We start from the raw sequence: 115,343 nt of genomic DNA, 5'->3' as shown, positions 1-115,343 counted from the left end.
TGTTCGACCGCCGCCTGCCTGAGTTGATGGCGCTGGTAAAAGAGGATGACATCATGATCCTGACGGCTGACCACGGTTGTGACCCAACCTGGCCGGGCACTGACCATACCCGTGAGCACATTCCGGTCTTGGTTTACGGCCTGAAAGTCAAACCGGGATCGCTGGGGCATCGTGAGACCTTTGCCGATATTGGGCAGACGGTAGCGACATATTTCAATCTATCTCCAATGGATTACGGTAAGAATATGCTTTAAGTCATTCAGCTAAGCTGAGCGTGCCATTTTGAACCCGGGCAGTGCTCGCCCTCCTCACGTACTGCGTGTACGCTCCGGGGGCTGTGCGCTGACCGTGCCCAAACTGTCGGTGCTCATCTACGCTGGCGATGGCTGATTTTCTCTGAACTGTGCAAAGTAGTTCAAACTTAAAAACAGCTCAGTAATATAAATTTTAATTCTCTGATTTTTAAGGAAAGTGATTATGGCAACGCCACATATTAATGCTGAAATGGGTGATTTCGCTGACGTTGTATTAATGCCAGGGGATCCACTGCGTGCGAAATTTATCGCCGAAACCTTCCTGCAAGACGTGCGCGAAGTGAACAATGTGCGTGGCATGTTGGGCTTCACTGGTACTTATAAAGGCCGCAAAATCTCTGTAATGGGCCACGGTATGGGTATCCCGTCCTGCTCCATTTATGCCAAAGAACTGATCACTGATTTTGGCGTGAAAAAAATCATTCGTGTCGGTTCATGTGGTGCGGTTCGCGCCGATGTGAAACTGCGTGATGTGGTGATCGGCATGGGGGCTTGTACCGACTCCAAAGTAAACCGTATGCGCTTTAAAGATCACGACTATGCAGCGATTGCTGACTTTGAGATGACCCGCAATGCTGTTGATGCGGCAAAAGCGAAAGGTATCGACGTCCGTGTCGGTAACCTCTTCTCTGCTGACCTGTTCTATACGCCAGACCCGCAAATGTTTGATGTAATGGAAAAATACGGCATTTTGGGTGTGGAAATGGAAGCTGCCGGTATTTACGGCGTTGCCGCGGAGTTCGGTGCTAAAGCCCTGACCATCTGTACTGTTTCTGACCATATCCGTACCGGTGAGCAAACCACCGCTGCGGAGCGCCAAAGTACTTTTAATGACATGATTGAAATTGCATTGGAATCGGTGTTGCTGGGCGATCAGAAGTAACCCCTTCTCTGCTTCCCTCTATTCAGCGGCAGCGATCTCTGCCGCTGAATCTATTCATAAAATCTGCCAGAAAAAATAGGTTTGTTTACACATCAGATAATTAGCGTTGTAAATCTATTCATCATTCTATTCACGAATCTATTCATATGCTCTCTCTGGAAACGTTATTACGCCAAAAACCGGCGACCGCGAGCTATCTGGCGCAAGCTATGGCAATCAGTCAACCCACGGTTTCCCGGCAGTTAAGCGGGTTAAAAGAGAGGGTGCTGAAAATAGGTAAAGGCAAAGCAACACAATATGCCTTACGGCGGTACATTGCTGGAGATAGTGCCCGACAGATGCAGGGAGAACTGCTTTCTCTCACCACGCTAATTGAGCGCATGGCATAATATCTATCCGCAGTATTATTTATCGCCCGTCTTTTTATCTGCATCTGCCTGACTGGCAGGTGTCTCAGGTGTTTCATCCTCATCTTCTTTGACCGGCGTATTGGCGGTGAGCAGATAAGGTGATTGCTGCCAACGGCTGCGGCGACCTTGCAGCAGAGTGCGAGCCAGAATGATCCCCACCGCCAGTGCGACGAGAATCATCAAGCGCAGCAAATTGGTGGTATTATCCACTTGCTTGGATTCCGTCGCCAGCACATGGGTGTCCAGCGTCATACGCAGAAAGCCGCTTGGCCCGCTTTTCCCGGGGATCAGCTCGACAATCTGGTGGTTGAAATAGCTGCCGGGGCGTTTACCATCCAAAGCCAGTCGATCACGTACTTTTACGTTCTCTCCAGCGCTGGCGACCAGCGTTCCGTCAATTTGATATACACTGGCATCCAATACGCGGCTTGATTGCGTCAGTTGCTGGAGAATTTCGTCAACTTTTTGGCTGTCGATATCATCATCCCCACTGTCCATGATGGGGGCGAGGCTGAAAGTGACTTGTTTTGCCAGTGTTTTCGCCAGCTCTTCAACTTGTTCCGAACGAGCGAGTTGATGACTGAGGCTGAAATAGGATGCACCTTGCATCAGCAAGACTAATAATGCCAAGCAAATCAGCACAATAGCCGTACGGTGCAGTCGGAATTTTAGTTTGGCCTTAGCCATGCAGGTTCCTTGCAAGAATCGGTGACTTTATACCCGTCATACTTCAAGCCGCATGTGCGTTGGCTACTCTCAATAACCCGAATCACTTACTGATGTAAGTTTATCGGGATTATTTCGTTTGCCGCCTTCCCGCAACTCGAATTATTTAGGGTATATGTTGCCAGAAGCAAGGGCGATAGGATAGCTTGATGCGTCCTTTTGTCTGGTCTTTACCCCGTTTTCTACAGGAGTCATTCATGTCTAATAGTCTGACCTATTGCGATCTCCCCGCGGAGATCTATCAATGGCCAGGTCTGCCACTTTCGCTCAGTGGTGATGAGGTCATGCCGCTGGATTATCGTGCCGGTCATACAGGTTGGCTACTGTACGGTAGAAAGCTGGATAAACAGCGTATTACGGGTTTTCAGGGCCAATTGGGTGCCGCCATGGTGATTGTCTCCGCCTGGTGTGTGGAGGATTATCAGGTCATCCGTTTGGCCGGCAGTTTAACCCCACGGATTAAAACGTTAGCGGATGAAAACGGTCTTGATGTCGCCCCTCTGGGAGCTATCCCGCATTTGCGTACCCCGGGCCTGCTGGTGATGGATATGGATTCAACTGCCATCCAAATCGAATGTATTGATGAGATTGCCAAACTCGCCGGTGTCGGCGAAGAAGTGGCTGCCGTCACCGAACGCGCCATGCAAGGTGAACTGGACTTCGCCGCCAGCCTGCGCCAGCGGGTTGCCACCCTGAAAGGGGCGGATGCCAATATCTTAAAACAGGTACGTGACCAACTGCCATTGATGCCGGGGCTGACCAGCCTGGTCCGTAAGCTTCAGGCATTAGATTGGCATGTGGCGATCGCCTCCGGTGGTTTTACTTATTACGCTGAATATCTGCGCGACAAACTGCGTCTGGTCGATGTGGCAGCCAATGAACTTGAAATCAAAGACGGCAAGCTGACCGGCAAAGTGTTAGGGCCGATTGTCGATGCACAATATAAAGCCGATACCCTGCTCAAGTTGGCGGAAAAACTCAATATCCCTATTGCTCAAACAGTGGCTATCGGCGATGGCGCCAATGACCTGAAAATGATGCAAGCCGCCGGTTTAGGGCTGGCTTTCCATGCAAAGCCGAAGGTGTATGCCAAAGCGAAAGTGGCGATCCGCCACGGTGATTTGCTGAGTGTTCTTTGCATTTTGACCGGCAGTCTGAAGCACGAAGAACGATGAAATAGGCTGTTTTATTTGCCATTTTTGAGCTTGTGCAGTGCTCACAAAACGCATGCATTTTGAACACACTTAAGGGCGGCCCGTAGGGGGAGCGTAGCGAATAAAATCCTCACGTCGCCATGATTTACAACGTCATGGTGTACGCTCCGATTTCTGCGCGCTGTCTGCACTCAAACTGCCTGCAACAATTACGCTTATTAGGTAATTTGGGGCTCAGGCAGGTGTGAGCTAATTAAATTGAGGTGAACCGTGGCTAAAGCGCCAAAACGAGCATTTGTCTGTAATGAGTGTGGTGCCGATTATCCTCGTTGGCAGGGGCAGTGCAGTGCCTGTAATGCCTGGAATACCATTACCGAAATCAGGCTGGCGGCGGCAACCTCGTCGTCGCGCAATGAGCGTTTTGGTGGCTATGCCGGTGATGCAGGCGTCAGCCGGGTACAGAAGCTGTCAGATATCAGTCTGGACGAACTACCGCGCTTTTCAACGGGCTTTCTTGAGTTTGATCGGGTGCTAGGTGGTGGTGTAGTGCCGGGCAGTGCCATTCTGATTGGTGGTAACCCCGGCGCGGGGAAAAGTACCTTACTGTTGCAAACGCTCTGCAAGCTGTCTGAAAACATGAAAACCCTGTATGTCACTGGCGAAGAGTCGTTGCAGCAGGTGGCGATGCGTGCGCATCGTTTGGGGTTGCCTACAGCGGGCCTCAATATGCTGTCGGAAACCAGTATCGAGCAAATTTGCTTGATTGCTGAGCAAGAGCAGCCGCGCTTGATGGTGATCGACTCCATTCAGGTGATGCATATGGCGGATATTCAGTCGTCGCCGGGCAGCGTGGCCCAAGTGCGCGAAACGGCCGCCTACCTGACCCGTTTTGCCAAAACCCGGGGTGTTGCCATTATCATGGTGGGCCATGTGACGAAAGATGGTTCACTGGCCGGGCCGAAAGTGCTGGAGCACTGTATTGACTGCTCTGTGATGCTTGATGGTGACGGTGATACTCGTTTCCGTACGCTGCGTAGCCACAAAAACCGCTTTGGTGCGGTTAATGAGTTAGGTGTATTTGCTATGACCGAACAGGGCTTGCGTGAAGTTAGCAACCCGTCGGCGATTTTCCTCAGCCGTGGGGATGAAGTCACTGCTGGTAGCTCGGTGATGGTGGTATGGGAAGGGACTCGCCCGCTGCTGGTAGAGATTCAGGCGCTGGTCGATCACTCAATGATGTCCAACCCACGTCGGGTGGCGGTCGGTCTGGAACAGAACCGGCTGGCAATCTTGTTGGCGGTATTGCATCGCCATGGCGGGTTACAGATGTCGGACCAAGATGTGTTCGTCAATGTGGTGGGTGGGGTGAAAGTGACAGAAACCAGTGCTGATCTGGCATTGCTGATGTCGCTAGTATCCAGCTTGCGTGACCGCCCGCTGCCACAGGATTTAGTGGTATTTGGTGAGGTAGGGCTAGCCGGTGAAATTCGCCCAGTACCCAGTGGTCAAGAGCGTATCTCTGAGGCGGCCAAACACGGTTTTAAACGCGCTATCGTGCCGTATGCCAATATGCCGAAGAAGCCCCTGCCCAATATGCAGGTGTTCGGGGTGAAGAAATTGGCTGATGCGTTGGCGGTGTTAGAGGATTTATAACCGCTAATTTAGTCGTGTTCATCTTGCGGCATACTGTGTTATTTTTGTTTAGCGCACTAAACAAGGAGGCGGTATGCTGCAATTCGACTATCTCAAAACAGCAATTAAGCAAAAGGGTTGCACCTTACAGCAAGTGGCCGAATGCAACGGCATGACCAAAGGTTATTTAAGCCAGCTACTCAACGACAAAATCAAAAGCCCCAGTGCGCAAAAGCTTGAAGCTCTGCACCGTTTCCTCGGGCTGGAGTTTCCCCGCCGTGAGAAAAAAGTCGGCGTGGTATTTGGTAAATTTTACCCGCTGCATACCGGCCATATCTATTTAATCCAGCGCGCCTGTAGCCAGGTTGACGAGTTGCACATCATTCTTTGTTTCGATGAGCCACGCGATCGTGAGCTGTTTGAGAACAGTTCGATGTCACAGCAACCGACGGTCAGTGACCGTTTGCGCTGGTTGTTACAAACCTTTAAATATCAGAAAAATATCCATATTCATTCGTTTGATGAGCACGGTATCGAGCCGTACCCCCATGGCTGGGATGTGTGGAGCCATGGCGTAAAGAGCTTTATGAATGAAAAAGGCATTGTTCCGAATTTTATTTATTCCAGCGAAAGCCAGGATGCGCCGCATTACAACGAGCAATTTGGCATCGAAACCATCCTGATTGATCCACAGCGCTCATTTATGAAGATCAGTGGTCGCCAGATCCGCCGTGACCCTTTCCGTTACTGGGACTATATTCCGACTGAAGTGAAGCCATTTTTTGTCCGTACTGTGGCGATACTGGGCGGTGAATCCAGTGGGAAATCCACTTTAGTCAATAAGTTAGCCAATATCTTCAATACTACCAGTGCGTGGGAATATGGCCGGGATTATGTCTTCTCCCATCTTGGCGGCGATGAGATGGCGTTGCAATATTCTGATTACGACAAAATCGCGCTGGGGCAGGCACAATATGTGGATTTTGCAGTGAAATACGCCAACAAAGTGGCATTTATCGATACTGACTTTGTTACCACGCAGGCCTTCTGCAAAAAGTATGAAGGCAAAGAGCACCCCTTCGTGCAGGCGCTGATTGACGAATACCGTTTTGATCTGGTTATTTTGTTGGAAAATAATACGCCGTGGGTTGCCGATGGTTTGCGCAGTCTGGGGAGCGATCGTGACCGCAAATCCTTCCAGAACTTACTGGAGCAGATGTTGCGTAGTAACAATATCGAATATGTTCACGTCGAATCGGCAGACTATGATGAACGCTTTCTGCGCTGCGTCGAACTGGTGCAGCAGTTACTGGCCGCGGACCTGCAACGCCTTGCCCGCCCTTCATTATTGAGTGATGTGCAACAATAGGGTTGATGAAAATTTGATATCTGAGGGCGTGATTGTTGCAGTCAGTTTGCATGCGGACAGCGCACAGAAACCGGAGCGTACACCATGACGTTGTAAATCATGGCTACGTGAGGATTTCGAGCACTGCCCAAATGTAAAATGGCAAATAAAATAGCCCTTTTAATAATATATTTAGTAAGCAATAACGACTTTACCCTGCATATGCCCGCCTGCAACTTGCGCGTGGGCGGCATGCAGGTTTTCCACTGTCAGGCCGTGCAGGGTTTCGCTTAAGGTGCCTGGCAGTTTGCCCTCATCCACCAACTGGCTTACCTGTTTTAAAATTTGCCCTTGTTGGGCGATATCCGGGGTAGAGAACATACTGCGGGTGAACATAAATTCCCAATGCAGGGCGGCACTTTTTAGTTTTAACTGATTCTGATCCAACGGTTCTTCATTCTCAACGATGGTACAGATTTGCCCCAATGGTGCGATGAGCTCACTGATGGCGGGCCAGTGGCCGTCGGTGTCATTCAGGCAAAGAATATAATCAACTTTATCAATACCTTCTTTTGCCAGCTCAGCTTTCAGATGGTGATAATCGACGGTCAAGTCCGCTCCACGTTCACGACACCAGGCGGCTGATGCTGGCCGTGATGCTGTTGCTATCACTTTTAGCGGGCTACGTAATGCCGCCAGGGGAATAGCTAATGAGCCAACCCCGCCCGCTCCCCCGATGATCAATAAACTTTGTCCGGCACTGGCTTGCTGAATTTTTAGATGTTCAAACAGCGCTTCCCACGCAGTTATTGCGGTTAATGGCAATGCTGCGGCCTGCGCCCAGTTGAATGAACGGGGTTTGTGGGCCACGATGCGAGCATCAACCAACTGTTGGTTAGCATTGCTACCGGGGCGGGTGATATCGCCGGCATACCACACTTCATCACCTGCACGGAACTCGGTGACGTTCGTACCGACGCTGATGACCACTCCAGCGGCATCCCAACCCAGAATTCGCGGCTGTTGCAGGCCATTCTTCTTCAGGCCAGCATGTACTTTGGTATCAACCGGATTGATGGACGCGGCTTTAACCTCAACCAGCAAATCAAACGGACCGGGAGTGAGTGGGTCCAGAGCGACTTCAATAAAATCGGTGGGTTGTTGCGGGTTCACCGCAATGGCTTTAACTGACATGGTAATACTCCTGTTTAGCGTATGGATTGAGTCTAGACCTTCTTGGTGGTGGTGATAAGATGGACAATCACTAACCCAGTGTTCGTCTAAGATAAACAATCATGTTTAAACAACTTCAGGATATGGCGCTGTTTGCACGAGTCGCGGAGTGTGGCAGCTTTACCCGCGCCGCTGAAATGGCGGGTTTACCGAAATCCAGTGTCAGCCAGCGCATCAGTCAGTTAGAACAAAACTTAGGTATCCGTTTACTCAATCGAACCACCCGTCAGCTGAACCTGACCTTTGCCGGTGAGCGCTATCTAGTGCATTGTCAGGAGATGCTACAAGCCGCAGAGCGCGCTGATCTGGCGCTGCAACGCCTGAAAGATAACCCCAGTGGCCGCTTGCGCATCTCAACTCCAGCAGGGCTGGGGGCGACTTTACTGGCGCGGTTGGCAACAGATTTCCAGCGGCAATACCCGGATGTGCTGTTGGAAGTGTTAGTCTCGGACACCATGGTAGATTTGGTTGAAGAGGGCTTTGATGTGGCATTGCGCACCGGTAAGCCGCAGGACTCGTCACTGATTGGCCGCCGATTGGGCTATGCGCCACGCTATCTGTTGGCGTCACCCGCCTATCTGGCACAGCATCCGCCACTCACTCATCCAAGGCAGCTGGATACTCACCGCTGCATTGCCCACCGTGCCTGGCAGGCGCTGATTTTACGCCGTGAAGATGAGTTTTACCGCTGGCAGGTACCTGCGCTGCATGTCACTGATAATCTGCTGTATGCCCGTGAATGTGGCCTGGCGGGTGGTGGTATCACCCTATTACCGGCATTTTTAAGCCGTGAAGTGGTGGCAAACCGTCAATTAGTGGAAGTGTTACCACAATGGCAGGCTGAAGGTAATGAGCTGTATCTGGTGTATCCGAGTCGTAAGTTGAACTCACCGGCATTGAGCTGTTTTATTGATGTGGTGATAGGCCATCCGGTATTTGAAGATTATGTGCAGGGGCTGGCAACGTCCTGAAAGATGTGGAGCCAGGCTCCACATCGGGCGAGCTATGCCAAATAGAACACTTCTCGTAGTGCCTGGCTTACCGGGCTGTTATCAGGGTTGGCTGGCATCACATCGGCCATATGTTGCCACCAGCGCTGGCAAATGGCGGTTTGGGCCACGGCATTCCAGCGCTCTTCTGATTCAATTTCGACAAAACCAAATAGCAAATTGCGCGTGTCATCAAGAAAAATTGAATAGTGGTGAGCGCCATGGGCTTTCAGTACCGCTTCCAGTTCAGGCCAGATGGGTGAGTGCCGCCGCTGATATTCTGCATGGGCATCAGGGTTAACCTGCATTACAAAGGCTTTGCGTATCATGATATTACTCCGATCAAAGTGCCTGTAAGTACAGTGCGCGGACTTGATCTCTGTCCGCAGTACGTGGGTTACAAGGAGCACAAGGATCCGCCAGCGCTTTATCTAACCAGCCTTCGATATCACTTTCCTGAATACCTAATCCTGAGAAGCCAACAGGAATGCCAACACGTTGCGACAACTGCCGAATGGCGCTTATCGCTTGATGGCTGGCTTGCTCATCAGTCAACTGCTGAGTATTTACCCCCATGGCTTGTGCTATGCGGGCAAAACGGCTGACTGCCTGTGGGCGGTTATACTCTTCAATAATTGGCAGTAAAATAGCATTGCACACCCCGTGTGGAAGGTTATGGGTCGCACCCGGTTGATGGGCCAGTGCATGCACTAAACCTAGCCCGGCGCTGTTAAATGCCATCCCCGCCAGATACTGGCCGCACGCCATCATTTCACGTGCGTGCAGATTCTTACCGTCATCGACTGCCAGAGGCAGCCATTGGCTGATCAGGCGAATAGATTCAAGTGCTGAATGGTCGGTTAGGGTGTGTGCGCCCAGCGATACATAGGCTTCGATAGCGTGGGTGAGGGCATCCATTCCGGTTGCAGCAGTCACACTGGCAGGAATATTCAACATGACAGAGGGGTCATCGACGGCGATATCAGGAATGATATTGGTATCGATAATGACTTCTTTTACTTGCCGCTGGCTATCAATAATCACTGCATTACTGGTCAGTTCTGCGGCTGTTCCGGCGGTGGTATTGATGGCGACCAGCGGGACACCACTCTGTTTTACTTTACCGACACCAGAGTATGCCGTGGATGGCCCCGGATTGGCGGTCAAAATCTTAACGGCTTTGGCTGTATCGATTGGGCTACCGCCACCAAAAGCTATCAGATAGTCACACTGATGCTGCCTGAAAGCGGCTAATCCTGCCTGTACTAACGCTTCGGTAGGGTTAGGAAATACCTCGCCAAACAAGGCATAAGGTAACTGATGCTGTTGCATCGCAGCGAACAGACCGTCGAGTAGGCCTAGCTCGACCAACTGCCCATCAGTGACAATCAGGGCTTTGCCCCACTGTTTGTCACCGAGTAATTTAACCATATCCTCGATTGCACCTGTGCCGTGCAAGCTGATTTTTGGTAGTGCCAACATAAAGCTCATGCTGTGCTCCTCAAAGAAAGCAGACCAGATAATGACCAGCCCCGGCCTGAACCGGAGCGTTGGTCGAAGGGGTTAAACGTCCAGTGCAGCGGCTAATGGGGTCACGTCAAAACGAGCCGCGAGTGCTATCAGTTGTTCACGAGAAATGGTTTGCTGCTTGCCACCCATCGACAGGACTTTCACCATGATTTCGGCGGATTTCTCGGCGGTATCAATCAGACCAAAGGCATCATCCAGTGTTGGCCCACTGCCGAAAATACCGTGGAACGGCCACAGCACTAGGCTGTGTTCACGCATCTGCTCGGCGGTTTGGCTACCAATACCGTCGGTTCCCGGCACCATCCACGGCACGATGCCGATACCGTCGGGGAACACCACCAGGCACTCGGTGCTGCCCTCCCATAACAATCGAGTGAAGCTGGCATTTTCCAGTTTTTGTACATAACTCAGAGCAATCAGATTGGTGGCATGGCAATGCATGATCACTCGGTTGCTGCCACCACTGACTTGCATGCGAACAATATGAGATTGGAAGTGCGCGGCAAGCTCTGAGGTTGGCAGCCCCCCTTGCGGCAGGCCCCAGTGAATGTGATAAGCCATGCCATCATTGCTGACTTGCAGTAGTACCAGATTGTCTTCTGGGTTTAACTCAACATTGCGGAAAAATTTGCCAGAACCGGTGACTAAGAACCAACTGTTCGCCAGTTCGGGGGCGGGTTGAGTGAGTTCCACGTTACGTGGTTGCGCTGCGAAATCACCACGATAGGGTTCAACCTCTTCAGCCAGTAAGCGCAGGCTGATATTGCCACCGTTACGTTCATCCCACCCTTTGCGCCACATATCGCTGGTGGCTTTAATCATTCCCTGAATAAACCAGGAAGATTGAATAGCTTGCATAATCATGAGTCCTTAACGTTGGCTGAGAGTCTGTTGTTCGTAATCACGTACGGCATTGAGCCAGCGGGCATCGACCGGCACATCGTTGCGCTGACAATACCCTTCCCAGATGGCTTGCCATGGCAGGGATTTCTGTTCTTCCAGCAGCGCCAGGCGTGCGGTGTAGTCACCGCGCAGTTCCAATTGACGTAGCATCTCGGTCGGTTCCAATAAGGCGCGCAGCAAGGCTTTCTTCATGTTGCGAGTGCCAATGACCCAGGCGGCGATACGGTTGATGGAGGCATCAAAGAAGTCGAGACCGATATGCACCCTGTCGAACAGGTCGTGGCGGATAATTTCGTTGGCGATAGCCTGTGTTTCATCATCGAGCAAGACCACATGGTCGCTGTCCCAACGCACCGGACGACTGACATGCAGTAGCAGGCGCGGAACATACAACATGGCGCTAGAGATCTTGTCGGAAATCACCTCAGTCGGGTGGAAGTGACCGGCGTCCAGACACAGTGCGGTTTGGCGGCTGGCGGCATATCCCATGTAAAACTCGTTAGAACCGACGGTGTAGCTTTCAGCCCCAATACCAAACAATTTGCTTTCGACGGCATCAATGTGATGGTTTGGGTTTAACTTTTCACTGATAACCTCATCCAGTGCTGATAGCAGCCGTTGGCGGGGTGCCAAACGGTCGATGGGGGTATCCTTCATGCCATCGGGGATCCAGATATTCATCACCGATGGTGTCCCTAGTTGCTCACCAAAATAGGCAGAGACCCGGCGGCTGGCCTGACAATGTTCAATCCAGAATTGGCGAATTTCAGGGTTAGCATGAGACAGGGTAAAACCATCGGCACTCAGTGGATGAGAGAAGCAGGATGGGTTGAAGTCCAATCCCAGATGATGTTTTTTAGCCCACTCAACCCAGCGGCTAAAGTGGCGTGGCTCAATTTTATTACGCGCCACGGGGGTATCCGATTCGAGATAAATAGCATGTAAATTGAGTCGTTTAGGGCCGGGAATCAATGTTAGGGCCAGTTCGAGGTCAGAACGTAACTCAGTAGCATTACGCGCTTTACCGGGGTAGTTACCGGTGGCCTGAATCCCGCCGGTCAGTACACCATCCGGGTTTTCAAAACCGGTGACGTCATCACCTTGCCAGCAGTGCATGGAGACCGGCAGGGTATCAAGGCGGGCAAGTGCGGCATCAACATCCACGCCGACGGCGGCGAAGCGCTGTTTAGCCAGATCCCAGGCCTGTTCAATAGAGTTCGTCATATGCAAAGTTCCTTAGGTAATTGACTCAGTGACTGGAATTGCGGCCAATGGGCTGCAAAGTCAGTGTTGTCGTGAGGGGATAAAGGGTGGAGTGGGAAGTTATTCGCCACGATGCGGCGGTAGTGAGCAACATCGCTCACCTCTCCCAGTGCAATTAATTGGCTGCCAATATTGCCCAGTGTCGAGGCTTCAACCGGCCCCATAGTGACATTCAGGCCACAGGCATCAGCACAGAGCTGATTAAGGAATTGGTTTTGGCAGCCGCCACCGACGATATGCAAATGGCTGATTGGACGCCCGCGTAACTCTGCCAGTTCTTGGGCAACTTGCCGGTACAACATGGCGAGGCTATCAAAGATACAACGAGCCAGTTGGGCTGCGGTGGTGGGGATTGGCATACCATATTCGCGGCAGGCGTTCTGAATCTCGCCGCACATATTGGCTGGATTAATAAAGCGGCTGTCATTGGGGTTAATCAGCGAGCGGCAAGCTGGTTGGCGTGCCGCCTGTTCGATCAACTGCGGCAGGTCTTTAATCTGCAACTCATCAGTGGCCCGTTGCAGTAACCACAAACCCATAATATTTTTCAGTACCCGGTAGCGGCTTTCAGCGCCACCTTCATTGGTGATATTGCTGGCCAGCGCCTGCCCATGGGTTATGGGGGTGGGGCTTTCAAACCCCATCAATGACCAGGTACCGGAGCTAAGATAGGCAGCATCCGCATCAATCAAGGGTGCGGCAAGTACCGCGCTGGCAGTATCGTGGCTGGCAACGGCAATGACCGGCACCTGCTGGCCGCTGGCGCCTGGCCAATAGCCGATGGTATTGCCAGGTTTAGTGGGCTTGGCAAACCAATGGGCCGGTACCCCGGCATAGGCTAATAGATCGCTATCCCAATCATTGGTTTCAATATTAAGTAACTGGGTGGTAGTGGCATTGGTGTATTCCCAGTTAAGCTGGCCAGTAAGGCGATAGTGCAAATAGTCCGGGATCAGTAACAGATGGGCGACATCGGCCAACAAATACGGTTGCTGTTCGCTTAATGCCCGTAATTGATACAAGGTATTGAACGGTAAAAATTGAATACCGGTACGGCGATAAATGGCACTGCTTCCCAGCGTTTGTTGCGCTTGCTCCATCACACCCTGCGTACGACTGTCGCGGTAGGAGACTGGCTGTCCGACCCGTTTCCCTTGCTTATCAAGCAAAACAAAATCAACACCCCAGCTATCAATTCCAATGCTGTCGAGCTGAATCCCTTCGCTATCGAGCTGATTCAGGCCCTGACGGATTGATTGTTCAATAGCATCGATATCCCAGACATCGGTACCATCAATAGATTTAATCTGATTAGCAAAGCGGCAAACTTCTCGCAGCTCAAGTTGCGGTTGGCTGGGATGATAACTCGCCAGCATCACGCGCCCGCTGGATGCGCCAAGGTCAATGGCGACTATGTGCCGGGGGCTGATAGATGGTGTTACTGCTGATTGTGTGGGCATGATTAGCGGCCTGTCATTTCTCAATGCCCACAGTGTAGAAACTTGCCTTACCTACCACCTTCTCATCACTGCCAGCCGCTATGGCTTGCTGGCAAAATGACGAAAGTGAAAGTGAAACAGCTCACAGTTTCGTATTTAAACAGGGCATCGCTCGCCTGTGACCCTGCGCATACTTTTCAACATTGCTGCACTTATCTAAAAAAAATCACCGCCAAAGTCGCTTTTAACGTCAAAAATTGAAGGTTTCATTACCGCTGCTGCTTTTACTATCGAGAGCTGAAGCAGGGCGATTTCGCCATGCCTGTTGAAAGAGGGCAAAAGATGACTGTCTTGCACAGTATTGATTTTTTCTCTTCAAGTTCTGCATCGGTCGCAATTGAAGCCCGGGAACCACAACCCGCATTTCCTGAGCATCATCATGATTTTTATGAAATTATTATTGTTGAGCAGGGGGCCGGGGTCCATGTGTTTAATGGCAACCCCTACACCTTAAGCGGAGGGTGTGTTTGTTTTGTCCGTGACCATGATCGTCACCTGTTTGAGTCAACCGACGGTTTGTTCCTCACCAACGTCTTATTCCGTGCGCCCGATGCTTTTCGTTTCTTGTCTGGCGTAGAACATTTTCTGCCACGTGAAACTGAAGGGGTTTACCCCTCTCATTGGCGGATTAATGGACAGGTTTTACAGCAAGTAAAACACTTGATTCGCTGCCTTGAGCACTCGCCTCACAGCGAGCAAGCTGAAGATATCGCACTACATGAAAGTGTGTTTATGCAGTTGTTGGTGCAACTGTGGCAAGGGTGTCGGGCGCAGGTGGGTGAGGATCAGGAAGGGCGGTTATGCCAATTATTAGACTGGCTACAGAACCACTACAGTGAGGTAATTGAGTGGCCGGAACTGGCTGATCGCTTTGCTTTACCATTACGCACCCTCCATCGGCAGTTAAAAAACCAGACCGGCATGACCCCACAACGTTATCTGACGCGTTTGCGTTTGCTACAGGCGCGTCATCAATTGTATTACAGCGATAATAGCGTTACCGAGATTGCCTACCAATGTGGTTTTGGTGACAGCAATCATTTTTCAACGCTGTTTAAGCGGGAGTTTTCTCAGTCTCCCCGTGATTTGCGCAGTCAACTGTAGTGCAACCCGTGGAGGCGTGAATAGCATCACGGTAAAAATCGGTAGTTTCATGATAATGAGCTGCTTATTAATTGACCTGTAAATATAGGGCGATAAACATGCGGATACCACTGCGGTTAGAAAGCCGGGATTATTTGCCATCGGAGCAGATGCCGGTGGCGGTAACCAACCGATACCCGCAGGAAGTCTTCGCAGAGCATACCCATCAATTCTGCGAGATTGTGATTGTCTGGCGGGGTAACGGGTTACATGTCCTAAATGATCATCCTTACCGCATTACCTGTGGCGACGTTTTTTATATTCAAGCCACAGATCATCATAGCTACGAATCCGTGCATGACTTGGTATTAGATAACATTATTTATTGCCCGGAACGGTTACACCTAAATGCACAGTGGCATAAGTTATTACCTCTATTTGGGCATGAGCAGAATCAAGGATACTGGCGGTTAACCACGCAGGGCATGGCACAGGCTCGGCCGATTATTCATCAGTTGGCACAGGAGTCACGTAAGACAGATTCCTGGTCGATACAATTGACGGAAGCGCTATTATTGCAACTCGCCATCGTACTAAAACGCCATCGCTACCGAGCTGAACAGGCACATCTATTGCCCGATGGTGAACAGCTAGATCTCGTGATGTCTGCCGTACAACAAAGCCTGGCAACGCATTTTGATATGGCGGAGTTCTGCCATAAAAATCAGTTAGTTGAACGTTCACTTAAACAACTGTTTCGCCAACAGACCGGAATGAGTATCAGCCATTATTTACGCCAAATTCGCCTTTGTCATGCCAAATGTTTGCTGCGGGGAAGTGAGCATCGCATCAGTGATATTGCTGCACGTTGCGGGTTTGAGGACAGTAATTATTTCTCTGCCGTTTTTACGCGTGAAGCTGGCATGACACCACGCGACTATCGCCAGCGTTTTGTTCGAGCACCGTTATTCGCGGGTAAGAATAGGCGGGAAGCAGAACAGCCTCAGGGTACAACCATCATTTAGCGATGCCAATTGGCGAGGACGTTGCTTAACGTCACCCGCCAATACCATTTTATCTTTAGTTTTGCGATTATGCTGCCATACCCAAACCGACTATATTTGCTGCCAGAATGATCACCAGACAACCAATACACAGCACCGTCACTGGTTTCTTGCTTGAGCATTTCCACTCTTTGAGTAACAGACCCACAATACCACCACACAACACATAGAAACTCATGTGCAGCATCCAGCTCATATAGTCATACTGTGGTGGGATTTTGGCGTGACCCCAAGCATAGAAGAAGAATTGCAGATACCACATCAATCCCCCCAAGGTTGAGAACAAAATATTAGTGATCAACAGCGGCTTGGCGATAGAAAAATCGGCTTTGACCGACAAATTCTTGAGGCTGGCTAAACGAATAAAACAGTAACTCAGGTTGATGATGGCCCCACCGCCCATGATGATGACGTAACTTGGTAACGCTACATACAGAGGGTTAATCCCTAATGCGCTGGCGGCTTCATGCATCGGTTTCGCGGCATCCATGGCAAATGACATACCGGCTGAGAAAATACCGCACATCACCGCCAGAATAAGCCCTTTCTTCAGGTTGAACTCTTCCGCCTGAATGCCCATGGCGCGTTCTTTCAGTAATCCAGCGTAACTGACAATAGCTACCCCGATCAGTGCCACGACGACACCCAGCAGGGTCATTCGGCCGCCAGCAGTGCCGAGTAGTACATCAAAGCGCCCTTGCAGTATGGGGGTCATTAATGTGCCGATAATCAGGGTGATACCGATGGCAATCCCAATCCCCATCGACATGCCGAGGTAACGCATGGTCAGGCCGTAGTTGATATTACCAATCCCCCACATGGCACCGAACAGAAATACTGGCAGTAGGGTTGCTATACTGAAGGAGCCGTAATATTGCCAAAAATCAGGCAATAACAAATAGCTGACCGTCCACGGTAGAATAAGCCATGACACCAGGCCACCAATCGACCACATGGTCTCCCATGACCACTTTTTAACTTGCTTAAACGGCGCGTAGAAACACGCCGCACTGGCAGCGCCCACCAGATGCCAAATTATCCCCAATATAATCGCATTGTTCATCTTATTATCCTTCGTTGTGATGGTGCGGGTAGGCGCAGAACCAGAAGGGCGCATAAACCGCTGATGACGAAGGAGTCTAAATAGTGTGCAGTCTTGTCACCTTCGGCTGACTGCCTTAGGACAAGGAATACTGGCAAAATTCAGTGGGTAAGAATGATAACGATCACAGAATGGAATTCTGGTGGTTGGCGGCTTGTTGGGGGGAGAGAATCGCCGGAGTATTCGGCTCATTTGATGAGCCGAATAGCGGCTTTAATCGGCTCACGTGATGAGCCGATGTCATATTACTTGGTCATCTTCTTATACTTGATACGGTGTGGTTCCAGTGCTTCGGCACCCAGAGTGCGTTTCTTCCACTCTTCGTATTCAGTAAAGTTACCTTCGAAGAACGCCACTTTGCCCTCATCCTGATAGTCGATGATATGGGTAGCAATTCGGTCAAGGAACCAACGGTCATGGGAAATAACCATCGCGCAACCCGGGAATTCCAGTAAGGCGTTTTCCAGTGCGCGCAGCGTTTCGATATCCAGATCGTTAGTCGGTTCATCGAGCAGCAACATGTTACCGCCAACCTGTAGCAGTTTGGCCAAATGGATACGGCCGCGCTCACCACCGGACAGCTCACCCACACGCTTGCCCTGATCAATCCCTTTAAAGTTAAAGCGGCCTACATAAGCACGGCTTGGAATTTCAAAGTTACCAATCTTCATGATGTCCTGACCGCCGGAGACTTCTTCCCATACGGTTTTGCTGTCGTCCATGTTGTCACGGAACTGATCAACCGATGCCAATTGCACGGTATCGCCCAGTGAAATCGTGCCAGAATCAGGTTGTTCCTGCCCAGATAACATGCGGAACAGGGTTGATTTACCGGCCCCGTTTGGCCCGATGATCCCCACAATCGCCCCTTTCGGCAGCGCAAAGGTCAGATCATCAATCAGCAGACGGTCACCGTAAGACTTGCTCAGGTGCTCAACTTCCAGCACTTTGTCGCCCAACCGTGGACCCGGCGGAATGAACAATTCACTGGTTTCATTACGTTTTTGATACTCAACGCTGTTAAGTTCTTCAAAGCGGGCCAGACGTGCTTTACCTTTCGCCTGACGGCCTTTTGGATTCTGACGAACCCACTCCAGCTCTTTCTCAATAGACTTGCGACGTGCGGCTTCGGAAGAGGCTTCCAGTGCCAGACGAGCATCTTTCTGCTCCAGCCATGAAGAGTAATTGCCTTCCCACGGAATGCCTTCGCCACGGTCCAGTTCCAGAATCCAACCCGCCACATTATCAAGGAAGTAACGGTCATGGGTAATGGCGACAACAGTGCCCTCATAGTCGTGCAAGAAGCGCTCCAGCCAAGCCACGGATTCGGCATCCAAGTGGTTAGTGGGTTCATCCAGCAACAACATATCGGGTTTTTCCAGCAGCAGGCGGCAAATTGCCACGCGACGACGTTCACCACCGGACAGATTGGCAATTTTGGCCTCCCACGGTGGCAGGCGCAGAGCATCGGCAGCACGCTCTAACTGGTTATCCAGGTTATGGCCATCATGAGACTGGATAATCGCTTCCAGCTCGCCTTGTTCCTTCGCCAGCTTATCAAAATCAGCATCAGGATCGGCGTACAGTGCATAAACCTCATCCAGACGGGTCAGCGCGCGTTTAACGTCACCCACCGCCTCTTCAACCGACTCACGCACGGTTTGCTCAAGATTTAGCTTAGGTTCCTGCGGTAGGTAACCAATTTTGATACCAGGCTGCGGGCGGGCTTCGCCTTCAATATCAGTGTCAATGCCAGCCATGATACGCAGTAGAGTAGATTTACCCGAGCCGTTAAGGCCCAGCACACCAATTTTGGCCCCAGGGAAGAAACTCAAGGAGATGTTTTTCAGAATATGACGTTTCGGCGGAACGACTTTGCCGACACGATGCATAGAATAGACGTATTGAGCCACGTTGCGTCTGCCTCTCTAGATCAGTTTTTATTAGGATATCTGGTGCGGAGTGTAGCCCGTTTTACTATACCCGTCATCTTTCAAGTCGCAGGCGTGTTCGCTGCTGTTGCTAGTCCGAATCACTTAAGTGATTCGGTGAGAGTCGTTTTATATCTCCCTGTCGCACTAGTCGGGAACGCAACAAGGTTAGGGTGCGGTGACTATCATGGCTACTCGGCGGTTTTCTGCTCGTCCTTTAGGGGTACGGTTATCGGCGACCGGCTCTAACTTACCGCGACCTCGTACCTCAATATTGGCTCGTGGAATACCTATGGTTGCCAGTGCATCCGCTACTGCAGAGGCACGTTGCAGCGATAACTGTTGGTTATACTCATCTTTACCGATGGAATCAGTATGCCCATCAACCCGCAGATGAGTAATGCCCACACTCAATAGCGCACGGCCAATGTTTTGTACTGTCTGCCCGCCAGACGGATTCAATTTTTTCACGTCACTATCGAATAACACTTTGTTTGCCAGACCAAATTCCCAGCCATTTTCAGTTAATTTAAATCCTTGTTCCTGTAAGGCTGCAATCTGCTCGGGTGTTAATCCTGGTGGTTTGGTTGCCTGACACCCCGCCAATATCAATAAACTCATGGCGAAAAAACTCATCCAGATATGGCTTATCAGACTGTTGTTTTTCAATACCTGCATGTCACCTATCCTAAGCTTTCAGTAAGAGTAATATCCGATTGGTAGGCAATGACGCTGCCACCGAACTGGAAACGTTTCTTTGCTTGATACATGGCTTCGTCGGCCCGTTGTAATAGCTCTTCGGGGGTCAGCGCATGATCTGGGTAAATCGCAATACCGATGCTGATAGAGGCGGTTATCTCACTACCATCTACCAAATCAATAGGTTGATTCATACTGTCGATAATATTATTAGCGATGGTTACAACATCATCGGTGTCGTGGATCGGTGCCAGTAATACGGCGAATTCATCGCCGCCCAAACGTGCCACCAAATCGGTTTCACGTAACAGTGCGCGGATACGATCGGCAATCGAGGTCAGCACCAGATCTCCCGCTGCATGACCATAGTTATCATTGATTTCTTTGAAGTGATCACCATCAATAAATAACACGGCCAGTTGTTCATCATCGGCGCAATCACTCAACGTGCGGCTTAGCCGGCCCTCAAAGAAAGCACGGTTAGCCAATCCAGTCAGGCTATCATGGGCAGCACGGTGTGCGAGGAAGTCATTTTCTTGCGTTAAATGGTCTTGCCAAACCTCCAGTTCTTCCAGCAAGCCATTGAAGTCATTGCTTAACTCGTTAAGTTCGGCAATTTTCGCTGACGGCACTCGCTGACCAAAACTGCGGTGGCGGCTAACACTATGAGCAACTTCGGTGATTTTGTTCAATGACTCGATAATGCCAAACAGCATCCGGCGCGACAGGAATAGTGCCACTAACGTGCTGAGAATTAGGCAGACGAATAAGCCCATCAACCCTTGCAACAGAAAACGTAGCAGACTACCACCATGACCAATAATCACGATGCTGCCGACTTCATTACCGGCATGCATCATGGGGAGTACCACCGGCTCAGGCAAAGCCCAACGGGCGACTTTTTGTTCCATATCATACATTGGACTATCGTTTGGTAGCGTCCAGTTAGCTATTTCTCGGCCATTCACATCGAGAATTTTAGCTTGGGCAACTTCTTCATTTGCCGCAATCAAGGACAGCGCCTCGTTAGCGGCCACGCTATCACCAAACACTACGGCAGCTTCAGTGGTGTAACTGATTGAACGGGCAATTAAATGTAGGTTATGGTCGGCATACACCCGCAAGGCAAACAGTGCCACCAGTGTGAGAAAAATACCTGCCGTTGCGACCGAGACCAATGCCACCGTCAGATGTATGCGACCGAGTACCCGTCCCAGTGTGGGGAGCTTCGCGATGTTTGGCCGATTTTTTGTCTGTTTGACTGACTTATTCTGTGTTGAATTCATAATGCGTCTGTCTTTTTACGCGCAAGTTGCAACACACTGGGATGAACCTTTACCCCACCGCGTGCCAATGCATCCATATTGACTTTGAAAGAAGCCTGCTTACCTTCCAGTAACAAACAAAATGCACTGCCAAATGTACATTCGTCATAATCTTCACTGATGGTAAGAATCGGATATCCCGACAGTCGGGCTGTCAACTCCTGACGCTGTTGTAGCTCGGTACGCCCCAGATAAACGACATCGCAATTGGTTGCAATCGAGCTATCCGAGAGGGAATAGCGCTGAGTTTTAATGGGATGTGTGGTTTCCATAAACGCGGGATTAAACAGCTCTTCTGCATAAATTGTCGGGGCCACCACACACAAGCGAGTTACGACGGGGGCCACGGGCCAGCGTGCATAGCTGATAATACCCAACACCATTTTGGTGGCGGCATTACTGCGTTCATGGATAAGGGCTTCATTGATGTTATCCGCAGCCATTGATGGTAAGGGGGCAAGTAAGCCAGAGAGAAGTAATAAAATAGAAGCACAGGCCCGCCAGACACGCCATAGCGTCATTAGTTTTAGCGGATAGTAGCATTCATAATTGCTGACGCCGTTAATTGCGCAAGTTGCGGTGTTCATTTTTGCGCTTCCTGTAGGGCGGCATGGTTCACATGTTCATTACAGCGATCGCATAATAAATCGCCGCCATTCTATTATAAGATTTAATTGATGCAATAATAGTCATGCTATCGGCAATATGCGATTTATCTTAAATCATATTTATGGGCGATAAAAAAACCCGGCTAATTAGCCGGGTTTTATGTATCGCAACGTATTGATATCAGACCGGATTCGATCCGCGCTTAAAGCGACCGATAACCCACTTTTCGATCTCTACTACCAAGAAGATGGCGATAGAAACCAACAGTGTTAAGCCCCAGTAATAGGCCGGCAATGGTTCGGTACCGAAAGCAGTATTCATGAATGGCAGGTAGATGATGGCTAACTGCAATACGATCAATACACCTGACACTAACCACAGCCCTTTGTTAACAAAGACTTCTTTGTTCAGTGGGAAGCGGTCCATCACTCGGCAGTTAAACATATAAATCCACTGCGCGGTAACCAGTGTTTGCATCAATACTGTACGGATAAATTCAGTGCTGTAACCGCGTGGCTCCATGTAGGCTTCCAAGGCAAAAGCACTTAAGGCAATCAAGGTACCAACAAACGCGATACGCCAGATGGCATGGCCATCTAACACATGTTTTGATGGGTCACGTGGGTTGCGGCGCATAATGCCTCTTTCTGCCGGTTCAAATGCTAAACCGAAAGAGAGCGTGGTAGAAGTTGCCATGTTTATCCAGAGGATTTGCAATGGCGTTAATGGAATAACAGCCCCCGCGAGGATGGCAAAGATAATGAGCAACCCTTGCGCCAGGTTGGTGGGCAATACAAACAGAATGGTTTTCTTCAGGTTATCGTAGACACGACGGCCTTCTTCAACCGCACTGGCAATGGTCGCGAAGTTATCGTCTGACAGCACCATATCGGCGGCTTCTTTTGTCACCTCGGTGCCTTTGATACCCATGGCGATACCCACATCGGCCTGTTTCAGCGCTGGCGCATCATTCACACCATCACCGGTCATGCCGACAATTTCGCCTTTCTCTTGTAAAGCTTTAACCAAACGCAGTTTATGTTCCGGGCTGGTACGGGCGAAAATATCATAATGAACGGCAGCTTGTGCCAGTTCTTTATCGTCCATATGCTCCAGTTGGCCACCGGTAATGGAGTCTTTACCATTGCCAATTCCCAGCATGGCACCAATCGCCATCGCGGTTTCCTGATGGTCGCCGGTGATCATTTTCACGCGAATACCAGCCTGCTGGCAGGTCGCTATGGCGTCGATGGCTTCAGGACGTGGTGGGTCCATCATGCCAGCGATACCAACAAACACCATGCCCTGCTGGATATCACTGTGGTCCAACTCACTGACAGGTTGTTCTGTTGGGCGGAAGGCTGCTGCTACCATGCGTAGACCTTGCTTGGCATAACGCGCCATCTCGGCTTCCCAGTAATCGCGGCGGAACGGTGCAACACCCTGGTCAGTCAGTTCTTGTTGGCAGAACGTAAACAACACATCAGGTGCGCCGGTCAGGAAGATACTATTTTCTGCTTGAACCTGATGGCTGGTAGCCATGTATTTATAGGCAGAATCAAAAGGAATTTTACCGTGCTGAGTCACTTGACCCAGCTCAATACCGGATTTGGCGGCTAATACTTTCAGTGCGCCTTCTGTCGGGCCGCCAGTAATGGCCCAATGACCTTGGTCGTTCTTCTGAATCTGGCTGTCATTACACAAATTCACCGCAGTGATAAATGTCTTTAACGTGCCGTTGGTATCGAGCGAGGCTTGCTGGTCACTCCCTTCCGGGTAAATGTTGCCAACCGGTTCGTAGCTTTCACCTTCTACGCGATAGCAGTGGTCTGCCAGAATCACTGCTTTAACGGTCATTTCGTTCATCGTCAGTGTGCCGGTTTTATCGGAACAGACGACAGTCATAGCACCTAAGGTTTCTACCGTTGGCAGCTTGCGGATAATCGCGCGGTTGCGCGCCATCGCTTGTACACCAAGGGAGAGGATGATCGAAATAATCGCCGGTAAGCCCTCGGGAACCGAGGCCACTGCCAGACTTATCAACGCCAGTAACAGCTCATCGACCGGTAGGTCGCGCAGGATAAAGGCGAAGACGAACAGGAATGCCATCATGACCAGGATCAGGATGAAAATGGCTTTGCCTAAACGATCCATCTGTTGCAGTAGCGGGGTACGGGTTGATTCAACCGTCGACATCATTTGGTTGATATGGCCCAGTTCGGTATCACCGCCGCTGGCAATCACCAAACCTTTCGCGGTACCGGCACTAATGGTCGTCCCTGAGAATAGTAGGTTTTTGCGATCGCCAATCACCGACTCGTTCTCAATCACGCCGATTTGCTTCTCGACTACCGTTGACTCACCGGTCAGGATAGCTTCTTCAATCTGAAGATTGTGGGCTTCCAGCAACCGCAGGTCTGCGGGGATTTTATCTCCTGGTTTCAAGGTGACGATATCACCAGGGACCAGGTCCTGTGCATCAATAATCTGGGCGCTACCATTACGAATGACCACCGCTTTACTGGAAAGCATATTCTGTATGCTTTTCAGAGATTTCTCGGCTTTATTTTCCTGAACATAACCAATTAAGGCGTTAATAACCGCAACACAAAGGATAATAATAGTGTCAACCGAGTGACCCATCAGTCCCTTGACCAATGCCGCCGCTAATAAAATGTAAATCAGAACATCATTAAAGTGGGCTAAAAACTGTAGCAGGGGATGTTTGCTTTTTTTGGCCGGTAACGCATTGGGACCGTACTGTTTAAGGCGTTCCTCCGCCTCTTGTGGCGTTAACCCTTCTTCGCGGCTATTTAAATGCTGCAAAGACTCTTCCGCAGTAAGTTGATACCAGGCCTTACCCTCTGGGGGCGGGGAGGCGGATTTATGGTCTGATGAGTTTTGCATTGAAAGAACCTTCTTAAAAATTAATAAATCTAAAATCTATCTATTCGTTTCATGGTGGGACGGGGCAGAGAAAGTTTTTATCATTTCTTCCGTGAACAGTGCCAATTCCTTAATGATTTGATTTTGATTAAAAAGCAAAAAAATATTTTGAAGGATATATTTACAACAACATAGTTATATTAAGCAAGGATAGTCGATTTTTATCAAAGCAGTGCCTTGATCTTAGATAATAAACAAGAAACATTTAGCAACATATGGTTGGTAACCTTGTGAATAGTAAGTAGTTACAGGCTGAACTATTCTGCTGTTGATCTTCTTGCTGGTGTTGAATGTTTCGCGGGTATTAAGTGATAACACAAAGTGATTAATCTTCAGCTCCTATTGCTTTATGTTATTACTGGCTATCAGGTGAAACTCTTCGTTAGTATGTTCTGCTGCCGGAACTAATCGGGCATATGCTAATCAGAGGTTGCGGTAAGCGATATAATGATGTGGCGATAAGTAAAGTGCAGTAGCCAACAACCAGTGAGGAAATAGTAAGTATGGACAAGTGGCGATATCTGGCGATTGGCGTGTGTCTGGTGACGACTTCAGGAGTGGCATTCGCTGACTCTATTGATGCCCAACGGCAACGCTATCAGCAAGTTAAACTGGCCTGGGACAGCAATCAGATGGACACCGTGACACAACTGATGCCCACGTTGCGTGATTATCCCCTGTACCCATATCTGGAGTACCGCCAGTTAACGCAAGACCTGAGCCAGGTGAGCGCGGTGCAAGTGAACGATTTCCTTAGCCGTAATCCAACCTTGCCGCCAGCACGTTCACTGTCATCCCGTTTTGTTAATGAACTGGCTCGCCGGGAAGATTGGCGGGGATTATTGGCATTCAGCCCGACAGCACCGAAGCCGGTTGCAGCCCGTTGTAACTATTACTATGCCAAATGGGCCACTGGCGAACAGCAGGTGGCCTGGGATGGTGCGAGTGAAATTTGGCTGAACGGCCAGACACTCCCAGGCAGTTGCACTAAATTATTCAGTGTCTGGCAACAAGCCGGGCATCAAACCCCACTGGCAACACTGGCGCGGATGAAGTTAGCCTTGAAAGAGGGCAATGCCAGTTTAGTGAGTTATTTACTTAAACAACTGCCAGCGGATTATCAGACCATGGGTACTGCACTGGCGAAACTGCAAAGTGACCCGGCCAGTGTTGAAAGCTTCGCCCGTACGGTCGGACCGACAGATTTTACCCGTTCTGCCACTATCATTGCTTTTACCCGTTTGGCTCGTCAAGACGTGGAGAACGCGCGAGCGATGATCCCGACCTTGGCCCGGCTACAAAAAATGAGTGATAGCGAAAAGCTGGAGCTGGAAGAGGCGGTGGCCTGGCGTTTGATGGGGACCGATGCGACTTACGATCAGGCTAAATGGCGAGATCAAGTCACCTTGCGTAGCCATTCAACGTCGTTGCTGGAGCGGCGTATTCGCATGTCTCTGGGCAGTGGCGATCGTCAGGGGTTAGCGACCTGGCTGGCACGCTTACCGGCCGATGCGCAAGATAAAGATGAATGGCGCTACTGGCGTGCATCGCTGTTATTGGAACAAGGTAAAAAAACCGAGGGTGAAGCTATCCTGCGCAGCCTGATGCAGGAACGTGGCTTTTACCCGATGGTTGCAGCTCAAAAGTTGGGCGTTCCTTACCCTATTAATGTTGAGGTAGCGACCAAACCGGATGCATCGTTAGCACAGCGGCCGGAAATTATCCGGGTGCGTGAATTGATGTACTGGAATATGGACAATCTGGCCCGTAACGAGTGGAGCTATCTGGTCGCCAGCCGCAGTAAGCCGGAGCAGGAAGCACTGGCGCGCTACGCTTTTAACCAGAAGTGGGCGGACTTAAGCGTACAGGCTACCATCGTTGCCAAATTGTGGGACCATCTGGAAGAGCGCTTCCCGCTGGCATGGCCAAAGGAGTTCCGTCAGGCGACAGAAGGCAAAGGGATAACCCCAAGTTATGCCATGGCTATTGCCCGTCAGGAAAGTGCCTGGAACCCGAAAGCACAGTCACCAGTAGGGGCGACGGGGTTAATGCAGGTGATGCCGCGTACCGCTGAACATACGGTAAAACTCAATAATATCAGTGGTTATGTCAATAGCAGCCAATTACTGGATCCGCTTACAAACATTGAGATCGGTACCAGCTATCTGGAAGAGGTTTACCAGCAGTTCGGGCGCAACCGTATCTTATCCAGTGCCGCCTATAACGCCGGCCCATCGCGGGTGAATACCTGGTTGGGTAACAGTGGCGGGCAAGTGGATGCAGTGGCATTCATCGAGAGTATTCCTTTCTCAGAAACCCGTGGCTATGTGAAAAATGTGTTGGCATACGATGCCTTTTATCGGCACTTTATGAATCGCCCAGCGAAGGTGTTGAGTGATGCCGAGTGGCAGCGGCGTTACTGATCCCCCTTTGTACTTGAAGCCGCAGGGGTGTTAGCTACGCGCACTTACCCGAATCACTTACTGGTGTAAGCTCATCGGGATGCGTTTGCTTGCTGCCTACCTGCGACGCCAATGACGTTGAGGATATTCCTTTGTTCTGGGCGCTGCGGCGGTGTTAGCGGCGCTTACGACCTTGGCGTTGCAGGCTGTTTACTGGCAGCCCTACAACGCCAAGTTCTTTGGCTATATCTCACGTTATGGTATGCTCTCGTACTAGTTAAATAGTACCTTGGGTATCTATCATGACAAAACTACGATTGACCGATGATTTGTCGGCTGACGAAATAAACATGCCTAATATCCACAGCCCGGTTAATACTGCTTTCGCGCCAGATCCGGCGTTATCCCCTGCAGATAATCAGCACTGGCTGAGCTTTGTTGCGCTGTTGGAAAACGCGATTGCGCAAGACCTGCATTTGCCCTTGCTGCAATTGATGCTGACACCGGATGAGCGTACGGCTCTGGGCACCCGGGTACGTATCATTGAGGAGTTAATGCGCGGGGAATTAAGTCAGCGTGAATTGAAAACCCAGTTAGGTGCAGGTATCGCGACCATTACCCGTGGCTCTAACAGCTTGAAAACGGCCCCGCCACAGCTCAAAAGCTGGCTTGAGACCCAATTACTGACAAATGATGTAAAGCCTTCCTGAGTTTAGTATCACGGTGCCGGGCGTTGATATATTTCGTTGTGAAATGGTACCAGCGCTAACAGCAGTGCCTGGTGATAAACACTGGTGCGGGTCAATTTACCGTCGGTAAAGATACCGATGGCACCACCCTGATGTTTTACATTCGATATGCCGGTTAAAACTGCCATTTCGTCGCCCAGCTCACGGCCTTGGCGAATCCCATGCAATATAATGTCGGGCAGCATTAAGCTGGCAGAACGGGATTCTCCCCGTAACTGTAAGTGTTCAATTACCATCCAGGCAAAGGTCATATTATCTTCAATACCGGCTTCAACCCCAACCCAAAAATCAGCCTCAGGGCGAATCTTACGTGCGTTACTCACACGCTGTCTGGCGCCACTGTGTGTCTCAAGACTGCCGATGGGTTGCAGGGGAACACCGCTATCGACATTGACACCTTCAATACGATACTGGCCGGGGCCATAAACATCATCGAAGGCGAGGGTGATAGCCTTAATCTTTGCAGGGTTGGTAGTTGCGGCAACAACATGGTACATAATGAGTCTAGTATCCTATTCCCTTGGGACTTGAAGCAGCAGGGCTGTTAGCTGTCTATCTGCCACGCCAACGTCTTTGGGTTTATCTAAAGTAATGGTTTTTGTGCCTATTTTACGCAGTATAACGGAAAAACGACATGTTACAGGTATATCTCGTGCGTCATGGTGAAACCCTCTGGAACGCCTCACGCCGCATTCAGGGCCAATCAGACAGTCCTCTGACCGACATCGGTATCCGTCAGGCCAACTTGGTTGCGCAACGGGTTAGTAGCCAGGGCATCACCCATATTATTACCAGCGACCTTGGCCGCACACAGCAGACAGCTAAAATTATTGCTGATGCTTGCGGCCTAACCATGGAGACAGACTCACGCCTGCGTGAGCTGAATATGGGCGTGTTGGAGGCGCGCCCCATTGAAAGCTTATCGGTGGAAGAAGAGCAGTGGCGTAAGCAGATGGTTAATGGTACCGAGGGCGGGCGTATTCCTGAAGGTGAGTCGATGACTGAACTGGGTAGCCGTATGCATGCAGCGCTGGATAGCTGTCTGAAGTTACCTGCTGGCAGCAAGCCGCTGTTAGTTAGCCATGGTATGGCGCTGGGATGTTTGTTGAGTACATTACTGGGTCTGCCCGCGCATGCCGAACGGCGTCTACGTTTGCGCAACTGTTCGTTATCTCGGGTTGATTATCAAGAAAGCCCTTGGCTGGCCTCTGGCTGGGTCATTGAAAGTGCTGGCGATACCGCTCACTTGGATATGCCAGCACTTGATGAGCTACAGCGTTAACGACGGATAGGAATGAGATATTCACATTTCAACGAGGTTGGAGGCTGATCTTTCGGCCTCCCCTGCGGGAAGAAGCGCTCTATATCGTACCCTCGCCGGCGGGTTAGCCCTAATTGCGGCAGACTGGTGCCATAGAGTGTCAGAATGAAGTTTTGCAATCCCTCCAGCGGCCCCTCATAGCTGAACTGCACGTATTCGCCACCTTGCAAGATAACCGGTTGCCCTTCCGGCACATTGCCCGGAACATGTTGTGGCTCAATGGCGGTGGTATAGAAAATCTCCTGCTCATCATCTTTCTCCTGATTAGGGCGGGAGTGATGTAAACCATAGAGCACTGGCGGCAAGTGATCGGCATCACCGAGATATTGTTGCCAAAAATGCGAGCGTAGTTCAGTACGATAAGTTGATATCTGTTCAAGCGTACAAGAGTAGCTTTGTGTCAGACCAATCAGGTGCTGTTCAGGCAAAGTGATGAATTCAGGTTGAGGTAGCGTATATTCCCCTAGCCGAATCGGTGGGCAAATCCCAGCCGAGTGCCAATCTTCTGCCCGTCGGTACAGCGCCGGTGTTTGTGCAAACTGCTTTTTAAATGCCCGGGTAAAGGTTTGCTGCGAATCAAAGCGATATTGTAGGGCAATGTCCAGAATAGGACGGCTGGTTAATCGTAACGCTACAGCGGCTTTAGATAACCTTCTGGCACGGATATAGGCACCGATAGCATTCCCGGTGACATCCTTGAACATTCGCTGCAAATGCCATTTAGAATAGCCGGCTTTGGCAGCAACATTGTCCAGTGCTAAAGGCTGGTCTAAATGACTTTCTAGCCAGCTAAGCAAATCACGAATGATACTGGCTTGATCCATAGATCTTCCTCGTAAAGCGGCCTAAATTTAGGGTGTTAGTCATATGAAAAGAATAGCTCTGGCGAATAGTAGCAACTTTTTATGTTCCCGACTGCTTAAGAATTTTGTGGCATAGTGTGTTAAAAAAGAACCTAAGATTTATAAAATGTCTTTTTAACGAATATTTTATTTTTAGTACAAATAGTTAACGCTGAGTAACGTTATTCAGCGGAATGGAGTAAGTGTATGAAAAAGAATTGGATATTCCTTGGTTGTCTGCTTTCATTTGGGGCCATAACTGCTCATGCAGAGGAAATTGGCTCCGTCGATACAGTCTTTAAACTGCTCGGGCCAGATCATAAAATAGTGGTTGAGGCCTTCGACGACCCCGATGTTAAAAATGTAACTTGTTATATCAGCCGCGCTAAAACCGGGGGCATCAAAGGTGGATTGGGGTTGGCAGAGGATACGTCTGATGCAGCAATTTCCTGTCAGCAAGTGGGGCCGATTGAGCTGAGTGACAAAATTAAGAATAAAAAATCTGAAGGTACAGTGGTTTTCCAGAAACGGACTTCTTTGGTGTTTAAAAAGTTACAGGTAGTGCGTTTCTATGATCAAAAGCGTAATGCCTTAATCTATCTGACCTATTCCGATCGCGTTGTCGACGGCTCGCCGAAAAATGCGATCAGTGCCGTTCCGATTATGCCGTGGTAAAAATTGGATAGATATAAAAAAGCCAGCATAGAATGCTGGCTTTTTACTGTGGATAGCAGCCAGAGGTTTACTCTTCAAGGTCACCACAGAAACGGTAACCTTCACCATGGATAGTGGCGATGATTTCTGGTGTGTCCGGCGTGGATTCAAAATGTTTACGAATGCGGCGGATAGTCACGTCAACAGTACGGTCATGAGGCTTCAGCTCACGGCCGGTCATTTTCTTCAACAATTCGCCACGAGATTGAATCTTGCCTGGGTTTTCACAGAAGTGCAGCATGGCGCGGAACTCACTACGTGGCAGCTTATAATGCTCGCCAGCAGGGCTTATCAGTGAGCGGCTATTGATATCCAGCTCCCAGCCATTAAATTTGTAACTTTCAACCAAGCGGCGCTCTTCACCCACGCTACCCAAATTCATGGTACGTGACAGTAAGTTACGTGCCCGAATGGTTAATTCGCGCGGATTGAAAGGTTTGGTGATGTAATCATCAGCGCCAATTTCCAAGCCAAGGATCTTATCTACTTCGTTATCACGACCTGTCAGGAACATTAGGGCAACACTTGCTTGTTCACGAAGTTCTCGTGCTAGCAACAGGCCATTCTTGCCCGGCAGATTGATGTCCATGATAACTAAGTTGATATCATTCTCAGACAGAATGTGGTGCATTTCTGCGCCATCATTGGCCTCATGAACTACATAGCCTTCCGCCTCGAAAATGCTCTTCAGGGTGTTACGAGTAACTATCTCGTCTTCTACGATCAGAATGTGCGGGGTCTGCATGTTTGCTACCTAAAATTGCCAACAAAATAGAAATAGGAAGTACAGAAGTCTTTGTTATATTAGGATTTTTATTGACTTGTTACTCGTCATCCCGTTCATCACATGACTAAAGTACGTAAACGCGTTCTTGATGCACTTTCCATCAAGGTCAACAACATCACTAGCTTGGTCGGGGTGTTACTCCCTACAGCCCCAAAGGTGACAAAAGCGGCGCATATCCTAACCCTATTAACAGCAATATAACAGTGTGAGCCGAATCTACCACCCAACAAAACTACGCTTTGTTGACATATATCAAATTCAATTGTAGCACGTTAACACTTTTGTGAAAAAGACTTACAAGAATACCAGCTTATGCGCGAGTTGGTTAAATTATGTGATCGATTCAGTGTTATTAATATTAAAAATTGAATGTCAAACGTAACAAAAAAATGATTTTTCTAATCTATTGATTTTTATTGTTTAAAATCAATATTCTTTCAGCATTACAGCCATCAAGGGATTTTTCTTGTCAGCGTCCTATTTCGCCTAAAAGCATAAGAAGAATTATCGTCAATGTTAGTTAAATGTAAAGTAATAGAGGAAACTTTTCATATTTGTTGTTTTTTAAGTCACTTATGCAAATCAATGATGATTAATTTGCCATTTTATGGCTTCAATTGGATTTTGCTATCGCGATCCTATCAATTGTTCGTTGGCGTGTTTTCTGTCATTTAGTCGAAAAAAAATCTTACAGTGGATAGTAGTGATTAAAATTAATATTACAGATTTATTATCTGGTTTATCGCGGGATTTTTTATTTTTATCTGCTGATTACCCCTATTGAATTAGTTGATTCCCCATTGTGGGTGGGGGCGTTTCTTCAGGAAATTGGATGAAAAAATTTGACTTGAGGGGGCGATTGCTTTAACCAATAGAGGGACAGCTTCATTTATGAGACAGACAGACGACATGCGATATATCAGCCTGAACACAACAATTATTACCACCACCGAAACCACTGGTTACGGGGCGGGCTGACGCGTACAGGAAACAACAGAAAAAAGCCCGCACCTAGACAGTGCGGGCTTTTTTTTTCAATCAAATCTTTGCAAAAAAAGTTTGCGATAAAAAAGCGCGAAAGCGGGAGAGAATCAGAAATGCGAGTGTTGAAATTTGGCGGGACATCAGTAGCAAATGCAGAACGCTTTATGCGTGTTGCCGATATCATCGAAAGTAATGCACGTCAGGGACAAGTGGCTACCGTGTTATCCGCTCCCGCTAAAATTACCAATCATCTGGTTGCGATGATCGACAAAATGGACGCAGGGCAAGATATCTCGCCGAATATCAGCGATGCGGAGCGGATTTTTTCCGAGCTGTTGCGTGGGTTGGCCGACACTCAACCCGGGTTTGACTATGAACGCTTGAAAGCGCTGGTGGCGCATGAGTTTGCGCAACTCAAACATGTCCTGCATGGTATCTCATTGCTTGGCCAGTGCCCGGATAGCATCAATGCGTCAATCATTTGCCGTGGCGAAAAACTCTCCATTGCCATCATGGAGGCGCTATTTCAGGCCAAAGGTTATCCAGTTACTGTGATTAATCCGGTCGAGAAGTTGCTGGCTCAAGGCCATTACCTCGAATCCACTGTTGATATCACGGAATCTACCCGCCGTATCGGGTCCAGCAGCATTCCGGCCAACCACATCATCTTGATGGCAGGTTTCACGGCCGGTAACGACAAAGGTGAGTTAGTGGTGCTGGGGCGTAATGGCTCCGACTATTCAGCCGCGGTGCTGGCTGCTTGTTTACGCGCTGATTGTTGTGAGATCTGGACGGATGTTGATGGGGTTTATACCTGTGACCCGCGTACTGTACCCGATGCCCGTTTACTGAAATCGATGTCATACCAAGAGGCGATGGAGCTGTCCTATTTTGGCGCTTCAGTTCTTCACCCCCGCACTATCGCCCCCATTGCCCAGTTCCAGATCCCTTGCCTGATTAAAAACACCTCTAATCCACAGGCACCTGGCACCCTAATTGGCGGGGAAAGCAGTGATGATGGCTTCCCAGTCAAAGGTATCACCAACCTGAATAACATGGCGATGATTAACGTCTCAGGTCCGGGGATGAAAGGCATGGTCGGTATGGCTGCCCGTGTCTTTGCGGTGATGTCACGCAGTGGCATTTCAGTGGTACTTATCACCCAGTCTTCTTCTGAATACAGCATTAGCTTCTGTGTGCCGCAGGGGGAGCTAGAGCGTGCCCGTAGAGCATTGGAAGACGAGTTCTATCTGGAATTGAAAGATGGCCTCTTGGAACCTCTGGATGTGATGGAGCATCTGGCGATTATCTCCGTGGTGGGTGATGGTATGCGCACATTGCGTGGCATCTCCGCTCGCTTCTTCTCGGCGTTGGCGCGTGCCAATATTAATATCATTGCGATTGCGCAAGGCTCGTCTGAGCGCTCTATTTCGGTGGTGGTGAGTAATGATGCGGTTACCACCGGTGTGCGTGTCTGCCATCAAATGCTGTTTAACACTGACCAAGTGATTGAAGTGTTTGTAATAGGTGTTGGCGGTGTCGGTGGGGCATTAATCGAACAAATCTATCGCCAGCAGCCGTGGTTGAAACAGCGCCATATCGATCTGCGGGTGTGTGGTATTGCTAATTCCAAAGCCATGCTGACCAATGTCCATGGCATTGCGTTGGATAACTGGCGTCAGGAACTGGCTGAGGTGAAGGAGCCATTTAACTTAAGCCGCTTGATTCGGTTGGTAAAAGAGTATCACTTGCTCAACCCGGTGATTGTCGATTGTACTTCCAGTCAGGCTGTTGCCGATCAATATGCTGATTTCCTGGCCGATGGTTTCCATGTTGTGACGCCAAACAAGAAAGCCAACACCTCGTCGATGAATTACTACCGTCAGATGCGTGCGGCGGCGGCGAAATCTTGTCGCAAATTCCTGTATGACACTAACGTGGGTGCGGGTTTACCGGTAATCGAAAACTTACAGAATCTGCTCAATGCTGGTGACGAACTGATGCGTTTTTCTGGCATTCTGTCAGGGTCGCTGTCGTTTATCTTCGGCAAGCTGGATGAAGGCATGACATTGTCACAGGCAACCTTGCAAGCCAGGGAGATGGGATACACTGAACCTGACCCACGCGATGACCTCTCTGGCATGGATGTTGCGCGTAAATTGTTGATCTTGGCCCGTGAAGCAGGTTACAAACTTGAGTTGACGGATATTGAAGTTGAATCTGTTCTGCCAGCCAGTTTTGATGCTTCTGGTGATGTAGATAGCTTCCTGGCGCGTTTACCGTCACTGGATGCCGAGTTTACCCGTTTGGTGGCAGATGCGGCGGAGCAGGGCAAAGTGCTGCGTTATGTTGGGGTTATCGAAGAAGGGCGTTGTATCGTCAGAATGGATGCTGTTGACGGTAACGACCCGCTGTATAAAGTTAAAAATGGTGAGAATGCGTTGGCTTTCTATACCCACTATTATCAGCCTATTCCGTTGGTGCTGCGCGGATACGGTGCGGGTAATGACGTGACTGCTGCCGGGGTATTCGCCGATCTTTTACGCACATTATCCTGGAAGTTGGGAGTTTAAATATGGTTAAGATCTATGCTCCGGCATCGATTGGCAATGTCAGCGTTGGATTTGATGTGTTGGGTGCGGCGGTTTCGCCGCTAGATGGCACCTTACTCGGCGATTGTGTCAGCGTGACGGCGGCAGACCGTTTCAGTCTGCGCAATGAAGGCCGCTTTGTCAGCAAACTGCCTGATGACCCGAAAGAGAATATTGTTTATCAATGCTGGGAGCGTTTTTGTCAGGAAATGGGCAAACAGATCCCGGTGGCGATGGTGCTGGAAAAGAATATGCCGATTGGTTCTGGGCTAGGTTCCAGTGCTTGTTCGGTGGTTGCCGGGTTAATGGCGATGAACGAGTTCTGTGGCAAGCCATTGGATAAAGTCACGTTACTCGGCCTGATGGGGGAGTTGGAAGGGCGTGTTTCCGGCAGTGTGCATTATGATAATGTTGCACCTTGCTATCTGGGTGGGATGCAGTTGATCCTCGAACAGGAAGGTTACATCAGCCAGAATGTTCCCGGCTTTGATGATTGGCTGTGGGTCATGGCGTATCCGGGTATTAAGGTCTCGACCGCTGAAGCGCGCGCCATTTTACCGGCGCAATATCGCCGTCAGGATTGTATCGCTCATGGTCGTAATTTGGCTGGATTCATTCACGCTTGTCACACTCAGCAACCTGATTTGGCCGCTAAGATGATGAAAGATGTTATCGCCGAACCTTACCGCACCCAACTGTTGCCGGGCTTTGCTGCCGCCCGCCAAGCCGCCCATGATATTGGTGCATTGGCTTGTGGTATTTCCGGCTCTGGCCCGACGCTATTTGCTGTCTGCAATGATCATGAAACCGCACAACGCATGGCGGGATGGCTACAAAATCATTACCTGCAAAACGACGAAGGTTTTGTTCATATTTGCCGTCTGGATACCGCAGGCGCACGACTACTGGGATAACGCATGAAACTGTATAACCTTAAAGATCACAACGAGCAGGTCAGCTTCGCGCAAGCGATCAAACAAGGCCTGGGTAAGCATCAGGGGTTGTTCTTCCCACTGGAATTGCCAGAATTTGAACTGACAGAAATTGATAAACTGCTGGATCTGGATTTTGTTACCCGCAGTAGCCGTATTCTGTCTGCTTTTATTGGCAGTGAGATTGCCCCTGAAACCTTAACCAAACGCGTTCAGGCCGCATTTGAATTCCCAGCACCCGTGGCTCAGGTTGAGAATGATATCGCCGCACTGGAACTGTTCCACGGCCCGACACTCGCGTTTAAAGATTTCGGCGCGCGTTTTATGGCGCAAATGTTGGCTGAAGTGGCGGGTGACCAGCCGGTGACAATCTTAACGGCGACTTCCGGTGACACTGGGGCGGCGGTAGCACATGCATTCTATGGCCTGAAAAACGTGCGGGTGGTTATTCTCTACCCACGTGGCAAAATCAGCCCATTGCAGGAAAAACTGTTCTGTACATTAGGTGGCAATATCCACACCGTGGCAATTGAGGGCGATTTTGATGCCTGCCAGGCCTTGGTGAAACAGGCCTTTGATGATGAAGAGCTGAAGCAGGAACTGAGCCTTAACTCCGCCAACTCGATCAACATCAGCCGCTTATTGGCACAAATCTGCTATTACTTTGAAGCGGTAGCCCAGTTGCCACAAGAAGCACGTAATCAACTGGTTATCTCGGTACCCAGTGGTAACTTTGGTGATTTGACCGCCGGGCTGTTAGCGAAGTCATTAGGTTTGCCAGTTAAGCGCTTTATTGCTGCCACCAACGCCAACGACACAGTGCCGCGCTTCTTGGTTAACGGCCAGTGGCAGCCAAAACCTACTGTTGCGACACTCTCGAATGCAATGGATGTCAGCCAGCCGAACAACTGGCCACGTGTTGAAGAGTTATATCGCCGTAAAATCTGGCAGTTGAAGGATTTAGGCCACGGTGCGGTGAGTGATGAAGTGACCAAAGAGACCATGCGTGAGCTGGCGGAGCTGGGTTATATCTCTGAACCTCATGCGGCGATTGCGTATCGTGTTTTGCGTGATCAGTTGCAGGACGGCGAGTTTGGGTTGTTCATCGGTACCGCTCATCCGGCGAAATTCAAAGAGAGCGTGGAAGAGATCCTCGGCCAGGAACTTCCGTTGCCGAAACCACTGGCTGTTCGGGCGCAACTGCCTTTGTTATCCCATGATTTACCAGCCGATTTTGCGCAATTGCGGGCTTTCTTGATGGCTTTGCCAAAATAATTACCCGTCTTACTTGGTGTTGCAGCGTTGTTAGCCGCTCTCACTCACCCGAATCACTTACTTGAGTAAGTGATTCGGGATGTGCCCGTTTGCTGCCTAGCTGCAACACCAATTACTTAGGGTAATGCTTTTTCTACTTGACGTTGTTAAAACTGCTCAGCGCGCTTAAACACCAGTTCATTTTTTGCCGACAGCCCGGTATCAAACTCATAGCCTTCCAGATTGAAATCAACCAGTTGTTCTGGTTTGGTTAACTTATTCTGGATGATAAAGCGGCTCATCAGGCCACGGGCTTTCTTGGCATAGAAACTGATGATTTTGTATTTACCGTTTTTCTCATCTAAAAATACCGGTTTAATCAGTGAACCTGCCAGGCTGGCCGGTTTAACAGCTTTAAAATATTCATCAGAAGCCAGATTAATCAGCACATTATCACCTTGCTGCGTCAATGCCTGATTCAGTTTTTCAGTTATCTGGTCACCCCAGAACGAATAGAGATCTTTGCCGTGGGGATTAGCCAACTTAATCCCCATCTCCAGGCGGTAAGGTTGCATTAAATCCAGCGGGCGTAACAGGCCGTACAAGCCAGAAAGCATACGCAAATGCTTTTGCGCAAAATCAAAATCGGCGGCGCTGAAATTCTGTGCTTGCATGCCGGTATAGACATCACCTTTAAAAGCCAAAATCGCCTGACGTGCATTGTCTGGGGTAAAATCAGGCTGCCAGTCGCTAAAGCGGGCAGCATTTAAACCGGCCAGCTTGTCGCTAATCCCCATCAGACTGCTGATTTGGGCTGGCGTCAGCTCACGACAAATCTCAATAAGCGCTTGTGACTTATCCAACATTTCAGGCTGAGTAAACTTCTTGGTCGCTAATGGACTTTGATAATCAAGGGTTTTAGCCGGAGAGATAATAATAAGCATAACGATATCCTGTTAATCCAGATGAGACACTGTAGCAAAAAGCGCACGTCAGCAAAAAAAAGATTGGGCGATTGCTAAGATAGGTATCCCCATCGGACATGACGTTGTAGGGTTGTCAGCGATGATAGAGCTTGGCTAAATCGTCTCAGCACGATAAGAATGGACGAAATTGCTATTAACCAACCGGTTTCTGGCTGTTTTGCACGGCGAAAACGGTTGCTAAGCAAAAAGCGTGTCTTTGCGCTTTTTTTAATCAGTTTAACTGCCTTGCACCAAGGCTTACGCATGTTATTATCAAGACAAGGCAGTGCGTCCAGATAGCCACTATTGCGAAATGGCTAACATTTCGAAAGAGCAGAAAGCAGCTTGAGAAAACAGATTCTTGAGAACATGCGTTCTTTAGGAAATGAACAGTTTTGACATGCCAAAAGTTCATGCACAAACGACGAGAAACGACAACATGACCGATAAACTTACTTCCCTACGTCAAATTACCACAGTAGTAGCAGATACCGGGGATATCGCGGCAATGAAGCTGTACCAGCCGCAAGATGCAACCACTAACCCATCACTTATCCTGAATGCGGCTCAAATTCCTGAATATCGCAAACTGATCGATGAAGCCATTGCTTGGGCACGCGAGCAAAGCAGTGACCATGCTCAGCAGATTGTTGATGCCACTGACAAATTGGCTGTGAATATCGGTTTGGAAATTCTGAAACTGATCCCAGGGCGCATTTCTACCGAAGTTGATGCTCGTCTTTCCTATGACACCGTTGCCAGCGTGGCAAAAGCCAAGCGCCTGATTAAACTGTATAACGAAGCTGGCATCAGCAATGATCGTATTCTGATCAAACTGGCCTCGACCTGGCAGGGTATCCGTGCTGCGGAACAACTGGAAAAAGAAGGCATTAACTGTAACCTGACTCTGCTGTTCTCCTTCGCTCAGGCGCGTGCTTGTGCTGAAGCGGGTGTGTTCCTGATTTCACCGTTTGTTGGCCGTATTCTTGACTGGTACAAAGCCAATGGCGACAAAAAAGAGTTCGCGCCACACGAAGATCCAGGTGTCGTTTCAGTAACCGAGATTTATCAGTATTACAAAAAACACGGTTATAGCACTGTGGTGATGGGCGCAAGCTTCCGTAATCTGGGCGAAATCATTGAGCTGGCGGGTTGTGATCGCCTGACTATCGCACCTTCTCTGCTGAAAGAACTGGCAGAAAGCGAAGGCCCGATCGAGCGTAAACTCGCTTATACCGGTGACGTTCAGGCGAAGCCTGCACCACTGACTGAAGCTGAGTTCTACTGGCAGCATAATCAGGATCCAATGGCTATCGATAAACTGGCTGACGGTATCCGTAAGTTTGCTATCGACCAAGGCAAGCTTGAGAAAATGATCTCTGATCTGCTGTAATTCGAGTTGTGTGTCAGATAAAAGGTGGCGTAAGCCGCCTTTTTTATTGCCCGTTAACCAGGCAGGTTTGCGCGCCTACCCCCACGCTAATTACGTTGGATATGCTATTATTCGCCCTGGATAACAGGCATTTCGTCGAGGTAGTCGCATGAATACATTACGTATAGGTTTAGTCTCCGTCTCTGATCGGGCGTCGAGTGGGGTATATCAAGATAAAGGCATTCCGGCGCTGGAAGAGTGGCTGGCAAGTGCGTTAACCACCCCTTTTGAAATAGAAACTCGCCTTATCCCCGATGAGCAAACTCTGATTGAGCAGACATTGTGTGAGTTAGTCGATGAAATGGGCTGCCACTTGGTGCTGACCACTGGCGGTACCGGCCCGGCAAGACGTGATGTTACCCCTGATGCCACGCTGGCAATCGCGGATCGGCAGATGCCTGGTTTTGGCGAACAAATGCGCCAAATTAGCTTACATTTCGTTCCCACTGCTATTTTATCCCGTCAGGTAGGGGTTATCCGTAAGCAAGCATTGATTATCAACTTACCGGGGCAACCTAAATCTATCAAAGAAACCCTTGAAGGGGTTAAAGATGCTGAATCGAAAGTGGTCGTCCCCGGTATCTTTGCCAGTGTGCCTTATTGCATTCAACTACTGGACGGGCCTTATATAGAGACCAATGCTGAAGTGGTAGCGGCTTTTCGCCCGAAGAATGCCATTATCGATATAAAAAACTAAATTAAAATTTTTTACAACATAAGGCACCATTCTAACCGTGTGGGGAATTTTGTACGGTATAGTCCTATTAACTTTACAAAAAGCTGAAAATATTTTTCTTCCCCAACTCTGGTTTATTACGGTGTCATATGTCTCAAGAACACAATTCATCTCAAGTCGACTTATCGCAACCTCATGTTGCTCAAGAGCATAATCCTAACCGTCGATTGAATAAGCAAGATTATAAAACGCTCACTCTGGCTGCATTAGGGGGCGCTTTGGAATTTTATGACTTCATTATTTTCGTCTTCTTTGCTGCGGTTATCGGCGATCTTTTCTTCCCGGTAGATATGCCTGAGTGGCTGCGCCAGGTGCAGACATTCGGTATTTTTGCGGCCGGTTATCTGGCCCGCCCACTGGGCGGTATCATCATGGCGCATTTTGGCGACCTGGTTGGCCGTAAGAAAATGTTTACTCTCAGTATTCTGTTAATGGCTTTACCTACACTGGCGATCGGTATGTTGCCGACTTATGCTTCGATTGGTATCGCGGCCCCATTACTGCTGCTCTTGATGCGTGTGTTACAAGGTGCGGCAATTGGCGGTGAAGTCCCCGGAGCATGGGTTTTCGTGGCTGAACATGTACCGCGTCGGCGCATTGGGATTGCCTGCGGTACGTTAACGGCGGGCCTGACTGCGGGGATCTTGCTGGGGTCGCTGGTGGCTACTGCTATGAATACCGCCTTAAGTCATCAAGCCATCTTAGACGGTGGCTGGCGCGTGCCATTCTTCCTGGGGGGGATTTTTGGTCTGTTCGCGATGTATCTGCGCCGTTGGTTGCAAGAAACACCTATTTTTAAAGAGATGCAGGCACGTAAAACTTTAGCTGATGAGTTGCCACTGAAATCTGTCGTGGTTAACCATAAGAAAGAAGTGTTTGTTTCCATGCTGTTGACCTGGTTGCTCTCTGCCGGGATCGTGGTGGTTATCCTGATGACCCCGACGTATTTACAAAAGCAGTTCGGTGTACTGCCCGCGCTGGCATTGCAGGCCAATAGTTTGGCGATTGTCGCACTGGTGTGTGGCTGCGTGATTGCCGGGCTGGTCATTGACCGCTTTGGTGCCAGTAAAACCTTTATCGTTGGCAGCCTGATGTTGGCGGCATCGACATGGTCGTTCTACCACACTAATTTAACTGATCCAACTCAACTCATTACGCATTATATGATGGCTGGATTTTGTGTCGGCATTGTCGGTGCGGTACCTTATGTGATGGTCCGTGCATTCCCAGCAGAGGTCCGTTTTACCGGGATATCCTTCTCTTACAATGTGGCCTATGCCATTTTTGGTGGTCTGACACCGATTGTGGTGACCCTATTAATGAAAATGACACCGATGGCCCCGGCCTATTACATGCTGTTGTTATCGCTGGTAGGATTGTTGCTGGGGATTTATCTGCGTAATGATATTAATAGCGATGTGAAAGTGCATCTGCCAAAGAAGGTTTTGGTTGAGTAAGAGAGCGGGTAAATAGATCTCATCTTCAAAAATAGCCCATACAATTTATGGGCTATTTTTTGACCCATATAGTTTAAAATTCATTCTTAAAATTAAAGCCGACCTTCTGTTTGACGCGAGCAGAAGGTTGAGAAATGACTTCAGAGTACAATGTACGAGCACCCTGTTGTTGTAAATATCGGCTCAGTTCTCTGACTGCCGCTGTACCAGCACCTCTTACGGTTCCTTCTCGGCCGGGAAATAAGACATAGTCTGGCAGGGTTGCAGATGCGACCAGTTCAACTTCATCCAGGTTATTAAAACGGTCAGCAAGTACTATCGCGATAACTCTTCCCTGCAGTTTAACAATTACATATATTTCACTGGGGCGATGAAGAGTGAGCCTTCGATTGATAATACCCGTCACAATATTTCCTGCACGAAGCAGTTTTATGCGGGCATCATTCATTTCATCTGTAGCTGCATCTGCACTGGCAGCGAGGTCGGGGTAACTTCGGTCATACTGCTGCTCCCAGTGAGTAATGGTTTCTTTCAGCTTTTTCCGCATCGCTTGGGCATTACTCACTGCTACACCTGAAAGTTTTTCCTCCTCCTCGGGGGTTGGTGTTGGGAGCACTTCTATTTCGAATTCCAATTCAGTTTGCTCGACGGGTTCACCTTGTGAAATGATTATTGGAGTCGTCGGCCTAAAGACGAAAGTCTCTAATAACAACTCATAAATGCCTAATGGTAAGAGCTCCACCTGTGATGGTGATTCATTAGATGAAGAAACAGAACTGTAAGATATATAACTAAGCTGAGCATAATCAAAAGCGGTTTTAATATCGGCAAAGGCATTATTAGTGGTTCTATCGGTTATTTTTTCTGTTATAGCATGGATGAACCTATTTTCTACTGCTGCATGTTCGACGGTGACGCCGGTACTTCCTGTTCTTATTATTGAATCTACTATTTGGCCAAAAAATGCAGTATTCCAGGTTGCTAAGCTATTACCAAACAACAAGGTAAAGTCAGTCATAATTTCCAATGTCCAATCAATACAATGGGGCCTTATTTGACGTATTGGACGAGAGTTAAGTAACGAGTGGAACGAAACCATGCAGGCTTTGGCTACCGCTGGGAGACTGAGAGATTGTCTACGTTGGCTGTTATCCATATAAGTTAATGTCATGTAGTTATCGACATCATCAGGCATCTGTAACTCTTCTTCTTTGGCGGACTTTGGTTTTAGTGGGGGACTGTTTCCGGCAATATGTAATGTTTTTCCTTTTGTATTATGGTTAAAAAAATCATCTGCACTGAATACAATGCTATTCAATTGTTGGCATTTACCTCGAACAATATAATTATAAATATTTAAAAAAGGAGTAAAAGCACAGAGTATTTTACTTGTTTGTACTAAATCTCTTTTTTCCCAATCTTTATCTCCTGTATCTGCGGTAAGTATGGTTTTTGCGATAACTAAAGGTTTATCTTTATTGTAGTTGGTTATTACTATCTCTGGAGTTGCACTAATGCCATTATCCCAATCAAATAAAATTATTGGGGATATATTTACTAAATTATTTCGCAATGTTTGAATATATTGTACTTGTACAATATCTTTTTTCATTTGTATAATGAAAGATAGGTTGTCGCTGCGTTTATAATGTTCAAAATAAAACTTAGTGTTCATTTTTTTGTTGTAGAATTCAATTCTACTATTATTAATGTTAATGTTGGCGCCGTTAAATAGCGATAGAACATAATTATCACCTTCGCCTAAATTCATAGTATTAAAAACCAATAAAATTTGCTTATTCTTCAAACGTTCATCATTCCAGTATTTTTTAAATACACTAGCGATTTTTATGGTATAACTATTTATAATGACACATTGTTGATCACAATTAAGGCCTTTTATTTCTGCTACCTTGATGCTAGTAATTGCATTACTCATTTCCAGTGCTTTTAAACTATTATCAGTAATGCTTTCTGTTAACTTAAAAAAAGGAGCATTGAAATTATCATTCTTGTAGATTGTTGCTATCATTCCTTGGGGTATGGTTATGGATTGAATACTATCATTATGAATAGGTAGTACTTCTCTGTCCGACTCAAGGATGTTTTCTGTATCGTGATAAAAATCTATTTGTTGATTGGATGCTAAACAAGTAGTGTCACCCTGAAACTGATCTTCTGTATAAAAACAGATTGCCGGTGCTATTTGATATGATTTTATTCTTTTATAAAACCCTGATGATTTTAGTTGCCGTAGATTAATATCATTCTTTAATGTTATTTTTTTACCCGAAAGATCAATATCATCATAAAGGGTTACAATCATGCCCAGCGGGACCGAAATTGATTCTATTTTATTATTGAATGCATCATTATAAGCAGACATTGATTCATTCTCTGCTGAGCAAAATGATTCCCCACTAAAATCTGCTAGCTCATAAAAACAGACTTTCCCCTCACTTGAATAGACTGATTCTGATATTATTAATATAGCGTTTATCAATAGTTTTGTGACTATTCTCATAGGCTAGCCCTTAAGTCTATTAACTTGAATGTTTCATGTTACTTACCTCATCTTGATGTTATATGATTTGTTTTTTCTTTACTCTATTTATTTTAATTCTTCTATTTAATTATTTTGTAATGCTAATTTTAATCAAGTAATCCATTTTTTTAGACGTAATAAGTAAACATAAAAAAGCCCCTGAAACATGAATGCTCCAGGGGGCTTTAAATCTAAATTTCCTAATTAAACTACATGTTGCGCTTGTAAAGTTGGGCTTGGTTCACCAATAGGCAATACGGTACGGCCATATTGTTCGTTCAATACTTCTGCCATTGCCAGGTAAATTGCACTTGCACCACAAATGATGCCTTCGAAACCGGCGAACACCAGCAGTGAATGGTTGCCGGTGAAGTTACCGACGGCCAGCAGCGCAAACAGCAGCGTCAGGCTACCGAAAACAAACTGCAAAGCACGGTTAGCGGGCAAAGTCCCGAAGAACATAAACAGTGTGAAGATGCCCCATAAACCTAAATAAACGCCGAGGAATTGTGCATCAGTTGCGTCAGCCATACCCATCTTAGGTAACATCAGCAAACCGACCAGGCTCAGCCAAAATGCGCCATAGGAGGTAAATGCAGTGGCCGCGAAAGTATTACCCTTCTTATATTCCAGCATACCCGCCAGAATTTGTGCCAGACCGCCGTAAAAAATCCCCATACTCAAAATAACAGAGGTCAGGGGGAAGAAACCTGCATTGTGTAGGTTGAGCAAGACGGTTGTCATCCCAAAACCCATCAGGCCTAACGGGCCAGGATTTGCCAACTTGGTGGTGTTCATAAGTCCTCTGCAATTAACAGAATGCTAAAAAATGGATAGTTATCCGAATAAGTATCAAACGCCTGAATGACCAAAAAGTCGTCGATTCCCTCAGTGCGCGCCGCATCATAATGATCCACGCGGTTGGAAACAATGATCTCGAGGGTGATAAAAAGTAATTTTTTTTCATCTCCCCCCTTGATGCTGCGTTTCGTGGCCCCATCTTATTCCCAACCGCAGGGACTAATCGTGGATCAGCGGACACATGCATCAGTAAAATATTGGGCATGAAAACATTGATTAACAAAATACGGGCAGTTGAAAATAAACAATCCGCCCACATATAGATTAGTAACTTGACCGAATATGACTTTTTAGTGGAGGCGTTTTAGATGGGTAAAATTATTGGTATCGACTTGGGTACTACCAACTCTTGTGTAGCAATTATGGATGGCACTAAAGCTCGTGTGCTGGAAAACAGCGAAGGCGACCGTACTACGCCTTCTATCATCGCTTATACCCAAGATGGTGAGATTCTGGTTGGTCAACCGGCTAAACGTCAGGCTATTACTAACCCACAAAACACACTGTTTGCCATCAAACGTTTGATTGGCCGTCGTTTCCAGGATGAAGAAGCGCAGCGTGATAAAGATATCATGCCGTACAAAATCGTGGCAGCCGACAATGGTGATGCTTGGGTTGAAGTAAAAGGCCAGAAAGTTGCACCACCACAGATTTCTGCTGAAGTTCTGAAGAAAATGAAGAAAACAGCGGAAGATTTTCTGGGTGAACCAGTAACTGAAGCGGTTATCACTGTACCGGCTTACTTCAACGATGCTCAGCGTCAGGCAACGAAAGATGCTGGCCGTATCGCCGGTCTGGAAGTAAAACGTATCATCAACGAACCAACCGCAGCGGCACTGGCCTACGGTTTGGACAAAGAAGTCGGCAACCGTACTATCGCGGTTTATGACCTCGGTGGTGGTACTTTCGATATCTCTATCATCGAAATCGACGAAGTTGACGGTGAAAAAACCTTCGAAGTTCTGGCAACCAATGGTGATACTCACTTGGGTGGTGAAGACTTTGATAGCCGTCTGATCAACTATCTGGTTGACGAATTCAAGAAAGACCAGGGTATGGATCTGCGTACCGATCCACTGGCAATGCAGCGCCTGAAAGAAGCCGCTGAAAAAGCAAAAATCGAGCTGTCTTCAGCTCAACAGACCGACGTTAACCTGCCGTATATCACGGCTGATGGCAGCGGTCCAAAACACATGAACATCAAAGTGACCCGCGCTAAATTGGAGTCACTGGTAGAAGATTTGGTTAATCGTTCTATTGAACCACTGAAAGTGGCTTTACAAGATGCTGGCCTGTCTGTTTCCGATATCCAGGACGTTATCTTGGTTGGTGGTCAGACTCGTATGCCAATGGTTCAGAAGAAAGTTGCTGATTTCTTCGGTAAAGAACCACGCAAAGACGTTAACCCAGATGAAGCTGTAGCCATTGGTGCGGCAGTGCAGGGTGGTGTTCTGTCTGGTGAAGTGAAAGACGTTCTGTTATTGGACGTTACCCCACTGTCACTGGGTATTGAAACCATGGGTGGTGTGATGACCCCACTTATCACTAAAAACACCACTATCCCAACTAAGCACAGCCAGGTGTTCTCTACTGCAGAAGACAACCAGTCTGCGGTAACCATCCATGTGCTTCAGGGGGAGCGTAAACGTGCTCAGGATAACAAGTCTCTGGGTCAGTTCAATTTGGACGGTATCCAGTCTGCTCCTCGCGGTATGGCGCAAATCGAAGTGACTTTCGATATCGACGCCGATGGTATTCTGCATGTGTCTGCTAAAGACAAGAATACCGGTCGTGAGCAGAAGATAACCATCAAGGCATCTTCTGGTTTGAACGAGGAAGAGATCCAGAAAATGGTACGTGATGCAGAAGCTAACGCAGAAGCAGACCGTAAGTTTGAAGAACTGGTTCAGACTCGCAACCAGGCTGACCATCTGATTCACGGCACCCGTAAACAGTTGGAAGAAGCCGGCGACAAACTGCCAGCAGAAGACAAAACTGCGATCGAAGATGCTTTGAAAGCGCTGGAAGCTGCTCTGAAAGGCGAAGACAAAGCTGAAATTGAAGCGAAAACTCAGGCTCTGGTGCAGGTTTCTGGCAAATTGCTAGAAATGGCTCAGCAGCAGCAAGCAGCCGCAGGCGGCGATGCTGGTGACACCAGTGCCAAGAAAGAAGACGACGTGGTAGACGCCGAATTCGAAGAAGTGAAAGACAAAAAATAATCGCCCTTAAGCGGGCACAGCAGTGGTAGGCCTTACTGTTGCTGGAAACCAGCACGGGCGTCGAGGAAACTCTACGCCCGTGCACGCATGTTAAGGGTAGGAAAAAAAGAGAATGGCGAAGAGAGATTATTACGAGGTTTTAGGCGTCAGTAAGGGCGCCGATGAACGTGAAATCAAAAAGGCCTATAAACGCCTGGCAGTAAAGTATCACCCGGACCGTAATCAGGACGAGAACGATACCGGTGAAAATTTTAAAGAAGTTAAAGAAGCTTACGAAATTCTGACTGACCCACAAAAACGTGCAGCATATGATCAATATGGTCATGCAGCCTTTGAACAAGGTGGCATGGGCGGCGGCGGTTTTGGTGGTGGCGGTGGTGCTGATTTTAGCGACATTTTTGGTGATGTTTTCGGTGATATCTTTGGTGGTGGCCGCCGTCAGCGTGCTTCCCGTGGTTCCGATCTACGCTACAACATGGATCTGACACTGGAAGAAGCCGTACGCGGCGTGACTAAAGAAATTCGCATCCCAACGCTGAATGAGTGTGATGTTTGCCACGGTAGTGGCGCTAAGCCGGGAAGTTCGCCAGTCACTTGTTCGACTTGCCGTGGTGCAGGTCAGGTACATATGCGCCAAGGGTTCTTTACCGTCCAGCAGGCATGTCCTACTTGTCAGGGTAATGGTCAAATCATTAAAGATCCTTGCAACAAGTGCCATGGGCATGGCCGTGTTGAAAAATCCAAAACACTGTCGGTTAAGATCCCCGCCGGTGTTGATACCGGTGACCGCATTCGCTTAAGTGGCGAAGGTGAAGCGGGTGAACATGGCGCGCCAGCAGGTGATTTATATGTTCAGGTGCAAGTTAAAGCGCACCCAATCTTCGAACGTGAAGGCAATAACCTGTATTGTGAAGTGCCAATTAACTTTGCTATGGCAGCCTTAGGCGGCGAGATTGAAGTCCCAACGCTGGATGGCCGGGTTAAGCTGAAAGTCCCAGCAGAGACCCAAACCGGCAAGCTGTTCCGCATGCGTGGCAAGGGTGTTAAATCTGTGCGTGGCGGAAGTCAGGGTGACCTGTTATGTCGTGTTGTGGTTGAGACACCAGTCCATCTGAGCGAAAAACAGAAACAGCTACTGCGCGAACTGGAAGAGAGTTTCGTCGGTGCTGCGGGTGAGAAAAATAGTCCCCGATCTAAAAGCTTCTTAGATGGCGTTAAGAAATTCTTTGACGATTTGACTCGCTGACCAATGAGTTGTTAATCGGCTAAGAACGTGCAAGAAAACGAAAAATCCTCGATTAACGTCGGGGATTTTTTTCATCGCCAACTAAATATATATGTGAAGTAAATCATTAATAGCTCGGTTTTTTCGATCATTTGATGCCATAAAAACGACTTTTTTCGAGTTGAAGACTATCTTAAAATTGATGCATTGATTCGCCGAGCACAGGCTCACTGTCCGATGTAAGGAGTTATTCATTGTGACAAACATGATCCGTCAATTTTTACGCCAAGAGGCCGCAGGTGGGCTGATTCTAATTTTAGCTGCCACCGTCGCCTTATTTATGGCTAACAGCCCCCTATTTAGCATTTACCAATCATTTCTTGATGTACCGGTATCGGTAAAGATAGCCTCGCTGGATATCAGCAAGCCACTATTACTGTGGATTAATGACGGTTTAATGGCGATATTCTTCCTGATGATTGGGTTGGAGGTTAAGCGCGAACTGATGGAAGGTTCGTTAGCTGGCCGCGATAAAGCGGTTTTTCCGGCCATAGCAGCATTAGGTGGTATGCTGGCACCGGCTTTGATTTATCTATTATTTAACGGTGCTGATGAGGTTACCCGCCAGGGCTGGGCAATTCCTGCGGCTACTGATATCGCCTTTGCGTTAGGGGTGATGGCTCTGTTGGGAAATCGGGTTCCAACCAGTCTTAAAGTCTTTTTACTGGCACTGGCCATTATTGATGACTTGGGTGTCATCATCATTATTGCGTTGTTCTATACCCACGAGGTTTCACTGCAAGCCTTAGGCATAGCTGCTGCGGCTATTGCGCTACTGGCTTACATGAATTGGCGTGGGGTAGGGAAAACCTCTGCCTATCTACTGGTGGGATTGGTATTGTGGGTCTGCATCCTCAAATCAGGTGTGCATGCGACCTTAGCCGGGGTCATTGTCGGCTTTATGATACCGCTGCACACTAAAGATAAGCGTTCACCGTCAGAATCGCTCGAACATGGTTTGCACCCATGGGTTGCTTATTTGATCTTGCCACTGTTTGCGTTTGCCAATGCGGGGGTTTCATTGCAAGGCGTTTCACTCGCTGGATTGACATCGCTATTGCCTCTGGGGATTGCGAGCGGTCTGTTTATTGGTAAGCCACTGGGGATTTTCCTCTTTAGTTGGCTCGCGGTTAAGTTAGGGGTGGCTAAACTACCTGACGCGATAAACTTTAAGCAGATTTTTGCGGTGTCGGTGCTATGCGGTATCGGTTTTACTATGTCGATATTTATCGCGTCGCTGGCATTTGATGGCGCCGATCTCGCTTTGCTTACCTATTCTAAGTTGGGCATATTATTAGGCTCCACCACCGCAGCCATTGTGGGTTATAGCTTGTTGCGTATGGCCTTGCCAGCAACAAGAAAAATAACTCGCTGATTAATATTTGAATGACCAGTGCCGCTCATAAAGGTACTGGTGTTCTACCTGATGGATTTCTAGGCTTACCGTCAGAACAGGGAACGTTTAGTCGTGCATGAGGTTATATACACCCTAAATAATTCGAGTTGCAGGAAGCCGGCAAGTGAAAGGCAGATTGGTTGTAAACCATTTTGAACGCTGCCAATGCACATGCAACTTGAAGTAGGACGGGTATATCTGGCTCGCCGATATGTTAAGGGGATAACAACATGCGAATGTCACATATCAATTTCAATCATCTTTATTACTTTTGGCAGGTCTGTAAAGAAGGTTCAGTCGTCGGTGCAGCAGAAGCATTATTCCTGACGCCACAAACAATTACCGGGCAAATTAAAGCGTTGGAAGAGCGTCTGGGGGGGAAGTTATTTAAGCGACAAGGGCGAGGCTTGGTGCCATCAGAGTTGGGGCAGTTGGTCTTTCGTTATGCGGATAAAATGTTCATGCTTAGCCATGAAATGCTGGATATCGTTAATTATCGCAAAGAATCTAATCTACTTTTCGATGTTGGTGTTGCCGATGCATTATCCAAGCGTTTGGTGAGCCAGGTTCTGGAAACGGCTGTCGTTGAGAACGAAAAGATTCATCTGCGCTGTTTTGAATCGACCCACGAAATGCTGCTGGAGCAGTTGAGTCAGCACAAACTGGATATGATTCTGTCCGATTGTCCGGTTGACTCCAGCCAACAAGAAGGGTTGTTCTCTGTCAAACTGGGCGAATGCAGTGTGAGTTTTTATTGTCGTCAGCCCATCCCTGATTTACCTTTCCCTGCTTGTTTGCAGCAAAAGCGTTTGTTGATACCGGGCCGTCGTTCCATGCTTGGGCGCAAATTACTGAACTGGATTAACAGTAAAGGGCTACAGGTAGAGATTTTGGGTGAGTTTGATGACGCGGCCCTGATGAATGCTTTCGCTATTTATAACAATGCTATTTTTGTTGCACCGACAATGTACGCTGCTGATACCTACGCTAAAGATGACCAGATAGTCGAAATTGGCCGCTTAGACTGTGTGCAGGAAGAATATTATGTGATTTTTGCCGAGCGTATGATCCAACATCCGGCAGTGCAGCGGGTATGTAACAAAGATTTTTCCGCGCTCTTTAGTGGCTAAATAGCCACGTTACCTTGCAAACTACAGCTGTGTTGATTGCACTCGTTGATAAATATGTCAGCTTATCGGGATTAATGAGTGCCACCCTAGGGGCTGACATAAATGCTGTTACATCGGGCTTATACCAATTTGTCATTTGATGGCTGACTTTCTGCGTTTTGAAGTCTATAGGCTATAAATGGGTCTTGCCGTGAATAGGCTAAATTATAAGCAATTCAAAAAATAGATATAAAAAAACCGGCCTGGGCCGGTCTTTTTACTAAGCAGTCGACGTAATGCAATTACTGCATTGCGTTGATTTGCGCGACTAAGTTGGACTTATGACGTGCTGCTTTGTTTTTGTGGATCAGACCTTTACAGGACTGACGATCCACGATTGGTTGCATTTCATTAAATGCTTTTTGCGCTGTGTCTTTATCGCCAGCTGCGATTGCCGCATACACCTTCTTAATGAAGGTACGCACCATTGAGCGACGGCTAGCGTTATGCTTGCGGCGTTTCTCAGACTGTACGGCGCGTTTCTTAGCTGATTTGATATTAGCCAAGGTCCAACTCCCAAATATATTCTATTGAGGACAATTCAAAGGCCAAGGAATATGCCCTTTCAGCCTTCGTTTGTCAATGGATTTGTGCAAATAAGCGCCGTTTGTACGGGCGGCACTTGCTACGTTGTGATGGAGCGGGATTTTACCAGCTTCGCGCTGCGGAATACAGTCTTTCGAAAGAAAAATCCACAGTTCACTGCCTTGAAGGGATTCGACGGTGGTTCTTGTAAAAATCTCAGCCTGCTTCTGTATTCAAACTCCGTGCGCATTCTACAGGATAAAGTCAGTAAAAGGGATTTTACCTGCACAATATTGGCAAAATGGTATGACTTTCGGTTAAAGGTGCCAATCGCGGGTTAACCTTAACGGCTGTACAAGGTATAATCCGGCGATTTCCACTGTTTTGAGCCAGCTATGGAGCTAATTCGCGGTATACATAATATCCGGGCACGCCACCATGGTTGCGTGCTAACTATCGGTAACTTTGATGGTGTCCATCGTGGACATCAGGCCTTATTGGAGCAGCTAAAGTGTGAAGGTCAGCGCTTGGGTTTGCCCGTAATGGTTATGATATTTGAACCGCAACCACTGGAATTGTTTGCAGCGGACAAAGCACCAGCAAGGCTAACGCGCCTGCGGGATAAAGCCAGATATCTGGCTGAGGCCGGCGTTGATTATCTGTTGTGCGTAAAATTTGATCCGCGTTTTGCAGCTAATACTGCGCAAGCTTTTGTTGCTCAGTTGCTGGTAGAGAAGTTGGGTGTTAAGTTTTTAACTGTTGGTGATGACTTCCGCTTTGGCGCAGAGCGTCAGGGGGATTTTCAACTGTTACAGCAAGCCGGTGCTGAATTTGGTTTCGATGTTATCAGCACAGATAGCTTTTGTGATGGTGGGTTACGCATTAGCAGCACCGCAATTCGTCAGGCACTTTATAATGACGATTTGGTGTTGGCTGAGGCGTTGCTTGGCCACCCCTATAGCATTTCCGGCCGAGTGGTTCATGGTGATGAACTGGGGCGTACGATTGGTTTCCCCACGGCGAATTTGCCATTAAAACGTTTAGTCGCTCCGGTGAAAGGAGTGTATGCGGTTGATGTGTATGGCTTGGGTCCAAAGCCATTACCCGGAGTTGCCAATATTGGTACCCGGCCTACCGTTGCTGGTGTTCGCCAGCAACTAGAGGTTCATCTGCTGGATGTAACTATGGATCTTTATGGGTGCCATATTGACGTGGTGCTCCGCGCGAAACTGCGCAACGAACAGCGTTTTGCTTCGCTCGATGCCCTGAAGCAGCAAATCGCCCATGATGTGGTGACGGCCCGAACATTTTTCGGGCTAAAGACACCGGTTTAATATTTCTAGCCGAAACGGAACCGAGAATCTAATGAGTGACTACAAGAATACCCTGAACTTGCCTGAAACAGGGTTCCCGATGCGCGGCGATCTGGCTAAGCGTGAACCTGACATGCTGAAACGTTGGTATGAGCAGGATCTGTACGGGATTATTCGTACGGCCAAGAAAGGTAAAAAAACCTTTATTTTGCACGACGGCCCTCCTTATGCGAACGGCAACATTCACATTGGTCACTCTGTTAACAAAATTCTCAAAGACATTATTGTTAAATCGAAAGGAATGGCGGGTTACGACTCCCCTTATATTCCAGGGTGGGACTGCCATGGTTTGCCGATCGAGTTAAAAGTTGAACAGTTAATTGGTAAGCCGGGCGAGAAAGTCAGTGCCGCAGAGTTCCGTGCTGCCTGCCGTAAATATGCTGCTGAACAGGTTGAAGGCCAGAAGAAAGACTTCATCCGCCTGGGAGTATTGGGCGATTGGGACCATCCTTATCTGACGATGGATTTCAAAACTGAAGCCAATATCATTCGTGCATTAAGCAAAATCATTGATAACGGCCACCTGCACAAAGGCGCGAAGCCAGTGCATTGGTGTACCGATTGCGGTTCGTCACTGGCTGAAGCAGAAGTTGAATATTACGATAAAACCTCACCTTCTATCGATGTGCGCTTTAATGCCGTCGATGTAGCGGCTGTTGCCGCCAAATTTAATGTTGCGGCGATTAACGGCCCGATTTCACTGGTTATCTGGACGACAACTCCGTGGACCTTGCCCGCTAACCGTGCGATTTCACTGAATGCTGAATACATTTACCAACTTGTTCAGGTCAATGGCGAATGCCTGATTCTGGCAGAAGACCTGGTTGAAAGTGTCATGAAGCGCGCAGGTATTGCTGAATGGACGGTATTGGGGAGCTGCAAAGGTTCTGATTTGGAACTGCTGCGTTTCAATCATCCGTTTATGGGCTTTGATGTGCCGGCAATTTTAGGCGATCACGTCACACTGGATGCCGGTACTGGTGCGGTTCACACTGCACCTGGTCACGGCCCGGATGACTTTGTTATCGGCCAGAAATACGGTTTGGAAGTTGCCAATCCGGTTGGTCCGAATGGCTGCTATTTGGCGGGGACGTATCCTACTCTGGATGGCATGTTCGTCTTTAAAGCCAACGATGTGATTGTTGAGTTGCTGCGTGAAAAAGGCGCACTGCTGAAAGTTGAAAAACTGGTTCACAGCTACCCGTGCTGCTGGCGTCATAAAACACCTATTATCTTCCGTGCTACACCACAATGGTTTATCAGCATGGATCAGAAAGGCCTGCGTAAGCAGTCGCTGGAAGAGATTAAAGGCGTGCAATGGATCCCCGATTGGGGTCAGGCGCGTATCGAAACCATGGTGGCAAACCGCCCTGATTGGTGTATCTCGCGTCAGCGTACCTGGGGCGTGCCGATGTCCCTGTTTGTGCACAAAGAGACTGAAGCACTACATCCACGTAGCACTGAGCTGATGGAAGAAGTCGCCAAACGCGTTGAGCAAGACGGTATTCAGGCATGGTGGGATCTGGATCCTGCGGAAATCCTCGGTGCTGATGCCGCCGATTACACCAAAGTGCCAGACACCTTGGACGTATGGTTTGACTCCGGTTCAACTCATTCGTCGGTGGTTGACGTGCGTCCTGAATTTGGTGGTCATAGCCCGGATATGTACCTGGAGGGTTCTGATCAACACCGTGGCTGGTTTATGTCTTCACTGATGATAGCAACCGCGATGAAAGGCAAAGCGCCTTATCGCCAAGTGCTGACCCATGGTTTTACCGTTGATGGGCAAGGGCGCAAAATGTCCAAATCCATCGGTAACACGATCAGCCCGCAAGATGTGATGAACAAACTGGGTGGTGACATTCTGCGTCTGTGGGTGGCATCAACCGATTACACCGGTGAGATCGCGGTTTCTGACGAAATCCTGAAACGCTCTGCTGACTCTTATCGCCGTATCCGTAACACTGCGCGCTTCTTGCTGGCGAATCTAAATGGGTTTGATCCTGCGCTGCATCAGGTGAAACCGGAAGATATGGTAGTAGTGGACCGCTGGGCAGTCGGCCGTGCCCAGGCAGCTCAAGCTGAGATCATGGCAGCGTACGAAAGTTACGATTTCCACTTGGTGGTGCAGCGCTTGATGCAGTTCTGCTCGGTTGAAATGGGATCCTTCTATTTGGATATCATTAAAGACCGCCAGTACACCGCGAAAGGCGACAGTGTTGCCCGCCGCAGTTGCCAGACTGCGTTGTTCCATATCGCAGAAGCATTGGTGCGCTGGATGGCACCTATTATGTCCTTTACCGCAGATGAGATCTGGAACCAACTGCCAGGCAGTCGTCCACAGTATGTCTTCACCGAAGAGTGGTATGACGGTCTGTTCGGGTTGGCGGGTGATGAAAGTATGAACGATACTTTCTGGGCCGAGCTGTTAAAAGTCCGTGGCGAAGTCAACAAGGTGTTAGAGCAGGCCCGTAGTGATAAGCGTATCGGTGGTTCATTGGAGGCGGCAGTTACCTTGTTCGCCGAACCTGAACTGGCTGCGCGATTGAACAGTTTGCAAGATGAATTGCGTTTTGTGCTGTTGACCTCAGCTGCGAAAGTTGCCCCTTATGCTGATGCGGGTGATGATGCGCTGCAAAGTGAGTTGATTGCCGGGCTGAAAATCACCTTTAATAAGGCTGATGGTGAGAAGTGCCCGCGTTGCTGGCATTACACTCAAGATGTCGGTTTGGTAGCGGAACATGCTGAATTGTGCGGCCGCTGTGTCACTAACGTTGCCGGAGACGGCGAAGAGCGTAAGTTCGCCTAATGAGTAAACCTATTTGTTCGACCGGATTGCGCTGGTTATGGCTGGCGGTATTGGTGGTTATTTTGGATCTCAGCAGCAAACAGTGGGTCATGACCCACTTTGCCCTGTATGAGTCAGTGCCGGTGATCCCGTTTTTTAACCTGACCTACGCACAGAATTTTGGCGCAGCCTTTAGCTTCCTTGCCGATAAAAGTGGCTGGCAGCGTTGGTTCTTTGCGGGCATAGCTATCGGTATTTCAGTGGTATTAATGGTGCTGATGTATCGCTCTACTGCCAAACAACGCCTGCTCAATTGTGCTTATGCTCTGATTATTGGTGGGGCATTAGGTAACTTATTTGATCGCATGGTGCATGGTGCGGTGATCGATTTTATCGATTTCCACGTCAATAACTGGCATTTCCCAACCTTTAACATCGCCGATACCGCTATCTGTATCGGTGCTGCGTTGGTTATCTTTGAGGGTTTTTTAAGCCCTGCTGAAAAAACGGCCATGAATAAAGGTGAATGAGATGTCCGAGCGTGTACCAGCTAATCAAGTACAAGACCATTTTGTACAAGACCATGTTATACAAGATAAAAGCGCCGTATTGGTGCACTTCATTCTGAAACTGGAAGATGGTTCAACGGCGGAATCAACACATATTCACGGTAAACCTGCGCTGTTTCGTTTAGGTGATGACAGCCTTTCTGATGCACTTGAGCAGCAGTTAATTGGTTTGAAAGTAGGTGATAAGCATGCTTTCACTTTACAACCTGAAGATGCGTTTGGTTTGGAAAGCCCTGATTTGATTCAGTACTTCACCCAGCGTGACTTTGCTCAAACTGGCGTGCCAGATGCCGGTACTATTATGCTATTTACCTCCCGTGATGGCAGTGAAATGCCAGGTGTGGTGCGGGAAGTGGCGGAAGAGTCTATTACTGTTGATTTTAATCACCCGTTGGCAGGGCATTCCATTAGCTTTGAAATTGAAGTGTTGGAGATTGACCCGCAACAGGAGGCAATGCATGCAGATATTGCTGGCTAATCCACGCGGCTTTTGTGCCGGAGTTGATCGGGCTATCAGTATTGTTGAACGCGCGATCGAAATGTATGGCGCGCCAATTTATGTGCGCCATGAAGTGGTACACAACCGTTATGTGGTTGATAGCTTGCGTGAACGTGGTGCTATCTTTATCGAGGAGATTTCAGAAGTGCCAGATGGCTCTATTCTGATTTTCTCGGCCCATGGCGTGTCGCAGGCTGTGCGAGCAGAAGCTCGTGAGCGCAAGCTTACTATGCTGTTTGACGCAACCTGCCCATTGGTGACCAAAGTTCATATGGAAGTCGCACGTGCTAGTCGCAAGGGTAAAGAAGCCATCTTGATAGGCCACGCCGGTCACCCGGAAGTGGAGGGTACCATGGGGCAATACAGCAACCCGAAAGGGGGGATGTATCTGGTTGAATCACCTGATGATGTATGGGCTTTGCAGGTTAAAGATGAGAACAATCTGTGTTTTATGACACAGACGACCTTGTCGGTTGATGATACCTCTGCAATTATCGATGCCTTACACCAGCGTTTCCCGAAGATTGTCGGTCCACGCAAAGATGATATCTGCTATGCCACGACCAACCGGCAAGAGGCGGTGCGCAATCTGGCTAATGATGCCGATGTGGTCTTAGTGGTTGGCTCGAAAAACTCCTCTAACTCTAATCGGTTGGCTGAGTTGGCACAGCGGATGGGTAAGCCTGCTTATCTCATTGATTCAGCGGCCGATATACAAGAGTTATGGTTACAGGGGGCTGCGTGTATAGGTGTTACCGCTGGCGCATCTGCTCCCGATATTCTGGTACAGCAAGTTATTGCGCGCTTGCAAGCTCTCGGTGCTGGTGGGTCTATCGAACTTAGTGGCCGTGAAGAGAGTATCGTCTTCGAAGTACCTAAAGAATTACGTGTCGATGTAAAACAGATCAACTGATTGATATCGTGCTTCAGCGTTAAAAAGCAGCCCTCAGTGGCTGCTTTTTTATGGGTGTATTTCACCATAACTGCATGAATATGCGAAATAACCGCACTATGCCAGATGAAGTGTTACCGAGTATTTTACCCTAAATAATTCGAGTTGCAGGAAGGCCGCTTGCGGCGGCCTTAACGAGGCGAGGCCCAAGGGTGGGCCGAGTAACGAACGCAGCCAACGCACATGCAGCTTGAAGTATGACGGGTATGTAAGGAATTAAGTGGTTTCACTGATAAAAGCATGCGTATATCATTTTTTTCTAATACAGATTAAATAGGCTGGCAGAGTCCATAGCGGGCGGCTAATCTGAACCTTGGTCAGGGTAGATGACACAATATGAGAGGAAGTATGACTGATTCAACAATTCGTATCGCTGTTGTTGGCGCGGGTGGCCGTATGGGCCGACAACTTATCCAGGCAATTACTCACACTGAAGGTGTGGTGCTGGGGGCTGCTGTTGAACGTGTCGGATCCACATTAGTGGGGAGCGATGCCGGCGAACTGGCCGGAGCGGGGTTGTTAAACATCACAGTAAGTGATGATTTATCTGACGTAGTTGATCATTTTGATGTGTTGATCGATTTTACCCGGCCTGAAGGCACGCTGGAGCATTTAGCCATTTGTCGTCAATATGGTAAGGCGATGATAATTGGCACTACTGGCTTTGATGATGCAGGTAAAGAAGCCATCAGTGCTGCGGCAACGGACATTGCTATTGTGTTCGCTGCCAATTTCAGTGTTGGGGTTAATGTGGTGCTAAAGCTGCTAGAAAAGGCAGCGAAAGTGATGGGCGACTATACCGATATCGAAATAATCGAGGCACATCATCGGCATAAAGTTGATGCACCTTCAGGTACTGCGCTGGCGATGGGGGAGGCAATTGCTGACTCACTAGGGCGTTCACTGAAAGATTGCGCGGTTTATAGCCGTGAAGGTCATACCGGCGAACGCAAACCCGGCACTATCGGTTTCGCAACCGTGCGTGCTGGCGATATTGTTGGAGAGCATACGGCTATGTTTGCTGATATTGGCGAGCGCGTTGAGATCACACACAAAGCGACCAGCCGTATGACTTTTGCCAATGGTGCGGTTAAATCGGCTATTTGGGTGTCAATGCGGGATAATGGCTTGTTTGATATGCGTGATGTATTGAATTTGAATGAACTTTAAAGGTGTAAAGCACAGCCAGTGATGTGGTTGTTTTTATCATAATCGTTTGATAACAGGGCAATATTTTATTGTCCTTTTTTATTTGTTTTAATAAATAATTATTTCATCAATAATTATTGATATAACCTTTATTTATCTATGTTTTTGTCTATTTTTTTTGTCTTTTAATCCCTTCCTTGGTCATTGGTTCTGATTTTTACTGCTCTGGAACGATATTTCTCAGTCACTACACCTCGCAACCGTTTACTATGTTAAGTTAGCATGTGTTTTTACCGCTATAATCCACTCATTTTAATGAGGACGGTAAAAAACAGAGAAAAAATGGCACTTTGGCTAGACAAAAGCGTCACTCATCATTAAAATGCGCCCAATTTGCCAAAAATTAGCTTTGAGGGCGGTTTTTGCATTGATTTAGATCGCTAGATATGAATTAATATGCAAATAATGTGACTGTTTATTCCTTGGAGGATGTTTTGATTAAGTCAGCGCTATTGGTTCTCGAAGACGGAACCCAATTTCACGGTCGGGCCATCGGGGCAGAGGGTACGGCAGTGGGGGAAGTGGTCTTCAATACGTCGATGACCGGTTATCAAGAAATCCTCACTGATCCTTCCTACTCCCGCCAGATCGTTACTCTTACTTATCCTCATATCGGCAATGTCGGCACTAATGCTTCCGACGAAGAATCCTCCGCAGTACATGCCCAAGGTCTTGTTATTCGCGACCTGCCTTTGATTGCCAGCAACTACCGTAATGAAGAAGGCTTAGCTGAGTATCTCAAGCGCCACAACATTGTTGCGATTGCTGATATCGATACGCGTAAGCTGACACGTTTGCTGCGTGAGAAAGGGGCACAAAACGGCTGCATTATTGTGGGTGACTTGTCTGATGCCACTTTAGCACTAGAAAAGGCGAAAGCATTCCCGGGCCTGAAGGGGATGGATCTGGCAAAAGAAGTGAGCACGAAAGAGCGTTATGACTGGTTGCAAGGTAGCTGGACTCTGGAAGGTGACTTACCTGCGGCAACGCCACCAGAAGATTTGCCATTCCATGTGGTGGCATACGACTACGGCGTGAAGCGCAATATTCTGCGCATGCTGGTGGATAGAGGCTGTCGCCTGACGGTAGTTCCGGCACAGACACCGGCAGAAGAGGTGCTGAAGCTGAACCCAGATGGCATTTTCTTATCCAACGGCCCAGGTGACCCAGAGCCATGTGATTATGCTATCGCGGCCATTAAGCGTTTTCTGGAAACCGACATTCCGGTGTTCGGCATCTGTTTAGGCCACCAATTACTGGCGCTGGCCAGTGGTGCAAAAACGGTAAAAATGAAGTTTGGTCACCACGGTGGCAACCATCCGGTGAAAGATTTAGATGCCGATTGCGTGATGATCACCGCACAGAACCACGGTTTTGCGGTAGATGAAACCACATTGCCATCCAACCTGCGAACGACACATGTTTCTTTATTCGATGGTTCTCTGCAAGGGATTCACCGCACTGATAAAGCCGCATTTAGCTTCCAGGGGCACCCAGAGGCCAGCCCAGGTCCGCATGATGCAGCGCCATTGTTTGATCACTTTATCGAACTGATTGAAGCTTACCGCGCAACAACTGCAAGCCGTAACAGTAGCCATACCAATAAATAATCAGGAGCCTCAAACCATGCCAAAACGTACAGATATAAAAAGCATCCTGATTCTGGGCGCTGGCCCAATCGTTATCGGCCAGGCCTGTGAGTTTGACTACTCTGGGGCTCAGGCTTGTAAGGCACTGCGTGAAGAAGGTTACCGTGTCATTCTGGTGAACTCCAATCCGGCAACCATCATGACTGACCCGGAAATGGCCGACGCCACTTATATCGAGCCAATCCACTGGGAAGTGGTACGCAAAATTATTGAAAAAGAGCGTCCAGATGCCGTTTTGCCCACTATGGGTGGCCAAACCGCACTGAACTGTGCGCTGGAGCTGGAACGCAAGGGCGTTCTGGCTGAGTTTGGTGTCACCATGATTGGTGCCACTGCCGATGCTATCGATAAAGCAGAAGACCGCCGTCGCTTTGATATCGCGATGAAGAAAATTGGTTTGGATACTGCACGTTCTGGTATCGCGCACAATATGGAAGAAGCACTGGCCGTAGCGGCTGATGTGGGCTTCCCTTGTATTATCCGCCCTTCCTTTACTATGGGCGGCACCGGCGGCGGTATCGCGTATAACCGTGAAGAGTTTGAAGAGATTTGTGAACGTGGGCTGGATTTATCGCCAACCAAAGAGCTGTTGATCGATGAGTCGCTGATTGGTTGGAAAGAGTATGAGATGGAAGTTGTGCGTGACAAAAACGACAACTGCATCATCGTCTGCTCCATCGAAAACTTCGATGCGATGGGTATCCACACCGGTGACTCGATCACCGTTGCTCCAGCTCAGACGCTGACTGATAAAGAATACCAAATCATGCGTAATGCCTCGATGGCAGTGCTGCGTGAAATCGGCGTAGAAACCGGTGGCTCCAACGTGCAGTTCTCGGTTAACCCGAAAAATGGCCGTTTGATTGTTATCGAAATGAACCCACGGGTATCCCGTTCTTCCGCTCTGGCCTCTAAAGCAACCGGCTTCCCGATTGCTAAAATTGCCGCCAAGCTGGCAGTAGGTTACACGCTGGATGAGTTGATGAATGATATCACTGGTGGTCGCACGCCGGCCTCCTTTGAGCCATCTATCGACTATGTTGTGACCAAAATCCCACGTTTTAACTTCGAAAAATTTGCCGGTGCGAATGACCGTCTGACCACACAGATGAAATCGGTTGGCGAAGTGATGGCAATTGGCCGCACCTTGCAGGAATCGCTGCAAAAAGCCTTGCGCGGTCTGGAAGTGGGCGCGACCGGTTTTGACCCGAAAGTGAGTTTGGATGACCCAGAAGCACTGACAAAAATTCGCCGCGAATTGAAAGAGGCCGGCTCTGATCGTATCTGGTATATCGCCGATGCTTTCCGTGCAGGCATGTCGGTTGATGGCGTTTTCAATCTGACTAACGTTGACCGCTGGTTCCTGGTGCAGATTGAAGAGTTGGTTCGTCTGGAAGAGAGCGTGGCAGAGTGCGGTATCAATGGCCTGAATGCTGATTTTATGCGCCAGTTGAAGCGCAAAGGCTTTGCCGATGCCCGTTTGGCAAAATTGGTCGGCGCGGCGGAAAGTGAAGTGCGTAAGCTGCGTTACAAGCAGGGTTTGCATCCGGTTTACAAGCGTGTAGATACCTGTGCGGCTGAATTCTCTACCGATACCGCCTACATGTACTCAACCTACGAGGAAGAGTGTGAATCCAACCCAACCAGTGATCGTCCGAAAGTGATGGTACTGGGCGGCGGCCCGAACCGTATCGGCCAGGGTATTGAATTCGACTACTGTTGTGTACATGCGTCACTGGCGCTGCGTGAAGACGGTTACGAGACCATCATGGTGAACTGTAACCCTGAAACGGTTTCGACCGACTACGATACCTCTGATCGCCTCTATTTCGAATCTGTCACTCTGGAAGATGTGTTGGAAATCGTGCGTATTGAGAAGCCGCAAGGCGTTATCGTGCAGTACGGTGGTCAGACTCCATTGAAATTAGCACGTGAACTGGAAGCTGCCGGTGTTCCTGTTATCGGTACCAGCCCGGATGCTATCGACCGTGCAGAAGACCGTGAGCGTTTCCAACAGGCGGTAAATCGTCTGGGCTTGAAACAGCCCGCGAACGCGACGGTTGCTACTATCGAACAAGCCGTAGAGAAAGCCACGGGTCTGGGTTATCCGCTAGTGGTCCGCCCATCGTATGTCTTGGGTGGTCGCGCGATGGAAATCGTTTATGACGAAGTTGACTTGCGCCGCTACTTCCAAAATGCAGTGAGTGTCTCCAACGATGCACCCGTGCTGTTGGATCGTTTCCTCGATGACGCTGTTGAAGTGGATGTTGATGCCATTTGCGACGGTGAGCGCGTGTTGATCGGTGGCATTATGGAGCACATTGAGCAAGCAGGGGTGCACTCCGGTGACTCAGCCTGTTCATTGCCCGCTTACACCCTGAGTAAAGAAATTCAGGATGTGATGCGCCAACAAGTTGAAAAACTGGCGTTTGAACTCTGCGTGCGCGGTTTAATGAATGTGCAGTTTGCCGTAAAGAATAACGAAGTTTATCTGATTGAAGTTAACCCTCGAGCAGCCCGTACCGTACCATTTGTGTCTAAAGCCACCGGTATGCCACTGGCAAAAATCGCCGCACGCGTGATGGTGGGGCAGTCATTGACAGAGCAGGGTATTCTGGAAGAAATTATCCCGCCTTATTACTCGGTAAAAGAAGTGGTATTGCCGTTTAACAAGTTCCCAGGTGTGGATCCGATTTTAGGACCAGAAATGCGTTCTACCGGTGAAGTGATGGGGGTCGGCCGGACCTTCGCTGAAGCTTTCTCTAAAGCCATGTTGGGCAGTCAATCTGGTATGAAAAAGAGTGGCCGCGCACTGTTATCGGTTCGTGAGGGAGATAAACACCGGGTGGTTGACTTGGCTGCCAAGTTGCTCAAACAGGGTTTTGAATTGGATGCAACCCACGGTACTGCGGTGGTTCTAGGCGAGGCAGGGATAAATCCACGCTTAGTCAACAAGGTACATGAAGGCCGTCCACACATTCAGGACCGTATCAAGAATGGCGAATATACTTATATTGTGAATACAACGGCAGGGCGTCAGGCGATTGAAGATTCTAAACTGATCCGCCGTAGTGCTTTGCAATATAAAGTGCATTACGACACTACCTTGAATGGTGGCTTCGCAACCGCGATGGCTTTGAATGCGGACCCTACCGAGCAAGTGATTTCAGTACAAGAAATGCATGCCAAGATTAAGAATATGAAAGCTTAATTTGGGCGCTAAGAAAGGGGGCGATGGAAACATCGCCCTTTTTTATGCTTACTATTTATAAAATCGCGCTTTTTACCCGCATAAACAGTATTTTTTATGCGCAGAAGTATTATTCATAAACGATAGTATTGTTCATAAACAATATTGGTGAAGATCAATGTTCGTGCGGGTTGTGGATAGTAGCTTATAGCCAGGCGTTAACAATCGGCGCAGCTAGCTTAATGCAACTTTGATACCCAGGCCGATCAACAGGCCGCCCAGTAATTTATCGACAACTTTTTGCACTTTCGCCAAACCGCGGCGTACGGGCGCACTTTGAATCAGAATTACCAGTAGGGGCCACCAGATAACGGCCAGTAGCCAGATGATTGAGGCGTACCACAGTTTCTCACCCACGCCGGAGTCTATCTGTAATATTTGTGTGAAAACGGCGAGAAAGAAAAGAGTCGCTTTGGGATTCAATAAATTGCAAAGATATCCCTGCAAGAATGCGGCTTTCAGCGTGACGGGATATTGTGCAGTGTTATCGATACTAAGCTTACTATCTCCTCGTGATAGCAGTGCCTGGATACCAATCCAGATCAAATAACAGGCTCCGGCATATTTCAGCAGGTTGAATAGCCATGGTGTGGTAGTGATAACAACTGCCAGGCCAGCCACGCAATAAGACATATGTGTCGCAACACCCAAAATTACACCAAGGGCTGTCATCATGGCTGCGGGGCGGCGATAGCGGGCAGCATTTTTGATTACCAGAAAGAAATCTGGCCCAGGGGAGAGCATGCCCAAGGTAGCAAGGGTGGCAACAAATATAGAGGTTTCAAGCATAAGGATTACCGAGTGATAGTGGTGCTGTCTGGCGATCATAACGCCACTTGGCTCCCTCTGCATTATTCTTATTTGTTATCTGTGGTGGTTTGGTTATCAGTAGTGATGGGATTGCAACAGATGTCTTTTACTTTTTGACGGATAGCGATGCACGAATATGAGCCTGGAAAATGTAATAAACAGTGATGTTTCGCATCAACAGCAGCGAGAGATTACGCGATTGTGCATCAAATGCGCCCTAATGCTGTTGCAACATGGGGCAGAAAGTATGCTAGTTGAGCAGCTATCTGCACGGCTTGGTATGGCTCTGGGGATGGACAGCGTTGAGAGTTCTATCTCGGCTAACGCAATCGTGTTGACCACTATCAGCGAAGGTAACTGCCTGACATCTACCCGTAAAAATACCGATCGTGGCATCAATATGCAGGTAGTCACTGAAGTGCAGCATATTGTGATTATGGCGGAGCATCGCTTATTGGATGCAAAAGATGTGGAAAAACGCTTCGAGCATATCAAACCTCTGCGTTATCCGCGCTGGCTGGTCGTTGTGATGGTGGCGCTCTCTTGTGGCTGTTTCAGTAAATTAAACGGTGGTGGTTGGGATGCGTTTTCCATTAGCTTTTTAGCCAGTGGGTTGGCGATGTTTGTTCGCCAGAGTCTGACGATTAATCATATGAATCCGCTGATTAATTTCTGCATCACTGCTTTTGTTGCCACATCCGCATCCGGTTTGTTGATGCGTTTACCGTTTTTCCAGGAAGCATCCAGCGTGGCGATGGCGGCCAGCGTACTGCTACTCGTGCCTGGGTTCCCGTTGATTAATGCGGTAGCCGATATGTTTAAGGGCCACGTTAATACCGGTTTGGCCCGTTGGGCGATGGCAAGTTTATTAACGTTATCAACCTGTATTGGGGTGATATTCGCGATGGCGTTATGGGGATTGCGGGGGTGGTAATGAATTTACTCTGGGCATTATTACAAGACATGGTGTTGGCGGCTATCCCGGCACTGGGTTTTGCTATGGTATTTAATGTGCCGGTGCGGGCATTGCGTTACTGCGCATTACTGGGAGCGGTCGGGCACGGTTCGCGTATGTTAATGATCCATTTTGGTATGAATATCGAGCTGGCTTCATTATTGGCTTCAATTATGATTGGCGTCATCGGGATTAACTGGTCACGCTGGTTGCTGGCACATCCAAAAGTTTTCACTGTCGCGGCTGTTATTCCTATGTTTCCGGGTATTTCCGCCTATACCGCAATGATATCGGTCGTTGAGATTTCTCACTTGGGTTATAGCGAAGCGTTAATGTCCACGATGGTGACCAATTTCTTGAAAGCGTCATTTATTGTTGGAGCGTTGTCGATTGGTTTATCTTTGCCAGGATTATGGTTATATCGCAAACGTCCTGGTGTATAAGACTTTTTTTCTGCTCTGTTCTTGTATCAGGCTAAGAGCAATCTTATATGTGTGATTAGCCTGCTTATCGCTATCGACGCTTGATTAGGCTTTACGTATAGTGTGAGCAATTTTTCGGTACTGGCTCTTGTAGCCTACAGGGTTTAAAAATGATTATCAGCCTGATCGCTGCGTTGGCGGCGGATCGCGTTATTGGTATGGAAAACGCCATGCCATGGCACCTACCGGCTGATTTAGCGTGGTTCAAACGTAACACGTTAAATAAACCGGTAATTATGGGTCGTAAGACCTTCGAATCAATCGGTCGTCCTTTGCCGGGGCGGTTGAATATTGTTATCAGTAGCCAGCCGGGTACTGATGAGCGCGTGACCTGGGCTACGTCAATTGAAGAAGCTCTCTCTTTCGCAGGCGACGTAGAAGAAGTTATGGTTATGGGGGGCGGACGGGTCTATAAGCAATTCTTAGCTCGCGCGAATCGTATGTATCTTACCCATATCGATGCGGAAGTAGGGGGGGATACTCATTTCCCTGACTATGAGCCGGATGAGTGGGAAAGCACATTCAGTGAGTTTCATGACGCAGATGAAGCGAACTCGCACAGCTATTGTTTTGAGATCCTTGAGCGCCGCTGATTATTGCTACCATCCCAAATAAGACCTGTCTGCCTCAAACAAGAACGTCACCAAAAATAAAGGCGCATATTATGCGCCTTTATTTTTTAACATCTAATTATCAGTATATTACAGATAACTAAAGGGATCTTTTGCCGCTGCTATTTCATCAGTGTTACTTACTTCTGCTTCCACTTTGAATGCATGCTGTGTGAAATAGCGTTTATCTTCCCAGCGCAGCAGCGTTAAATCGCCGCCCCAGCAACAGCCGGTATCCAAGCCATAAATACCTTCAGGAACACCTTTCCCTTCCAGCGATGCCCAGTGACCAAAAATAATTGAATAGTCAGGGGAGACCAATCTTGGCAACTCGAACCAAGGCTTGAGTGGAGCGGGGGCATTTTCTGGCGTATCTTTACAGATCATATCCAACTGCCCGTTCGGGAAACAAAAACGCATGCGAGTCAGTGCATTAGTACTAAAACGCAAGCGTGCTAGCCCGGATAGCTCTGGTGACCAGTTATTCGGCATATCGCCGTACATGGCATCGAGGAAGAGTGGATAGCTATCACTACTTAATACCGCCTCCACTTCACGTGCACACATTTGGGCGGTTTCAATATCCCATTGAGGTGTTATCCCGGCATGAGCCATGATCAATTTTAATTCATCATCAACTTGTAAGACCGGTTGGCGACGCAGCCAATTAATCAGCTCATCAGCATCCGGCGCCTCAAGCAGTGGAGTAATACGATCTTTGGGTTTATTACGGCTGATACCGGCATAAACGGCCAGTAAATGCAGGTCATGGTTACCCAGAACCATACGAACAGCAGGCCCTAATGAGCGGACATAACGTAAAACATCCAGTGATGCTGGGCCACGGGCAACTAAATCACCGGTTAACCACAAAGTATCCTGCTGCGGATCAAAGCTCACCTGTGCTAATAGCGCAAGCAGCTCATCGAGGCAGCCATGAACATCGCCAATAAGATAAGTAGACATAGTTGAAAGGTCAGAGTTAATGGATCAGTGCTGGGATCGCTAAGCGGAACACCGGAATTGCAGTACGGAAGGGCTGACCAAGGTGATCAACCATCTCATAATGCCCTTCCATGGTACCCAGCGGGGTTTCCAGTACAGCACCGCTGGTGTATTGAAACTCATTACCTGGCTGGATCAACGGCTGTTCGCCGATGACCCCTTCACCCTGAACTTCAGTCTGCCGGCCATTACTATTAGTGATTAACCAATAACGACCAATCAGTTGCACATTTGAACGACCCAAATTGCGTATCGTCACGGTATAGGCGAAGACGAAACGTTCTTCATCAGGTATCGACTGGGTTTCCACATAGATACTCTGCACCTGTACACAAACGCGGGGCTGTTCAATCATAATGTGCTCCTGCTTATTCTTGCGGTGTCGATTGAGCTGAAAGCCAGTTAGCCAGCTTACAGTATTGCGCTACCGAAATATTCTCTGCCCGTAATATCGGGTCAATACCTAATTCGATTAACTGCTCTGGAGTGAATAGATCACCTAAGCTGTTACGCACGGTTTTTCTGCGCTGATTAAATGCTTGCGTGGTAATGCGGCTAAGCATACGAACGTCACCAACCGGATTCGGCATGTTGACATGCGGAATCAAGCGCACCACGGCCGAATCAACTTTTGGCGCGGGGGTAAACGCCGTTGGCGGTACTTCTAGCACCGGGATAACATTGCAATAGTATTGCGCCATCACCGTCAGTCGGCCATACGCTTTACTATTAGGTCCTGCGACCAGACGATTAACCACTTCTTTTTGCAACATGAAATGCATGTCACGAATAGCATCAGTATAGCTGAAAAGATGGAACATCAGCGGGGTGGAAATGTTGTATGGCAAGTTACCAAACACACGTAATGGCTGCCCTGCAAGCTCTGCTAACTCAGAAAAATTAACTTTCATCGCATCTTGTTGATGGATGGTTAGCTTGTCTTTCAGTTGCGGATGGCTGGCTAAACGAGCCGCCAGATCGCGATCAAGCTCGATCACCGTCATATGATCCATACGCGCAGCAACAGGTTCAGTCAATGCCCCTAAACCGGGACCTATTTCAACTACGGCTTCGCCAGGAACGGGGTGAATTGCAGAAACAATACTGTCGATGACAAACTGATCGTTTAAAAAGTTTTGTCCAAAGCGTTTGCGGGCAAAATGCCCTTGGTGGACTCTATTATTCATTGCTGTTATTTATCATTTTAATGGCTAAGTTTAATGCCGTAATGAAACTGCCAACATCGGCAGAACCGGTTGCGGCGAGTTCTAAAGCGGTACCGTGATCCACAGAAGTGCGGATAAAAGGCAAACCGAGAGTGATATTTACTGCTCGGCCAAACCCTTGATACTTCAGCACTGGCAATCCTTGATCATGATACATCGCCAGAACCGCATCTGCATGTTGTAGATATTTAGGCTGAAATAGGGTGTCTGCTGGTAGAGGGCCGATAAGATTTATACCTTGCTGACGCAGTGCATCTAGTGCAGGAATAATGGTATCGATCTCTTCATGGCCCATATGGCCACCTTCACCTGCGTGAGGATTCAGTCCGCACACGTAAATCTGTGGTTGGCTAATGCCAAATTTGGTTTTCAGGTCACTATCAAGAATGGTGATCACTTCATGCAGGCTAGCTTGAGTGATTGCGCCAGGTACGGCCAGCAGAGGTAAGTGGGTTGTCGCCAATGCCACACGTAACTCTTCAGTTGCCAGCATCATCACTACCCGTGGGCAGAGGCTGCGATCTGCAAAAAACTCGGTGTGTCCGATAAAAGGGATGCCAGCATCATTGATAATACTTTTTTGTACCGGGCCGGTGACCAATGCAGAAAATTCCCCGCTTATCGCGCCATCACAAGCCTTAGCCAATGTTTTCACAACATAGTGGCTGTTTTGGATGTCGAGTTTGCCGGGGATCACTTCTGTGGCCGTTTTTACCGGCAAGATAGTCAGTGACCCCGCTTGTTGCACTAACGCAGGCTTGCTGGCTTGATATTCACGCAACTGCAAAGGCAGATTAAGCTGACGGGCCCGAGCAAGTAGCAAGGCCGGATCGGCACACACCACTAACTCAACAGGCCAATCCTGTTGAGCCAGGGCGACGACTAAATCGGGCCCGACCCCGGCTGGCTCACCGGGGGTAATAACAATACGATTATTATGGTTGTGCATTACTACCATCAAGAATTTTTACATAAGCAGCAGCACGCTGCTCTTGCATCCAAGTTTGAGCTTCTTCAGCAAATTTACGGCTAAAGAGCATACGGTATGCCTTGTCTTTCTGTGCTGCATCAGTCTTGTCTACCTGACGTGTATCGACAACCTGAATTAAGTGCCAGCCGAAAGAAGAGTGAACCGGTGCACTGATCTCACCTTTTTGCAGTTTCATCAGCGCATCACGGAACGCCGGGTCATAAATATCTGGTGATGCCCAACCTAAATCACCGCCTTGCATTGCAGAACCAGGATCCTGAGAGATCTCTTTGGCAATAGTGGCGAAGCTGGATTTACCACTCTTAATATCTGCCGCCGCTGCCGCTAACTTGGCACGAGCCTGATCGTCGGTCATTACCGGTGAAGGTTTCAGCAAGATGTGGCGGGCGTGAACTTCAGTCACGGAAACGGTCTTATCCGCACCACGGATATCATTTACTTTCAGGATGTGGAAACCGACACCAGAACGGATTGGCCCGACAACATCACCTTTGTTCGCAGTTTGTAATCTTTCAGCAAACAAAGAAGGCAGTTCCTGTAATTTGCCCCAACCCATCTGGCCGCCTTTCAGCGCCTGAGAGTCCGCCGAGTTGGCGATAGCCAATTTACCAAAATCAGCGCCGCCTTTAATGTCGGAGACTAATTTGTTAGCCAGCTCTTCAGCCTGATCAACTTGTTGCTGAGAGGGATTTTCTGGCAATGGGATAAGAATGTGGCTGAGGTTCAGTTCAGCATCACCGCTGGTCTGGTTCCCAACTTGTTTGGCCAGTGACTCAACTTCCTGTGGCAGGATAGTTATTCGGCGGCGTACTTCGTTGTTACGCACTTCAGAAGTCAGCATCTCTTTACGGATCTGCTCGCGGTAAGTGTCATAATTCAGGCCATCAGCAGCCAGACGACTACGCATCTGAGCGGGAGTCATGCGGTTTTGCGCAGCGATATCAGCAATGGCTTTATCCAATGCTTCATCACTGATAGTAATGCCCATCTTCTTCGCCATCTGTAACTGGATATTATCCATGATCAGACGCTCAAGAATCTGATGACGTAACGTCGCATCATCAGGAACTTGTTGCCCAGACTGCTGTGCATTCAGTTTCACGGATTGTAACAGACCGTCAACGTCACTTTGCAAAACGACGCCGTTATCAACCACTGCGGCAACTTTATCAACTTCTTGTGGTGCTGCGAACGCGGTATTGGCACAGACAACCAATCCGAGAATAAGCGTTCTCCAGTTCTTCATACCTTTTCCATTTATGTAATCCGCTTTAGCGGGTTAAAATTCACTGTATTCAGTGTGTTACACAGTATCAGAATGCACTTTGATAAGGCAGAATGCCTGAGCGCAGCATTTGTGCAGTACCCAGGTTGTGGTCGCTGCTCAGACCACGTAATTCAATGTTAAAACCAATCTTGTTATCATACTTACTGGCTTCTGTTTGTGAATTCCAGCCAGTAATTTTACGTTCATAGCCCACGTTTATAGCCCAGCAACACGTGTTGTATTGTAAACCAACTAACTGGCTAGCGGGCTGATTGGCTTTGGTATCGTAGTAATAAGCACCGACTAATGCCCAACGATCCGCAATCGGCCAACTGGCGGTAGCACCAATCTGAGAAATGCCTTGCTGATAACCAGGACTTTTTACATTCGGTACTGCTGCCTGAATATATTCTGGGCTGGCATAGCGGTAATTCAATTGAATCATACGCTCTGAGTCTTTTCTATACTCCATTACCGCGTTACCCAGGGTCAAACTCCCCAGACGGGTATCATACTGCACGCCACCTTTTAGACCCACTTGATCACTGATACGCCAGAATGTATCACCAGCCCAAACAAGGCTACCAGTATCATCACTGTTATCAATTGTTTCGCTATTACCGGTACGCGAACGGCTGAAGTAATAGATTTGACCCACAGAAGCATTAAAACGTTCAACCAGCGCATCATCATATATGCGTGAAGTTAAACCGGTAGATACCTGATTCGCAGACGCTATGCGGTCCAAGCCACTATAGGTACGGTCACGGAACAGTCCCGAGTAGTCTGACTGCATCAGCGTGGTGTCGTAAATATAGATATCATCCTGATTGCGGTATGGAACATAGAGATACTGCATCCGTGGTTCGAGTGTCTGGGTGAAGCCTTCACTCCAATCCATTGGCCGATCAAATACCACTTTGCCATCAATTTTAAATTGCGGCATCACCCGGTTAATCGAGTCTTTCAGGTCAGGAACCGTCGCATCCTGCCCATTCTGGTTTTTGTAATTATTGGCAAATCCTGTCGGGATATCCTGCTGATAATGGGTTGCCAGTAATTTAGCTTCGGTATTCAGGCTACCCCAACCGTTGGACAGTGGTAGGTTAATCGCCGGTTCAATATGGAAGCGGCTGGCTTCTGGGTTTTCTGGATTGACGCTGGTGAATTTGGCGGCTTGACCGTAAACATGCAGATCAAACAGGCCAATATCATTTTTATAGTAGTTCATATCCAACTGAGGTTGGGCCCGGTAAGCATTATTATTACCGGCGTCAGTAAAGACTTGGAACTGTTTAGAGGCCAAGGTGGCATCCCAGTTTTGATCAGCATAGCCAACGCTGAATATTTGGGTTGCATAGCCGTCAGTGGTCGATCCGTATTGCGACGTTAAATCAGTAAAGTAATCTGGGTCACTAACACGGGTATAGTTGACGTTGAAACGCCAGACTTTATCCATCACACCGGAATGGCCCCAGTAGTACAACCAGCGGGTGGCATCTTTATCGGTACCATCGGTGCCGTGGTATAAGCGATCACTCGGTAGCCAGTCTAATGCCATGGTGCCGCTGCCCGGAGCCAGCAAGTAGCGGAACTCGTTTTGCCACTGTAACCCACGCCGTTCCATGTAGTGAGGCGTAATTGTAGCATCGAAGTTGGGCGCAATATTCCAGTAGTATGGCAGCATAAATTCGATGCCGTTATTACTGGTATATTTAGCATTAGGGATCAGGAAGCCTGAGCGGCGTTTATCACCAACCGGTAATTGCATATAAGGACTGTAGAACACCGGTACTTTGCCAATCTTAAAGCGGGCATTCCAGATTTCTGCTACTTCTTCTTCGCGGTCATGAATAACCTCAGAGCCCACGACACTCCAGCTATTATCACCTGGTAGACAGGAGGTAAACGTCCCATTTTCTAAAATGGTGTAACGGTTCTGACCTCGTAACTTCATTAAATCCGCATCACCACGCCCTTGACGGCCGACCATCTGATATTTGCCTTTATCCATATCAGTGTCTTTGGTATTCAAGTTTGACCAGCCTTTCGGGCCTTTCAGCTTGATTTGCGGATCGTCATAATTAACGTCGCCAGTGGCCGTGACAGTACGAACTGGGATAGCTTCACCGGGTTTTTGTACCTGCGTCAGTTCAACCTGATTCGCGGTCAGGGTGCTATTGCCTTGCTGGACAATGACATTGCCGGTGAACAAGGCATTATCGGGATAATTGGCTTCGGTTTTATCCGCATTAATACGGACCGGTAGCTGATTCGGATCACCGCTGACCAATGGCTGATCATAGGTGGGTACACCAAGCATACATTGCTCAGCGAGGCCGGCCAGCGATTGCTGGCTATATAGTGCCGTCCATATCAATGTGGCCAGCAGTGTTGGGAATCTTTTTTTCATACGCGGTTTTGGTGTTCCGTCATCGGGGGGCATCATGCCGGCAAACGGTCTGAGACTATATTACTCATCACAGTTGCGCTAGCGTTAAATCCGGCCGTTTGCACGTCTCGTTGTTAGGCGCTGAGCTGAATGCCGAGTATGATAATGCAAATTTTGACTGACGGCATGATGAATTGAGGAGTATATGCGGTATTGGGGAAAACTGCTCGGTCTGGTATTGGGCTTAATGTCTGGTGCTGGTTTCTGGGGTGTGGTACTGGGGTTGCTTGTCGGCCATATGGTAGACAGGGTGCGAAGCACGAAGCGCCGCGGCTATTTTGCCGATCAACAAACACGACAATTAATTTTTTTCCGCGCCACTTTTCAGGTCATGGGGCATTTAACCAAGGCCAAAGGGCGGGTTACGGAAGTTGATATTCAACTCGCCAGCCAGTTGATGGATCGAATGCAATTGCACGGTGAAGCTCGAACTGCCGCACAGCAAGCGTTTCGCGAAGGGAAAGAAAGTGATTTCCCGTTGCGTGAAAGATTGCAGGAATTACGTGGTGTCTGTTTTGGGCGTTTCGATTTAATTCGGATGTTTCTGGAAATTCAATTACAGGCCGCATTTGCTGATGGATCTTTGCATCCTAACGAGCGGCAAGTGTTGTATGTCATTGCTGAAGAGTTAGGGATTTCGCGCGGCCAGTTTGATCAGTTCTTGAGCATGATTGAAGGCGGCCGTCAATTTGGTGGTCACGGCGGTTGGCAGGGCCAGCAGGGTGGATATTCTCAGGGGGGCTATCAGCAAGCCTCGAATGGCCCGACTTTAGAGGATGCCTGCAAAGTGCTGGGTATTAGCAATACTGACGACAGTGTGACCATCAAGCGTGCTTACCGTAAGTTAATGGGGGAACATCATCCAGATAAGTTGGTGGCAAAAGGTCTGCCACCTGAAATGATGGAGATGGCGAAGCAAAAAGCCCAAGAGATTCAAGCTGCGTATGATTTGATTAAGCGCGAAAAGGGATTTAAATAGGTTTTGTTTCAACAGTGCCCACCTCAGATCGGCGTTAATGCGCCGTTCTGAGGTAATTTCGGGCCAATACTCTTACGACAAAAATTAAAATTCCGCCTCACATTTAAAATGCATCGCCGTTCCAAACTCAGGGTGAGTAATACACAGCTCCTGCGCATGTAACTGCAAGCGGGATGCCATCGCTTTGGCCTCTGGATGGGCGTAGAAGCCATCACCAAGGATTGGGTGACCCATCGCCAGCATATGGACCCGTAATTGGTGTGAGCGCCCGGTGATGGGCGATAACTTCACTCGCGTGCTGCCATCAGTATCGCGTGACAGCACCAGATACTCAGTTTGTGCAGATTTACCGGTTTCATAACAGACTTTCTGCTTTGGCCGGTTTGGCCAGTCACAGATTAACGGCAGATCTATCAGCCCTTCATCTTCGGCCAGATGCCCCCAGACGCGGGCAATATAAGACTTTTTCGGTTCACGTTCGCGAAATTGGCGCTTCAGCTCGCGCTCAGCCGCTTTGGTCAGTGCCACGATAATTACGCCACTGGTGGCCATATCTAGCCGATGAACGGACTCTGCCGCCGGAAATTCAGCCTGAATACGAGTCATCACACTGTCTTTATTCTCCGGTGCGCGACCGGGCACAGAAAGTAGCCCACTAGGTTTGTTGACCACCATGATGTGCTCATCCTGAAACAGGATGTGCAGCCAGGGGTCGCGTGGGGGATTATAGGGTTCCATTGGTGCTCCATTTATACCCTGCATCTTTCAAGTCGTAGGTGTGTTGGCAGCTCTCATTAACCCGAATAACTTGACTGTATAAGCTCATCAGGATTAATGCGCCTCATCCTTGAGGCTAGCATAATGCTATTCAAATCGGTTCCCAACCGATTTGTCGCTCCTTGGTCGCCTGCCTGCATCTTGAGATCTATGGGGTATATTGCAGAAACAGATGATTACTCAGGGTTACTGATGTGTGACCACCACCAGGCGAATAGCATCTAAACGCCAGCCCGCTTGATTGAGGTTTTCCAGCACCATTTTACGGTTATGCTCCAGTGCTTCTATTTCGTCATCACGAATATTCGGGTTAACCGCTTTCAGGGCTTCCAAACGCGCCAGTTCGGTACTCAGCTTATCATCTGCTTCGTGCTTGGCCGATTCAATCAACAGTTGTGCCTGCTCTTCAACCAGTGCTTCTGCTTGTTGCAACATGGCGTGGACTTCTTGTTGCACTGCGTTGACCAGCTTACTGGAGGTGTGACGGTTTACCGCATTCAACTGACGGTTAAAGGTTTCAAATTCAACTTGTGCCGCCAGATTGGTGCCGTTTCGGTCCATCAGCATCCGCACTGGGGTGGGTGGTAAGAAACGGGTTAATTGCAAGTGTTTCGGCGCTTGAGCTTCTACCACATAAACCAATTCAGCCAACAGTGTTCCTACCGGTAATGCTTTGTTTTTCAATAAAGAAACTGCACAGCTTCCGGTATCGCCTGACAAGATCAAATCCAAACCATTACGGATAATCGGGTGCTCCCAACTCACAAACTGGGCATCTTCCCGCGATAATGCCTGTTCACGATCGAATGTCACAGTACAGCCGTCTTGCGGTAGCCCAGGGAAGTCCGGTACCAGCATATGATCAGAGGGGGTCAGTACGATCAGGTTATCACTGCGATCTTCTTGGTTAATCCCGACAATATCGAACAGGTTAAGTGCGAAACTAACCAAATTAACGTCATTATCTTGATCTGCAATGATCTGCGCCAGTTGTTGACCATGCTCGCCACCGTTGGAATGCATCTCCAGTAGCCGATCACGACCTTGTTCCAGTTGCAGTTTCAGCTCTTCGTGCTGTAGACGGCAGGCGTGAATAAATTCATCTAACCCTTCTTGTTCACTTGGCGTTGCCAGATAGCCGATCAGTTCTTGATAGCCGCTGTCATAAATGGTGCGCCCGGTCGGACAGGTGTGCTCAAAAGCATCCAAACCTTCATGATACCAACGCACCAATATCGCCTGTGCGGTATGTTCCAGATAAGGCACCATAATCTGGATTTCGCGGTTTTGACCGATACGGTCCAGACGGCCAATACGCTGTTCCAGCAGGTCCGGGTTAAACGGCAGGTCGAACATCACCAACTGGCAGGCAAACTGGAAATTACGGCCTTCTGAACCTATCTCAGAACACAGTAATACCTGAGCGCCATCTTCTTCAGAGGCAAAATAGGCCGCAGCACGGTCACGCTCTATCAGTGATAAACCTTCATGGAACACGGCGGCGCGAATAGCTTCACGTTCACGTAGCACTTGTTCAAGCTGTAAGGCAGTGGCTGCCTGGGCACAGATAACCAACACTTTCTCATTACGGTTAGCAATCAGATAGTTAAGTAACCACTCTACCCGTGGGTCAAAGTTCCACCAGGTGGCATTTTCGCCTTCAAACTCCTGATAGATTTGTTCCGGGTAAAGCATATCTTTGGCGCGCGCTTCCAACGTTTTTTTGGCACCCATGATGCCTGATACTTTAATCGCCGTCTGATATTGGGTTGGCAATGGCAGTTTGATTTGATGCAGGACGCGGTGCGGGAAGCCTTTCACCCCATTGCGGGTATTACGGAACAAGATACGGCTGGTACCATGTCTGTCCATCAGCATTGTTACCAACTCTTGGCGAGCGGCTTCGCTGTCTTCACTTTGGCTATTGGCCGCTTTCAGCAAGGGCTCAATATCCTGCTCATCAATGAGTTCGCCCAACAGATTCAGTTTATCGTCAGTTAAGCGCTCACCACCCAGCAGCAGCGTCACAGCATCTGCAATCGGACGATACTTCTGCTGTTCATTGACGAATTCTTCGTAATCGTGGAAGCGATCGGGATCCAGCAAACGCAGACGAGCAAAATGGCTCTGCTGGCCCAATTGCTCTGGTGTTGCGGTCAACAGCAGCACACCTGGGATATTCTCAGCCAATTGTTCAATGACTTGATATTCACGACTTGGGGCTTCTTCGCTCCAGGCCAGATGGTGCGCCTCATCCACCACCAACAGATCCCAAGACGCATCTGCCAGTTGTTCCAGCCGTTGCTTATTGCGGCGCACAAAATCCAGTGAACAGATAACCATCTGCTCGGTTTCAAACGGATTGGTGCTGTCAAGCAGGGCTTCGGAGTAGCGGCTGTCATCAAACAGTGAGAAGCGCAAATTGAAGCGGCGCAACATTTCCACCAACCACTGATGTTGCAGGCTTTCCGGCACTACAATCAGGATACGTTCAGCACGGCCTGACAACAGTTGTTGGTGAATGATCATCCCGGCTTCGATGGTTTTACCTAAACCCACTTCATCGGCCAGTAATACCCTTGGTGCATGGCGCTGACCCACTTCATAGGCGATATGTAATTGGTGTGGGATCAGGCTGGCACGGATACCGCGTAAGCCACTCCATGGCAGACGGAACTGCTCACTTTGATATTTACGAGCGCGAAAACGCAGGGCAAAGCGATCCATACGATCGATCTGACCGGCAAATAGCCGATCCTGCGGTTTGCTAAACGTCAGTTTGCTATCGAGCAACACTTCACGCATTGAGACGCCGGTTTCCTCAGTATCCAAACGGGTGCCGATATAAGTAATCAGCCCATTTTCATGAGTCACTTCTTCCACTTTTAGCTGCCAGCCTTCGTGGTTGGTGATGGTATCGCCCGGATTGAACATGACGCGGGTGATTGGCGAATCATTTCTAGCGTAAAGGCGGTTTTCACCGGTTGCGGGAAACAGTAAGGTAATCATGCGTACGTCGATGGCAACGACAGTACCCAATCCAAGTTCGCTTTCTGTGTCGCTGATCCAGCGTTGACCAAGTGTAAAAGGCATAAATTATCGGCTCGATTTTTTGTTGGACAGTTAAGGAAATGCTTTTTAAATTATCTGGTTATAAATAATTAGTGGCAGCCAAATATCATAAAACCACTGGCAATAGTCTACCCGCCGCACAGGCGATGCGGCCTGAGAGTCTGTCTGAAAATGTGGCATCTACAGGCAGCACCCAATAAGAAGGAGTATTACGGCTAGCGGTTATGTAAATGTGATTAATGCGAATTTTGGCAAGGGCGCTATGGTAATGGAAGCGGAGCGTTTCGTCACCTGTAAAATACCCGTCATACTTCAAGCTGCATGTGCGTTGGCGGCCGCAGTTTACCCCAGTCACTTACTGCTCTTGATCTTAAAATTAATAAGCTCTTGGGGACTCGCTCACTTGCTGCCTTCCTGCAACTCGAATTATCTAGGGTATAAGGTATCAGAATAGCCCCATCTGACCTGTTATTAACGTTGTGAAGTCATCGTGCATAAAAGGAAGTATAGCGTCTGCTACCGGTTGCAACTGTCGTGTCAGGTAGTGATCGTAGTCGATAGGGGATTGCCGAATCTCAAGGGGTTCGGGGCCAGCGGTGGTCATGACATAGCTTATCCAGCCCCCATTTTGATATTGCAGCGGGCGACCGAGTTTGCGGTTAAACTCATCCGCCAAGCGTGCCGCTCTAGCGTGTGGTGGCACATTACGCTGATAGTCATCCAGCCGTCGGCGTAGACGTTTGCGGTAAACTAGCTGTTCATCTAATTCGCCACTAAGGGTGCGTGCTACGTAGTCCCGCAGATAATCCTGATAGGGTTGCCGCTGAAAAATGCGCAGATACAATTCTCGCTGAAATTGCTGGGCCAGTGGTGTCCAATCAGTGCGCACGGTTTCCAGCCCTTTGTACACCATCTGATCACCCTCAGAGGTAGAAATCAACCCGGCATAGCGTTTTTTACTGCCTTGCTCGGCACCCCGGATGGTAGGCATCAGAAAACGCCGATAGTGAGTTTCAAATTCCAGTTCCAGGGCGCAGGGTAGATTAAAGGTTTGTTGTATATGATCTTTCCACCATAGATTGACCTGACGTACTAACTCTTTACCTATCTGTGATGCCTGCTCTTCACTGTGAGCCTTTTTCAGCCAGACGAAGGTTGAATCGGTATCACCATAAATCACCTGATAGCCCTGTGCTTCAATGAGTTCGCGGGTCTGGCGCATGATGTCATGGCCGCGCAAGGTGATCGATGAGGCCAGTCTGGGATCGAAAAAGCGGCAGCCGCTGGAACCCAATACGCCATAAAAGGCGTTCATAATGATCTTCAGTGCTTGTGATAACGGTTTGTTTTTCTGACGTTTAGCCGCTTCCCGGCCCTGCCAGATTTGGTTAACGATGACGGGCAAACAGTGTTTCTCGCGCGAGAACCAGGCACCGCGAAACCCCGGCACCGAGTGCTGTTCATCAGGCAGAGCCATACCTGCCACTAAACCGACCGGATCGATTAAAAAGGTGCGAATAATCGACGGATACAGGCTTTTATAGTCAAGTACCAATACCGAGTCATATAAGCCGGGTTGGGAGTCCATCACAAAACCACCGGGGCTGTGCTCTTCTGGTAACTCACCTAAATTGGGGGCGACGTAACCGATGCGGTGCATACGCGGCAGGTAAAGATGGGTAAACGCCGCCACGGAGCCACCGCTACGATCCGCTGCTAACCCCGTCACTGTGGCGCGTTCCAGCAGGAAGCTGAGCAGCTCGGTCTTGGCAAAAATCCGCGTCACCAGCTCGCAATCTTTCAGGTTATAGCGCGCCAGTGCCGGTTTGTCATGGGCGAAACGTTGATTGATTTCATCCATTCGTTGATAGGGGCTGTCGCTGGCTTTGCCTTCGCCCAGCAGGGTTTGCGAAACAGATTCCAGACTAAATGACGGGAAATTCCAGGTGGCGGATTTTAGCGCCTCGATGCCGTCGATAATCAGCCGACCGGCTGCCGAGGCAAAAAAGTGCCCCTGTTTAAAGCCGTGTTCACGCCATTCCAGCAGGTTGCCACCACGGCCAAAGCGCAGTGGGATCTGATAGCGGTCAGCGTGTTTTTGTAGAACACGTAAGTCAAACTGCACCAGATTCCAGCCAATAATGGCATCGGGATCATGCACTGCCAGCCACTGGTTTAGTTTTTCCAACAACTGCGGGCGGCTGGCGACGTATTCCAGATTGAAATCCAGCGCTGCACTTTCAGCCGTATCACCGTTAGGTGGCCCCAACATGTAAACCTGGCGCTGGCCGCATCCTTCCAGCCCAATACAGTACAGCTCGCCATGTTCACTGGTTTCGATATCCAGCGACAGCAGTTTCAGTGTTGGACGATAATCCTCGGCCGGTTTCATTTGGGTGTTAAGCAGCGGGCCATGGTTATTGTCATCACCGCTGAACCACACCGGCGCGGTAATAAATCGTTCCATCAGAAACCGTTCTGGTGGGCGAATATCGCCTTCATAGACATTCACACCACTTTCGCGCAGCAGTTTTTCCAAACGAATTAATTGACGATGTTGACTGCAATACAGGCCCAGCACTGGGCGTTGGTGGAAGTCAGTCAGTTCAAGTGGGCGCAACTGCCAGCGGCGTTCATCACGCAGCACGGTTTCAGCCCGTTGCCGTTGTTCGGCCGGGATAAATGCCACTGAGGGTTGCGGCGGCAGCCTGACCTGCTGTGGCCCTTCATCGGTGGCTAACCAGAATTCAACTTCGGTGCCTGCCTGCGTGTCGCGCCAGTGGCGAGTGAGCAGGAAGCCCTGACGGTGTTGCGCCACGGTGCTAACCTTTATAGGTAATGTACAGGCTATTTTATTTGTCATTTTGAACTTGGGCAGTGCTCGATATCCTCACGTACTACGTGTACGCTCCGGTTTCTCCGCGCTGTCTGCATCCAAACTGACTGCAACAATAACGCCTGAGAGTTTATGCTATCTTAGTATGGTTATTTATACAGTGCTTGTCTATTTTAATGATGATTTCCATTCGCTCCATGTATACCCAAAGTCATTGGAGTTGCAGGTAGGCAGCAAGTGGTCTAATCCCGATGAGTCTATTCATTTTAAGGTCAACGGCCAGTAAGTGATTTGGGTGAGTAAGCACCGCTAACAACCCTGCGGCTTCAAGGACGAAGGGGAAATTTGTTGATTGACTCATTTCACGACACACCGGACAATCCTCCGCCCTGAACCTTGGGTGTTACCAACGGACAACTTTATGGAAGCCTATTTATTACATTTATTGACGCAATCTCTGGCTTTCACGCTATTTATCGTCATGTTCGTCACTTTTCTCGAATCATTAGCGCTGGTGGGGATGTTACTTCCCGGCACGGTAATGATGACCAGTGTGGGGGCGTTGATTGGCAGTGGCGAAGTCGGTTTTTACTCGGCCTGGGCCGCTGCAACTGTCGGCTGCCTATTGGGGGATTGGATCTCGTATTTTATCGGTCGGCGCTTTAAAGAACCGCTGCACCGCTGGTCCTTCCTGAAAAAGCATAAGTCGATGCTGGATAAAACCGAACACGCATTGCATAACCACAGTATGGCAACCGTCCTACTTGGGCGTTTTATCGGCCCGGCACGGCCGATTGTCCCGATGGTTGCTGGCATGCTCAACCTGCCACCGGCAAAATTTGCCTTGCCCAACGTGATTGGTTGCCTGACCTGGCCACCGCTCTACTTCTTCCCAGGCATACTGGCAGGTGTTGCTATTGATATCCCACCGAGTGCCAATAGCTATATGTTTAAGTGGTTGCTATTTGTGGTGGTGATGCTGATTTGGTTGGCACTGTGGCTATCATGGCGCTGGTGGCGGTTTGGCAAGCGTAGCCCGGACCGCCTGAGCCAATGGTTGCCACTGGCTCGCCTGCGCTGGGTAACCGTGCTGGCTATGGTGGCGGCGATTGCTAGCTTTGCCTGGCTGCATATGCAGCCCATCATGCCGATTTATCGTCATTTGCTGTGGAAGGTCCTCGCTGGGTAATCCCCTTGGGTATACAAGTTATTATGGTCGGGTAGCAATACCCAGCACGCAGGCCTCCGCTGCACTGCCGTTAACCAGCGCCTGGGTTGGGCCGTCGTAGTAAATACGGCCATCGACAATGAGCAATGTCCGATCGGCGATGCGGGCGGCATCATCCAAATTGTGTGACACCATCAGTAATGTCAGTTGCCGGTGGGTACAGACGTGATCGACCAATTGCAGCATCTCATTGCGCAACGCAGGATCGAGCGCGGAAAATGGCTCATCCAGTAGCAGGATTGGCTGACTGCGCACTAAACAGCGTGCCAATGCTACCCGCTGACGTTGGCCGCCGGAAAGTTGTGCGGGTAGTCTCTCAAGGCAATCCTCCAGTCCAACCTGCTGGGCAATCTGGCGTAACAGTAACTTTTGCTCATGGCTGAGTTTCAACCCCGGATGTAAACCCAACCCGATATTCTGTGTGACGGTCAAATGTGAGAACAGGTTGTTCTCCTGAAACAGCATCGATACTGGCCGCTCGGCGGGGGCTGTTGCCGTATGATCCTGATTATTCAGTAGCATACGGCCACTGGCGGGGGCGAGAAAACCAGCAATCAGGCTTAACAGGGTACTTTTGCCAGCACCACTTGGGCCAAGAATCGCCACCCGCTCACCGGGCTGAATATGCAAATCGAAACGCATCGGTAAGTGGTCGTATAAATAGGTGATTTTCTCAAGCTTTAACATGGCGGCTCGGCAGTCGTTCAATAAGAGTAAACAGCAAGAAACAGAGTAACAACAGCAGTAGGGCGGTAACTGCGCCGTCGTTGCTGCGATAAGAACCTATCTGCTGGTAAAGGTAAAACGGCAGCGTGCGGAAATGTTCATTGCCAAACAGTGCCACCACACCAAAATCACCAATCGATAGCACACAGGCAAAGGCAAGTGCTTGAGCCAGCGGGCGTTTTAGTGCCCTTAACTCAATCAGGCGCACACGGTGCCAGCCACGAATATCCAGTGATAAACACAGCGGCGTGTAGCGTTCAGCCAGATCCCGCATTGGGTTATCCAACACTTTTAGTGCGTAGGGCACAGCCATCAGTGCGTTGGTGAGGATCACCAGCCCGTAAGGGGATTGTGGCAAGCCAAAGGTATCGTTGAGCAATAAAAAGAAGCCGGTCGCCAGGACAATGCCCGGCATCGCCAAAATCACCATACCACTGACTTCCAGTGCCTGCCCACAGGCCATCCGTTGGCGCAGTTTCAGTTCACGGCTGCTCCACAACAACATCATCGTGAGTGTCACGCACAGCAACCCCGCCCCGATAGCGATAGTCAATGAGGTAAAGAAGGCTTGCCATAGCGCAGTTTGTTGTAGCACCGCCAGCATAGTTTGATTACTGCCATCAATCACTACCGCTAGCAATGGCGGCACCATCAATAGCAAAGCAGTACCAATTAACAGGGTGTCGCTGATGCGAGACCAATAGCTATCCTGCTGACTACGCCAGATTTGACCGTGAGTATTACCTACCGCCAATACTGTGTTTAACCGCAGGCTTAGCACCACTAAACCCAGACAGCAACCCAGTTGGATTAGCGCTAATAAGGCCGCACGCCCCAGATCGTAGTCATAACTGAGTGCCTGATAGATGGCCAACTCGATAGTGGTGGCTTGCGGCCCGCCACCCAGTGACAGCACGGTGGCAAAACTGGCAAAACAGAGCATAAAAATCAGCGCCGCGGTTGGCAGAATTTGGCGGCGCAGATAGGGCCATTCAACCCAGCGCAAGTGCTGCCAGCCATTCATCCCCAGTTGTGCGGCTAACTGGCGTTGTTCAACGGCGATGCTTTCCAGTGACTGCAATAGCAAGCGAGTCGCCAGTGGCATATTGAAGAAGATATGCGCCAGCAAAATGCCCTGTAAACCATAAGGTGAGAAGCGGTAATCAACCCCCAGCCAGCTAAACAGGGTCGCCAGCCAACCCTGACGGCCATAAACCGTCAGAATACCAAACAGCGCCACTAACACCGGTAGCACCAGTGTCATAGCGCATAAACGCAACATCAGTTGTCGGCCGGGAAAGCGGCGGCGATACAGGGCTCGCGCTAAGAAAATGGCAGGGATGACTGACAGCAGAGCGGATAAGAATGCCTGCCAAAAGGTAAAGCGGATCACATGCCACAAATAGCGGTCATGCCAGATACTGTGCCAGTCTGCCGCAGGCGCGTGACGCCAGATAGCGGTGAACGCCAGTAAGGCGACACCGACTATCAGTAAGGCAGCCAGTAGCCCTGGCCACAACCATGGAGGGATCAGTGGCTGACGGCGGATTGCCATGCCTGAATCCATTTGCCGCGATTATCTGCCACATCTTTAGCATCAAATTGCAACGCTTTTTGCGGCACGGTAAGGGTTTCAAACCCAGCCGGTAAATCCATTTTAATCACCGGATACATCCAATTACCGGTGGGAATATGGTTCTGGAATGCTGGCGTCACAATAAATTCCATAAAGCGCTGTGCCAGTTGCGGCTGTTTGCTCGAGGCAACCAAGCCTGCGACTTCGACTTGCAGATAGTGGCCTTCGCTAAAATTAGCCGCTGCATAGTTGCTTTTCTTCTCTTCAATCAGATGATAAGCCGGAGAAGTGGTATAGCTCAGCACCAAATCCCCTTCACCTTTCAGGAACAAGCCATAAGCTTCGCTCCAACCCTTGGTAACGGTGACGGTTTTTTTCGCCAGTTGCTGCCACGCCTGTGGCGCTTTATTACCATACACTTTCTGCATCCACAGCATCAGACCAAGGCCCGGGGTACTGGTGCGCGGGTCTTGATAAATCACTTTCCACGGCTCTTTGCTATCAACTAATTCTTGCAAGCTCTTCGGCGGATTTTTCAGTTTATCTTTGTTATACACAAAGGCGAAATAGCCATAATCGTACGGGACGAAAGTCTTATTCTGCCACTTCTCCGGGAGAGTAAGGTTCGCGGTATCCACCTGACTTGGTGCGAATAATCCAGTTTGTTCTGCCGCCTGCACCAGATTATTATCCAATCCTAAAATCACGTCAGCCTGACTGTTTTTACCTTCCATCCGCAGGCGATTAAGTAATGAAACACCGTCTTCCAGCGCCACAAATTTAAGCTGGCAATCACACTCGGCTTCAAAGGCTTTTTTAATCGCAGGCCCTGGACCCCAGTCGGCGGCAAAGGAGTCATAGGTGTAAACCGTCAGTGTCGGTTTATCAGCGGCCACCGCAGCGGCAGATAGCAAAAACAAGCAGGGAATAATGCGTTTAAACACTTTGCACTCCTTAACAATAAAGGTGGCAAAGGTATCTGAGGCGGTAAATAACAGCGATATCATGATAATGCAGCGTTATTTTTCTCAAATCCCTCCGCCGGGGTTAGCCGGATCAGGTTCGACGGGTTTGCTCTCAGCGAAAAACTTGCTGCGGTTAGGTTGATCCGGTGTTGGGCAGTACTCGAAATCCTCACGTACTACTTGTACGCTCCGGTTTCTGCGTGCTGTCCGCCTCCGACTGAACCTACCTCGCGACGTTTTTGTTTCATTGTTAATGGAACGAACCAGCATGAATTCTGGACACGACCACAACAGTTTTTCCGCACCCCGTTGAGACGGTGCCATTGTAGAGACTAATCTGGGCGGATGAAAGCAGGTTAGCCCTCTGGTGGGGTAAACCAGGCCGATTTGAAATCAAACCAGCCGAGCGTGTTCATGCGCACCCCGCGCATACTGTGCTGCCCATATAATTCTAACCAATGATGGAACAGCGGGTGGAATTGATTCTGGCTAACCAACCGTTGGCTCCAATCCGCCATCGGCAGGGTATTATTTCGCCATAATTCAACATCCTGATGCAGTTTTTCATCCAAACAATGTTGTAGTAGCGGCAGTTCGTACAGGGTGGCAAACAGGGAGAACTCCAGTGGCAGATAGAAATTCGCGCTGCCAAGCCAGATATCACTCTGTGCATCGCCCTGATACCAACTGACATAATCCAGCACTTGTATCACCAGTGTGACGCCGTGTGCGGCCAACAATGTGGTTAATGTTTGGCTGATGGCGTCAAATTCGGAATGCTCGCTGTAAAATGTCAGCGTCAATTCGGTCAGCCCTGCGGGCTTTGGCTCAAGGGTGGTTAGCCGGTTGTGATGCCAGCGGGGCAGCATGCCGTAGGCCGGTGACCAGTAGCGTTGATAGAAAGGATCTGCATGGCTGAGCAGGGCGACCGGTGTTATCAACTCACACAACCAGCGGCGGATCTCTGGGTTACTGGTCTGAGGCGATCGCTGATCAAACAGTAAAAAATAGCAGCCTTCCTCCAGCCGACTTTCCAGCTCGTTTTTACTGGTATCGTCAGCCTGCAATTGCACACCGGAATAAACCAGCTCCTCAGACAACTCAGGTAGCACCCAGATATTGACCTCATCAATCAGTGCGCGGAAACCAAAATAGTTATCAAAAGCCTGTATCTTCAACTGATTATGGTGATTTCTAATCACCGAGTAGGGGCCGGTACCAATAGGATGGCGGCGGAAGTCGGGTTGATTCTCCCATTCTTGCGGCAAAATCATGGCGTGAACACTACCCAACAACCATGGCAACCAGTGATCCGGGCAACTTAGATGGATATCAATCACATAGGGCGTTGGTGAGCGCACGGCGGTGATATGAGAGAACAGGGGCTGCGGAATCAGCCGGGTCAGGCTGCTGATGACATCATCCATTTCCAGTTCACGCCCATGGTGAAAATGGATGGCAGGGCGCAAATAAAAACGCCAATGCAACGGGCTAATAGCTTGCCAGTGATGGGATAAATCCGGTTCCAGTTCCCCATTTTCCTCATTTATGCGTGTCAGGCCATTAAAAATCTGCCGCACCATATGCGTTTCGGAGCGGCGCAACGCGGTACCGGGCAGCAGGTTTTGTAGCGGGCGATAATAGAGTACCCGCAGGATGTGTTTTCCTTGGCGGAAACTGCGTCCCAACTGGGATAGCAGCATTTGGCGCACTGCTTTTTTATCCCCTACCAACTGCACTAACTGATCGATATGGTCCTGTTCCAGCAGCTCTTCGGCCCGCTGTTGTTGCAGTGCCAACCCGGAGTAGAGGAAGGCCAGTTGTGAGCGTTTACCGCGACCCGCTTCAGCCTGCCAGCTTAGCCAACCCTCTTGTTGCATGCTACCCAGCAAGGATCGTACATGGCGGCGTGAACAACTGAGCACGTCTGCCAGCTCCTGCAAGGTGGTTTCCGTCGGCTGGCCATTAAAACGTTGCCAGAGGCGAATAAACTGCTGTTGTAGACGTGAGGCAGACATAAAAGAGGAACTCCACGGCAAATTTCATCAATTTTTCTTTCCCTATATTACGCAGATACTGATTGCCAATGAAAGCGGGTTATCGTGGCAATGCCGCCAACGGGAGGAATAAATGATTTTTAATTTACAGCGTTATTCCACCCATGACGGCCCCGGTATTCGCAGTGTGGTATTCCTGAAAGGCTGTTCGCTGAGTTGCCGTTGGTGCCAAAACCCGGAAAGTCGATCACGTAAAGCGGAGGTGCTATTTGACTCGCGCCTGTGCTTATCAGGTTGTGAGTTGTGCCAACAGACCTGCCCACAGGCAATAGAGCGCATTGACGATTGCATTGTTATCACGCGCCAACGGCTGGAAGAGGATGACCTTCAGGCACTCACCGTGCGTTGCCCGAGTGGTGCACTGACGGTGTGTGGTAGCCCGATTGATATTGATACCACTATGGCAACACTGTTGCGCGATATGCCGTTTTATCGGCGCAGTGGCGGTGGTGTGACGCTATCCGGTGGTGAGCCATTTATGCAACCCGATGTAGCGGCTGAGTTATTGCAACGCTGTCATCTGCTTGGTATCCACACGGCGGTTGAGTCTTGTCTGCATACGCCGTGGCATTACATCGCGCCCTCTTTGCCGTGGCTGGATCTGATGCTGGCGGATTTAAAGCACACGGATGAAAACCGTTTTCGCCAGTGGACTGGAGGTTCGGCTAAACGGGTGATGGACAACTTTCGTCAGTTAGCGGCAGCGGGCACCAACATCACAGTACGGGTGCCGTTGATCCCAGATTTCAATGCAGATCGCCACTCTATACAAGGGATCGTCGATTTTGCGGCTGATGAGATAGGCGTTAAAGAGATTCACTTTTTGCCTTACCACACGTTGGGTATCAACAAATATTCGCTGCTGGGTGAAGAGTATCGGGCAGCAAGCACACCTTTGGACGCTCCTGAACTGCTTCACTTCGCGGAAAGCTATGCCCGTGATAAAGGCTTGACCGCAATTTTACGAGGATAATGCTATGACCACCCTTGATTTGGTAACGCTAAGCGAACGGACGAAACAGCATAAAAACGCACTGATCCACATTGTGAAGCCGCCGGTTTGTACCGAACGAGCTCAGCATTATACCGAGGCTTATCAGCAGCATCAGGACAAACCTCTCCCCGTCAGGCGCGCGCTGGCGCTGGCGCATCACTTACAGCTTCGCACCGTCTGGATCAAAAATGATGAGCTGATTATCGGTAATCAGGCCAGCCAACTGCGCGCCGCGCCAATTTTCCCTGAATACACCGTGAGTTGGATTGAAAACGAAATTGATGAGCTGGCCGATCGCCCCGGTGCGGGTTTCTCGGTCAGTGCAGCAGATAAAGCGGTATTGCACCGTATCTGCCCGTGGTGGCGCGGCCAAACAGTGCAGGACCGCTGCTACGGCATGTTTACCGATGAGCAAAAAGCGTTATTGGCTACCGGCATTATAAAAGCCGAAGGTAATATGACCTCCGGCGATGCGCATTTGGCGGTTAACTTCCCGTTATTGCTGGAAAAAGGGCTGGATGGTCTGCGCAGCAAAGTGGCAAGTCGCCGCGAACGGTTACAACTGACGGACTGGAGTGACCTGCATAAAGAGCAATTCCTTAAAGCCATTGATATTTCATTGGCGGCGCTGAGCGAACATATCGAACGTTATGCGGCGGTTGCGCGGCAAATGGCAGAAGAAGAGAGCCGTGATTGGCGGCGCATTGAGTTACAAACTATCGCCACAAACTGCGAACTGATTGCTCACCAACCGCCACAGACCTTCTGGCAAGCCTTGCAGTTGTGCTATTTCATCCAATTGATGCTGCAAATTGAATCTAACGGCCACTCGGTTTCCTTTGGCCGCCTCGACCAATACCTCTATCCGTGGTATCGCCGTGACGTGGAGCTGGAAAATACCCTCAGCCGCGAAAAAGCCATTGAGATGTTGCATAGCTGCTGGCTCAAGTTGCTGGAAGTGAACAAGATCCGTTCCGGTTCGCACTCCAAAGCCTCGGCGGGCAGCCCGTTGTATCAGAATGTCACTATTGGTGGGCAGAAGCTAGTGCAGGGTAAAGCGATTGATGCGGTTAACCCGCTCTCTTATGCGGTGTTGGAGTCTTGCGGCCGTTTACGTTCAACTCAGCCGAATCTCAGCGTGCGCTACCATGCCGGTATCAGTGATGATTTCCTCGATGCCTGTGTGCAAGTCATTCGCTGCGGCTTTGGTATGCCTGCGTTTAATAATGACGAAATTGTTATTCCTGAATTTATCAAATTGGGTGTAGAACCACAGGATGCTTACGATTACGCTGCCATCGGTTGCATTGAAACTGCGGTGGGGGGGAAATGGGGCTATCGCTGTACTGGCATGAGTTTTATTAATTTTGCTCGCGTGATGCTAGCGGCGCTGGAGCAAGGTAAAGATGCGACCTCTGGGCAAGTATTCTTGCCGCAAGAGCAGGGGTTATCGAAGGGTAACTTCACTGATTTCTCACAAGTGATGGCGCAATGGGATCAGCAGATTCGTTACTACACGCGAAAATCCATCGAAATTGAGTGTGTGGTAGATACGGTGTTGGAAGAGAATGCCCACGATATTGTCTGTTCTGCACTGGTGGATGACTGTATTGAGCGCGGTAAAAGTATTAAGCAGGGCGGCGCGCGTTATGACTGGGTTTCCGGCTTGCAGGTGGGCATTGCCAATTTGGGTAATAGTCTGGCAGCGGTACGAAAACTGGTGTTTGAACAACAGCTTATCGGACAGCAGCAACTGGCAACGGCGTTAACAAATGACTTTGCTGGCCTGAACGGTGAGCAATTACGCCAACATCTGATTAATTCAGCACCGAAATACGGTAATGATGTTGATGATGTAGACCAACTGCTGGTGCGCGCTTATCAGACGTATATTGATGAGTTGAAGCAATATCACAATACCCGCTTTGGTCGCGGCCCGATAGGCGGTACCTATTACGCCGGGACGTCCTCTATCTCTGCTAACGTGCCGTTTGGTGCGGCAACGATGGCAACACCGGATGGCCGTAAAGCGCACAGCCCGCTAGCGGAGGGAGCAAGCCCTGCTTCTGGTACTGATCATCTGGGGCCAACTGCGGTGTTTAACTCCCTGTCAAAACTGCCGACAGCCTCTATTCTGGGCGGGGTGCTACTGAATCAAAAACTGAATCCGTCAACTTTGGATAACCCGCGTGATCGCGAAAAGCTGATGATGATGTTGCGTACCTTCTTCGAGGAGTATCTGGGCTGGCATGTGCAATACAACATTGTATCGCGTGAGATATTGCTCGATGCCAAGCAGCACCCAGACCGCTACCGTGATCTGGTGGTGCGGGTTGCCGGTTACTCGGCATTCTTTACCGCGCTATCGCCAGATGCACAAGACGATATCATCGCCCGAACAGAGCACACTTTGTGAGCTGTGGTAGATGATAATTGATGTTGATGTCTGTTAAATGAACCAAGTCTTGCCTTGCTGTGTACCAAAAATTTCTGAGTAATGGTGACTTTCACCAGCCAGTGGGCTTAACAACCTGCTGGCTTTTTTTATCCTGCCTCCTTGAGGCTACAGCGTTGTTAGCTGCGTTCACGCACCCGAATCACTTACTTGAGTAAGCTCATCGGGATTTGTTCGCTTGCTGCCTAGCTATAGCCCCAATGACTTTGGATAATATCCTGTCTCCTTGAGGCTACAGCGTTGTTAGCTGCGTTCACGCACCCGAATCACTTACTTGAGTAAGCTCATCGGGATTTGTTCGCTTGCTGCCTAGCTATAGCCCCAATGACTTTGGATAATATCCTGTCTCCTTGAGGCTACAGCGTTGTTAGCTGCGTTCACGCACCCGAATCACTTACTTGAGTAAGCTCATCGGGATTTGTTCGCTTGCTGCCTAGCTATAGCCCCAATGACTTTGGATAATATCCTGCCTCCTTAAGGCTACAGTGTTGTTAGCTGCGTTCACGCACCCGAATCACTTACTTGAGTAAGCTCATCGGGATTTGTTCGCTTGCTGCCTAGCTATAGCCCCAATGACTTTGGATAATATCCTGTCTCCTTGAGGCTGAAACACGGTCAGCCGTATCCATTATTCGGATGTGAAATTTATGCGGCTGATATACTTTTCTCTATATAAATCTACCCGCTTCTGTAGCATAGCGTTTAATTGTTATTTCTGGCGCTGGAGCCTGGAATGAAATCTGCTTTGATCTTTTCCCGCCGTATTAACCCGGTGTTTCTCGCTTTCTTCGTGGTGGCTTTTCTTTCCGGTATCGCCGGCGCGTTACAGGCACCGACATTAAGCTTGTTCTTAAGCACTGAAGTGAAAGTACGCCCACTGTGGGTGGGATTGTTTTATACCGTCAATGCCATTGCCGGGATTACCGTCAGCTTTGTACTGGCCAAACGATCAGATTTACGTGGTGACCGCCGCAAGCTAATTATGGTCTGCTACTTGATGGCGGTGGGGAACTGCCTGCTATTTGCTTTTAATCGTGACTATCTGACGCTAATCACCGCCGGTGTGCTGCTGGCAGCAGTAGCAAATACCGCCATGCCGCAGATTTTCGCCTTAGCGCGAGAATATGCCGATAGCTCGGCGCGGGAAGTGGTGATGTTTAGTTCGATTATGCGTGCGCAGCTTTCATTGGCTTGGGTTATCGGCCCGCCGCTGTCGTTTATGTTAGCGCTGAATTATGGCTTTACGCTGATGTTCAGTATCGCCGCCGGTATTTTTGTCCTCAGTGCGCTGGTGGTGTGGTTTATTTTGCCCTCGGTGCAGCGAGCAGAGCCAGTAGTAGATGCGCCAGCGGTGGTGCAGGGCAGTTTGTTTGCCGATAAAGACGTTTTGTTGCTGTTTATTGCTTCAATGTTGATGTGGACCTGCAACACCATGTACATCATTGATATGCCTCTGTATATCACAGCAAGCTTGGGATTGCCTGAGCGGTTGGCTGGTCTGTTGATGGGGACTGCTGCCGGGTTGGAAATCCCTATTATGCTGCTGGCGGGTTACTCGGTCAGGCGTTTTGGTAAGCGCAAAATTATGCTGTTTGCGGTGCTGGCGGGTGTGCTGTTTTATACCGGATTGGTGTTATTCAAATTCAAAACTGCACTGATGCTATTGCAGATTTTTAATGCCATTTTTATTGGTATTGTCGCCGGGATTGGCATGCTCTATTTTCAGGATTTAATGCCAGGCAGAGCCGGGGCAGCAACCACGCTGTTTACCAATAGCATTTCCACAGGGGTGATTCTGGCTGGGGTTCTGCAAGGGGTATTGACCGAAACCTGGGGCCATAATTCGGTATATGTGGTGGCGATGGGATTAGCTATTCTGGCGTTAATCATCTGTGCACGGGTGAGAGAGGCATAGCGCCCGGTAGGGCGCTAAGGGTAATGACTAAGCTATTTGGCAGCAATATTCCCCCAGCCTGAAGTGAGCAGGGGGAGAGTGGCAGTCGCGCTTTATTCGACCGGTTTTAATCGCGCAACAAAGTGGCGCAGAACCGGGGGTTCGTAGGTAAAGGTTAAGCCTTTGATATCATGAGCGCGTGACTTGAGCGAGATCAGGGCATCAGCGATGTAATCCATATGGTCGTTGGTGTAGACCCGGCGCGGGATAGTCAGACGCAGCAGTTCCAGCGGTGACGGTTTTTGTTTACCCGTTTCTGGATCTCGTCCCAACAGTAGCGAGCCAATTTCCACACTGCGGATACCTGCCTCCAGATACAGTGCGTTATTTAAGGCTTGGGCTGGGAATTGCTCCGCCGGAATATGTGGCAGCAGAATCTTGGCATCGACAAATACCGCGTGGCCGCCGGTAGGATACTGAATTGGAATCCCGCCCGCCCGCAGGCGTTCACCCAAATATTCGACTTGTCCGATGCGGTACTTCAGGAAGTCCTCGTTCATCCCTTCTTCCAGCCCGATAGCCAGCGCTTCCATATCACGACCGGCTAAACCGCCATAGGTGACAAACCCTTCCATTGGTACACAACGGATGCGAACATCGTCAAACAGGTGTTCATCGGTACGGAAACAACACAGCCCGCCAATATTCACCATGGGATCTTTTTTGGCAGACATGGTTAACATATCACCATATTGGTACATCTCCAGAATGATCTCTTTGACCGACTTATCTGCGTAACCCGGCTCTCTTTGTTTGATAAACCAGGCATTCTCACAGAAGCGAGCCGAGTCGATCACTACTGGAATATTGTGCTGCTGAGCGATGCGATACACTTCACGCATATTGCTCATGGAAATAGGTTGGCCGCCGGAGCTATTACAGGTCACGGTGGTAATAATAGAAATTACGTTTTCTGCACCATGTTCAGCGATGGTTGCCTTTAACTGATCTAAATCGAAATCCCCTTTCCAGTCATAATACGTAACGGTATCAAAGGCTTTCGGCGTGACTACGTTAATTGCCTTCGCGCCGTTCATCTCAACATGGGCGGCAGTGGTATCAAAGTGGAAGTTGGAAATAAAGACCGGTTTCTTGCCACCACCGGTTTTTTGTTTTTTCGCAATCAGGCAAGGGAATAATATTTGCTCCGCGCCACGCCCCTGATGGGTTGGGATAGTAAATGGATAGCCAATCAGTTTCTTCACTTGGTCACACAAGTGATAGTAGTTACGCGAACCGGCATAGGCCTCATCGCCCATCATTAATCCGGCCCATTGGCGGTCACTCATCGCACCGGTGCCAGAGTCGGTGAGCAAATCAATATAGACATCTTCACTCGGCAGTAAGAATGGGTTATAGCCTGCCTCGATTAATGCTTTCTCACGATCTTCCCGGTTGGTCATCCGAATATTTTCAACCATTTTAATACGGAAGGGCTCTGGGATACGTTTCATGGCTTATGACTCCAAATACCCTTGGAACTTGAAGTCGCAGCTAACGTCTCTGCAACGCCAATCATTTTGGGTATTTTTATTATTAATATTTAAAATGCAGTCATATTTTGGCGAGTGAAAATAGCCATTCGCATTACCAATGACGGCAACAAAATAAAGAGATGAGTTTTTTCAGCCTAAGCTGAATAAGCAATGGGGGAGTTAACGCGGGAAATCGTTGGCGAGGCGGTAATCTATATTAAACCAGGCTCGGCTATCGCCGGAGATGCGTGCTTCGTAACGCAGTATAATGCGTATCATAAGGCGCCCTCTAGGTGTGGATGGTGAATAATAGCATACCTTGGTTGAAAAAATAAAAAGTGACCGCCAGCACAAAATATAATCAAATAAATCAATATCAGAATAATTAATATCTAGTTAAAATAATGACTTGAGAATATATCATGTAACATATTGATTGATATGGGATTTGTTTTTGTGAACAATGAAAAAAGGAAGGGTGCGTTTTAAAATGGGATTTTTATCTATTTTGAATTGTTGGGTCAGGGCTTACCTGACACCAACAATATACTCACAAAATGAACTTAAAATAAATTAACGTAAAAATGCTGGTTGCTGTTTTTCATATGCAGAAATATTACTTTCATGCTGCAACGTCAGGCCAATACTGTCCAAACCATTAATCATACAATGGCGGCGGAAGCTGTCTATTTCAAAAGAATAACTATTGCCACCGGCATTCACTGTTTGCTGTTCCAAATCAACAATAAACTCGATGCCTTCATTATCGTTAACCAATTGGAATAAGGTATCGATATCTGCTTCGCTTAAGGTCACTGGTAATAATTGGTTATTAAACGAGTTACCGTAAAATATATCAGCGAAACTAGGGGCAATAACCACTTTGAAACCGAAGTCGGTCAATGCCCACGGCGCGTGTTCCCGTGAGGAGCCACAACCGAAATTCTCACGCGCTAACAAAATGGTTGCACCCAGATAGCGGGGTTGGTTCAGCACAAATTCAGGGTTTGGCACTTTGCCTGCGTCGTCGAGAAAACGCCAATCGTTAAACAAGTGTTGGCCAAAGCCAGTGCGCGTCACTTTTTGTAAAAATTGTTTTGGGATAATCGCGTCGGTATCGACGTTTGCCGCATCCAACGGAGCAACCAAACCCGTGTGTTGAGTAAATTTAGCCATAATGGTGTCTCCGGTTAGTGGGTGGCGGCTTCTAAGTCGCGAACATCAGCAAAATGACCACTGACAGCGGCGGCGGCGGCCATTGCCGGGCTAACCAAATGTGTGCGGCCACCACGGCCCTGACGGCCTTCAAAGTTACGGTTGCTGGTGGAGGCACAACGCTCTCCGGGTTCCAGACGGTCGTTGTTCATCGCCAAACACATGGAACAACCAGGCAAACGCCACTCAAAACCGGCCTCGATAAAGATCTTATCCAAACCTTCCGCTTCTGCCTGCGCTTTTACCGGGCCTGAGCCGGGTACCACAATAGCTTGCACGCCAGTCGCGACTTTACGACCTTGCGCCACCGCTGCTGCGGCACGCAAATCTTCAATGCGTGAGTTAGTGCAGGAACCGATAAAGACTTTATCAATGGCTACCTCGGTCAACTTAATGCCGGGGCGCAAATCCATATATGCCAACGCTTTTTCCGCCGAGGCACGTTCAACGGGATCACTGAAGGACTCAGGCGCAGGAATCATGTCATTAACCGCAATAACCTGGCCCGGGTTGGTGCCCCAAGTGACTTGTGGCGCGATGTCGGCGGCATCCAGGGTGACGATAGTGTCAAATTTAGCATCAGCATCAGATTTCAAGTTGCGCCAGTAGGCCACGCCTTGTTCCCACTGCTCGCCAGTTGGGGCGAACTGACGACCTTTCAGGTAGTCGAAAGTGGTGTCATCCGGGGCGACTAAACCGGCTTTAGCACCCATCTCGATCGCCATATTACATAATGTCATCCGGCCTTCCATGCTCAGCGCTGCAATCGCGCTGCCACAGAACTCCACCACATGGCCGGTGCCGCCCGCGCTGCCGGTTTTGCCGATAATCGCCAAGACGATGTCTTTGGCGGTAATCCCTGCACCGACAGTACCGTTAACTTCGATTTTCATGGTTTTGGCACGGCCCTGTTTCAGGGTCTGGGTTGCCAGCACATGCTCAACTTCTGAAGTGCCGATACCGAAGGCCAATGAGCCGAATGCACCATGGGTCGCGGTATGTGAGTCACCACAGACGATAGTCATGCCCGGTAAAGTCATACCTTGTTCAGGGCCAATCACATGGACGATGCCTTGGAACGGATGATTCAGGTCATATAAAGAGACACCGAACTCAGCACAGTTCTTAATCAGTTCCTGCATCTGGATCCGCGCCATTTCGCCGCTGGCATTGATATCTTTGGTCTGGGTTGAAACGTTGTGGTCCATCGTGGCAAAGGTTTTACCCGGCTGACGTACCGGACGACCCATGGCGCGCAAACCATCAAAGGCTTGCGGCGAAGTAACTTCATGCACCAGATGGCGGTCGATGTACAACAATGGGGTTTCATTTGGCGCTTCGTAAACGATGTGCGCATCGTACAGTTTTTGATATAAGGTCTTGTTTTGATATAACGTTTTGCCCATTTTACACCCCCTCCATCACGAATTTAGCGATAATATCGCCCATTTCGTTGGTACCGATGGCTCTACCTTCGCCTGCCAAATCAGCCGTGCGATAGCCTTGTTCCAATGCCTGATTGATCGCATGCTCAATAGCATCGGCGGCATCGTCTTTACCTAAACTGAAACGCAACAGCAGAGTTAATGACAAAATCTGGGCAATTGGGTTGGCGATATTTTTGCCCGCGATATCGGGTGCGGAGCCACCTGCGGGTTCGTATAAACCGAAACCTTGTTCGTTCAGGCTGGCCGACGGCAACATCCCCATTGAACCCGTTATCATGGCGCACTCATCAGACAAAATATCGCCAAACAAGTTAGAACACAGCAATACATCAAACTGGGCAGGGTCTTTGATCAACTGCATGGTGGCGTTATCGATATACATATGGGACAACGCAACATCTGGGTAATCGGCCGCAATGGCAGTTACCACTTCACGCCACAGAATAGAGCTTTGCAACACATTGGCTTTATCAATAGAAGTAACTTTGCCACGACGTTTACGCGCAGATTCAAAGGCAATACGGGCAATACGTTCAATCTCAAAGCGATGATAAACTTCGGTATCAAAAGCACGCTCGTGCTGGCCTTGGCCTTCACGGCCTTTGGGTTGGCCGAAGTAGATACCGCCGGTTAATTCACGCACACACAGAATATCAAAACCTTTGGCAGCAATATCGCTGCGCAATGGGCAGAAGTCTTCTAACCCTTGATACAACCGCGCCGGGCGCAAGTTGCTGAATAATTTGAAGTGCTTGCGCAAAGGCAACAACGCACCACGCTCGGGTTGTTCAGCCGGTGGCAAATGTTCCCATTTCGGGCCGCCTACCGAGCCAAACAAGATAGCATCAGCCTGCTCACATCCGCTGACTGTCGCTGCCGGTAACGGGCTGCCGTGACGGTCGATGGCTGCACCACCTACATCATAAACGCTAGTTGAAATCTTGATGCCGAAACGTTGACGCACCGCATCCAATACTTTATTTGCCTGAGCCATTACTTCAGGGCCAATACCGTCTCCGGGCAAAACGGCAATATGATAAGTCTTAGTCATGTTCACACCATTTCCTGATTATTTTGTTGCAAGCGCTGCTTCTCAATCTCTACCTGATGAGCGCGCCAGATGTTATTTAATACGTGAACCAACGCTTTAGCGGATGACTCGACAATATCTGTTGCCAGACCCACGCCGTGGAAGCGGCGACCCTTATGATCAACCACGATATCAACCTGACCCAATGCGTCTTTACCCTGACCGTTGGCAGACAGTTGATATTTCACCAGTTCAATTTCATAACCGGTAATGCGATTGATGGCCTGATACACCGCATCAACCGGGCCATTACCTGTGGCCGCTTCTGATTTAATGTCTTCGCCACAGACCAATTTCACGGATGCTGTTGCCATTACGCTGGAACCCGACTGCACGCTGAAATAGTCTAAACGGTAGTGTTCCGGCTCTTCCTGTTGTTTATTAATGAAGGCTAACGCTTCTAAATCGTAATCAAATACCTGGCCCTTTTTATCTGCCAGCTTCAGGAATGCGTCGTACAAAGAGTCCAAATTGTAATCTTTATCCTGATAACCCATCTCTTCCATACGGTGTTTGACCGCCGCGCGACCAGAACGGGAGGTCAGGTTCAACTGCACTTCTTTCAAGCCAATGGATTGTGGTGTCATGATTTCGTAGTTTTCACGATTTTTCAGCACGCCATCCTGATGAATACCGGATGAGTGAGCGAAAGCATTACTGCCGACAATGGCTTTGTTAGCGGGTATTGGCATGTTGCATAACTTACTGACCAACTGGCTGGTGCGGTAAATCTCTTGATGATTGATATTGGTATGCACGCCCAACATCTTTTCACGCACTTTGATAGCCATGATCACTTCTTCCAGTGAACAGTTACCGGCGCGTTCGCCCAAACCATTAATCGTGCCTTCTACCTGACGCGCACCGGCTTGTACTGCGGTGATGGAGTTGGCAACGGACATGCCCAAATCGTCATGGCAATGCACCGAGATAATGGCTTTATCAATATTTGGCACCCGCTCATACAAGTCGGTGATAATTCCGCCGAATTGATAAGGAGTGGTGTAACCGACAGTATCAGGGATATTGATGGTAGTCGCGCCGGCATTAATCGCAGCTTCTACGATGCGGCACAGGTTATCAATAGGGGTACGGCCAGCATCTTCACAAGAGAATTCAACATCATTGGTATAGTTGCGAGCGCGTTTCACCGAGTGCACTGCCATCGCCAACACATCATCAAATGAGCGCTTTAATTTGGATTCGATATGTAAGGTGGATGTCGCCAAGAACACATGAATACGGAAGGCTTCAGCAATACGTAAAGCTTCGGCGGCGACATCAATATCTTTGTCTACACAGCGAGCCAGAGCACACACGCGGCTGTTTTTGACTTGCTGAGCGATGGTGCGCACTGACTCAAAATCGCCAGGGGAGGAAACCGGGAAACCGACTTCCATTACATCGACACCCATTCTTTCCAGTGCAAGCGCGATTTGCAGCTTCTCTTTAACACTCAGGCTGGCTTGCAATGCTTGTTCACCGTCGCGCAATGTTGTATCGAAAATAATGACTTGTTGGCTCATGGGTTGTTCCTTGTCGTGTTTACATTTGCGCTTAGCGGGTAAAAAAAAACCCGCGCATTTGCGCGGGCTTGTTAATCTTGATGACTGAATCAGTTCTGATTTCCGTCCACCAACATACCGCGCAAGTGAGATGCGTTAAGTAGTAGGCTTAGTAGGCGGGTTGAGTAGAACATAATTTTTCAGTTTCTCATGGGTTAAAATAGTGCGTTGCCTAAATTGATACGTGAATTTTGTGGTCATGTCAACTTTTGTTTAAAATGGCCAGTTCAACTGGTTGCACGGGTTATCAATTCCTTATAACGACACAAAAAACCTAAAAATTAAAAATATAGGATTTTTAATCTAAAAATAGATGCTGATGATTTTGTTTTATTTGGCATAGTCTTAATAATATGGATTATTGTGCTTTTTTGATATTTGGATCATAAATTCTCTAGCTAGAGAGGTGAACATCAGTTTTGGGACGTTATATTTAAGTCTCCCAGAGATGGAATGAGGTAAGTAAGAGTAATCCATAATTATAAATTCACAATAAGCCTTATTATCTTTCTATTATATATTTGTTGAATATAAATATTCATCACTCTAATAAATGCTATTATTTATTGGCTTTAGATGTTATGAATATGGCGTGAATTCATACTTAAGTGTGGTTAGATCTAATCCACTATTTAATATATTCATACTAATAAATAAGAACTAATAAGTTTCAATTGATGAATTTATTATTTATTAATGGCATAGTTGTCAACTATCCCATTTTGTGATGTGATCATCTTGTTGATTTTATTACTGGTGCTTATAATTTAATGGTTTGATATTCCTGATGTAAATTACTGTATGAGCATATATAAGATACTTTATGTGAATATCTTGTTCACGCACTTATCTATGGGCGTTATTGACTGAAAGGTAGGGAGGGAATTAATACTTTTGCATTTATACAAGGATGAGACTCATTTTACCTGACAAGAGTAATGATGAGAACATTGGCATCGTTAATAGTAAGAGAATAAAGATATTTTGAGGTATGTAAAAGTATCAGCAGGATTCTTCTATTAATCATGTCATCTGCATAAAGATCAGTGGAGTTAAGCATGCTTGAACACAACTTAGTAGCCGACGACCAAGTAACTAAAAAAGAAGGTAGTGATGTTCACTTAAGAAGTGTCGATCTCAATTTATTAACGGTTTTTGATGCGGTGATGCAAATGCATAATGTAACACGTGCAGCCCAGTCACTGGGGATGTCCCAGCCTGCGGTGAGTAACGCAGTCGCTCGCTTGAAAGTGATGTTTAATGATGAGCTGTTTGTTCGTTATGGCCGTGGTATCCAGCCTACCGCCAGGGCTCGTCAGTTGTTTGGCCCGGTTAGACAAGCTCTGCAATTAGTTCAAAATGAGTTACCCGGTGCGGGCTTTGAAGCCAAAAAAAGTGGGCGAATCTTTAATCTGTCTATTTGTAGCCCGTTAGATATTAGATTGACGGCACAAATAATAGAAAGTGTTAAGCAATTAGCGCCTAATGTTCAACTCATTATCAAATCCTATTTGAATGATAATATTGAGCATCAGTTACGTTATCAAGAGACCGAGTTTGTGATAGGTTATACCAAGTTTGAGCGCCCAGACTTCCATTACTTATCAATATCTAATGATGAGTCCGTTTTGGCGGTTTCAAAAAATCACCCCCGTATTGATAATTCAATTACGCAAGAACAGCTCCTTTCAGAGTCACACGCGGTAGTGTCATTGGATAAAGTAGGTTCTTTCAGTGAGCATTATTATGAATCAGAGATAAGTGCTCAAACTATTGTATATGAAAGTACCGATATGAATAGTGTGCTTAATATTGTATCCCAAACTTGCTTTGTGGCGATTGCTCCTCGCTGGCTTGTTCAAACATACAGTGAAGCACTTAATCTGAAACTTATCTCTTTACCTTGGAAGGAAACATGCCGCCCATGTTATCTCACGTGGCACGAATCTACTGATAGAGATAAAGGCCATCAGTGGATGAAAGAGTTACTCAGCCAATTGGATACTCCTGAGTAATTACTTTTGTTAACCCCTGCTGCTGGAATCATATTATTTTCAGTGGCAGGTAAAGGTAACAACTAAATTAAAACATGTTTTGTTTCCAGCCATTGGTCAGTTCAATACAACGTTATTGCCGTGTTTACCCCTCACTCTTATGGTTCTAAACGCTCTCTTTTTCATCAAAGTCAATTTCAGCTCACACTTCTACTCTGAATTTTGTTTGCCATAGCCAATAGAGCAGGTAGACTGCGCGAAAAAAAGTGAACACATGTAAGCTGAATGCCAATTAGTGGTAAGTTACAGTACACTTTAATGAATAATCAATACCCAATAGATTTCAAGGTGTAGCAAGGCGGTAAATGAAAGGCTCCCAATGAACGGACTCCGTCATGTGATTTGGATGAGCACCCGCCATCACACAGTAGCAACTTGGAAGACAGCAAGTATATAGCGAGCGGCGATGTTATGACCCACACATTAGAGCAATACCACCTTGTGCGCCGTCTGCGCCAACAAATCAGCCACCGTGCTGACCAGATAGCTTTGCGTGAATGGTCACCCGAGGGTGAAAAACAACTAAGCTGGCAGCAGGTTGACACGCATGTCACCCGGATTTCAGCAGCTTTGTTATCCCTCGGGGTTGCCATTCAGGAGCGTATTGGGATTTTTGCCAACAACAGTATGACTTGGTCGTTGGCGGATTTAGCTATTTTACAGTTGCGTGGCGTCAGCGTCCCACTGTATGCCACCAATACCAGCACTCAGGCTGCTTATGTGCTCAATGATGCCGATGTGCGTATTTTATTTGTCGGTGGACAGACACAATTTGATGTTGCTGCAACACTAAAGCCGCTGTGCCCGCAACTTGCTCAAATTATTGTATTAGACCCCGCAGTCGATTTGCGCGGTTGTGAATATGCCCAACACTTAGCTGATTTTGAGCAACAACCTGATGCGGTCCAACAGCACCTACTCACTACACGTATAGATAGTTGCGACTTAAATGATTTATTCACACTGATTTATACCTCGGGTACCACGGGTGAACCTAAAGGTGTGATGCTGGATTACCGTAATATGGCAGCCCAGCTTTATTTGCACGATCAGCGCTTAACCCTGACAGCAGAGGATGTCTCTCTTAGTTTCCTGCCGTTATCCCATGTGTTTGAGCGGGCGTGGAGCTTCTATGTAATGCATACCGGCGCGCAAAATGTCTATATCAGCGACACTGATTGGGTGCGCTCGGCAATGCAGGCAGTAAAGCCGACAGTGATGTGTGCCGTCCCTCGTTTTTACGAGAAGGTATTCAGTGCCATCAATGACAAAGTTGCTCTGGCAAAATGGCATCGCCGGCTATTGTTTCGCTGGGCGGTAGGTCGGGGTGAGCGCAAATTCCAAAGCCTGCAACGTGGGGAAACATTATCATTGCTATCCGAACAGATGTACCAGTTGGCGGATCGTCTGGTGTTGAGGAAATTGCGAGGGGTGTTGGGGGGTAGAGTGCGCTTTTTACCGGCCGCCGGTGCTCGGTTAGATGACAATATCATCCTGTTTTTCCAGTCCATCGGTATCAACATTAAGTACGGCTATGGCATGACCGAAACCTGTGCCACCGTCTCTTGTTGGGAAGAGCACGACTTCCGGTTCGGCTCTATCGGTAAGCCATTACCGGGGATTGATGTGCGTTTGGGCGCAGAGAATGAAATTCAGGTACGTGGCCCGATTGTGATGCGTGGTTACTTTAATAAACCGCAACAGACGGCAGAGTCGTTCACCGAAGATGGTTGGCTCAAAACGGGGGATGCCGGGGCGTTGGATGCTCAGGGTAATTTGTTTATCACCGAACGGCTGAAAGATTTGATGAAAACCTCCGGCGGCAAATACATTGCGCCGCAAATGATTGAGGGCACACTCGGTCAGGATCGTTTCATTGAGCAGGTCGCGATTATTGCCGATACGCGCAAATTTGTCTCAGCGCTGATTGTGCCCTGTTTTGAATCACTTGAAGAGTATGCCCGTTCGATAAACCTGAAATACCATGACCGGTTAGAGTTGTTACGCCATAGCCATATTGTCGGTTTGTTTGAACAAAGACTGAAAGATATGCAAAAAGAGTTGGCGATGTTCGAGCAGGTTAAGCGCTTTACGTTGTTACCACAGGCATTCACCATGGAAACCGGTGAACTGACACCGACGATGAAATTGCGTCGCAAAATCATTCTCCAGCGTTATCAGAATGAAATTGATTCGATGTACCGTGATTAATCGATAGTGTTATTACGTTGCTGTCTGTTGTTAACAGGCAGCCGCTGTTTTTCTGAACGTTCAGCACTTTCGCCACCTGGCTCGGTATCGCCCCCTGTTTTTCTTCCTCCGATGCATAAAAATTATCAGCCTAATTAAGTTCTATGATTGGTCATCTTGGCGGTGTTTAAACTAAGGTCACTCCTTAACAGGCAGTGTTTTATGTTTGGAATGTAAGCAAAAACAGAGCACGACCAACAGAATTGTCTTTAGCGCAGCGAATTGCCATTTGCCTGCCAGAAAATCTGACGTTATGTTAATAAGTTGGTTACGTTAAAAATAATAAATATAGGAATCAGGGCGTAGTGCCTTTCCTACAGGATCCCGTGGAAATGACTTCCCGTTATCCAATGAGCAAACAAAGCCTGGAGGCAAAACCCATGGAGATGTTGTCAGGAGCCGAGATGGTTGTCCGGTCGTTAATCGACCAGGGCGTGAAGCATGTATTCGGTTATCCCGGCGGGGCCGTACTTGATATCTACGATGCCCTGCATACGGTCGGCGGCATCGATCACGTGCTGGTACGCCATGAACAAGGCGCGGTTCACATGGCCGATGGTTATGCTCGGGCAACCGGTGAGGTTGGCGTGGTGCTAGTCACTTCCGGCCCTGGGGCGACCAATGCCATTACCGGTATTGCTACCGCGTATATGGATTCTGTACCGATGGTGGTGCTTTCCGGTCAGGTACCTAGCTCATTGATAGGTTACGATGCTTTTCAGGAATGTGACATGGTGGGGATCTCCCGCCCAGTGGTGAAACACAGTTTTCTGGTGAAGCGCACTGAAGATATTCCAATGGTACTGAAAAAAGCCTTCTATCTGGCATCGACTGGCCGCCCAGGTCCGGTCGTTATCGATTTGCCAAAAGATATCGTTGGCCCTGCGGTAAAAATGCCTTACGCCTACCCGGATCAGGTTAGCTTGCGCTCTTATAACCCCACGGTACAAGGCCATCGTGGGCAGATTAAACGCGCGCTGCAAACTATTCTGACGGCTAAAAAACCCATCATGTATGTCGGCGGTGGGGCGATTAATTCTGCCTGCCACGAAGAGCTGCTAGCTCTTGCTGAGCAACTGAATTTGCCGGTGACCAGCTCTTTGATGGGGCTGGGGAGCTTCCCGGGCACTCATCGCCAAAGCGTGGGTATGTTGGGGATGCACGGGACATTCGAAGCCAATATGGCGATGCACAATACGGATCTGATTTTTGCCGTTGGCGTGCGCTTTGATGACCGAACCACCAATAATCTGGCGAAATACTGTCCGAATGCCACTGTGGTACACATTGATATCGACCCGACTTCAATTTCGAAAACCGTAAATGCCGATATTCCGATTGTTGGTGATGCCAAACAAGTCTTGGTACAGATGCTGGAGCTGCTGTCTCAGATTGATTGCACACAAGATTGCGATAGTTTACGTGATTGGTGGCAATCCATCGAACAATGGCGTGCCCGTAATTGTCTGAGTTACAACAAAGACAGTGGAAAAATCAAGCCGCAGGCAGTGATCGAAACCCTACATCGCCTCACCAGCGGTGATGCTTATGTCACCTCTGATGTCGGTCAACACCAGATGTTCGCCGCACTTTATTATCCGTTTGATAAACCACGCCGTTGGATTAACTCAGGAGGTCTTGGGACGATGGGCTTTGGCCTGCCGGCAGCGCTTGGCGTTAAACTGGCGTTACCAGACGAAACGGTAGTTTGCGTTACCGGTGATGGTAGCATCCAGATGAATATTCAGGAGTTATCTACTGCACTGCAATATAATTTGCCAGTGCTCGTGCTGAACCTGAACAACCGCTATCTCGGCATGGTGAAACAGTGGCAGGATATGATCTACTCTGGCCGCCACTCACAGTCTTATATGGATTCGCTGCCTGACTTCGTCAAATTGGCTGAAGCCTATGGTCATATTGGTGTTTCCATCCGCACGCCGGATGAGTTGGAAAGCAAACTGGCTGATGCCCTGACACAATTATCCGAGACCAAGCGTTTGGTATTTGTAGATGTGACGGTTGATGAAACGGAGCATGTTTACCCGATGCAGATTCGTGGTGGTGGCATGGACGAAATGTGGCTTAGCAAAACGGAGAGGACATAATTATGCGCCGCCGGATTTTATCAGTTCTACTGGAAAACGAATCAGGTGCCCTCTCAAGAGTGGTGGGCCTGTTTTCTCAACGTGGTTATAACATTGAGAGTTTAACTGTTGCGCCGACCGACGATCCTACACTTTCCCGCATGACGATTCAGACCGTAGGTGATGCCAAAGTTCTGGAGCAGATAGAAAAACAGCTACATAAATTGGTGGATGTACTGCGCGTCAGTGAGCTGGTTTCTGGCTCGCATGTTGAACGTGAGATTATGCTGGTAAAGTTGCAGGCCAGTGGTTACGGGCGTGAGGAAGTGAAACGATGTGCGGAAATATTCCGTGGGCAAATTGTGGATGTTACCGCCACGCTCTACACCGTCCAACTGGCGGGCACCAGTGATAAACTGGATGCATTCCTCAATGCGGTGCGGGAAGTGGCAGAAATTGTTGAAGTTGCCCGCTCAGGCATTGTTGGTGTGTCACGCGGTGACAAGATTATGCGTTAATGAAACTTATTAACACTGACTAATCTCCAATAATCAGGCTCGGCAGGTGTGTCGGGCTTTTTTTTTCTTATTTTTTAACCGAGATAGCGTTATAGGGCGGTTAAAGCGGTTGCTCAATAGTGAGTTCTGCGGTTAGATCTACAGTGTGCTATATCCGTAGTTAAACTATGTCTATAAATCGTGTGTTTTAGCCTGTAACACTGCGGTTTATTGGCGTATTGAGAAATGCTGGGATATTTAGCTCTGGCAGACATCATGCCTTTCATCACTTTATTGGGTTTATAAGGGGTTAATGTGAAACTGGATGAAATCGCGCGTCTTGCGGGCGTTTCGCGTACAACGGCCAGTTATGTCATTAATGGCAAAGCGAAACAGTACCGAGTCAGCGATAAAACAGTAGACAAAGTTATGGCGGTTGTCAGGGAACATAACTATCACCCAAATGCTGTTGCGGCAGGATTGCGCGCGGGCAGAACCCGCTCCATCGGTTTGGTGATCCCGGATCTTGAGAATACCAGCTATACCCGCATTGCAAATTATCTGGAACGCCAGGCGCGCCAGCGCGGTTATCAACTGTTGATAGCCTGCTCGGAAGATCAACCAGATAACGAGATGCGTTGTATCGAACACCTGTTACAGCGTCAGGTTGATGCCATTATCGTTTCTACCGCATTGCCCCCTGAGCACCCTTTTTACCAGCGCTGGGCTAATGATCCATTGCCAATAATTGCATTGGATCGGGCGCTAGATCGGGAGCATTTCATTAGCGTCGTCGGCGCGGATCAAGAAGATGCACTGATGTTGGCACAAGAACTGCGTGCCTTCCCGGCGGAATCTGTATTGTATTTAGGCGCGCTGCCGGAACTGTCAGTCAGTTTCTTGCGTGAGATGGGATTCCGTGAGGCGTGGAAAGATGATCCACGTAAAGTCGATTACCTGTATGCCAATAGCTACGAGCGCGAAGCTGCTGGTGTGCTGTTTGCGCAGTGGCTTAAGACCCACCCAATGCCACAGGCGTTGTTTACCACCTCATTCCAGCTACTACAGGGCGTTATGGATGTTACCTTAAAGCAAAGTGGGCGTTTACCCAGTAATCTGGCGATTGCTACTTTTGGTGATAACGAGTTGCTGGACTTCCTTGAGTGCCCAGTACTGGCGGTGGCACAGCGTCATCGCGATGTTGCCGAGCGTGTACTGGAGCTGGTATTAGCCAGTCTGGATGAACCGCATAAACCGAAACCGGGTTTAACCCGTATTCGCCGCAATTTGTTCCGCCGTGGCAGTTTGAGCCGCAAGTAACCGAGTAATAAACATTTCGGTTAGGACGCTTAATACCCAATAGATTTTATGGTGCAGGAGGCGGCAGCGGCCTCAACGAGGTGAGGCCCATGGATGGGCCGAGTAGTGAGCACAGCCAACACACCTGCACCATGAAAGATGGCGGGTATTCAAATATAGCCCGCCACGCGGAACAATCGACGGCAATATTCCAGGAAATAGCCGTAAGCCACACCCATCGCCATTGAAACCAACGCGTTACTGGTAACCGCTGTAGTGATTTGCTCTAAATCAGCCCCGACCGACCACAAAATTATGGCATAAACTGGAGACTGGAAGCTGACATAGGCCAGTAAGTCTGCCAGATTCCTTGCCCAAAAATACTTGCCGGCATGATGACGCGCAAAGCGGATAAAAGCATCCCGATACACCCCATAAGGCCAGGCAATAAGGATATTGACCGGTATTGAAACCAGGCGAGAAGAAAGAGACTGCTGGAAGGTCATTCCCGAGATCACGATTTCAATTATCATGCCGATGACAAAACAATACACTACCAGTGCAAAAGTATCGGCTGCGGCACTACGCAGACGGGACCCAGTTGAAAACATTGTCATTAACTCCCTACTTGGGGGAAAAATCTGCCAAAACGCCAATTGATGAGATTATTGGCAGGGTTTATATATTGCTAAGCATTTTAATGGCAGGTGATTGTATTGCTTTTTTGCTTTTGATGTAGTTTACAGTGCTATTGTTTGTAATATAACCAGCTCAAAATTTTTATTTTTAACATTTGGCTGATTTTTATACTTTGTACTGTGAGGAATTGAGCTTTTGGCGGTTTTTTAAATGGTAAGGTATCTTGTTTTACTTTAAAAACAGATAGTTGTGTTTCTCCGTTCTCAGCAGAGGGGGGCCGGCAAAGGTCAGTCAAATTTAAAATAATGAGTGAGACAAAAACTAAATCATTCAATTTTGCTAATTTAAGATTTATCTGTCTGAAGGCATTCATATTTCAGTGATACTCGGAAATAGACACCAATAATTTATTTCAAAATAGATTAATCCCCGTCGGTTAATTGAAGTAAAATGTCGCGCCAGTAACACTTGTTGTTCTCAAGGTTATTATTGTGTTGCTGTGGGTTTTGCCGTCGATTACCGCTGTTTTTCCTTAGGAGACGCCAGCGGCAGCGGGTTTTGTGCTCAGGCTGTTTATTTTTAGACCGTACAATTTTCATACTAAAAATGAGACATTCCTTGCAGAAGGAAATAATGAGACAATTAATCGACAATTAATTATTTATTTAAGTAGCTGGAATTACTGGCGGAAAAATAGCCCGTTTATCATGACGTTAATTTCTATTACAACCACTAAAATAGCCCCTTCTACGAGATATATCTCAAAAACGGCCCATAAATATTGTCAAAGCGCATCGGCTCTGGCTTGACAAGGTTTTCATACCATCCGTAAACTCTTTAATGTGGGGATTTGTGGGGTAAAGTGGCGAATTGGGTCATGAAGGGGTAACTCAGTCATGTTTCGTGGTGCAACGATGGTTAACCTCGACAGTAAAGGGCGGCTTGCCGTACCTACCCGTTATCGGGATTTACTGAATGAGGAATCGCAGGGCCAGATGGTCTGTACCATAGACCTTCACCAACCATGCCTGTTGCTTTATCCACTCCCTGAATGGGAAATCATTGAACAAAAATTATCCCGTCTGTCGAGCATGAATCCGGCTGAACGTCGGGTTCAGCGTTTGCTGTTAGGGCACGCCAGTGAATGTCAGATGGATGGTGCTGGGCGCTTACTGATCGCAGGAACACTGCGACAGCATGCCGGGCTGAATAAAGAAGTGATGCTGGTTGGGCAGTTCAACAAGTTTGAACTGTGGGATGAACAGACCTGGTATCAACAAGTCAAGGATGACATCGACGCAGAACAGTCCACTCAGGAACCATTGTCTGAGCGGCTACAGGACTTATCGCTATAAGCATGGTAGATAACAACAAAATTGTAGATAACAACTACAAGCATACAAGCGTATTGCTGGATGAGGCGGTAAATGGCCTGAACATCCGCGATAACGGCATCTATATTGACGGAACTTTTGGCCGTGGTGGCCATTCGCGTCTGATTCTGTCCCAGCTTGGGCCAGAAGGGCGTCTGATTGCAATTGACCGTGACCCACAAGCTATCGAAGCGGCAAAATCTATTACAGATCCGCGTTTCTCTATCGTACACGGTCCTTTTTCCGAGTTAGCACATTATGTGCGAGAGCTGGACTTAGTGGGCCGGATTGACGGTGTATTGCTGGATCTCGGGGTTTCATCACCACAGTTGGATGACCCTGAGCGTGGTTTCTCTTTCATGCGTGACGGGCCGTTGGATATGCGCATGGACCCCTCCCGTGGATTATCAGCTGCTGAATGGTTGATGAAAGCCAGCGCTGATGATATCGCGTGGGTGCTGAAAACCTTTGGTGAAGAGCGTTTTGCCAAGCGTCTGGCCAAAGCCATTGTTGAGCGCAACCTTACTCAACCGATGACTCGTACCAAAGAGCTGGCGGATTTGATTGCCAACGCCAGCCCATTTCGCGAAAAGCACAAACATCCTGCTACCCGTAGCTTCCAGGCTATTCGTATCTATATCAATAGTGAGTTGGAAGAGATTGAGCGCGCACTTGATGGCGCACTTGAAGTCCTGGCCCCTGCGGGCCGTTTGTCAGTAATTAGCTTCCACTCTCTTGAAGATCGTATTGTTAAAAACTTTATTCGTCATCACAGCCGTGGACCACAGGTGCCGGCGGGGTTGCCATTGACGGAAGCGCAGTTGCGCAGCATGGGTGGGCGCACATTGAAATCGGTTGGCAAGATGATGCCTCCAGATGCTGAAGTGGCTGAAAACCCACGGGCACGAAGCTCGGTATTGCGTTTTGCCGAGAGGATTAAAGAGTGATAGGCAGCGAACGCCACGGTTTAGTTGGGGTCATCGGCGGTGATTTAATCCGCAATGCGAAGATCCCGTTGATTTTACTGATCGCGGTGTTGGTATCTGCTGTTTTCGTGGTAACCACCGCCCACCGTACACGCTTGTTGACCGCAGAGCGTGAGCAGTTGGTGCTGGAGCGGGACGCGCTCGATATCGAGTGGCGTAACCTGATTCTGGAAGAGAATGCGTTGGGTGACCACAGTCGTGTGGAAAGTATCGCGACTGACAAATTGAAAATGCAACATGTTGATCCATCACAAGAAAATATTGTGGTTAAACAATAAATTTCTCCAATAAATAAAGGAATGAGTCGCCACCATGACGCCTAGCAGCCAAGGTAACGGATGAAAGCAACGCGCCCCGGGAAGTTAAAGCGCCAGGAAGAACAAGCCAGCTTTATTAGCTGGCGTTTTGCGTTGCTGTGCGGCTGTATTTTATTGGCATTGGTCGGTTTGATGTTACGTACTGCATACCTGCAAGTGATTAACCCTGACAGACTGGTGCGTGAGGGTGATATGCGCTCGTTACGGGTACAGGAAGTGCCGACAGCCCGTGGCATGATCAGTGACCGTTCAGGCCGCCCGTTGGCGGTTAGCGTGCCGGTTAATGCGGTTTGGGCAGATCCGAAAGAGCTGACCGAGCGCGGGGGTATTACGTTAGATACTCGCTGGAAAGCGCTATCGGATGCACTGGAAATCCCACTGGATCAATTGGCGGCCCGGATTAATGCTAACCCGAAGGGACGTTTCGTGTATCTGGCGCGTCAGGTTAATCCCGCGATTGGCGACTATATCCATAAACTGAAACTCCCCGGTATCTATTTGCGCCAGGAATCACGCCGTTACTATCCGGCAGGCCAAGTGATGGCACACATTATCGGTGTGACCAACATCGATAGCCAAGGTATCGAAGGGGTTGAGAAAAGCTTTGACCGTTGGCTTACCGGGCAACCTGGTGAACGTACGGTACGTAAAGACCGCTATGGCCGTGTCATTGAGGATATCTCTTCTGTCGATAGTCAGGCAGCACATAATCTGGTGTTGAGTGTTGATGAGCGTTTACAGGCGCTGGTGTATCGCGAATTGAACAATGCGGTGGCATTCAACAAAGCAGAATCAGGCACTGCGGTGCTGGTAGATGTGAGTACCGGCGAAGTATTAGCCATGGCGAATAGCCCGTCTTATAACCCGAATAACCTGACCGGAACGCCGAAAGATGCTATGCGTAACCGGGCGATAACCGATATTTTTGAACCCGGCTCCACAGTGAAGCCCATGGTAGTGATGACGGCATTGCAGCATGGCGTTGTGAAAGAAAACAGTGTGCTGAACACCTTGCCGTACTTTGTTAACGGTCACCAGATTAAAGACGTGGCCCGTTATGCAGAACTATCTGTGACCGGGATCTTGCAGAAGTCGAGTAACGTCGGCGTTTCTAAGCTGGCGTTAGCGATGCCATCCTCAGCGTTAGTAGATACTTACTCACGGTTTGGGTTTGGGAAAGCGACCAATTTGGGGTTGGTCGGAGAAAGCAGTGGCTTATATCCTAAAAAACAACGGTGGTCTGACATAGAGAGGGCCACCTTCTCTTTCGGCTACGGGCTAATGGTAACACCGTTACAACTAGCGCGAGTCTATGCAACCATCGGCAGCATGGGGATTTATCGCCCGCTGTCGATCACTAAAGTTGACCCGCCAGTGGCCGGTGAACGCGTTTTCCCAGAACCGTTGGTTCGTACCGTGGTTCATATGATGGAAAGCGTGGCATTACCTGGCGGCGGGGGCACCAAAGCCGCCATTAAAGGCTACCGTATTGCCATTAAAACCGGTACCGCCAAGAAAGTTGGCCCGGACGGTAAATATATGGACCGATACCTCGCTTACACCGCCGGCGTAGCGCCCGCGAGTAACCCTCGATTTGCTCTGGTTGTGGTCATCAATGACCCGCAGGCAGGGAAATATTACGGTGGTGCGGTTTCTGCACCGGTGTTCGGTGCCATCATGGGCGGCGTCCTGCGTACCATGAACATTGAGCCAGATGCGTTACCCACCGGTGATAAAAGCGAATTAGTGATTAATACAAAAGAGGGTTCAGGTGGCAGATCGTAACTTGCGCGACTTACTCGCTCCTTGGGGGCTAGACGTCCCGGAGCGGGCGCTACGGGAAATGACATTAGACAGCCGTGTTGCCGCTGCCGGGGATTTGTTTGTCGCCATTGTCGGCCACCAGACGGACGGGCGTCGCTATATCCCGCAAGCCATTGCACAAGGTGTTGCGGCAGTGGTCGCTGAAGCCGATGGTGTAGCGCCGGATGCCAGTGTGGTAGAGATGCACGGCATTCCTGTTATTTATTTGCGTAATTTGAATCAACATTTATCCAAGCTGGCAGGGCAATTCTACCATCAGCCGGGTACAGCATTACGTTTGGTCGGTGTGACGGGGACCAACGGCAAAACCACCACCACCCAACTACTGGCACAATGGAGTCAGGCACTGGGGGAAACCAGCGCGGTAATGGGTACAGTTGGCAATGGTCTGTTAGGGCAAGTGATTCCGACGGAAAATACCACCGGTTCAGCGGTTGATATTCAACATTTACTGCGCAATTTGGTTGAGCAAGGGGCTACTTTTGCGGCGATGGAAGTTTCTTCCCACGGTTTGATTCAGAACCGCGTAGCCGCATTGCCGTTTGCAGCAGCAGTGTTTACTAACTTAAGCCGCGATCATCTGGATTATCACGGTAATATGGCGAGTTATGAGGCGGCAAAATGGTTGCTGTTCTCCACCCATCAATCCGAACATAAAATTATCAATGCTGATGACGAAGTCGGTCGCCGCTGGTTAGGGCAGTTGCCGCAAGCTGTTGCTGTCAGCATGGAAGACAAAGTTCCTACGGGCTGGAATGGCCCATGGTTATCGGCGAGTAACGTTGATTATCACGATAACGGTGCCAGCATCACTTTTGACTCAAGCTGGGGCGAAGGCCAATTAGAAAGCCGTCTGATGGGGGCGTTTAACGTCAGTAATCTGCTGGTGGCACTGTCAACCCTCCTTTCTCTGGGGTATCCGTTAGCACAATTATTAGCAACAGCACCAAGCCTGCAACCGGTGTGCGGGCGTATGGAAGTGTTTAACGCGCCCGGTAAGCCGACGGTGGTCGTGGATTATGCCCACACCCCGGATGCCTTGGAAAAGGCCCTGGCTGCGGCCCGCTTACACTGTAAAGGCCAGTTGTGGTGTGTGTTTGGTTGCGGTGGTGATCGTGACAAAGGTAAACGCCCACTTATGGGCGGTATCGCAGAACAACTGGCGGATCGGGTGGTCATCACCGACGATAACCCGCGCAGTGAAGAGCCGCAGGCTATCGTGGCGGATATTCTCAGTGGCTTGCTGGATGCCGGGCATGCATTGGCAATTCATGGCCGTGCTGAAGCGGTGACCAGTGCCATTATGCAAGCCAAAGAAGAAGATGTCGTGCTGGTGGCGGGTAAAGGACATGAAGATTACCAATTAGTGGGTAATCGCCGCTTGGATTATTCAGACAGAGTTACCGTCGCCCGTTTATTGGGGGTGATGGCATGATTAAGGTCTCACTGCATTTCCTGTCTACGCTGCTTAATGCTGAATATATTGGCAGTGAAAACGTCGACATCACCGAAGTGACCATTGATACCCGTAAGGTCACACCGGGGTGTTTGTTCGTGGCGCTGAAAGGCGAGCGTTTTGATGGGCATGATTTTGCAGAAGATGCTGTTGCCGCAGGTGCAGGCGCTTTGCTGGTAAGTAAACGCTTACTGGTGGGGGCCCCTCAGTTAGTGGTCAAAGACACTCGTCTGGCACTGGGGCAATTTGCTG

At 48.8% G+C, this 115,343-nt stretch carries 93 protein-coding genes and 1 other annotated feature (2 of these 94 cut by a window edge); of the genes, 52 read left to right on the top strand and 41 right to left on the bottom strand.

Features of this window, described 5'->3' with window-relative positions; genetic code table 11:
- The 3 genes from deoB to V1955_RS18980 all read left to right on the top strand — a co-directional run.
- Nucleotides 1-254: the 3' portion of a phosphopentomutase gene (gene deoB, locus V1955_RS18990; RefSeq protein WP_442821278.1), read on the top strand. Its footprint begins 970 nt before the window's first position; the window shows 254 of its 1,224 coding nt (coding positions 971-1,224); its start codon lies beyond the left edge, outside the window; the stop codon is at nt 252-254.
- Between the two features lie 223 nt (nt 255-477).
- A complete protein-coding gene (gene deoD / locus V1955_RS18985) occupies nt 478-1,197 on the top strand; it encodes a purine-nucleoside phosphorylase (protein ID WP_420072915.1) in 720 nt (239 codons plus the stop codon).
- Nucleotides 1,198-1,313: 116 nt separating this feature from the next.
- Entirely contained in the window at nt 1,314-1,586 is a 273-nt protein-coding gene (locus V1955_RS18980) for an ArsR family transcriptional regulator (protein ID WP_442821461.1), read from the top strand.
- Between the two features lie 15 nt (nt 1,587-1,601).
- Here V1955_RS18980 and V1955_RS18975 read toward each other — a convergent pair whose 3' ends face one another.
- The gene (locus tag V1955_RS18975; protein WP_420072914.1) at nt 1,602-2,294 is read right to left on the bottom strand and encodes a YtjB family periplasmic protein; all 693 of its coding nucleotides are present in this window, start codon (nt 2,292-2,294) and stop codon (nt 1,602-1,604) included.
- Between the two features lie 236 nt (nt 2,295-2,530).
- Here V1955_RS18975 and serB point away from each other — a divergent pair, with 236 nt between their 5' ends.
- From serB to nadR, 3 genes are all read left to right on the top strand, one after another.
- Complete coding sequence (gene serB, locus V1955_RS18970) at nt 2,531-3,508, top strand: phosphoserine phosphatase (RefSeq protein WP_083160679.1); 978 nt, start codon at nt 2,531-2,533, stop codon at nt 3,506-3,508.
- 249 nt (nt 3,509-3,757) lie between these two features.
- Entirely contained in the window at nt 3,758-5,140 is a 1,383-nt protein-coding gene (gene radA / locus V1955_RS18965; RefSeq protein WP_442821277.1) for a DNA repair protein RadA, read from the top strand.
- 73 nt (nt 5,141-5,213) lie between these two features.
- Nucleotides 5,214-6,488, top strand: coding sequence for a multifunctional transcriptional regulator/nicotinamide-nucleotide adenylyltransferase/ribosylnicotinamide kinase NadR (nadR, locus tag V1955_RS18960; protein ID WP_442821276.1), 1,275 nt, complete (start codon nt 5,214-5,216; stop codon nt 6,486-6,488).
- A gap of 171 nt (nt 6,489-6,659) precedes the next feature.
- On the opposite strand, the gene V1955_RS18955 is transcribed toward nadR, so the two are convergent.
- Nucleotides 6,660-7,661: a zinc-binding alcohol dehydrogenase family protein gene (locus tag V1955_RS18955; RefSeq protein WP_420072912.1), complete on the bottom strand. Its 1,002-nt coding sequence runs from the start codon at nt 7,659-7,661 to the stop codon at nt 6,660-6,662.
- 101 nt (nt 7,662-7,762) lie between these two features.
- Between V1955_RS18955 and V1955_RS18950 the strand changes: the two genes are divergently transcribed.
- Nucleotides 7,763-8,671, top strand: a complete 909-nt coding sequence (locus V1955_RS18950; protein WP_372568645.1) for a LysR family transcriptional regulator — start codon at nt 7,763-7,765, stop codon at nt 8,669-8,671.
- A 32-nt stretch (nt 8,672-8,703) separates the two neighbouring features.
- On the opposite strand, the gene rhaM is transcribed toward V1955_RS18950, so the two are convergent.
- The 5 genes from rhaM to rhaB all read right to left on the bottom strand — a co-directional run bounded on the left by rhaM (nt 8,704) and on the right by rhaB (nt 13,800).
- Complete coding sequence (rhaM, locus tag V1955_RS18945; protein WP_083160673.1) at nt 8,704-9,018, bottom strand: L-rhamnose mutarotase; 315 nt, start codon at nt 9,016-9,018, stop codon at nt 8,704-8,706.
- 13 nt (nt 9,019-9,031) lie between these two features.
- Entirely contained in the window at nt 9,032-10,180 is a 1,149-nt protein-coding gene (fucO, locus tag V1955_RS18940; protein WP_442821275.1) for a lactaldehyde reductase, read from the bottom strand.
- Nucleotides 10,181-10,252: 72 nt separating this feature from the next.
- A complete protein-coding gene (gene rhaD, locus V1955_RS18935; RefSeq protein WP_083160669.1) occupies nt 10,253-11,077 on the bottom strand; it encodes a rhamnulose-1-phosphate aldolase in 825 nt (274 codons plus the stop codon).
- 12 nt (nt 11,078-11,089) lie between these two features.
- On the bottom strand, nt 11,090-12,346 hold the full coding sequence (locus tag V1955_RS18930; RefSeq protein WP_442821274.1) for an L-rhamnose isomerase: 1,257 nt from the start codon (nt 12,344-12,346) through the stop codon (nt 11,090-11,092).
- Nucleotides 12,343-13,800, bottom strand: a complete 1,458-nt coding sequence (gene rhaB, locus V1955_RS18925; RefSeq protein ID WP_442821460.1) for a rhamnulokinase — start codon at nt 13,798-13,800, stop codon at nt 12,343-12,345. Before rhaB ends, V1955_RS18930 begins: the two co-directional genes overlap by 4 nt.
- On the opposite strand from rhaB, the gene V1955_RS18920 reads away from it, so the two are divergent.
- From V1955_RS18920 to rhaR, 3 genes are all read left to right on the top strand, one after another.
- The gene (locus V1955_RS18920; RefSeq protein ID WP_102970476.1) at nt 13,790-13,945 is read left to right on the top strand and encodes a phosphoribosylaminoimidazole synthetase; all 156 of its coding nucleotides are present in this window, start codon (nt 13,790-13,792) and stop codon (nt 13,943-13,945) included. The two genes, rhaB and V1955_RS18920, sit on opposite strands and share 11 nt — an antisense overlap.
- Before the next feature lie 221 nt (nt 13,946-14,166).
- Complete coding sequence (gene rhaS / locus V1955_RS18915; RefSeq protein ID WP_083160665.1) at nt 14,167-14,988, top strand: HTH-type transcriptional activator RhaS; 822 nt, start codon at nt 14,167-14,169, stop codon at nt 14,986-14,988.
- 98 nt (nt 14,989-15,086) lie between these two features.
- On the top strand, nt 15,087-15,992 hold the full coding sequence (gene rhaR / locus V1955_RS18910) for an HTH-type transcriptional activator RhaR (protein WP_083160663.1): 906 nt from the start codon (nt 15,087-15,089) through the stop codon (nt 15,990-15,992).
- A 67-nt stretch (nt 15,993-16,059) separates the two neighbouring features.
- On the opposite strand, the gene rhaT is transcribed toward rhaR, so the two are convergent.
- The 6 genes from rhaT to V1955_RS18880 all read right to left on the bottom strand — a co-directional run bounded on the left by rhaT (nt 16,060) and on the right by V1955_RS18880 (nt 24,604).
- Nucleotides 16,060-17,094: an L-rhamnose/proton symporter RhaT gene (gene rhaT / locus V1955_RS18905; RefSeq protein ID WP_442821273.1), complete on the bottom strand. Its 1,035-nt coding sequence runs from the start codon at nt 17,092-17,094 to the stop codon at nt 16,060-16,062.
- Nucleotides 17,095-17,378: 284 nt separating this feature from the next.
- Nucleotides 17,379-19,046, bottom strand: a complete 1,668-nt coding sequence (ettA, locus tag V1955_RS18900; protein WP_083160659.1) for an energy-dependent translational throttle protein EttA — start codon at nt 19,044-19,046, stop codon at nt 17,379-17,381.
- A 186-nt stretch (nt 19,047-19,232) separates the two neighbouring features.
- Complete coding sequence (locus tag V1955_RS18895) at nt 19,233-19,742, bottom strand: OmpA family protein (RefSeq protein ID WP_083160657.1); 510 nt, start codon at nt 19,740-19,742, stop codon at nt 19,233-19,235.
- 5 nt (nt 19,743-19,747) lie between these two features.
- A complete protein-coding gene (locus V1955_RS18890; RefSeq protein WP_193784731.1) occupies nt 19,748-21,049 on the bottom strand; it encodes a diguanylate cyclase domain-containing protein in 1,302 nt (433 codons plus the stop codon).
- Nucleotides 21,046-21,675: a YfiR family protein gene (locus V1955_RS18885; RefSeq protein WP_083160655.1), complete on the bottom strand. Its 630-nt coding sequence runs from the start codon at nt 21,673-21,675 to the stop codon at nt 21,046-21,048. Before V1955_RS18885 ends, V1955_RS18890 begins: the two co-directional genes overlap by 4 nt.
- A gap of 202 nt (nt 21,676-21,877) precedes the next feature.
- Nucleotides 21,878-24,604, bottom strand: a complete 2,727-nt coding sequence (locus V1955_RS18880) for a cation-transporting P-type ATPase (RefSeq protein ID WP_083160653.1) — start codon at nt 24,602-24,604, stop codon at nt 21,878-21,880.
- Between the two features lie 542 nt (nt 24,605-25,146).
- On the opposite strand from V1955_RS18880, the gene sltY reads away from it, so the two are divergent.
- Together sltY and trpR are read left to right on the top strand one after the other, a co-directional pair.
- The gene (gene sltY / locus V1955_RS18875; RefSeq protein ID WP_083160651.1) at nt 25,147-27,066 is read left to right on the top strand and encodes a murein transglycosylase; all 1,920 of its coding nucleotides are present in this window, start codon (nt 25,147-25,149) and stop codon (nt 27,064-27,066) included.
- A 281-nt stretch (nt 27,067-27,347) separates the two neighbouring features.
- Complete coding sequence (trpR, locus tag V1955_RS18870) at nt 27,348-27,755, top strand: trp operon repressor (protein WP_193784730.1); 408 nt, start codon at nt 27,348-27,350, stop codon at nt 27,753-27,755.
- Nucleotides 27,756-27,763: 8 nt separating this feature from the next.
- On the opposite strand, the gene yjjX is transcribed toward trpR, so the two are convergent.
- Complete coding sequence (gene yjjX / locus V1955_RS18865; protein ID WP_083160649.1) at nt 27,764-28,291, bottom strand: inosine/xanthosine triphosphatase; 528 nt, start codon at nt 28,289-28,291, stop codon at nt 27,764-27,766.
- A gap of 137 nt (nt 28,292-28,428) precedes the next feature.
- Here yjjX and gpmB point away from each other — a divergent pair, with 137 nt between their 5' ends.
- Nucleotides 28,429-29,076, top strand: coding sequence for a 2,3-diphosphoglycerate-dependent phosphoglycerate mutase GpmB (gene gpmB, locus V1955_RS18860; protein ID WP_442821272.1), 648 nt, complete (start codon nt 28,429-28,431; stop codon nt 29,074-29,076).
- Here gpmB and robA read toward each other — a convergent pair.
- Complete coding sequence (gene robA / locus V1955_RS18855) at nt 29,073-29,939, bottom strand: MDR efflux pump AcrAB transcriptional activator RobA (RefSeq protein WP_083160645.1); 867 nt, start codon at nt 29,937-29,939, stop codon at nt 29,073-29,075. The genes gpmB and robA overlap by 4 nt on opposite strands.
- A gap of 225 nt (nt 29,940-30,164) precedes the next feature.
- Here robA and creA point away from each other — a divergent pair, with 225 nt between their 5' ends.
- Nucleotides 30,165-30,632 carry a protein CreA gene (creA, locus tag V1955_RS18850; protein ID WP_083160643.1) on the top strand — a complete coding sequence of 156 codons (468 nt, stop codon included), beginning with the start codon at nt 30,165-30,167 and terminating at the stop codon, nt 30,630-30,632.
- A 67-nt stretch (nt 30,633-30,699) separates the two neighbouring features.
- On the opposite strand, the gene arcA is transcribed toward creA, so the two are convergent.
- Entirely contained in the window at nt 30,700-31,416 is a 717-nt protein-coding gene (gene arcA, locus V1955_RS18845; protein WP_004706052.1) for a two-component system response regulator ArcA, read from the bottom strand.
- 933 nt (nt 31,417-32,349) lie between these two features.
- Here arcA and thrL point away from each other — a divergent pair.
- From thrL to thrC, 4 genes are all read left to right on the top strand, one after another.
- On the top strand, nt 32,350-32,436 hold the full coding sequence (thrL, locus tag V1955_RS18840) for a thr operon leader peptide (RefSeq protein WP_071598596.1): 87 nt from the start codon (nt 32,350-32,352) through the stop codon (nt 32,434-32,436).
- Nucleotides 32,375-32,493 (top strand) — a sequence feature (Thr leader region). It overlaps the preceding gene by 62 nt.
- A 62-nt stretch (nt 32,494-32,555) precedes the next feature.
- Nucleotides 32,556-35,015: a bifunctional aspartate kinase/homoserine dehydrogenase I gene (gene thrA, locus V1955_RS18835; protein WP_442821271.1), complete on the top strand. Its 2,460-nt coding sequence runs from the start codon at nt 32,556-32,558 to the stop codon at nt 35,013-35,015.
- Between the two features lie 2 nt (nt 35,016-35,017).
- The gene (gene thrB / locus V1955_RS18830; RefSeq protein WP_372557966.1) at nt 35,018-35,947 is read left to right on the top strand and encodes a homoserine kinase; all 930 of its coding nucleotides are present in this window, start codon (nt 35,018-35,020) and stop codon (nt 35,945-35,947) included.
- A 3-nt stretch (nt 35,948-35,950) separates the two neighbouring features.
- On the top strand, nt 35,951-37,240 hold the full coding sequence (gene thrC / locus V1955_RS18825; RefSeq protein WP_083160635.1) for a threonine synthase: 1,290 nt from the start codon (nt 35,951-35,953) through the stop codon (nt 37,238-37,240).
- A 146-nt stretch (nt 37,241-37,386) separates the two neighbouring features.
- Here the strand turns inward: thrC and yaaA are convergent, their stop codons facing one another.
- Complete coding sequence (yaaA, locus tag V1955_RS18820) at nt 37,387-38,163, bottom strand: peroxide stress protein YaaA (RefSeq protein WP_372568652.1); 777 nt, start codon at nt 38,161-38,163, stop codon at nt 37,387-37,389.
- Between the two features lie 460 nt (nt 38,164-38,623).
- Here yaaA and tal point away from each other — a divergent pair, with 460 nt between their 5' ends.
- The 3 genes from tal (at nt 38,624) to V1955_RS18805 (ending at nt 41,809) form a co-directional block, all read left to right on the top strand.
- Complete coding sequence (gene tal / locus V1955_RS18815) at nt 38,624-39,577, top strand: transaldolase (RefSeq protein WP_083160631.1); 954 nt, start codon at nt 38,624-38,626, stop codon at nt 39,575-39,577.
- A gap of 148 nt (nt 39,578-39,725) precedes the next feature.
- On the top strand, nt 39,726-40,313 hold the full coding sequence (gene mog, locus V1955_RS18810; RefSeq protein WP_083160629.1) for a molybdopterin adenylyltransferase: 588 nt from the start codon (nt 39,726-39,728) through the stop codon (nt 40,311-40,313).
- 128 nt (nt 40,314-40,441) lie between these two features.
- Nucleotides 40,442-41,809 carry an MFS transporter gene (locus tag V1955_RS18805; RefSeq protein WP_083160627.1) on the top strand — a complete coding sequence of 456 codons (1,368 nt, stop codon included), beginning with the start codon at nt 40,442-40,444 and terminating at the stop codon, nt 41,807-41,809.
- Nucleotides 41,810-41,882: 73 nt separating this feature from the next.
- On the opposite strand, the gene V1955_RS18800 is transcribed toward V1955_RS18805, so the two are convergent.
- A complete protein-coding gene (locus V1955_RS18800) occupies nt 41,883-44,333 on the bottom strand; it encodes a peptidase inhibitor family I36 protein (protein WP_372568653.1) in 2,451 nt (816 codons plus the stop codon).
- Between the two features lie 225 nt (nt 44,334-44,558).
- Nucleotides 44,559-45,152: an acetate uptake transporter gene (gene satP, locus V1955_RS18795; RefSeq protein ID WP_083160623.1), complete on the bottom strand. Its 594-nt coding sequence runs from the start codon at nt 45,150-45,152 to the stop codon at nt 44,559-44,561.
- 371 nt (nt 45,153-45,523) lie between these two features.
- Here satP and dnaK point away from each other — a divergent pair, with 371 nt between their 5' ends.
- The 4 genes from dnaK to nhaR all read left to right on the top strand — a co-directional run bounded on the left by dnaK (nt 45,524) and on the right by nhaR (nt 51,245).
- Nucleotides 45,524-47,434, top strand: coding sequence for a molecular chaperone DnaK (gene dnaK / locus V1955_RS18790; RefSeq protein WP_083160621.1), 1,911 nt, complete (start codon nt 45,524-45,526; stop codon nt 47,432-47,434).
- Between the two features lie 112 nt (nt 47,435-47,546).
- The gene (dnaJ, locus tag V1955_RS18785; RefSeq protein ID WP_083160619.1) at nt 47,547-48,680 is read left to right on the top strand and encodes a molecular chaperone DnaJ; all 1,134 of its coding nucleotides are present in this window, start codon (nt 47,547-47,549) and stop codon (nt 48,678-48,680) included.
- A gap of 235 nt (nt 48,681-48,915) precedes the next feature.
- A complete protein-coding gene (nhaA, locus tag V1955_RS18780; protein WP_083160617.1) occupies nt 48,916-50,094 on the top strand; it encodes a Na+/H+ antiporter NhaA in 1,179 nt (392 codons plus the stop codon).
- 251 nt (nt 50,095-50,345) lie between these two features.
- Nucleotides 50,346-51,245, top strand: a complete 900-nt coding sequence (nhaR, locus tag V1955_RS18775) for a transcriptional activator NhaR (protein ID WP_442821270.1) — start codon at nt 50,346-50,348, stop codon at nt 51,243-51,245.
- A gap of 281 nt (nt 51,246-51,526) precedes the next feature.
- On the opposite strand, the gene rpsT is transcribed toward nhaR, so the two are convergent.
- Nucleotides 51,527-51,790, bottom strand: coding sequence for a 30S ribosomal protein S20 (gene rpsT, locus V1955_RS18770; protein ID WP_050086134.1), 264 nt, complete (start codon nt 51,788-51,790; stop codon nt 51,527-51,529).
- A 414-nt stretch (nt 51,791-52,204) separates the two neighbouring features.
- On the opposite strand from rpsT, the gene ribF reads away from it, so the two are divergent.
- The 8 genes from ribF to carB all read left to right on the top strand — a co-directional run bounded on the left by ribF (nt 52,205) and on the right by carB (nt 64,059).
- Nucleotides 52,205-53,143 carry a bifunctional riboflavin kinase/FAD synthetase gene (gene ribF, locus V1955_RS18765; protein ID WP_083160612.1) on the top strand — a complete coding sequence of 313 codons (939 nt, stop codon included), beginning with the start codon at nt 52,205-52,207 and terminating at the stop codon, nt 53,141-53,143.
- Nucleotides 53,144-53,174: 31 nt separating this feature from the next.
- Entirely contained in the window at nt 53,175-55,991 is a 2,817-nt protein-coding gene (ileS, locus tag V1955_RS18760) for an isoleucine--tRNA ligase (protein WP_372568655.1), read from the top strand.
- Entirely contained in the window at nt 55,991-56,500 is a 510-nt protein-coding gene (lspA, locus tag V1955_RS18755; RefSeq protein WP_083160608.1) for a signal peptidase II, read from the top strand. Before ileS ends, lspA begins: the two co-directional genes overlap by 1 nt.
- 1 nt (nt 56,501) lies before the next feature.
- Complete coding sequence (gene fkpB / locus V1955_RS18750) at nt 56,502-57,017, top strand: FKBP-type peptidyl-prolyl cis-trans isomerase (RefSeq protein WP_193784729.1); 516 nt, start codon at nt 56,502-56,504, stop codon at nt 57,015-57,017.
- Nucleotides 56,998-57,951, top strand: a complete 954-nt coding sequence (ispH, locus tag V1955_RS18745) for a 4-hydroxy-3-methylbut-2-enyl diphosphate reductase (RefSeq protein ID WP_442821269.1) — start codon at nt 56,998-57,000, stop codon at nt 57,949-57,951. The genes fkpB and ispH overlap by 20 nt, the downstream gene beginning before the upstream one ends.
- Before the next feature lie 387 nt (nt 57,952-58,338).
- A complete protein-coding gene (gene dapB, locus V1955_RS18740; RefSeq protein WP_442821268.1) occupies nt 58,339-59,160 on the top strand; it encodes a 4-hydroxy-tetrahydrodipicolinate reductase in 822 nt (273 codons plus the stop codon).
- 473 nt (nt 59,161-59,633) lie between these two features.
- Entirely contained in the window at nt 59,634-60,809 is a 1,176-nt protein-coding gene (gene carA / locus V1955_RS18735; RefSeq protein ID WP_083160602.1) for a glutamine-hydrolyzing carbamoyl-phosphate synthase small subunit, read from the top strand.
- Nucleotides 60,810-60,825: 16 nt separating this feature from the next.
- The gene (gene carB, locus V1955_RS18730) at nt 60,826-64,059 is read left to right on the top strand and encodes a carbamoyl-phosphate synthase large subunit (protein WP_372568657.1); all 3,234 of its coding nucleotides are present in this window, start codon (nt 60,826-60,828) and stop codon (nt 64,057-64,059) included.
- Nucleotides 64,060-64,272: 213 nt separating this feature from the next.
- Here carB and V1955_RS18725 read toward each other — a convergent pair whose 3' ends face one another.
- Entirely contained in the window at nt 64,273-64,887 is a 615-nt protein-coding gene (locus tag V1955_RS18725) for a LysE family transporter (protein ID WP_083160600.1), read from the bottom strand.
- A gap of 157 nt (nt 64,888-65,044) precedes the next feature.
- Between V1955_RS18725 and V1955_RS18720 the strand changes: the two genes are divergently transcribed.
- The 3 genes from V1955_RS18720 to folA all read left to right on the top strand — a co-directional run bounded on the left by V1955_RS18720 (nt 65,045) and on the right by folA (nt 66,938).
- The gene (locus V1955_RS18720) at nt 65,045-65,842 is read left to right on the top strand and encodes a threonine/serine ThrE exporter family protein (protein WP_083160598.1); all 798 of its coding nucleotides are present in this window, start codon (nt 65,045-65,047) and stop codon (nt 65,840-65,842) included.
- On the top strand, nt 65,842-66,306 hold the full coding sequence (locus V1955_RS18715; RefSeq protein ID WP_193784728.1) for a threonine/serine exporter: 465 nt from the start codon (nt 65,842-65,844) through the stop codon (nt 66,304-66,306). The genes V1955_RS18720 and V1955_RS18715 overlap by 1 nt, the downstream gene beginning before the upstream one ends.
- Nucleotides 66,307-66,455: 149 nt before the next feature.
- Nucleotides 66,456-66,938 (top strand): type 3 dihydrofolate reductase, encoded by a 483-nt coding sequence (gene folA / locus V1955_RS18710; protein ID WP_083160596.1) that lies wholly within the window; start codon nt 66,456-66,458, stop codon nt 66,936-66,938.
- Between the two features lie 108 nt (nt 66,939-67,046).
- Here the strand turns inward: folA and apaH are convergent, their stop codons facing one another.
- The 6 genes from apaH to lptD form a co-directional block, all read right to left on the bottom strand.
- A complete protein-coding gene (gene apaH / locus V1955_RS18705; RefSeq protein WP_083160594.1) occupies nt 67,047-67,922 on the bottom strand; it encodes a bis(5'-nucleosyl)-tetraphosphatase (symmetrical) ApaH in 876 nt (291 codons plus the stop codon).
- Nucleotides 67,923-67,938: 16 nt separating this feature from the next.
- On the bottom strand, nt 67,939-68,316 hold the full coding sequence (gene apaG, locus V1955_RS18700) for a Co2+/Mg2+ efflux protein ApaG (RefSeq protein ID WP_083160592.1): 378 nt from the start codon (nt 68,314-68,316) through the stop codon (nt 67,939-67,941).
- Nucleotides 68,317-68,329: 13 nt separating this feature from the next.
- Nucleotides 68,330-69,148, bottom strand: coding sequence for a 16S rRNA (adenine(1518)-N(6)/adenine(1519)-N(6))-dimethyltransferase RsmA (gene rsmA, locus V1955_RS18695; RefSeq protein WP_083160590.1), 819 nt, complete (start codon nt 69,146-69,148; stop codon nt 68,330-68,332).
- Complete coding sequence (gene pdxA, locus V1955_RS18690) at nt 69,141-70,136, bottom strand: 4-hydroxythreonine-4-phosphate dehydrogenase PdxA (protein WP_442821267.1); 996 nt, start codon at nt 70,134-70,136, stop codon at nt 69,141-69,143. The genes rsmA and pdxA overlap by 8 nt, the downstream gene beginning before the upstream one ends.
- On the bottom strand, nt 70,123-71,424 hold the full coding sequence (gene surA, locus V1955_RS18685) for a peptidylprolyl isomerase SurA (RefSeq protein WP_083160586.1): 1,302 nt from the start codon (nt 71,422-71,424) through the stop codon (nt 70,123-70,125). The genes pdxA and surA overlap by 14 nt, the downstream gene beginning before the upstream one ends.
- A gap of 67 nt (nt 71,425-71,491) precedes the next feature.
- Nucleotides 71,492-73,858 carry an LPS assembly protein LptD gene (gene lptD / locus V1955_RS18680; protein ID WP_442821266.1) on the bottom strand — a complete coding sequence of 789 codons (2,367 nt, stop codon included), beginning with the start codon at nt 73,856-73,858 and terminating at the stop codon, nt 71,492-71,494.
- A gap of 184 nt (nt 73,859-74,042) precedes the next feature.
- Between lptD and djlA the strand changes: the two genes are divergently transcribed.
- A complete protein-coding gene (gene djlA, locus V1955_RS18675) occupies nt 74,043-74,876 on the top strand; it encodes a co-chaperone DjlA (RefSeq protein ID WP_083160582.1) in 834 nt (277 codons plus the stop codon).
- Between the two features lie 84 nt (nt 74,877-74,960).
- Here djlA and rluA read toward each other — a convergent pair whose 3' ends face one another.
- The 3 genes from rluA to V1955_RS18660 all read right to left on the bottom strand — a co-directional run bounded on the left by rluA (nt 74,961) and on the right by V1955_RS18660 (nt 81,543).
- The gene (gene rluA, locus V1955_RS18670) at nt 74,961-75,614 is read right to left on the bottom strand and encodes a bifunctional tRNA pseudouridine(32) synthase/23S rRNA pseudouridine(746) synthase RluA (RefSeq protein WP_420073042.1); all 654 of its coding nucleotides are present in this window, start codon (nt 75,612-75,614) and stop codon (nt 74,961-74,963) included.
- 225 nt (nt 75,615-75,839) lie between these two features.
- Nucleotides 75,840-78,746 (bottom strand): RNA polymerase-associated protein RapA, encoded by a 2,907-nt coding sequence (gene rapA, locus V1955_RS18665; protein WP_372557986.1) that lies wholly within the window; start codon nt 78,744-78,746, stop codon nt 75,840-75,842.
- Between the two features lie 424 nt (nt 78,747-79,170).
- On the bottom strand, nt 79,171-81,543 hold the full coding sequence (locus V1955_RS18660) for a DNA polymerase II (protein WP_442821265.1): 2,373 nt from the start codon (nt 81,541-81,543) through the stop codon (nt 79,171-79,173).
- Between the two features lie 439 nt (nt 81,544-81,982).
- Here V1955_RS18660 and V1955_RS18655 point away from each other — a divergent pair, with 439 nt between their 5' ends.
- Complete coding sequence (locus tag V1955_RS18655; RefSeq protein WP_083160572.1) at nt 81,983-82,750, top strand: DedA family protein; 768 nt, start codon at nt 81,983-81,985, stop codon at nt 82,748-82,750.
- A gap of 21 nt (nt 82,751-82,771) precedes the next feature.
- Here the strand turns inward: V1955_RS18655 and thiQ are convergent, their stop codons facing one another.
- The 4 genes from thiQ to sgrR form a co-directional block, all read right to left on the bottom strand.
- A complete protein-coding gene (gene thiQ, locus V1955_RS18650; protein WP_442821264.1) occupies nt 82,772-83,476 on the bottom strand; it encodes a thiamine ABC transporter ATP-binding protein ThiQ in 705 nt (234 codons plus the stop codon).
- On the bottom strand, nt 83,463-85,070 hold the full coding sequence (thiP, locus tag V1955_RS18645; RefSeq protein WP_372568664.1) for a thiamine/thiamine pyrophosphate ABC transporter permease ThiP: 1,608 nt from the start codon (nt 85,068-85,070) through the stop codon (nt 83,463-83,465). The genes thiQ and thiP overlap by 14 nt, the downstream gene beginning before the upstream one ends.
- On the bottom strand, nt 85,046-86,035 hold the full coding sequence (thiB, locus tag V1955_RS18640; protein WP_442821263.1) for a thiamine ABC transporter substrate binding subunit: 990 nt from the start codon (nt 86,033-86,035) through the stop codon (nt 85,046-85,048). Before thiB ends, thiP begins: the two co-directional genes overlap by 25 nt.
- Nucleotides 86,036-86,412: 377 nt before the next feature.
- A complete protein-coding gene (sgrR, locus tag V1955_RS18635; protein ID WP_083160566.1) occupies nt 86,413-88,074 on the bottom strand; it encodes an HTH-type transcriptional regulator SgrR in 1,662 nt (553 codons plus the stop codon).
- 112 nt (nt 88,075-88,186) lie between these two features.
- On the opposite strand from sgrR, the gene V1955_RS18630 reads away from it, so the two are divergent.
- The 3 genes from V1955_RS18630 to V1955_RS18620 all read left to right on the top strand — a co-directional run bounded on the left by V1955_RS18630 (nt 88,187) and on the right by V1955_RS18620 (nt 93,477).
- Nucleotides 88,187-89,086 carry a glycyl-radical enzyme activating protein gene (locus V1955_RS18630; protein ID WP_442821262.1) on the top strand — a complete coding sequence of 300 codons (900 nt, stop codon included), beginning with the start codon at nt 88,187-88,189 and terminating at the stop codon, nt 89,084-89,086.
- Nucleotides 89,087-89,090: 4 nt separating this feature from the next.
- The gene (locus V1955_RS18625) at nt 89,091-91,523 is read left to right on the top strand and encodes a formate C-acetyltransferase/glycerol dehydratase family glycyl radical enzyme (protein WP_372568666.1); all 2,433 of its coding nucleotides are present in this window, start codon (nt 89,091-89,093) and stop codon (nt 91,521-91,523) included.
- 772 nt (nt 91,524-92,295) lie between these two features.
- Nucleotides 92,296-93,477 (top strand): sugar efflux transporter, encoded by a 1,182-nt coding sequence (locus tag V1955_RS18620; RefSeq protein ID WP_372568667.1) that lies wholly within the window; start codon nt 92,296-92,298, stop codon nt 93,475-93,477.
- Between the two features lie 92 nt (nt 93,478-93,569).
- Here V1955_RS18620 and tnaA read toward each other — a convergent pair whose 3' ends face one another.
- From tnaA to leuA, 6 genes are all read right to left on the bottom strand, one after another.
- A complete protein-coding gene (tnaA, locus tag V1955_RS18615) occupies nt 93,570-94,970 on the bottom strand; it encodes a tryptophanase (RefSeq protein ID WP_372568668.1) in 1,401 nt (466 codons plus the stop codon).
- A 201-nt stretch (nt 94,971-95,171) separates the two neighbouring features.
- Nucleotides 95,172-95,270, bottom strand: a complete 99-nt coding sequence (tnaC, locus tag V1955_RS18610) for a tryptophanase leader peptide (RefSeq protein ID WP_083160556.1) — start codon at nt 95,268-95,270, stop codon at nt 95,172-95,174.
- Nucleotides 95,271-95,564: 294 nt separating this feature from the next.
- On the bottom strand, nt 95,565-96,167 hold the full coding sequence (gene leuD, locus V1955_RS18605) for a 3-isopropylmalate dehydratase small subunit (RefSeq protein ID WP_083160554.1): 603 nt from the start codon (nt 96,165-96,167) through the stop codon (nt 95,565-95,567).
- Nucleotides 96,168-96,181: 14 nt separating this feature from the next.
- On the bottom strand, nt 96,182-97,612 hold the full coding sequence (leuC, locus tag V1955_RS18600) for a 3-isopropylmalate dehydratase large subunit (RefSeq protein WP_442821261.1): 1,431 nt from the start codon (nt 97,610-97,612) through the stop codon (nt 96,182-96,184).
- Between the two features lies 1 nt (nt 97,613).
- Nucleotides 97,614-98,705, bottom strand: coding sequence for a 3-isopropylmalate dehydrogenase (gene leuB / locus V1955_RS18595; RefSeq protein WP_442821260.1), 1,092 nt, complete (start codon nt 98,703-98,705; stop codon nt 97,614-97,616).
- A 2-nt stretch (nt 98,706-98,707) separates the two neighbouring features.
- Nucleotides 98,708-100,270, bottom strand: coding sequence for a 2-isopropylmalate synthase (gene leuA / locus V1955_RS18590; protein ID WP_372557997.1), 1,563 nt, complete (start codon nt 100,268-100,270; stop codon nt 98,708-98,710).
- A gap of 1,097 nt (nt 100,271-101,367) precedes the next feature.
- Here leuA and leuO point away from each other — a divergent pair.
- The 5 genes from leuO to cra all read left to right on the top strand — a co-directional run bounded on the left by leuO (nt 101,368) and on the right by cra (nt 108,517).
- A complete protein-coding gene (gene leuO / locus V1955_RS18585; protein WP_083160545.1) occupies nt 101,368-102,324 on the top strand; it encodes a transcriptional regulator LeuO in 957 nt (318 codons plus the stop codon).
- Nucleotides 102,325-102,774: 450 nt separating this feature from the next.
- Nucleotides 102,775-104,574, top strand: a complete 1,800-nt coding sequence (locus V1955_RS18580) for an AMP-dependent synthetase/ligase (protein ID WP_083160543.1) — start codon at nt 102,775-102,777, stop codon at nt 104,572-104,574.
- Nucleotides 104,575-104,993: 419 nt separating this feature from the next.
- Nucleotides 104,994-106,721, top strand: a complete 1,728-nt coding sequence (gene ilvI, locus V1955_RS18575) for an acetolactate synthase 3 large subunit (protein WP_083163874.1) — start codon at nt 104,994-104,996, stop codon at nt 106,719-106,721.
- Nucleotides 106,722-106,723: 2 nt separating this feature from the next.
- Entirely contained in the window at nt 106,724-107,218 is a 495-nt protein-coding gene (gene ilvN, locus V1955_RS18570) for an acetolactate synthase small subunit (RefSeq protein ID WP_004388986.1), read from the top strand.
- 294 nt (nt 107,219-107,512) lie between these two features.
- Nucleotides 107,513-108,517, top strand: coding sequence for a catabolite repressor/activator (gene cra, locus V1955_RS18565; RefSeq protein WP_005181395.1), 1,005 nt, complete (start codon nt 107,513-107,515; stop codon nt 108,515-108,517).
- A gap of 149 nt (nt 108,518-108,666) precedes the next feature.
- Here the strand turns inward: cra and V1955_RS18560 are convergent, their stop codons facing one another.
- A complete protein-coding gene (locus tag V1955_RS18560; RefSeq protein WP_193784727.1) occupies nt 108,667-109,107 on the bottom strand; it encodes an L-alanine exporter AlaE in 441 nt (146 codons plus the stop codon).
- A gap of 924 nt (nt 109,108-110,031) precedes the next feature.
- Here V1955_RS18560 and mraZ point away from each other — a divergent pair.
- The 6 genes in view from mraZ to murF are tightly spaced (at most 60 nt apart) and all read left to right on the top strand, a layout consistent with a single transcriptional unit that may run on beyond the window.
- On the top strand, nt 110,032-110,490 hold the full coding sequence (gene mraZ / locus V1955_RS18555) for a division/cell wall cluster transcriptional repressor MraZ (RefSeq protein ID WP_004875568.1): 459 nt from the start codon (nt 110,032-110,034) through the stop codon (nt 110,488-110,490).
- Nucleotides 110,491-110,492: 2 nt separating this feature from the next.
- Nucleotides 110,493-111,455, top strand: coding sequence for a 16S rRNA (cytosine(1402)-N(4))-methyltransferase RsmH (rsmH, locus tag V1955_RS18550; RefSeq protein WP_083160537.1), 963 nt, complete (start codon nt 110,493-110,495; stop codon nt 111,453-111,455).
- The gene (gene ftsL, locus V1955_RS18545) at nt 111,452-111,772 is read left to right on the top strand and encodes a cell division protein FtsL (RefSeq protein WP_083160535.1); all 321 of its coding nucleotides are present in this window, start codon (nt 111,452-111,454) and stop codon (nt 111,770-111,772) included. Before rsmH ends, ftsL begins: the two co-directional genes overlap by 4 nt.
- 60 nt (nt 111,773-111,832) lie before the next feature.
- Nucleotides 111,833-113,596 (top strand): peptidoglycan glycosyltransferase FtsI, encoded by a 1,764-nt coding sequence (locus V1955_RS18540; protein WP_083160533.1) that lies wholly within the window; start codon nt 111,833-111,835, stop codon nt 113,594-113,596.
- On the top strand, nt 113,583-115,070 hold the full coding sequence (gene murE, locus V1955_RS18535) for a UDP-N-acetylmuramoyl-L-alanyl-D-glutamate--2,6-diaminopimelate ligase (RefSeq protein WP_442821259.1): 1,488 nt from the start codon (nt 113,583-113,585) through the stop codon (nt 115,068-115,070). Before V1955_RS18540 ends, murE begins: the two co-directional genes overlap by 14 nt.
- Nucleotides 115,067-115,343 carry the 5' portion of a UDP-N-acetylmuramoyl-tripeptide--D-alanyl-D-alanine ligase gene (gene murF / locus V1955_RS18530; RefSeq protein WP_442821258.1) on the top strand. 1,088 nt of this gene lie beyond the right edge of the window, so 277 of the gene's 1,365 nt are visible here — the first part of the coding sequence; it begins with the start codon at nt 115,067-115,069; its stop codon lies beyond the right edge, outside the window. The genes murE and murF overlap by 4 nt, the downstream gene beginning before the upstream one ends.

Origin of the sequence: Yersinia sp. 2545 StPb PI (assembly GCF_052217125.1) — a bacterium.
Classification (GTDB): Bacteria; Pseudomonadota; Gammaproteobacteria; order Enterobacterales; family Enterobacteriaceae; genus Yersinia; species Yersinia enterocolitica_E.
Note: the sequence above shows the minus strand (reverse complement) of the source record. Positions and strands in the feature narration are given on the sequence as shown.

Coding starts and splice junctions, on each gene's coding strand:
- V1955_RS18655 (WP_083160572.1), top strand. CDS start 81,983: ATGGAAGCCTATTTATTACATTTATTGACGCAATCTCTGGCTTTCACG.
- mraZ (WP_004875568.1), top strand. CDS start 110,032: ATGTTTCGTGGTGCAACGATGGTTAACCTCGACAGTAAAGGGCGGCTT.
- V1955_RS18720 (WP_083160598.1), top strand. CDS start 65,045: ATGAGCCTGGAAAATGTAATAAACAGTGATGTTTCGCATCAACAGCAG.
- V1955_RS18620 (WP_372568667.1), top strand. CDS start 92,296: ATGAAATCTGCTTTGATCTTTTCCCGCCGTATTAACCCGGTGTTTCTC.
- nadR (WP_442821276.1), top strand. CDS start 5,214: ATGCTGCAATTCGACTATCTCAAAACAGCAATTAAGCAAAAGGGTTGC.
- robA (WP_083160645.1), bottom strand. CDS start 29,939: ATGGATCAAGCCAGTATCATTCGTGATTTGCTTAGCTGGCTAGAAAGT.
- lspA (WP_083160608.1), top strand. CDS start 55,991: ATGAGTAAACCTATTTGTTCGACCGGATTGCGCTGGTTATGGCTGGCG.
- V1955_RS18630 (WP_442821262.1), top strand. CDS start 88,187: ATGATTTTTAATTTACAGCGTTATTCCACCCATGACGGCCCCGGTATT.
- rhaM (WP_083160673.1), bottom strand. CDS start 9,018: ATGATACGCAAAGCCTTTGTAATGCAGGTTAACCCTGATGCCCATGCA.
- leuA (WP_372557997.1), bottom strand. CDS start 100,270: ATGAGCCAACAAGTCATTATTTTCGATACAACATTGCGCGACGGTGAA.
- dnaJ (WP_083160619.1), top strand. CDS start 47,547: ATGGCGAAGAGAGATTATTACGAGGTTTTAGGCGTCAGTAAGGGCGCC.
- leuO (WP_083160545.1), top strand. CDS start 101,368: ATGCTTGAACACAACTTAGTAGCCGACGACCAAGTAACTAAAAAAGAA.
- rsmA (WP_083160590.1), bottom strand. CDS start 69,148: ATGAATAATAGAGTCCACCAAGGGCATTTTGCCCGCAAACGCTTTGGA.
- rsmH (WP_083160537.1), top strand. CDS start 110,493: ATGGTAGATAACAACAAAATTGTAGATAACAACTACAAGCATACAAGC.
- djlA (WP_083160582.1), top strand. CDS start 74,043: ATGCGGTATTGGGGAAAACTGCTCGGTCTGGTATTGGGCTTAATGTCT.
- ribF (WP_083160612.1), top strand. CDS start 52,205: ATGGAGCTAATTCGCGGTATACATAATATCCGGGCACGCCACCATGGT.
- thrL (WP_071598596.1), top strand. CDS start 32,350: ATGAGACAGACAGACGACATGCGATATATCAGCCTGAACACAACAATT.
- surA (WP_083160586.1), bottom strand. CDS start 71,424: ATGAAGAACTGGAGAACGCTTATTCTCGGATTGGTTGTCTGTGCCAAT.
- pdxA (WP_442821267.1), bottom strand. CDS start 70,136: ATGCACAACCATAATAATCGTATTGTTATTACCCCCGGTGAGCCAGCC.
- V1955_RS18930 (WP_442821274.1), bottom strand. CDS start 12,346: ATGACGAACTCTATTGAACAGGCCTGGGATCTGGCTAAACAGCGCTTC.
- apaG (WP_083160592.1), bottom strand. CDS start 68,316: ATGATTGAACAGCCCCGCGTTTGTGTACAGGTGCAGAGTATCTATGTG.
- deoD (WP_420072915.1), top strand. CDS start 478: ATGGCAACGCCACATATTAATGCTGAAATGGGTGATTTCGCTGACGTT.
- rhaT (WP_442821273.1), bottom strand. CDS start 17,094: ATGAACAATGCGATTATATTGGGGATAATTTGGCATCTGGTGGGCGCT.
- V1955_RS18725 (WP_083160600.1), bottom strand. CDS start 64,887: ATGCTTGAAACCTCTATATTTGTTGCCACCCTTGCTACCTTGGGCATG.
- rluA (WP_420073042.1), bottom strand. CDS start 75,614: ATGGAACCCTATAATCCCCCACGCGACCCCTGGCTGCACATCCTGTTT.
- rapA (WP_372557986.1), bottom strand. CDS start 78,746: ATGCCTTTTACACTTGGTCAACGCTGGATCAGCGACACAGAAAGCGAA.
- folA (WP_083160596.1), top strand. CDS start 66,456: ATGATTATCAGCCTGATCGCTGCGTTGGCGGCGGATCGCGTTATTGGT.
- dnaK (WP_083160621.1), top strand. CDS start 45,524: ATGGGTAAAATTATTGGTATCGACTTGGGTACTACCAACTCTTGTGTA.
- arcA (WP_004706052.1), bottom strand. CDS start 31,416: ATGCAGACCCCGCACATTCTGATCGTAGAAGACGAGATAGTTACTCGT.
- V1955_RS18800 (WP_372568653.1), bottom strand. CDS start 44,333: ATGAGAATAGTCACAAAACTATTGATAAACGCTATATTAATAATATCA.
- V1955_RS18540 (WP_083160533.1), top strand. CDS start 111,833: ATGAAAGCAACGCGCCCCGGGAAGTTAAAGCGCCAGGAAGAACAAGCC.
- V1955_RS18715 (WP_193784728.1), top strand. CDS start 65,842: ATGAATTTACTCTGGGCATTATTACAAGACATGGTGTTGGCGGCTATC.
- dapB (WP_442821268.1), top strand. CDS start 58,339: ATGACTGATTCAACAATTCGTATCGCTGTTGTTGGCGCGGGTGGCCGT.
- trpR (WP_193784730.1), top strand. CDS start 27,348: ATGACAAAACTACGATTGACCGATGATTTGTCGGCTGACGAAATAAAC.
- yjjX (WP_083160649.1), bottom strand. CDS start 28,291: ATGTACCATGTTGTTGCCGCAACTACCAACCCTGCAAAGATTAAGGCT.
- ispH (WP_442821269.1), top strand. CDS start 56,998: ATGCAGATATTGCTGGCTAATCCACGCGGCTTTTGTGCCGGAGTTGAT.
- thrC (WP_083160635.1), top strand. CDS start 35,951: ATGAAACTGTATAACCTTAAAGATCACAACGAGCAGGTCAGCTTCGCG.
- V1955_RS18890 (WP_193784731.1), bottom strand. CDS start 21,049: ATGAATTCAACACAGAATAAGTCAGTCAAACAGACAAAAAATCGGCCA.
- fucO (WP_442821275.1), bottom strand. CDS start 10,180: ATGAGCTTTATGTTGGCACTACCAAAAATCAGCTTGCACGGCACAGGT.
- thrB (WP_372557966.1), top strand. CDS start 35,018: ATGGTTAAGATCTATGCTCCGGCATCGATTGGCAATGTCAGCGTTGGA.
- tal (WP_083160631.1), top strand. CDS start 38,624: ATGACCGATAAACTTACTTCCCTACGTCAAATTACCACAGTAGTAGCA.
- V1955_RS18560 (WP_193784727.1), bottom strand. CDS start 109,107: ATGTTTTCAACTGGGTCCCGTCTGCGTAGTGCCGCAGCCGATACTTTT.
- satP (WP_083160623.1), bottom strand. CDS start 45,152: ATGAACACCACCAAGTTGGCAAATCCTGGCCCGTTAGGCCTGATGGGT.
- fkpB (WP_193784729.1), top strand. CDS start 56,502: ATGTCCGAGCGTGTACCAGCTAATCAAGTACAAGACCATTTTGTACAA.
- gpmB (WP_442821272.1), top strand. CDS start 28,429: ATGTTACAGGTATATCTCGTGCGTCATGGTGAAACCCTCTGGAACGCC.
- thiP (WP_372568664.1), bottom strand. CDS start 85,070: ATGGCAATCCGCCGTCAGCCACTGATCCCTCCATGGTTGTGGCCAGGG.
- V1955_RS18805 (WP_083160627.1), top strand. CDS start 40,442: ATGTCTCAAGAACACAATTCATCTCAAGTCGACTTATCGCAACCTCAT.
- sltY (WP_083160651.1), top strand. CDS start 25,147: ATGGACAAGTGGCGATATCTGGCGATTGGCGTGTGTCTGGTGACGACT.
- thrA (WP_442821271.1), top strand. CDS start 32,556: ATGCGAGTGTTGAAATTTGGCGGGACATCAGTAGCAAATGCAGAACGC.
- rhaS (WP_083160665.1), top strand. CDS start 14,167: ATGACTGTCTTGCACAGTATTGATTTTTTCTCTTCAAGTTCTGCATCG.
- tnaA (WP_372568668.1), bottom strand. CDS start 94,970: ATGAAACGTATCCCAGAGCCCTTCCGTATTAAAATGGTTGAAAATATT.
- leuC (WP_442821261.1), bottom strand. CDS start 97,612: ATGGGCAAAACGTTATATCAAAACAAGACCTTATATCAAAAACTGTAC.
- carB (WP_372568657.1), top strand. CDS start 60,826: ATGCCAAAACGTACAGATATAAAAAGCATCCTGATTCTGGGCGCTGGC.
- V1955_RS18885 (WP_083160655.1), bottom strand. CDS start 21,675: ATGAACACCGCAACTTGCGCAATTAACGGCGTCAGCAATTATGAATGC.
- leuB (WP_442821260.1), bottom strand. CDS start 98,705: ATGACTAAGACTTATCATATTGCCGTTTTGCCCGGAGACGGTATTGGC.
- rhaR (WP_083160663.1), top strand. CDS start 15,087: ATGCGGATACCACTGCGGTTAGAAAGCCGGGATTATTTGCCATCGGAG.
- V1955_RS18580 (WP_083160543.1), top strand. CDS start 102,775: ATGACCCACACATTAGAGCAATACCACCTTGTGCGCCGTCTGCGCCAA.
- thiQ (WP_442821264.1), bottom strand. CDS start 83,476: ATGTTAAAGCTTGAGAAAATCACCTATTTATACGACCACTTACCGATG.
- tnaC (WP_083160556.1), bottom strand. CDS start 95,270: ATGATACGCATTATACTGCGTTACGAAGCACGCATCTCCGGCGATAGC.
- V1955_RS18920 (WP_102970476.1), top strand. CDS start 13,790: ATGGCGACTATGTGCCGGGGGCTGATAGATGGTGTTACTGCTGATTGT.
- rhaD (WP_083160669.1), bottom strand. CDS start 11,077: ATGCAAGCTATTCAATCTTCCTGGTTTATTCAGGGAATGATTAAAGCC.
- V1955_RS18950 (WP_372568645.1), top strand. CDS start 7,763: ATGTTTAAACAACTTCAGGATATGGCGCTGTTTGCACGAGTCGCGGAG.
- yaaA (WP_372568652.1), bottom strand. CDS start 38,163: ATGCTTATTATTATCTCTCCGGCTAAAACCCTTGATTATCAAAGTCCA.
- nhaR (WP_442821270.1), top strand. CDS start 50,346: ATGCGAATGTCACATATCAATTTCAATCATCTTTATTACTTTTGGCAG.
- mog (WP_083160629.1), top strand. CDS start 39,726: ATGAATACATTACGTATAGGTTTAGTCTCCGTCTCTGATCGGGCGTCG.
- ilvI (WP_083163874.1), top strand. CDS start 104,994: ATGGAGATGTTGTCAGGAGCCGAGATGGTTGTCCGGTCGTTAATCGAC.
- serB (WP_083160679.1), top strand. CDS start 2,531: ATGTCTAATAGTCTGACCTATTGCGATCTCCCCGCGGAGATCTATCAA.
- V1955_RS18955 (WP_420072912.1), bottom strand. CDS start 7,661: ATGTCAGTTAAAGCCATTGCGGTGAACCCGCAACAACCCACCGATTTT.
- V1955_RS18625 (WP_372568666.1), top strand. CDS start 89,091: ATGACCACCCTTGATTTGGTAACGCTAAGCGAACGGACGAAACAGCAT.
- leuD (WP_083160554.1), bottom strand. CDS start 96,167: ATGGCTAAATTTACTCAACACACGGGTTTGGTTGCTCCGTTGGATGCG.
- lptD (WP_442821266.1), bottom strand. CDS start 73,858: ATGAAAAAAAGATTCCCAACACTGCTGGCCACATTGATATGGACGGCA.
- V1955_RS18895 (WP_083160657.1), bottom strand. CDS start 19,742: ATGCAGGTATTGAAAAACAACAGTCTGATAAGCCATATCTGGATGAGT.
- V1955_RS18975 (WP_420072914.1), bottom strand. CDS start 2,294: ATGGCTAAGGCCAAACTAAAATTCCGACTGCACCGTACGGCTATTGTG.
- V1955_RS18880 (WP_083160653.1), bottom strand. CDS start 24,604: ATGCAAAACTCATCAGACCATAAATCCGCCTCCCCGCCCCCAGAGGGT.
- creA (WP_083160643.1), top strand. CDS start 30,165: ATGAAAAAGAATTGGATATTCCTTGGTTGTCTGCTTTCATTTGGGGCC.
- ileS (WP_372568655.1), top strand. CDS start 53,175: ATGAGTGACTACAAGAATACCCTGAACTTGCCTGAAACAGGGTTCCCG.
- sgrR (WP_083160566.1), bottom strand. CDS start 88,074: ATGTCTGCCTCACGTCTACAACAGCAGTTTATTCGCCTCTGGCAACGT.
- ilvN (WP_004388986.1), top strand. CDS start 106,724: ATGCGCCGCCGGATTTTATCAGTTCTACTGGAAAACGAATCAGGTGCC.
- apaH (WP_083160594.1), bottom strand. CDS start 67,922: ATGTCTACTTATCTTATTGGCGATGTTCATGGCTGCCTCGATGAGCTG.